This window comes from Mesorhizobium sp. M2E.F.Ca.ET.209.01.1.1 (genome assembly GCF_004010375.2).
Taxonomy (GTDB): Bacteria; Pseudomonadota; Alphaproteobacteria; order Rhizobiales; family Rhizobiaceae; genus Mesorhizobium.
On sequence record NZ_SADP02000005.1, the window covers coordinates 184,294 to 296,030 of the forward strand.

The 111,737-nt window shown below is 64.0% G+C and carries 114 protein-coding genes, 1 tRNA gene and 1 pseudogene (1 of these 116 running past the window's edge); 67 read left to right on the plus strand and 49 right to left on the minus strand.

The annotated features are described in order from the left end of the window. The first annotated feature begins 19 nt into the window (after positions 1-19). Positions 20-778 (plus strand): heme ABC transporter permease, encoded by a 759-nt coding sequence (locus EN852_RS12290; RefSeq protein ID WP_127873863.1) that lies wholly within the window; start codon positions 20-22, stop codon positions 776-778. 3 nt (positions 779-781) lie between these two features. Here EN852_RS12290 and EN852_RS12295 read toward each other — a convergent pair whose 3' ends face one another. Then, positions 782-1,840: a D-TA family PLP-dependent enzyme gene (locus tag EN852_RS12295; protein WP_127873862.1), complete on the minus strand. Its 1,059-nt coding sequence runs from the start codon at positions 1,838-1,840 to the stop codon at positions 782-784. Positions 1,841-2,043: 203 nt separating this feature from the next. Here EN852_RS12295 and EN852_RS12300 point away from each other — a divergent pair, with 203 nt between their 5' ends. After that, positions 2,044-2,730 (plus strand): D-lyxose/D-mannose family sugar isomerase, encoded by a 687-nt coding sequence (locus EN852_RS12300; RefSeq protein WP_127873861.1) that lies wholly within the window; start codon positions 2,044-2,046, stop codon positions 2,728-2,730. Positions 2,731-2,745: 15 nt separating this feature from the next. On the opposite strand, the gene EN852_RS12305 is transcribed toward EN852_RS12300, so the two are convergent. From EN852_RS12305 to EN852_RS12330, 6 genes are read right to left on the minus strand one after another with little or no spacing between them, the layout of a single operon-like run. Next, positions 2,746-3,624: an RDD family protein gene (locus EN852_RS12305; protein ID WP_127873860.1), complete on the minus strand. Its 879-nt coding sequence runs from the start codon at positions 3,622-3,624 to the stop codon at positions 2,746-2,748. Continuing rightward, positions 3,611-4,627 (minus strand): stage II sporulation protein M, encoded by a 1,017-nt coding sequence (locus EN852_RS12310; RefSeq protein WP_127873859.1) that lies wholly within the window; start codon positions 4,625-4,627, stop codon positions 3,611-3,613. The genes EN852_RS12305 and EN852_RS12310 overlap by 14 nt, the downstream gene beginning before the upstream one ends. Next, positions 4,624-5,928, minus strand: coding sequence for a DUF58 domain-containing protein (locus EN852_RS12315; protein ID WP_127873858.1), 1,305 nt, complete (start codon positions 5,926-5,928; stop codon positions 4,624-4,626). Before EN852_RS12315 ends, EN852_RS12310 begins: the two co-directional genes overlap by 4 nt. Continuing rightward, a complete protein-coding gene (locus EN852_RS12320) occupies positions 5,925-6,881 on the minus strand; it encodes a MoxR family ATPase (protein ID WP_127873857.1) in 957 nt (318 codons plus the stop codon). Before EN852_RS12320 ends, EN852_RS12315 begins: the two co-directional genes overlap by 4 nt. After that, the gene (locus EN852_RS12325) at positions 6,868-8,082 is read right to left on the minus strand and encodes a DUF4350 domain-containing protein (RefSeq protein WP_127873856.1); all 1,215 of its coding nucleotides are present in this window, start codon (positions 8,080-8,082) and stop codon (positions 6,868-6,870) included. Before EN852_RS12325 ends, EN852_RS12320 begins: the two co-directional genes overlap by 14 nt. After that, the gene (locus EN852_RS12330; protein WP_127873855.1) at positions 8,079-8,705 is read right to left on the minus strand and encodes a DUF4129 domain-containing protein; all 627 of its coding nucleotides are present in this window, start codon (positions 8,703-8,705) and stop codon (positions 8,079-8,081) included. The genes EN852_RS12325 and EN852_RS12330 overlap by 4 nt, the downstream gene beginning before the upstream one ends. 100 nt (positions 8,706-8,805) lie before the next feature. Between EN852_RS12330 and EN852_RS12335 the strand changes: the two genes are divergently transcribed. Both EN852_RS12335 and EN852_RS12340 read left to right on the plus strand, forming a co-directional pair. Further along, positions 8,806-9,633: a hypothetical protein gene (locus tag EN852_RS12335; RefSeq protein ID WP_246694258.1), complete on the plus strand. Its 828-nt coding sequence runs from the start codon at positions 8,806-8,808 to the stop codon at positions 9,631-9,633. Further along, complete coding sequence (locus tag EN852_RS12340; protein ID WP_246694259.1) at positions 9,596-10,711, plus strand: hypothetical protein; 1,116 nt, start codon at positions 9,596-9,598, stop codon at positions 10,709-10,711. Before EN852_RS12335 ends, EN852_RS12340 begins: the two co-directional genes overlap by 38 nt. Here the strand turns inward: EN852_RS12340 and EN852_RS12345 are convergent. The 5 genes from EN852_RS12345 to EN852_RS12365 all read right to left on the minus strand — a co-directional run bounded on the left by EN852_RS12345 (position 10,645) and on the right by EN852_RS12365 (position 16,978). Continuing rightward, positions 10,645-11,148, minus strand: a complete 504-nt coding sequence (locus EN852_RS12345; RefSeq protein ID WP_127873854.1) for a hypothetical protein — start codon at positions 11,146-11,148, stop codon at positions 10,645-10,647. The two genes, EN852_RS12340 and EN852_RS12345, sit on opposite strands and share 67 nt — an antisense overlap. A 422-nt stretch (positions 11,149-11,570) precedes the next feature. Next, positions 11,571-13,256: a hypothetical protein gene (locus tag EN852_RS12350; protein WP_127873853.1), complete on the minus strand. Its 1,686-nt coding sequence runs from the start codon at positions 13,254-13,256 to the stop codon at positions 11,571-11,573. A gap of 84 nt (positions 13,257-13,340) precedes the next feature. Next, complete coding sequence (locus EN852_RS12355) at positions 13,341-14,465, minus strand: FAD-binding oxidoreductase (protein ID WP_127873852.1); 1,125 nt, start codon at positions 14,463-14,465, stop codon at positions 13,341-13,343. A 55-nt stretch (positions 14,466-14,520) separates the two neighbouring features. Continuing rightward, complete coding sequence (locus EN852_RS43170) at positions 14,521-16,041, minus strand: amino acid ABC transporter permease/ATP-binding protein (RefSeq protein WP_127873851.1); 1,521 nt, start codon at positions 16,039-16,041, stop codon at positions 14,521-14,523. A gap of 100 nt (positions 16,042-16,141) precedes the next feature. Continuing rightward, a complete protein-coding gene (locus EN852_RS12365) occupies positions 16,142-16,978 on the minus strand; it encodes an ABC transporter substrate-binding protein (RefSeq protein ID WP_127873850.1) in 837 nt (278 codons plus the stop codon). A 203-nt stretch (positions 16,979-17,181) separates the two neighbouring features. Between EN852_RS12365 and EN852_RS12370 the strand changes: the two genes are divergently transcribed. After that, positions 17,182-18,240: a LacI family DNA-binding transcriptional regulator gene (locus tag EN852_RS12370; RefSeq protein WP_127873849.1), complete on the plus strand. Its 1,059-nt coding sequence runs from the start codon at positions 17,182-17,184 to the stop codon at positions 18,238-18,240. Between the two features lie 63 nt (positions 18,241-18,303). On the opposite strand, the gene EN852_RS12375 is transcribed toward EN852_RS12370, so the two are convergent. The 6 genes from EN852_RS12375 to EN852_RS12405 all read right to left on the minus strand — a co-directional run bounded on the left by EN852_RS12375 (position 18,304) and on the right by EN852_RS12405 (position 24,944). Continuing rightward, positions 18,304-19,944, minus strand: coding sequence for an ABC transporter substrate-binding protein (locus tag EN852_RS12375; protein ID WP_127873848.1), 1,641 nt, complete (start codon positions 19,942-19,944; stop codon positions 18,304-18,306). 307 nt (positions 19,945-20,251) lie between these two features. After that, entirely contained in the window at positions 20,252-21,220 is a 969-nt protein-coding gene (locus EN852_RS12380) for an alpha/beta hydrolase (protein WP_127873847.1), read from the minus strand. Positions 21,221-21,225: 5 nt separating this feature from the next. After that, entirely contained in the window at positions 21,226-21,903 is a 678-nt protein-coding gene (locus EN852_RS12385) for an isochorismatase family protein (RefSeq protein WP_127873846.1), read from the minus strand. 27 nt (positions 21,904-21,930) lie between these two features. After that, positions 21,931-23,229: a Xaa-Pro peptidase family protein gene (locus EN852_RS12390; RefSeq protein ID WP_127867948.1), complete on the minus strand. Its 1,299-nt coding sequence runs from the start codon at positions 23,227-23,229 to the stop codon at positions 21,931-21,933. A 309-nt stretch (positions 23,230-23,538) separates the two neighbouring features. Then, positions 23,539-24,519, minus strand: a complete 981-nt coding sequence (locus tag EN852_RS12400; RefSeq protein WP_246694260.1) for a GlxA family transcriptional regulator — start codon at positions 24,517-24,519, stop codon at positions 23,539-23,541. Continuing rightward, on the minus strand, positions 24,516-24,944 hold the full coding sequence (locus EN852_RS12405; RefSeq protein WP_348632081.1) for an NUDIX domain-containing protein: 429 nt from the start codon (positions 24,942-24,944) through the stop codon (positions 24,516-24,518). The genes EN852_RS12400 and EN852_RS12405 overlap by 4 nt, the downstream gene beginning before the upstream one ends. A gap of 91 nt (positions 24,945-25,035) precedes the next feature. Between EN852_RS12405 and EN852_RS12410 the strand changes: the two genes are divergently transcribed. Next, positions 25,036-25,545 carry a GAF domain-containing protein gene (locus EN852_RS12410; protein WP_127873845.1) on the plus strand — a complete coding sequence of 170 codons (510 nt, stop codon included), beginning with the start codon at positions 25,036-25,038 and terminating at the stop codon, positions 25,543-25,545. Positions 25,546-25,568: 23 nt separating this feature from the next. Here EN852_RS12410 and EN852_RS12415 read toward each other — a convergent pair whose 3' ends face one another. Then, positions 25,569-26,588, minus strand: a complete 1,020-nt coding sequence (locus EN852_RS12415; protein ID WP_246694268.1) for a YeiH family protein — start codon at positions 26,586-26,588, stop codon at positions 25,569-25,571. 396 nt (positions 26,589-26,984) lie between these two features. On the opposite strand from EN852_RS12415, the gene EN852_RS42280 reads away from it, so the two are divergent. From EN852_RS42280 to EN852_RS12435, 5 genes and pseudogenes are all read left to right on the plus strand, one after another. Continuing rightward, a complete protein-coding gene (locus EN852_RS42280) occupies positions 26,985-27,287 on the plus strand; it encodes a hypothetical protein (protein WP_246694261.1) in 303 nt (100 codons plus the stop codon). Next, positions 27,275-27,451, plus strand: coding sequence for a hypothetical protein (locus tag EN852_RS42285; RefSeq protein WP_245523999.1), 177 nt, complete (start codon positions 27,275-27,277; stop codon positions 27,449-27,451). The genes EN852_RS42280 and EN852_RS42285 overlap by 13 nt, the downstream gene beginning before the upstream one ends. A gap of 20 nt (positions 27,452-27,471) precedes the next feature. Beyond that, complete coding sequence (locus EN852_RS12425) at positions 27,472-27,855, plus strand: ACT domain-containing protein (RefSeq protein ID WP_127873844.1); 384 nt, start codon at positions 27,472-27,474, stop codon at positions 27,853-27,855. Between the two features lie 172 nt (positions 27,856-28,027). Further along, a pseudogene (locus EN852_RS12430) lies at positions 28,028-29,461 on the plus strand (aldehyde dehydrogenase family protein). A gap of 409 nt (positions 29,462-29,870) precedes the next feature. Next, a complete protein-coding gene (locus EN852_RS12435) occupies positions 29,871-31,328 on the plus strand; it encodes a hypothetical protein (RefSeq protein ID WP_127873843.1) in 1,458 nt (485 codons plus the stop codon). A 160-nt stretch (positions 31,329-31,488) separates the two neighbouring features. Here EN852_RS12435 and EN852_RS41685 read toward each other — a convergent pair whose 3' ends face one another. The 4 genes from EN852_RS41685 to EN852_RS12455 all read right to left on the minus strand — a co-directional run bounded on the left by EN852_RS41685 (position 31,489) and on the right by EN852_RS12455 (position 33,870). Beyond that, a complete protein-coding gene (locus EN852_RS41685) occupies positions 31,489-31,755 on the minus strand; it encodes a hypothetical protein (RefSeq protein ID WP_127873842.1) in 267 nt (88 codons plus the stop codon). A 440-nt stretch (positions 31,756-32,195) separates the two neighbouring features. Then, entirely contained in the window at positions 32,196-32,429 is a 234-nt protein-coding gene (locus EN852_RS12445; protein WP_127227474.1) for a hypothetical protein, read from the minus strand. Between the two features lie 288 nt (positions 32,430-32,717). Beyond that, a tRNA-Gln gene (locus tag EN852_RS12450) sits at positions 32,718-32,791 on the minus strand. A 146-nt stretch (positions 32,792-32,937) separates the two neighbouring features. Next, positions 32,938-33,870, minus strand: a complete 933-nt coding sequence (locus EN852_RS12455) for a YbhN family protein (RefSeq protein WP_127873841.1) — start codon at positions 33,868-33,870, stop codon at positions 32,938-32,940. A 250-nt stretch (positions 33,871-34,120) separates the two neighbouring features. Between EN852_RS12455 and EN852_RS12460 the strand changes: the two genes are divergently transcribed. Together EN852_RS12460 and EN852_RS12465 are read left to right on the plus strand one after the other, a co-directional pair. Continuing rightward, positions 34,121-35,518: a Ppx/GppA family phosphatase gene (locus tag EN852_RS12460; RefSeq protein WP_127873840.1), complete on the plus strand. Its 1,398-nt coding sequence runs from the start codon at positions 34,121-34,123 to the stop codon at positions 35,516-35,518. A gap of 54 nt (positions 35,519-35,572) precedes the next feature. Then, positions 35,573-36,268: an RlmE family RNA methyltransferase gene (locus EN852_RS12465; RefSeq protein ID WP_127873839.1), complete on the plus strand. Its 696-nt coding sequence runs from the start codon at positions 35,573-35,575 to the stop codon at positions 36,266-36,268. Between the two features lie 45 nt (positions 36,269-36,313). Here the strand turns inward: EN852_RS12465 and EN852_RS12470 are convergent, their stop codons facing one another. Then, on the minus strand, positions 36,314-37,735 hold the full coding sequence (locus EN852_RS12470; RefSeq protein WP_127873838.1) for an MFS transporter: 1,422 nt from the start codon (positions 37,733-37,735) through the stop codon (positions 36,314-36,316). 208 nt (positions 37,736-37,943) lie between these two features. Here EN852_RS12470 and EN852_RS12475 point away from each other — a divergent pair, with 208 nt between their 5' ends. From EN852_RS12475 to EN852_RS12495, 5 genes are all read left to right on the plus strand, one after another. Beyond that, complete coding sequence (locus EN852_RS12475) at positions 37,944-38,189, plus strand: type II toxin-antitoxin system prevent-host-death family antitoxin (RefSeq protein WP_127873837.1); 246 nt, start codon at positions 37,944-37,946, stop codon at positions 38,187-38,189. Next, a complete protein-coding gene (locus tag EN852_RS12480; protein WP_127873836.1) occupies positions 38,186-38,635 on the plus strand; it encodes a PIN domain-containing protein in 450 nt (149 codons plus the stop codon). Before EN852_RS12475 ends, EN852_RS12480 begins: the two co-directional genes overlap by 4 nt. A 140-nt stretch (positions 38,636-38,775) precedes the next feature. After that, complete coding sequence (gene guaB, locus EN852_RS12485) at positions 38,776-40,278, plus strand: IMP dehydrogenase (RefSeq protein WP_126082971.1); 1,503 nt, start codon at positions 38,776-38,778, stop codon at positions 40,276-40,278. Between the two features lie 46 nt (positions 40,279-40,324). Continuing rightward, positions 40,325-40,873, plus strand: coding sequence for a hypothetical protein (locus EN852_RS12490; protein ID WP_246694262.1), 549 nt, complete (start codon positions 40,325-40,327; stop codon positions 40,871-40,873). A 9-nt stretch (positions 40,874-40,882) separates the two neighbouring features. Further along, the gene (locus tag EN852_RS12495; protein ID WP_127873835.1) at positions 40,883-41,302 is read left to right on the plus strand and encodes an MAPEG family protein; all 420 of its coding nucleotides are present in this window, start codon (positions 40,883-40,885) and stop codon (positions 41,300-41,302) included. A gap of 1 nt (position 41,303) precedes the next feature. On the opposite strand, the gene rnd is transcribed toward EN852_RS12495, so the two are convergent. After that, positions 41,304-42,455, minus strand: a complete 1,152-nt coding sequence (rnd, locus tag EN852_RS12500; protein WP_127873834.1) for a ribonuclease D — start codon at positions 42,453-42,455, stop codon at positions 41,304-41,306. A gap of 318 nt (positions 42,456-42,773) precedes the next feature. Here rnd and aspS point away from each other — a divergent pair, with 318 nt between their 5' ends. Continuing rightward, complete coding sequence (aspS, locus tag EN852_RS12505) at positions 42,774-44,567, plus strand: aspartate--tRNA ligase (RefSeq protein WP_127873833.1); 1,794 nt, start codon at positions 42,774-42,776, stop codon at positions 44,565-44,567. Between the two features lie 224 nt (positions 44,568-44,791). Here the strand turns inward: aspS and EN852_RS12510 are convergent, their stop codons facing one another. Beyond that, a complete protein-coding gene (locus EN852_RS12510) occupies positions 44,792-45,982 on the minus strand; it encodes a hypothetical protein (protein WP_127873832.1) in 1,191 nt (396 codons plus the stop codon). Between the two features lie 414 nt (positions 45,983-46,396). Between EN852_RS12510 and parC the strand changes: the two genes are divergently transcribed. Further along, the gene (gene parC / locus EN852_RS12515; RefSeq protein WP_127873831.1) at positions 46,397-48,652 is read left to right on the plus strand and encodes a DNA topoisomerase IV subunit A; all 2,256 of its coding nucleotides are present in this window, start codon (positions 46,397-46,399) and stop codon (positions 48,650-48,652) included. Positions 48,653-48,996: 344 nt separating this feature from the next. Next, positions 48,997-50,196, plus strand: coding sequence for an AI-2E family transporter (locus EN852_RS12520; protein ID WP_127873830.1), 1,200 nt, complete (start codon positions 48,997-48,999; stop codon positions 50,194-50,196). Here the strand turns inward: EN852_RS12520 and EN852_RS12525 are convergent. From EN852_RS12525 to EN852_RS12540, 4 genes are all read right to left on the minus strand, one after another. Then, positions 50,184-51,080, minus strand: coding sequence for a DMT family transporter (locus tag EN852_RS12525; protein WP_127873829.1), 897 nt, complete (start codon positions 51,078-51,080; stop codon positions 50,184-50,186). The two genes, EN852_RS12520 and EN852_RS12525, sit on opposite strands and share 13 nt — an antisense overlap. 126 nt (positions 51,081-51,206) lie before the next feature. Beyond that, positions 51,207-51,971, minus strand: a complete 765-nt coding sequence (locus EN852_RS12530) for an arginyltransferase (protein WP_042640082.1) — start codon at positions 51,969-51,971, stop codon at positions 51,207-51,209. Between the two features lie 148 nt (positions 51,972-52,119). Continuing rightward, entirely contained in the window at positions 52,120-52,590 is a 471-nt protein-coding gene (locus EN852_RS12535) for an RDD family protein (protein WP_073989170.1), read from the minus strand. Positions 52,591-52,696: 106 nt separating this feature from the next. Beyond that, positions 52,697-53,374 carry an isoprenylcysteine carboxylmethyltransferase family protein gene (locus tag EN852_RS12540; protein WP_127873828.1) on the minus strand — a complete coding sequence of 226 codons (678 nt, stop codon included), beginning with the start codon at positions 53,372-53,374 and terminating at the stop codon, positions 52,697-52,699. Between the two features lie 191 nt (positions 53,375-53,565). Here EN852_RS12540 and sthA point away from each other — a divergent pair, with 191 nt between their 5' ends. After that, entirely contained in the window at positions 53,566-54,954 is a 1,389-nt protein-coding gene (gene sthA / locus EN852_RS12545; RefSeq protein ID WP_127873827.1) for a Si-specific NAD(P)(+) transhydrogenase, read from the plus strand. Positions 54,955-55,021: 67 nt separating this feature from the next. On the opposite strand, the gene EN852_RS12550 is transcribed toward sthA, so the two are convergent. After that, positions 55,022-55,681: an alpha/beta hydrolase gene (locus EN852_RS12550; RefSeq protein ID WP_246694263.1), complete on the minus strand. Its 660-nt coding sequence runs from the start codon at positions 55,679-55,681 to the stop codon at positions 55,022-55,024. Positions 55,682-55,886: 205 nt separating this feature from the next. On the opposite strand from EN852_RS12550, the gene opgC reads away from it, so the two are divergent. After that, positions 55,887-57,095, plus strand: coding sequence for an OpgC domain-containing protein (gene opgC, locus EN852_RS12555; protein WP_127873825.1), 1,209 nt, complete (start codon positions 55,887-55,889; stop codon positions 57,093-57,095). 53 nt (positions 57,096-57,148) lie between these two features. On the opposite strand, the gene EN852_RS12560 is transcribed toward opgC, so the two are convergent. Continuing rightward, positions 57,149-58,228, minus strand: coding sequence for a LacI family DNA-binding transcriptional regulator (locus EN852_RS12560; protein ID WP_127873824.1), 1,080 nt, complete (start codon positions 58,226-58,228; stop codon positions 57,149-57,151). 176 nt (positions 58,229-58,404) lie between these two features. Between EN852_RS12560 and EN852_RS40830 the strand changes: the two genes are divergently transcribed. Then, positions 58,405-58,548, plus strand: coding sequence for a hypothetical protein (locus tag EN852_RS40830; protein ID WP_189401267.1), 144 nt, complete (start codon positions 58,405-58,407; stop codon positions 58,546-58,548). Positions 58,549-58,604: 56 nt separating this feature from the next. Further along, a complete protein-coding gene (locus tag EN852_RS40835; protein WP_189545894.1) occupies positions 58,605-58,745 on the plus strand; it encodes a hypothetical protein in 141 nt (46 codons plus the stop codon). Positions 58,746-58,759: 14 nt separating this feature from the next. Here the strand turns inward: EN852_RS40835 and EN852_RS12565 are convergent, their stop codons facing one another. Further along, positions 58,760-59,134: a DUF423 domain-containing protein gene (locus tag EN852_RS12565; RefSeq protein ID WP_127873823.1), complete on the minus strand. Its 375-nt coding sequence runs from the start codon at positions 59,132-59,134 to the stop codon at positions 58,760-58,762. Positions 59,135-59,169: 35 nt separating this feature from the next. Next, positions 59,170-60,417, minus strand: a complete 1,248-nt coding sequence (locus EN852_RS12570; protein ID WP_127873822.1) for an MFS transporter — start codon at positions 60,415-60,417, stop codon at positions 59,170-59,172. Positions 60,418-60,536: 119 nt separating this feature from the next. On the opposite strand from EN852_RS12570, the gene EN852_RS12575 reads away from it, so the two are divergent. Together EN852_RS12575 and EN852_RS12580 are read left to right on the plus strand one after the other, a co-directional pair. Continuing rightward, positions 60,537-61,202: a GntR family transcriptional regulator gene (locus EN852_RS12575; protein WP_127873821.1), complete on the plus strand. Its 666-nt coding sequence runs from the start codon at positions 60,537-60,539 to the stop codon at positions 61,200-61,202. Positions 61,203-61,326: 124 nt separating this feature from the next. Further along, positions 61,327-62,298, plus strand: coding sequence for a glycosyl transferase family 90 (locus EN852_RS12580; protein WP_127873820.1), 972 nt, complete (start codon positions 61,327-61,329; stop codon positions 62,296-62,298). Between the two features lie 10 nt (positions 62,299-62,308). On the opposite strand, the gene EN852_RS12585 is transcribed toward EN852_RS12580, so the two are convergent. Continuing rightward, positions 62,309-63,352 carry an aldo/keto reductase gene (locus tag EN852_RS12585; protein WP_127873819.1) on the minus strand — a complete coding sequence of 348 codons (1,044 nt, stop codon included), beginning with the start codon at positions 63,350-63,352 and terminating at the stop codon, positions 62,309-62,311. Positions 63,353-63,612: 260 nt separating this feature from the next. Between EN852_RS12585 and ppk2 the strand changes: the two genes are divergently transcribed. After that, a complete protein-coding gene (gene ppk2, locus EN852_RS12590; protein ID WP_127873818.1) occupies positions 63,613-64,533 on the plus strand; it encodes a polyphosphate kinase 2 in 921 nt (306 codons plus the stop codon). A gap of 196 nt (positions 64,534-64,729) precedes the next feature. On the opposite strand, the gene EN852_RS12595 is transcribed toward ppk2, so the two are convergent. Together EN852_RS12595 and phaZ are read right to left on the minus strand one after the other, a co-directional pair. After that, positions 64,730-65,374, minus strand: a complete 645-nt coding sequence (locus EN852_RS12595) for a dihydrofolate reductase family protein (protein ID WP_127873817.1) — start codon at positions 65,372-65,374, stop codon at positions 64,730-64,732. Positions 65,375-65,547: 173 nt separating this feature from the next. Continuing rightward, entirely contained in the window at positions 65,548-66,756 is a 1,209-nt protein-coding gene (gene phaZ / locus EN852_RS12600; RefSeq protein WP_127873816.1) for a polyhydroxyalkanoate depolymerase, read from the minus strand. Positions 66,757-66,865: 109 nt separating this feature from the next. On the opposite strand from phaZ, the gene EN852_RS12605 reads away from it, so the two are divergent. After that, complete coding sequence (locus EN852_RS12605) at positions 66,866-67,570, plus strand: glutathione S-transferase family protein (RefSeq protein ID WP_127873815.1); 705 nt, start codon at positions 66,866-66,868, stop codon at positions 67,568-67,570. A 36-nt stretch (positions 67,571-67,606) separates the two neighbouring features. On the opposite strand, the gene hemB is transcribed toward EN852_RS12605, so the two are convergent. Beyond that, the gene (gene hemB / locus EN852_RS12610; protein ID WP_127873814.1) at positions 67,607-68,638 is read right to left on the minus strand and encodes a porphobilinogen synthase; all 1,032 of its coding nucleotides are present in this window, start codon (positions 68,636-68,638) and stop codon (positions 67,607-67,609) included. Positions 68,639-68,903: 265 nt separating this feature from the next. Continuing rightward, a complete protein-coding gene (locus EN852_RS12615; protein WP_127873813.1) occupies positions 68,904-69,725 on the minus strand; it encodes a DUF2066 domain-containing protein in 822 nt (273 codons plus the stop codon). Between the two features lie 90 nt (positions 69,726-69,815). Here EN852_RS12615 and EN852_RS12620 point away from each other — a divergent pair, with 90 nt between their 5' ends. The 5 genes from EN852_RS12620 to EN852_RS12640 all read left to right on the plus strand — a co-directional run bounded on the left by EN852_RS12620 (position 69,816) and on the right by EN852_RS12640 (position 74,438). After that, positions 69,816-70,364, plus strand: a complete 549-nt coding sequence (locus EN852_RS12620) for an isoprenylcysteine carboxylmethyltransferase family protein (RefSeq protein WP_127873812.1) — start codon at positions 69,816-69,818, stop codon at positions 70,362-70,364. Positions 70,365-70,474: 110 nt separating this feature from the next. Beyond that, positions 70,475-71,518, plus strand: a complete 1,044-nt coding sequence (locus EN852_RS12625; protein ID WP_127873811.1) for an enoyl-CoA hydratase/isomerase family protein — start codon at positions 70,475-70,477, stop codon at positions 71,516-71,518. Further along, entirely contained in the window at positions 71,515-71,937 is a 423-nt protein-coding gene (locus EN852_RS12630) for a DUF6163 family protein (RefSeq protein WP_127867827.1), read from the plus strand. The genes EN852_RS12625 and EN852_RS12630 overlap by 4 nt, the downstream gene beginning before the upstream one ends. Before the next feature lie 251 nt (positions 71,938-72,188). Continuing rightward, positions 72,189-72,704: a MarR family winged helix-turn-helix transcriptional regulator gene (locus EN852_RS12635; RefSeq protein ID WP_040983294.1), complete on the plus strand. Its 516-nt coding sequence runs from the start codon at positions 72,189-72,191 to the stop codon at positions 72,702-72,704. Positions 72,705-73,184: 480 nt separating this feature from the next. Further along, positions 73,185-74,438: a L,D-transpeptidase family protein gene (locus EN852_RS12640; RefSeq protein ID WP_127873810.1), complete on the plus strand. Its 1,254-nt coding sequence runs from the start codon at positions 73,185-73,187 to the stop codon at positions 74,436-74,438. A 65-nt stretch (positions 74,439-74,503) separates the two neighbouring features. Here EN852_RS12640 and EN852_RS43175 read toward each other — a convergent pair whose 3' ends face one another. Next, the gene (locus EN852_RS43175) at positions 74,504-75,229 is read right to left on the minus strand and encodes a LuxR C-terminal-related transcriptional regulator (protein WP_281407783.1); all 726 of its coding nucleotides are present in this window, start codon (positions 75,227-75,229) and stop codon (positions 74,504-74,506) included. Between the two features lie 528 nt (positions 75,230-75,757). Between EN852_RS43175 and EN852_RS12650 the strand changes: the two genes are divergently transcribed. From EN852_RS12650 to EN852_RS12695, 11 genes are all read left to right on the plus strand, one after another. Next, the gene (locus tag EN852_RS12650) at positions 75,758-77,089 is read left to right on the plus strand and encodes a Na+/H+ antiporter (protein WP_246694264.1); all 1,332 of its coding nucleotides are present in this window, start codon (positions 75,758-75,760) and stop codon (positions 77,087-77,089) included. Next, positions 77,070-77,369, plus strand: a complete 300-nt coding sequence (locus tag EN852_RS42295; RefSeq protein ID WP_246694265.1) for a hypothetical protein — start codon at positions 77,070-77,072, stop codon at positions 77,367-77,369. Before EN852_RS12650 ends, EN852_RS42295 begins: the two co-directional genes overlap by 20 nt. 125 nt (positions 77,370-77,494) lie before the next feature. Next, on the plus strand, positions 77,495-78,808 hold the full coding sequence (gene glyA / locus EN852_RS12655; protein ID WP_127867831.1) for a serine hydroxymethyltransferase: 1,314 nt from the start codon (positions 77,495-77,497) through the stop codon (positions 78,806-78,808). A 104-nt stretch (positions 78,809-78,912) separates the two neighbouring features. Then, positions 78,913-79,506, plus strand: a complete 594-nt coding sequence (locus EN852_RS12660) for a hypothetical protein (protein WP_245519660.1) — start codon at positions 78,913-78,915, stop codon at positions 79,504-79,506. 115 nt (positions 79,507-79,621) lie between these two features. Then, positions 79,622-80,101: a transcriptional regulator NrdR gene (gene nrdR, locus EN852_RS12665; protein ID WP_095818383.1), complete on the plus strand. Its 480-nt coding sequence runs from the start codon at positions 79,622-79,624 to the stop codon at positions 80,099-80,101. Positions 80,102-80,103: 2 nt separating this feature from the next. Next, positions 80,104-81,231 (plus strand): bifunctional diaminohydroxyphosphoribosylaminopyrimidine deaminase/5-amino-6-(5-phosphoribosylamino)uracil reductase RibD, encoded by a 1,128-nt coding sequence (gene ribD / locus EN852_RS12670; protein WP_189545872.1) that lies wholly within the window; start codon positions 80,104-80,106, stop codon positions 81,229-81,231. A gap of 61 nt (positions 81,232-81,292) precedes the next feature. Further along, positions 81,293-81,910: a riboflavin synthase gene (locus EN852_RS12675; protein ID WP_127873807.1), complete on the plus strand. Its 618-nt coding sequence runs from the start codon at positions 81,293-81,295 to the stop codon at positions 81,908-81,910. Further along, positions 81,910-82,089 carry a DUF1778 domain-containing protein gene (locus EN852_RS12680; protein ID WP_210238236.1) on the plus strand — a complete coding sequence of 60 codons (180 nt, stop codon included), beginning with the start codon at positions 81,910-81,912 and terminating at the stop codon, positions 82,087-82,089. Before EN852_RS12675 ends, EN852_RS12680 begins: the two co-directional genes overlap by 1 nt. 69 nt (positions 82,090-82,158) lie before the next feature. Continuing rightward, positions 82,159-82,653: a 6,7-dimethyl-8-ribityllumazine synthase gene (gene ribH / locus EN852_RS12685; RefSeq protein ID WP_127873806.1), complete on the plus strand. Its 495-nt coding sequence runs from the start codon at positions 82,159-82,161 to the stop codon at positions 82,651-82,653. Next, positions 82,650-83,144 carry a transcription antitermination factor NusB gene (gene nusB / locus EN852_RS12690; RefSeq protein WP_040999924.1) on the plus strand — a complete coding sequence of 165 codons (495 nt, stop codon included), beginning with the start codon at positions 82,650-82,652 and terminating at the stop codon, positions 83,142-83,144. The genes ribH and nusB overlap by 4 nt, the downstream gene beginning before the upstream one ends. After that, the gene (locus tag EN852_RS12695) at positions 83,141-84,361 is read left to right on the plus strand and encodes an MFS transporter (protein WP_127873805.1); all 1,221 of its coding nucleotides are present in this window, start codon (positions 83,141-83,143) and stop codon (positions 84,359-84,361) included. The genes nusB and EN852_RS12695 overlap by 4 nt, the downstream gene beginning before the upstream one ends. 47 nt (positions 84,362-84,408) lie before the next feature. On the opposite strand, the gene EN852_RS12700 is transcribed toward EN852_RS12695, so the two are convergent. Further along, positions 84,409-84,981, minus strand: a complete 573-nt coding sequence (locus EN852_RS12700; RefSeq protein WP_127867835.1) for an NADPH-dependent FMN reductase — start codon at positions 84,979-84,981, stop codon at positions 84,409-84,411. Between the two features lie 271 nt (positions 84,982-85,252). Between EN852_RS12700 and EN852_RS12705 the strand changes: the two genes are divergently transcribed. The 5 genes from EN852_RS12705 (at position 85,253) to EN852_RS12725 (ending at position 91,423) form a co-directional block, all read left to right on the plus strand. Further along, positions 85,253-86,131 carry an ABC transporter substrate-binding protein gene (locus EN852_RS12705; protein WP_342633677.1) on the plus strand — a complete coding sequence of 293 codons (879 nt, stop codon included), beginning with the start codon at positions 85,253-85,255 and terminating at the stop codon, positions 86,129-86,131. Positions 86,132-86,183: 52 nt separating this feature from the next. Then, a complete protein-coding gene (locus EN852_RS12710; RefSeq protein ID WP_127873804.1) occupies positions 86,184-87,350 on the plus strand; it encodes an ABC transporter permease in 1,167 nt (388 codons plus the stop codon). Then, a complete protein-coding gene (locus EN852_RS12715; protein WP_127873803.1) occupies positions 87,347-88,285 on the plus strand; it encodes an ABC transporter ATP-binding protein in 939 nt (312 codons plus the stop codon). The genes EN852_RS12710 and EN852_RS12715 overlap by 4 nt, the downstream gene beginning before the upstream one ends. Then, positions 88,282-89,031 (plus strand): ABC transporter permease, encoded by a 750-nt coding sequence (locus tag EN852_RS12720; protein WP_127873802.1) that lies wholly within the window; start codon positions 88,282-88,284, stop codon positions 89,029-89,031. The genes EN852_RS12715 and EN852_RS12720 overlap by 4 nt, the downstream gene beginning before the upstream one ends. A 250-nt stretch (positions 89,032-89,281) precedes the next feature. Next, positions 89,282-91,423, plus strand: coding sequence for a sodium-translocating pyrophosphatase (locus tag EN852_RS12725; RefSeq protein WP_127873801.1), 2,142 nt, complete (start codon positions 89,282-89,284; stop codon positions 91,421-91,423). Between the two features lie 90 nt (positions 91,424-91,513). Here the strand turns inward: EN852_RS12725 and EN852_RS12730 are convergent, their stop codons facing one another. The 3 genes from EN852_RS12730 to EN852_RS12740 all read right to left on the minus strand — a co-directional run bounded on the left by EN852_RS12730 (position 91,514) and on the right by EN852_RS12740 (position 93,704). After that, positions 91,514-92,569, minus strand: coding sequence for a glycosyltransferase family 2 protein (locus EN852_RS12730; protein WP_246694266.1), 1,056 nt, complete (start codon positions 92,567-92,569; stop codon positions 91,514-91,516). Beyond that, entirely contained in the window at positions 92,505-93,050 is a 546-nt protein-coding gene (locus tag EN852_RS12735) for a dTDP-4-dehydrorhamnose 3,5-epimerase family protein (RefSeq protein WP_245519662.1), read from the minus strand. The genes EN852_RS12730 and EN852_RS12735 overlap by 65 nt, the downstream gene beginning before the upstream one ends. Positions 93,051-93,182: 132 nt before the next feature. Continuing rightward, positions 93,183-93,704 carry an outer membrane protein assembly factor BamE gene (locus tag EN852_RS12740; RefSeq protein WP_127873799.1) on the minus strand — a complete coding sequence of 174 codons (522 nt, stop codon included), beginning with the start codon at positions 93,702-93,704 and terminating at the stop codon, positions 93,183-93,185. A 117-nt stretch (positions 93,705-93,821) separates the two neighbouring features. Between EN852_RS12740 and EN852_RS12745 the strand changes: the two genes are divergently transcribed. The 7 genes from EN852_RS12745 to EN852_RS12775 all read left to right on the plus strand — a co-directional run bounded on the left by EN852_RS12745 (position 93,822) and on the right by EN852_RS12775 (position 98,601). Beyond that, complete coding sequence (locus EN852_RS12745; RefSeq protein ID WP_127873798.1) at positions 93,822-94,364, plus strand: ubiquinol-cytochrome C chaperone family protein; 543 nt, start codon at positions 93,822-93,824, stop codon at positions 94,362-94,364. Positions 94,365-94,375: 11 nt separating this feature from the next. Next, on the plus strand, positions 94,376-94,924 hold the full coding sequence (locus EN852_RS12750) for a DUF177 domain-containing protein (RefSeq protein ID WP_127867845.1): 549 nt from the start codon (positions 94,376-94,378) through the stop codon (positions 94,922-94,924). A gap of 130 nt (positions 94,925-95,054) precedes the next feature. After that, entirely contained in the window at positions 95,055-96,125 is a 1,071-nt protein-coding gene (gene plsX / locus EN852_RS12755) for a phosphate acyltransferase PlsX (protein WP_127873797.1), read from the plus strand. 9 nt (positions 96,126-96,134) lie between these two features. Then, positions 96,135-97,106, plus strand: coding sequence for a beta-ketoacyl-ACP synthase III (locus tag EN852_RS12760; protein WP_127873796.1), 972 nt, complete (start codon positions 96,135-96,137; stop codon positions 97,104-97,106). A gap of 105 nt (positions 97,107-97,211) precedes the next feature. Next, positions 97,212-97,535 carry an integration host factor subunit alpha gene (locus tag EN852_RS12765; protein WP_040983242.1) on the plus strand — a complete coding sequence of 108 codons (324 nt, stop codon included), beginning with the start codon at positions 97,212-97,214 and terminating at the stop codon, positions 97,533-97,535. 132 nt (positions 97,536-97,667) lie between these two features. Next, positions 97,668-98,207, plus strand: a complete 540-nt coding sequence (locus EN852_RS12770) for a MerR family transcriptional regulator (protein WP_042640150.1) — start codon at positions 97,668-97,670, stop codon at positions 98,205-98,207. Positions 98,208-98,301: 94 nt separating this feature from the next. Continuing rightward, a complete protein-coding gene (locus tag EN852_RS12775; RefSeq protein WP_127873795.1) occupies positions 98,302-98,601 on the plus strand; it encodes a hypothetical protein in 300 nt (99 codons plus the stop codon). Positions 98,602-98,701: 100 nt separating this feature from the next. On the opposite strand, the gene EN852_RS12780 is transcribed toward EN852_RS12775, so the two are convergent. The 3 genes from EN852_RS12780 to EN852_RS12790 form a co-directional block, all read right to left on the minus strand. After that, a complete protein-coding gene (locus EN852_RS12780) occupies positions 98,702-99,673 on the minus strand; it encodes an ATP-grasp fold amidoligase family protein (RefSeq protein WP_127873794.1) in 972 nt (323 codons plus the stop codon). A gap of 115 nt (positions 99,674-99,788) precedes the next feature. After that, positions 99,789-99,992 (minus strand): hypothetical protein, encoded by a 204-nt coding sequence (locus EN852_RS12785; RefSeq protein ID WP_127867850.1) that lies wholly within the window; start codon positions 99,990-99,992, stop codon positions 99,789-99,791. Between the two features lie 230 nt (positions 99,993-100,222). Beyond that, a complete protein-coding gene (locus EN852_RS12790) occupies positions 100,223-100,828 on the minus strand; it encodes a hypothetical protein (protein ID WP_189545874.1) in 606 nt (201 codons plus the stop codon). Between the two features lie 291 nt (positions 100,829-101,119). Here EN852_RS12790 and EN852_RS12795 point away from each other — a divergent pair, with 291 nt between their 5' ends. The 7 genes from EN852_RS12795 to EN852_RS12825 all read left to right on the plus strand — a co-directional run bounded on the left by EN852_RS12795 (position 101,120) and on the right by EN852_RS12825 (position 108,227). After that, the gene (locus EN852_RS12795) at positions 101,120-101,386 is read left to right on the plus strand and encodes a helix-turn-helix transcriptional regulator (RefSeq protein ID WP_127227536.1); all 267 of its coding nucleotides are present in this window, start codon (positions 101,120-101,122) and stop codon (positions 101,384-101,386) included. Between the two features lie 154 nt (positions 101,387-101,540). Continuing rightward, positions 101,541-101,999 carry a YbaK/EbsC family protein gene (locus EN852_RS12800; protein WP_127873793.1) on the plus strand — a complete coding sequence of 153 codons (459 nt, stop codon included), beginning with the start codon at positions 101,541-101,543 and terminating at the stop codon, positions 101,997-101,999. 245 nt (positions 102,000-102,244) lie between these two features. After that, entirely contained in the window at positions 102,245-103,573 is a 1,329-nt protein-coding gene (locus tag EN852_RS12805; RefSeq protein ID WP_127873792.1) for an NAD(P)H-dependent oxidoreductase, read from the plus strand. A gap of 2 nt (positions 103,574-103,575) precedes the next feature. Then, positions 103,576-104,604 carry a thiamine pyrophosphate-dependent dehydrogenase E1 component subunit alpha gene (locus EN852_RS12810; protein WP_127873791.1) on the plus strand — a complete coding sequence of 343 codons (1,029 nt, stop codon included), beginning with the start codon at positions 103,576-103,578 and terminating at the stop codon, positions 104,602-104,604. Then, entirely contained in the window at positions 104,604-105,602 is a 999-nt protein-coding gene (locus tag EN852_RS12815; protein ID WP_127874387.1) for an alpha-ketoacid dehydrogenase subunit beta, read from the plus strand. Before EN852_RS12810 ends, EN852_RS12815 begins: the two co-directional genes overlap by 1 nt. Before the next feature lie 3 nt (positions 105,603-105,605). After that, on the plus strand, positions 105,606-106,973 hold the full coding sequence (locus tag EN852_RS12820; protein WP_127873790.1) for a pyruvate dehydrogenase complex dihydrolipoamide acetyltransferase: 1,368 nt from the start codon (positions 105,606-105,608) through the stop codon (positions 106,971-106,973). A 135-nt stretch (positions 106,974-107,108) separates the two neighbouring features. Further along, positions 107,109-108,227, plus strand: a complete 1,119-nt coding sequence (locus EN852_RS12825; RefSeq protein ID WP_127873789.1) for a DUF930 domain-containing protein — start codon at positions 107,109-107,111, stop codon at positions 108,225-108,227. A gap of 1 nt (position 108,228) precedes the next feature. Here EN852_RS12825 and EN852_RS12830 read toward each other — a convergent pair whose 3' ends face one another. Both EN852_RS12830 and EN852_RS12835 read right to left on the minus strand, forming a co-directional pair. Further along, positions 108,229-108,903 carry an HAD family phosphatase gene (locus EN852_RS12830; protein ID WP_127873788.1) on the minus strand — a complete coding sequence of 225 codons (675 nt, stop codon included), beginning with the start codon at positions 108,901-108,903 and terminating at the stop codon, positions 108,229-108,231. A 91-nt stretch (positions 108,904-108,994) separates the two neighbouring features. After that, positions 108,995-109,636, minus strand: coding sequence for a hypothetical protein (locus tag EN852_RS12835; RefSeq protein ID WP_127873787.1), 642 nt, complete (start codon positions 109,634-109,636; stop codon positions 108,995-108,997). Positions 109,637-109,825: 189 nt separating this feature from the next. Between EN852_RS12835 and EN852_RS12840 the strand changes: the two genes are divergently transcribed. The 3 genes in view from EN852_RS12840 to EN852_RS12850 are tightly spaced (at most 52 nt apart) and all read left to right on the plus strand, a layout consistent with a single transcriptional unit that may run on beyond the window. Continuing rightward, positions 109,826-110,263, plus strand: coding sequence for a transcriptional regulator GutM (locus tag EN852_RS12840; RefSeq protein ID WP_095818409.1), 438 nt, complete (start codon positions 109,826-109,828; stop codon positions 110,261-110,263). 52 nt (positions 110,264-110,315) lie between these two features. Next, positions 110,316-111,083 (plus strand): PTS glucitol/sorbitol transporter subunit IIC, encoded by a 768-nt coding sequence (locus tag EN852_RS12845; RefSeq protein ID WP_042643976.1) that lies wholly within the window; start codon positions 110,316-110,318, stop codon positions 111,081-111,083. A 15-nt stretch (positions 111,084-111,098) separates the two neighbouring features. Then, positions 111,099-111,737, plus strand: partial view of a PTS glucitol/sorbitol transporter subunit IIB gene (locus EN852_RS12850; RefSeq protein ID WP_127873786.1) — the 5' portion only. It continues 366 nt past the right edge of the window; 639 of the gene's 1,005 nt are visible here — the first part of the coding sequence; it begins with the start codon at positions 111,099-111,101; its stop codon lies beyond the right edge, outside the window.

Below are 111,737 nucleotides of genomic sequence, written 5' to 3' on the forward strand. Positions count from 1 at the left end.
CCGGTCTATTTAGATCGCCATGAGCGACACGACCTCACGCTTTTCCGGCTGGATCGATCTCGCCAACCCGACGCGCTTCGTCGGGCTGGCCGACAAGGTCATTCCGTGGCTGGCGGCGGTCGCGGCGATTCTGCTTGGCGTGGGCCTCTATATGAGCTTCACCGCGCCGGAGGATTTCCAGCAGGGCATCACCGTGCGCATCATGTATATCCACGTTCCCTTCGCGTGGCTCGCCATGATGTGCTACACGATCATGGCGATCTCGGCGCTGGGCACGCTGGTCTGGCGCCATCCGCTGGCCGATGTCGCGCTGAAATCGGCCGCTCCGATCGGCGCCACCTTTACCGCGCTCGCGCTGATCACCGGCTCCATCTGGGGCAAGCCGATGTGGGGCACCTGGTGGGTATGGGACGCGCGGCTGACCTCGGTCTTCGTGCTTTTCCTGATGTATCTCGGCATCATCGCGCTGACCCGCGCGTTGGATGACGCCGGCCGCGCCGCCTGGGCCGCCGCCATCATCACGCTGGTCGGCTTCATCAACATCCCGATCATCAAATTCTCGGTCGACTGGTGGAACACGCTGCACCAGCCGGCATCGGTCTTCCGCCTGGGCGGCCCGACCATCGATCCCTCGATGCTGTGGCCGCTCGGTGTGATGGCGCTGGGTTTCACCGTGCTGTTCTTCGCCCTGCACCTGATGGCGATGCGCACGGAGATCTTCAGGCGGCGGGTGACGGCGATGCGGAGAGTGGCGGCAAGGCAGGCGGAGCGGCAGTAGGGCTCACCCCATCTTCCCGCGCGCCGCCACCGGCAGTGTCTCCAGTACCTTGTCGCCGTCGATCAGATGCACCTGATCGAACAAATTCGTCACCACGCAGCAATGGTCGGGCACGACGCGCACCCGCTCACCGATGCGAAGCCCCGCGCCATCGGCAAGCGTGACGGTGCCATGCTCCTCGCTTAAGCCGGTGACTCGTGCGCCCGGCATGCCCAGCAGCTCGCCGAATTCGGGGAGCCCGAGTGTGTCGGAGGACAGCGCCTTGCTGCCTGAGTCGAGGATGGCGCGGGTCGGCGTCGGGTGGCTGACCACGGTGGCAAGCACCGTCAGCGCGCAGTTGTCCAGCGTGCCGACGCCTTTGGCGACCTGGTAGCGGTCGAGATAAATATAGGTTCCGGGCCGGTATTCGGTGACGATGCTGTTCTCGCCGGAGCGCCACATATCCGGCGTTCCGCCGCTGGAGACGCGCGGGCATTCAAGCCCCGCCGCGGCAAGCGCGTCGTGCGCGCTTTTCAGCCAGGCCTCGGCTTGCGCTGCACGGCCGGCGGCCGGATAGGTCATCAACCCGCCGAAGGCGAGGCCCTTGGCCTGGTCGATGACCTTCGCCAGCGCCGCCGCTTCGGCCGGAGTCTGCACGCCACAGCGGCCCATCCCGGTGTCGCACTCGACCAGCACCTGCAGCGGATGGCCGGCATCGGTGAAGGTGGCGGCAAGGCCTTCCAGCGTCTCGCGGCTGTCCGCCGTCACCGACAGCGTGACGCTGCCATGCAGGGCCTTGAGCCGCTCCAGCTTGGCGCGGCCGAGTATGTTGTAGGGCAGAAAAATATCTTCAAGCCCGGCATCGGCCATCACTTCGGCCTCGCCAATCTTCTGGCAGGTGATGCCGACGGCGCCGGCCGCGACCTGCTTCTTCGCCCAATAGGGCAGCTTGTGCGTCTTGATGTGCGGCCGCAGCTTCAGCCCGTGGGCGTCCGCATGCGCCTGTGCCTTTTTGATGTTGGCTTCGGCGCGGGCCGCATCGATCAGGATCGCCGGCGTGTCGAGGTCGTCAATGCTTGGCATGAAAGTCACCATTCAAGGCATGTCTCCCGAGATCCGGTTTCGGGAAAAAGACATGCGTAAAATCGGAAAGTCCGGTTGGGTTTATGGTCCCGATCCGGCCGGATGTCACGGGCCAGGGCAGCGGGTTTGCGTCGACAGCGGACCGGCATTGGGCTATTCGGAGGTCCGAATTTCAGCAAGGCATCGGCCGGAGGAGGTCCCCCATGAAGCGCTCCAGGATCAACGAGATCATCCGCGAGGCCGACGCGTTTATCCGCTCCTTCGGCTATATCATGCCGCCCTTCGCCTATTGGTCGCCGGAAGAGATGAATGCGCACAAGGCCGACTCCTCGGCCATCTTCACCTCGCGCCTCGGCTGGGACATCACCGACTACGGCCAGGAGAAGTTCGACGAGCTCGGCCTGTTCCTGTTCACCGTGCGCAACGGCCGCTACGAGGACATGAAGCTCGGCATGGGCATGCTCTATGCCGAAAAGATCATGATCTCGCGCAAGGACCAGCTCTCGCCAATGCACCGCCACAACATCAAGGCCGAGGACATCATCAACCGCGGCGGCGGCAAGCTGGTGCTGGAGCTGTTCATGCATGACCGCGACGGCGGCATCGACCCGAAGGCCGAAGTGTCGGTGCCGGTCGACGGCACCATCACCAGATTGCCGGCGGGCGGGCTGCTGAAGCTCGATCCCGGCCAGAGCGTGACGCTTCTGCCCGGCGTCTGGCACGCCTTCTGGGCCGAGGGCAAGGACGTGCTGATCGGCGAGGTTTCCACCGTCAATGACGACCTCACCGACAACGTCTTCCGCGACCCGATCGGCCGCTTCTCCAACGTCGACGAGGACGTCGCGCCGCTGCACCTGCTGGTGGCGGACTATGAGAAGTGGGTGGGGTAGGCGAGAGAGGCTTCGCTACCGCGCATACTTGTCCGCCTTGCGGTTCCCAAGCAGCAGTTTGCGTTCCAGATGCGCGCGGAGCTCGCCGTAATAGGCGGTGAGGAAAGCCTTTGAATCGACCGGCTCGACCCGGGCCCCGATCTTGCGGGCGATCGTCTCCGCCACCGCTTTAAGCGCCGAATAATCGTCGCGGCGCAGCACTTCCTCCAGCTTCTGCAGCTCGGCGATGCCATAGGCGTCGAGCTGCGCTGCGCTGAACTGGAAGCGGGCGGCGACCGGGTCCTTGCGCCGCGAAAGGTCCTCGAGCAGCGCCACTTTCGGAGCTTCGACCACCCAGGTGCCGGCGAGCAGGTCGCCGATCCTCAAGCGATCGCGGTTGAACAGCGGGAACAACGAGAACAGCAACGCCCACACCAGGCCGAAGATGGTCGACAGCGTGTCGGCGACGTCGGCGCTGGCGCGCGCGGCGAGGATCGACAGCGGCAGGAAAACCTCGATCTCGCGCATCAGGTTACGCGCGATGACCTGGTCCAGCGTGAGGCCGGCGCCGCTGCGTGAGGCGACCCTGACGCCGACCATGCGCTTGCCCGGGGTGGCTGCCCGCCGGCCTGCCTCGAAGGCGATGAAATAGACGTTGCGTAGGAAGAAGATGAAAATGATCCAGACGATGAACAGCGGCTGGGCATCCTCGAAGCCGAGGCCGGCGAGGCCGAAGATTGTCACCAGGGAGACGACCACGGCCGCGATGACGATGATCACCACGTCGAGCAGGAACCCTGAAGCCCGGGTGCCGGCATCCGCCAGTTTCACGCGCAGGTCGACGCCTTCTGGCGTGACCAGCGGGCGGATCAGCGCTGCCGGGTCCTTGACCTTCGCTTTGCTAGCGGTCGCCATGCCGCACCATCCGGAACAGGTAGAAATAACAGATCCATAAGGCCAGCATGCCGCCGCCGATCGAGTAGCGGGCGATGTCGCTGGTGATCGTCTGCCTTCCGATGCCCTCCAACAGTCCGGCGAAAAGCAGCATCACCGTGACGCCGACCATGGCGGTCGCCGCCACGCGCCCGGCTCGCGCCGCGGCGGCCATCCGGGTCAGTTCGCCGGGAAAGGCGATGCTGGTGCCGATGCGCATCCCGGCCGCACCCGCGATGGCGATGGCGAACAGCTCTGTCGTGCCATGGATCGAAAGCCAGCCGCCTAGTTCGAAGCCAAGGCCCTTGGCGGCATAGATCTGGAAGATCGCGCCGAGCATGCAGCCATTCATCAGGATGATCAGCACGCTCGGCACGGCAAAGGCAAAACCCAGCGCGAAGGCCAGGATCGAGACCTGCGTGTTGTGGGTGAAGAGATAGGCGGCAAAGCCTGAGAGAAAGTGATCGCCGCCGCCGTAAAGCACGCTGCGCAGCATCTCGGCCGATGAGTCCGGGTTGCGCCCGCCGGCCAGGCTCGGCGCGATGATGGCGTCGTACCAGCGCTTGTCGGAGGCGACCAGCCAATAGCCGGCAATGGCGCCGATCACGGTGAGGGCGACCGACGTCCACACCTCGCGCCACAGATCGCGGATCGCGGCCGGCCAGTCACGCAGGAAGAAGTCGCCGATGCGCGTCCTCAAGGATCGCCGCGCGCCGTAGAGATAGAAGTAGCCGCGCAGGCACAGCGCCTCGAGATAGGCGATCAGCGCGCTGTCGAGCGAGGTCGCGCGCGCCACTGAAAGCGATGACAGCGCCGAGCGATAGAGGAGCGGCAGCGACAGCAGCTCGTCTTCCGACAGCGCGCGCGGCGCGCGCTTCTCGACGCGTGCCAGCAGCGCCTCGAAGGCTTTCCAGTCGGCCTCCCGCTCCTGGCGGAAGCTGGCCAGCGACTGGCGAACCGCGTCGGTGCCGGCGGACAGCGTCATAAGAGGTTCTCCTCCTTGAGCTGGATATAGCGCTCGACCAGCGCCGGGCCGAGCCGCTGATGGTCGGCCTCGATGACATGCGCGCCGAGCAGCCTGAGCCTGCCGATCACCACCTGCCGCTGCCGCAAGAGGTCGCCGGCGGTGACGGCGCGGGCGACATCCTCGGGCTCCGCCGGCGCCATGTCCGCCAGCGTCTCCAGCTCTACGTCCCGCATCAGCATGAACAGCACCAGATGCCGCTCGGTCAGCCGGCCGACAGTGCGCAGCATCAGCTCCGCGCTGATCGGATCGACGAAATCGGTGAAGACAATGACCAGCGAGCGCCGGTCGAGCTTGGCCGAAAGCGTGGTGAGCGCCAGGGTGAAGTTGGTCTCCTCGGTCGAATAGTCGATCTCGGCGGCGCGCTTCTGGATCATGGTGAAACTCGGCGAGCCGCGCACCGCGCCGCTGGAAACGCGCGGCCTTGCATCGAAGGAGAACAGGCTGACGAGATCGCCGCCCTTGAGCGCGATGAAGGCCGACAGAAGTGCGGCCGTCACCGCCCGGTCGACCTTCGGCACGCCATCGACCGGCTCGCACATCAGCCGGCCGCTATCGATCGCCAGAACGATGTTGTTGTTTTCCTCGATCCGGAATTCGCGCGCCAGAAGCTTGCCGTGGCGGGCGCTGCGCTTCCAGTCGATCATGCGCCGGCCCATGCCGGGCTGGTAATCCTTTAGCGCCTCGAACTCGCGGCCCTGGCCAGCGCGCTTTTGCGCATGGCCGTCGGCAAGGGCTGAGCGTTGCAGGAGCGTGATCGCCTCGTCGCGCGCGCTGTTGACGTTGGGCAGCACCGCGACCTTGCGGTCGACCGGCAATACGACCTGGTTCCACACCAGCCCGAACGGGCCCTGCCAGCGCAGCCACAGCCGATCGAAACTGGCGATACCGCGCCGGATCGCCTCGAATTCGAGGTCGAGCGTGCCGCCTTTGGCCGGCAAAGCGCCGCCGGTGCCCGCTACCGGCTGGACGCGCTGGTCATGCCCGACGCGCGCCTGCAGGCGGCGCAGCTTTGCCCCGACACCGGCCGCGATGTGCAGCGTGAAGCGCCCGCCGATGCCGACCTGCGGCGGCGCCGTCAGCACCGCATCGAGCGAGGCGCGGCCTCTGCCCGCGGCCGCGTCCACCGCCAGGAAGGCAAGCAGAACGCAGATCCACAACAGGCCGAGATACCAGACAGAGGGCAAAGCGAGCGCGATCAGGAAGGCGGGGATCGCCCCCGCCGCCGCTGCCCAGACCGCTCGGCCGCTCGGATAGATCAACGCGGCGCTTCCGTATGGTCGACGAGGTCGGAGACGATCTGCTCGACCAGCCGCCCGTCGATCTGTGCGGCCGGCGAAAGCACGACGCGGTGGCGCAGCGCCGGCACGGCCAGAGCCTTGACGTCGTCGGGGATGACATAGTTGCGGCCATCGAGTGCCGCTCTGGCGCGCGCCGCTCGGGCCAGCATGGCGCCCGCGCGAGGACTCGCGCCCACCTCCAGGTCGGGGCTTTCGCGCGTGCCGCGCACAAGTGCTGCGATATAGCCGACGACATCGCCGACCAGCGTGACGTCGCCCACCGTCGCGACGGCGGCTTCCAGTGCCTTGCGGTCGGTCTGCGCCTTGATGCCGTATTGCCCGATATCGTGCGAGGCCGAGCCGCCGCCGTGGTTGACGATGATGGCGCGCTCTTCCGCGAGATCCGGATAGCTCACGCGGTGCTTGAACAGGAAACGGTCGAGCTGAGCCTCGGGCAGCGGATAGACGCCCTGATGCTCGATCGGGTTCTGCGTCGCCACCACCATGAAATTCCGCCCAAGCGAATGCGTGGTGCCGTCGAAGGTGACGGCGTGCTCCTGCATGGCCTCGAGCAGGGCGGCCTGCGTCTTCGGCGGCGTGCGGTTGATTTCGTCGGCGAGCAGAAGGTCGCAGAAGATCGGGCCGCGCGTCAGCGTGAACTGCCCGGTCTGGAAATTGTAGATGTTTGCGCCGACGATATCGCCGGGCATCAGGTCGGGCGTGAACTGGATGCGGCCATAGGCGACGCCCAGCGCCTGCGCGAAGCAGCGCGCCGTCATGGTCTTGGCGGTGCCCGGCGGACCCTCGAGCAGGATATGGCCGCCGGCAAACAAGGCCGTTAGCATCAGGTCGACCGTGTCGTGCTGACCGGTGATCGCTTTCGCCACTTCTTCCCTGATCGCGTTCGCCAGGGCCTTCACTTCATCGACGTTCACCGAGCCTCCTTGCCGTCCAGTCATGCAGCTGTTCTGCTGCTTCATGCATTGCTGCCAAATTGTTGGATTCGTTCGCGGCCTGGAAGCGCCGGGTGAAGCCGTGCGCCTCGCCCTTGTCGCGGGAATCGAGCCAGCGGTCGAGCGCCTCGCCCTGCAGCCCATGCGGCGCGCCGAGCAGGGCGGCAGCGCGCTGCCGCACCAGCGTCGCATAGCGGTCGCCAAGTTCCTGCAGGCGCCCGGCGCGTTTCAACAGCATCGCCGTTGTGTCGACCAGTGCGCGCTTGCCGAAGGCGATGGCGCGGCCTTCCGCGCGCGGCGGCCCGAAGCGGCCGAGCCCGTGCAGGAATGCAAGCGCGGCCGCCACCAGCACCGACAGCGTCAAAGCCAGGAAGGGCGGTTCGATCAAAAGCTTGGCGAGATCGTATTTCTGGCCGATACCGTGCAGCGTCAGGTCGAACATGACCGCGCCCTTGGCGGGCTCCAGCATGGCGATCATGTCAAGCGCGGCGGCCGCCTTCTGCTCGTCGCCCAACGCGGCATTGTTGATGAAATCGGGATCGGTGAGGATATAGAAGGGTTCGTTGTCGAGCTCGGTGAGGATGGCTTTGCCGTTACCGGCCGCGATCAGCGGGTGATCATCCGCCACCCATTGCAGTTCGTCCGGCACGGCGATCCTGCGGCCTTGGACATCGATCATGTCGACCGCCGGCTTGCCTTCGCCGAGCTTCGCCTTGGCGATGCGGCCGAGCCAGTCGTTGACGACCGCATTGGGAAGTCGTTCGGCCTTGGTCTCCCAGCCGTCATGGCCCAGCAAGGGAACGGTCTGCCATTTCGGCAGCACGAAAAGCGTGTCCTTGCCGGTGCGCAGCTTGATGAGGTGGTCGAGCGCGGCCGGGTCGCTGCCCGGCGCGATGGTGACCACGAGCAGGAAGGTCGAAGCCAGCGGGGACTCCAGGTCCTTCTCGCCGCGCTCCATCGGCGGCGGCTGTCCATTGGTGAGCTTCAGCCATTCGACAAGCCCGGCATAACCGGTGCCGCCTTTCGAAAACGGCGTTGCGCCGCCTTCAGGCTGGCGGAAATCGGGGGCATAGGTGGACAGCAGGAAGAAGCCGGCAGCGGCCAAAAGGCTGGCGAAGATGCCCCAGAACAACGTCTTGCGGCTGAACGGTTCCTGCGCTGCTTCCGTCGTTGCCGCGCTCATGCCCAGGCGTCCCGGAAGGCGAAACGCTCATAGGCGCCGCGTGCCTGCTGCCAGCCTTCGGCGCCGACAGGCCGCCGGGCAAACAGTGCGGCTTCGACGATGCGGGCGATCTCGCTGAAGGCGGCGCGGGGCCGGGTGGGTATCGAGTCGGCGGCCGCGATGTCGCGCGCGGTGAGCGACGGTCGCAGGAAGTCCGGTATGCGGGTCGCGATGTCGGCGACGCTGCGGCGCAACAGAAGATGCACCGCCTCGTCGAACTCGCCGCGGGCGGCGAGCGCATCGGCCTCGGAGAGCAGGACCTGGGCGACGCCTGCGTCCGGGCGCCACTCCTCCTTCTCCTCGGTCTCCTGGCGCTTGCGCCACCAGGGCAGGCGCCAGGCGACGCCTTTGGCTTCAAGAACGAGCAGAAAAGCGATGATCGCGACGCCGATGATCACCGCGCCCCAGAACAGATAGATCATGTAGGGGCCGAGCTTGGCCAAGCCGTCCAGCAGCGGCTTCAGCCATTGCGGCGGCTCGGGCCGCACGAAGGCCGGCAGCTCGAACTGGATCGAATCGTCCGCCAGCAGCTGTTTGTGCAACTGCGCCAGCCGTTCCGCATCTTCCGTCCCTGCGGCTGTCACCCCGTTTCCCCTGCAACCCGCGGTTCAGGCTGACACTGGCAATACGCCATGACAATTGCAAGTGCACTGGACGTAGGCCTTCAATCTTGGCAAATTTACTTTGAAGTCGCCGATTGGACGCGGCGGTGACTCGGGGGAAATTACCATGACCACTGCAACATTGGGACGACCCGGCAGATTCGAGATCGGCAGGGTGTTCAACACAACTTTCGGCGTGCTCACGCGCAATATCGGACTTTGCATAGGACTTGCGGCCCTGTTCTCCGGGCTGCCTGCGCTGTTGATCCGGCTGTGGCAGCAACCGCAACTCGACGCGATACTGCACCACGATCCGGCCGCGATGCCGGATCCCAGCGCGATGTTTCGCAACTCCTCCGTCAGCGTCATAGCCGGTTTGATCGGATTTGTTTTCGCGCTGCTGCTGCAGGCCGCGCTGATGCGCGCCACGATCGAGGATCTGAACGGCAAGCGGCCGTCCTTCGGCGACTGCGTACAAACCGCAATTCGCTTCCTCCTTCCGACGCTCGCGGTCGGCCTGCTGGTCGGCCTCGGCGCGGGCATCGGACTGATGCTGCTGATTGTACCCGGCATCATCCTGTGGCTGGGTTGGTCGATGTCGGTTCCGGTTCTCATCCAGGAGCGGCGCGGTGTGTTTGGCTCGATGTCGCGCAGCCGCGCCCTGACCAAGGGCAGCCGCTGGTCGCTGTTCGGCCTGTTCCTCATCCTGATCATCATAGCCATGATCATCCAGTGGGGGATGCTGCTGGTCCTCGTTCTATTCGGCGGCATCCTTGCCGAAGTGGGGTCCGCGCTGGTGCAGGCCGTGGTGTCGATGGTGCTGTCGGTCGCGACGGCGGCGAGCTACGTCGAACTGCGTCAGGCGAAGGAAGGTGCCAGCATCGACGAACTGGCGGAAATCTTCTCGTAACCGAGCACACCCATTCGGCCCGGCTAGCGAGTACCTGAAACATCGTCAGACTGGCGGGGGAGGCTTCGGCCGTACCCCGCCTTTCGGCACTGAAGCAGGCAATACGCACGGAGAATTGCAACTCGTCCAATCCGCAAGTATCAATCTTGCGGATACTGTTCAATTTTGCATATTCATTAGATGGGCGGAATATAATATGGCGTCGATCGCAAGCGGCAGGCCGGAAAAATTCCGCATCGGCCAGGTGTTCAGCAATACATTCTCGGTTATCGGCCGCAGCTTCGGCCCGCTTGCCGCGATCGTCGGCCTGTTTTCCGCGGCGCCCACGTTGATCTACAATTTTTGGAACCTCACCCAGCTTGCCAGGATGCGTGAGGCCGTCGGCGCCTCTGCCTTCGAAAGGCCGGACATGGCAAGGTTGGCGGCCGTATCGGCGATTGCCGGGTTGCTGTTCCTGGTGCTCAGCTTTCTCGCGCAGGCAGCTCTGGTGCGCTTGACCGTAGACGACCTAAACGGCAGGCGTCCGGCGGTCGGCGACTGCGTACAGATCGCGCTGCGAAGGTTCTTTCCGATGCTGGGGATCGGCGTCATTGTCTTTCTTGCCCTGATATTGGCCGCTATCGTGATGAGTGTCGTCGCCTCGCTCCTGGCCTTTGGCGGACTCTTCGTCGGAGGGCTCATCGGGGTTGCCGTAGCCTTCATTCCCGCGGCGATGTGGCTGATCAGCATTTCGGTTGCGATCCCCGTGGCGGTCCAGGAAAGGCTCGGCGTGTTCGGTTCGATATCGCGCAGCCGAGCGCTGACCAAGGGCAGCCGTTGGCCGATCTTCGGCCTGCTCCTGGTCATTGCCATCGCGGCCGGCCTGCTTCAGGCGGCATTCTCGCTGCTGTTCAGATTTGCCCTGGCAACGGCCGGCGGCCTCAGCGGCACCGGCATCTTCGTCGGGGCCGTGGGAGGCAGTCTGCTGTCGAGCATCTTCTCGGCGGTGATTTCGGTGGCGATCGCCGTCATCTATGTCGAGCTGCGCCAGGTCAAGGAAGGTGCCAACGTCGACGAACTGGCGGAAATCTTCTCGTAGTGCCGAGCAACGGATTTCATGGCGAAGGCCATAAAGGCGCGGCCGGAAGATTCGGGTCGGGGAAAGTCTCCGGCGATGCCGCCTTGTTCATAGGACGAAATTTCATCTTGGTGCTGGCTATAAGCATCGTGTTCTTCTACCTTCCCGTCCTCCTCTTCGACCTGCAGGCGGCGCGGGAGGCGAGCCAGCCAATCTATTCTCCGGCCGCTGGCGGGGTCGCTGTCTGGCTGACCAAAACGGTAACCGCCATTGCGCCCAGATTGCTCGTCATCGCGCCGATCTTCTTTGGCCAGGCGGTCTTGTCGAAAGCCGCCGCCGGCCAGTTCACAGGCAATCGACCATCGCGGGGGGGCTGCTTGCTGGCAGCCTTGCGCCGTTTTCTTCCGCTCTTCGGTTTGGGGGCCGTGATGTTCCTGGTGACCAATCTTGGCCAGCAAGCATTGTTCGCCATGGCCCCATACCTGCCTTCTTACGGCAATGGCATCATCCTGGTCCTTTTGCAGGTGCCTGTTTTCGCGTTCGGATTTTCAATAATCCGCGTTATTCCCGTGATTATGCAAGAAGGCCGGGGGTTGATCGCCTCGATGTCGCGTGCACGCGCTTTGAGCAGGGGATGCCGTTGGCCGATATTCGGTATGATTTCAGTCGTCACCGCGGCAACCTGCCTGGGGTTTTGGGCGACGTCCGGCGTAGTTGCTCCCGGTGAAGCCATGCCAGTCTATGCTGCGCTTGTTGGCTGCTGGCTTCGACGCTGCTCACCGCGGCCTATGTTGAGCTGTGCCGCATCAAGGACGGTCCCGGTGCCGCGGAATTGTCCGAGATATTTTCCTAGCGAGCGGTGCGATCGGCACCGCTTGCCTCAATGACAACAGCAACGTTCCGCCTCTAAGCTGGTCCGGCACAGGCATGACGAGGTGATCGCCACATCCGCCTTGACTAGCGCCGCCGCCAGCTTCGCCTGCAATCCCGGCAGCTCGTCTTTCTCGCCGCGCCGCTTGAGGCATTCGACCAGCCCGTGCAACGCCCAGACATTGTCCGGATGCTGGGCGCAGCGCTGCACCGCGCCGCTCAAGCCTAGATCGTCGCGATAGACCTGCTCGGCCTCGGCCGCGTGGCCCTGGTCGAGCAGGAGCGCGGCCAGCGCGTGGCGCGGCGGATGCATCCAGGCCCATGGCTCGGTGTAGGAGAGATTGTCGTCGAGCTCGACCGCGCGGCGCAGATGCCCGTAGGCCTCGTCATGCCGCCCCTGGTGATAGGCGAGCTCACCGTCGAGCAGTGCCGCGCCCACCGCAAGCGAGGCTTTTGTCGGGTTGCTGAGGAAGCGCCGCTCCGGCGCAATGTTTTCTATTTGCCGACTAAGCAACTCGCGTTCACGCTCGGCGGAAGCGAAGTCGCGCAGCGTCGCATGCGCCACGCCCTTAGCGTAGTGCTGCAGCGCGGCGGTCACCACATAGAGGTCGGGCTCGCCGTTCATGGGCTCGTCGATGATCTCGAGCCAGCGTCCGAAGCGCACCTGAACATGCGATTTCATCGCGTGATAGCCCTCGACCGTCTGCGTCAGCTTCGGCCGCTCGGGAATGCTGACGACCTCGCGCGTCACCAGGCTGCGCACCTTGTCGGCGGCCCACAGCGCCGGGCGGTACTGGCCAAGGAACATGCAGGTGAACATCATCAGATGCAGGTCGTGGCAGCAGCCGAGCAGGTAATAGGTCGGCTCGCCGGCATAGGCGAGGTAGAGGTCGTTGGCGCGCACCGCCTTCTCGCTGGCAATCTTGGCCTTCTCATATTCGCCGCACAGCACGTAAATGTGCGCAGGCATATGGTTCATATGGCCGGCATCCGGGCACATCGTGCCCAGCCGTTCCGCCGAGCGCATGCCGCGCTCGGGCTGTGTCGACATTTCAAGCAGATGGATGTGGAGATGAAGCGCCGCCGGGTGCGGCGCGGCCCCCGCCTCATCCGACATCCTGATCGAGCGTTCGCATATCTCCAGCGCCTCGATCACATCCGAATTCGGCGCAGGCTCGCCCGTCTTGAGATTCCACAGCCGCCGCACCGTACGCATCATCAGCGCTTCGACCGTGAGCGCCATCACATCATGGTCGTCGGGATGGTCGCGATGGACCTCGCGCATGGCGGCGGCATAGGCGTCGTCCCATTTTTCGAACTCAGCGTCGCTCACGCCCTGCGGCTGCTGGAAGCGGGCGCTGAGCGCCTCGATCAGCCGCCGCTCGATAGGGCTCGCGCTCGCCGCATTGGCTTGCGCCAGCCGCACATGCTCGAAACAGCGCCTGGCGACACGGTCGGCTTCGGCCTTGCCATGCTCCTTCCAGGTCAGATTGTAGAAAGGCCCGGCGGCATAGGCGATGCCCCAATGGACGAAGGCGCAAGCTGGATCGGTCTCCAGCGCCTTCTCGAAGCACTTTATCCCTTCCTCATGGTTGAAGCCGTAGCACCAGTTCAGCCCGATATCGAACCAGCGCTGCGTTTCGGGCGAGGAGGTGGAGATGGGACGGCGATAGGTGCCGAGGTCGAAGTGATCCATGCCCGATCGTTTCTCGCATTCGAGCCGGCGAAAACCGGCCACGCACAATCTGTGCCGAAAGACGCGGGTTTGGCAAACGGCTTCTCAACTGTCGAACCGCGCGGGACGAAACGGCTCAAGCAACGGACTGGGCTCGCCGCTGACGATCTCGTCCGCCAGCAATTCGCCCGCGATGAGACCGAGCGTGGCGCCGCTATGGCTGAAGACGACGTTGTAGCCGGGAATGCCGGCCAGCTGGCCGATCACCGGTTCGCCATCGGCCGGTATCGGCTTCGGTCCCATGTGATGGCTTTCCAGCGCCAGTTTCGGATTGCCTTCCAGCACCTTGGAGGCCTCTTCGAGCAGGCCCGCGATCGTCGATGGCTTGGCCTCGTAGCTGCCGTCGCCGCGCACAATGACTTCTTCCTCGGACCAGGCCGAGTCAAGCGCGAAACCGCCGTTGGGGGTCGGCCGGATGGCGACACGCGGCGTGTTGAGCACGGCGCGCAGCGGATGGCGGACTGGCTTGCTGAAGAGGAGCAGAGCGCGCGTCGTGCCGTCACCAATGCGCCGGCCTGCTTTTGCCGCCATGGCCGGCACCGCCGGGCCGGTCGCGACCACGACGGCGTCGGCATCGATAGCCAGGCCGGAGGAGGTCCTCACGCCGGTCGCCCGGCCATTGGCAAGAACAACATCGGCAGCGCCGGCATCGGTGACAATCCGCCCGCCGCGTTCGCCGAACTCCCGCAGCAGCAGGCCGATGAGCGATGGCAGATCGACCCAGCCTTCGCCGGCATTGAAGATGGCGCCTTGGCGAGAAACAGCCTTTGCGTCGATGCCTGGCGTGACGGCGGCGATCTCGGCGGGTGCGAGCAGCCGCGTCTCGTAACCGATCGCCTGTTCGTGGCGGAAGATTTCCTCGATCTGGTTGGCCGCATTGTCGGCGTCCCAGGTGAGCCCGCCGTCAAGCCGCAGCCAGGCGCGGCAATCCTGCCCGGCTGCGAACTTCCGGTAGCGGTCAAGGCCCGCGATGCGCAGCGCATGGTAGGCGGCCGAGCGTTTTCGCGCGGAGTTGAGCCAGGCGAGTGAGCGCGACGACGCGCCGTTGGCGACCGGCCCGTCGCTGACGATCGTCACTTGCACGCCGAGCCGGGCGAGATGAACGGCGGTTGAGACGCCGAAGATGCCGGCGCCGATGACGGCGACCTTGAGGGCAGATTTTTCAGTCATGACTGCAGCTTTCGATGATCGGGTTTTGGCTTGGGAGAGGGCGCAGCGGCATCGCTCACAGCACCTCGGCGAGAAATTGCCGGAGTCGCGGGCTGTTCGGCCGGTCGAATATCTCCGCCGGCGGGCCGACCTCGACGATGCGGCCCTCATCCATGAAGGCGACCTGGTCGGCCACCTTGCGGGCGAACCCCATCTCATGGGTGACGACGATCATCGTCATGCCGCGCCGGCCGAGATCGGCCATCAGGTTGAGCACGCCTTTGACCAGCTCCGGGTCGAGCGCGCTGGTCACCTCGTCGAAGAGGATGACTTCGGGGTCCATGGCCAGCGCGCGGGCGATCGCCACGCGCTGCTGCTGGCCGCCGGAGAGGCGGCTCGGCCGGTAGTCCGCGCGGGCGGCAAGGCCCACTTCGGCAAGCTGCGCTTCGGCCAAACGCCGTGCCTGGCTTCCCGCCATGCCCTTGATCTTGGTCAGCGCAAGCATGACGTTCTCGATCGCCGTGTGGTTCGGGAACAGGTTGAAATGCTGGAACACCATGCCGACGCGGCGGCGAAGCTGCTCCGGTTGCATCGCCAGAATGCTTTCGCCGTCGAGCAGGACGTCACCGGCCTTGGGCTCGACCAGCCGGTTGAGGCAGCGCAGCAGTGTCGATTTCCCTGATCCCGATGGACCGATCACGCAGGTGACCGTCCCCGGCTCGACCTTGAGCCTTATCTCTTTCAGCACCTGCAGTTCGCCATAGGCCATGTCGAGGTCGCGCACCTCGAGGCTGCCGGCCTTGATGGCCGGCCGTGCCGTTGCGGGGGCCTTGCCCGACACGTCCCTCAACTCGCCGACCTCGACCAGGCCGCTGACGGCGGCGCCCGGTTTCTGCCTGCCTAGCCGCAGACGGTTGTCGATGTGGTTGACCACGTGGGTCAGCGGCACCGTGATGATCAGATAGAACATGCCGGCCAGAAGCAGCGGCGACAGATTGCCGGTGACCACTGCCTGGTCCTGGCCGATGCGGAAAATCTCACGCTCGGAGGCAAGCAGGCCGAGGAAATAGACGAGGCTGGAATCCTTGACGTTGCCGATGAACTGATTGACCAAAGCGGGAAGCACGCGACGTATGCCCTGCGGAATGACGATCAGCCGCATGCCCTGGCTATAGCTCATGGAGAGCGCGCGGCACGCTTCCATCTGACCGCTCTCGACGCTCTGGATCCCCGAGCGAAAAATCTCGCCGATATAGGCACCGGCAATCAGGCTCAGCGCCACGATGCCGAGCGGGTAAGGCGAGGGGCCGAACAGCTCGCGGCCGATGCGGGCAAAACCCTGGCCGATCAAAAGGATGGTGAGGATCGCCGGCAGCCCGCGAAAGATGTCGGTATAGACGCGCGCCGGAATCCGCAGCCAGGCAGAGCGCGAGATGCCCATGACCGCAAGGATCATACCTATGACGATGCCGAGCACGGTCGAAGCCGCGGCCAGGATCAGCGTGTTCTTCAAGCCGACCATGAGCAACGACGGCAGCACCGATGCCATCGCGTCCCAATCGAAGAAGCTGCGCTGAAGGTTCTCTAACCAATTCATTCGCCAACCTGCCTTGCTCGGCGACGGAATCGCCCGTCGCGCGATCGCTCATGGCCTGCCTGGAAGGCCGCCGGCATTCGCGCCGGCGGCAGTTTGCAGGTCAGTTCTTCTTGGGGAGATATTGCTCCGGCATCGGCGATCCGGGGAACCATTTCTGGTAGAGCTCGCGCCAGGTGCCGTCCTGCATGGCTTCGTGGATGCCCTTGTTCAGCGCCTCGCGAAAAGCGTCGTTGCCCTTGCGGATAACGAAACCAGCCGGCGCGTCGAAAGACGGAATGTTGATGGCGATCTTAAGCGACGGATAGCGCTCGCCATATTGTTTGGCCGCCTCATAATCGAGGAAGTGTCCGTCGATCGTGCCGTTGTTGAGCGCGGCGATAGCCGAGTTGTTGTCGGGGAATTTCACCAGGTCGGTATGGGTAAAATTCTTGGTAGCGTAGATTTCCTGCAGCGTGCCCTGGACGACGCCGAGGCGCTTGCCGGCAAGGCCTTCGGCGCTGGTGATCTTGGGGTCGGACGTCAGCACGGACAGATACCCGGCAAGATAGCCGTCGGAAAAGTCGACCGTTTGCTTGCGCTTCTCGGTCGTTCCGATGGCCGCGACGGCCACATCGAAGCGTTGGTTGGCGACGGACGGCATCAGCGCCGAGAACTCCTGGCCAGTGAAGGTCACCTGGTCCGGCTTGAAGCCCATCCGGCCCACCACGTTGAGGAAGAATTCGAGATCGAACCCGGTGAACTTGCCGTCGGCGGTGGTGAAGGCATAGGGCTTGGCGTCGCCCATCGTGCCCACGCTGATCGTCTTTGGGTCGATGAGATTGTAGGGATTGTCCGCTGCCCAGGCCTTGGGGAGCGAAAGCGCCGCCAGCGCGATGGCGAAGAAGACCGAGCCGATGCGCTGCCGGCAGCTCACTGTGAAAAGACCTCTTATGCTCATTGGTTGTTCTCCACTCAGAAGATCGGCTCAAGCCTGGCTTTCGAGAAGGCCCGGCGGTCGATTCGACACGGTTTCCGATGCGGCGCCTCTCAGCGCTCTTTTTCTTGTGAGACCGGTCTCAATTGTGGATGAGACCGGTCTCTTGACATTTGTAGGCACAGCGACAACCATCCGTCAACGAATTTGAAAGCGATTTCCAAGAAATGAAGCGCCCATCCAAGGCTCCCTCCGTCACCGTCAGCGACGTCGCCCGCGAAGCCAAGGTTTCGAAGGCGACGGCGGCGCGCGTGCTGGGCGGTTACGGCACCGTGAGCGAGATGGTCCGCGCGGCCGTGCTGGAAGCCGCCAGGGCGCTCGACTACCGGCCGAACGAGCTCGCGCGCAGCATGACGACCGGGCGTTCCGGCAGCATCGGCGTGGTCGTCGGCGATATCGAGAACCCGTTCTTCTCGCTTGCCGTGCGCGGCATCAGCGACGTGGCGCGCTTGTCGGGCATCAACGTCATACTCGCCAATTCAGGCGAAGACGTCGAGGCGGAGAAGAATGCGATCCGCGTCCTCCTGGCAAAGCAGGTCGACGGCTTGATCGTGACGCCGGCCCAATCCGGCGAGATCGCGCATCTCAAGGAGATCGCTTGCCCGCTGGCGCTGCTCGACCGCGCCCTGCCGGAGCTTGCCGTCGACACAGTCACGGTCGACGACCGCAAGGCGGCGCTGCGGGCCACGCGCATCCTAACTGAGGCCGGGCATCGAAGGATCGCCTATGTCACCGCGGCGGTGTTGTCGGGGGACTTTCGCGGCGCTGCGTCCAGGATTAACACCTCCACGGTGCGCGAGCGCATCCTCGGCTTTATCGAGGCTTGCTGCGAGGCGGACATCGAAGGGGCGGAGCGCAATATCCATTTCGGCAGCGGGCGATCGGAAAGCGCGCACGCCCTCATGCAGCGCCTGCTCAAAAGTGCGGAGCGGCCGACGGCGATCCTCGCCTCCGACAGCGTCGTGGCGCTGGAGTTGTTCAAGGCGATCCGCGAATGCGGCCTCCGCATCCCTCAAGACATATCGCTGATCACCTTCCACGATGCCGACTGGACAAGCGTGACCACGCCGCCGATCACCGTCATCGACCAGCCGGTCTATGCGCTGGGAAAGTCTGTCGCTGAACTGTTGATACGCCGCCTGAAAGGCGACGACCGTCCGCCCGAAAGGATCGTGCTGCCCACGACGATCATCGAACGGATGTCGGTCGGCCCGTCAGAGGCTTGAGCGCTGAAAAGCGGCGGCCGGCGCGGCTTTGAACGCCGCGCCGGCCGCTCGGTCCCGGGAGGATCAACTCTCCAGCCACACCTTCTCGAAATGCTGCTCGAGCGCCTGATGCTGTTCGCAGCCCTGCACGCCCTTGCGATAGGTGCGGTAGACCGAGCGCCAGTAGGGCTGGATGATGATGCCGCTATCGCGCAAATTGGTCTCGATCTTGGCCATGATCTCCTTGCGGGCCGCGGCGTCCGGCGTCGCAAGCGCCTTGTCGAGAAGCTCGTCGAACTCCTTGTTCGCATAGGCGCTTTCGTTCCAGGCCGCGCCCGATTTATAGGCCAAAGCCAGCACCTGGACGCCGAGCGGGCGGCCGAGCCACTCGGTGCAGGAATAGGGGAACTTGCTCCAGTCGTTCCAGAAGGTCGCGGCCGGCAGCACGGTGCGCTTGATCTTGAGGCCCGCCTCGCGGATCTGCGCCGCGATGGCGTCGGCGGTGCTCTTTTGCCATTCGATGTCGACCGAGATCAGCTCATATTCATGGTCGGCCTTGCCGGCTTCCGCGATCAGCTTCTTGGCCTGTTCGACATCGCGCTTGGCCGGGCCGATATCGGCGAATTCCGGATGCATGGGGCCGACATGGTGGTTGTCCGCGGGCTTGCCGCGACCGTCGAGACCGAGCTTCAGCACCGCCGCATTGTCGACGGCAAGTTGGGCCGCGCGACGCACCTTGACGTCGTCATAGGGCGCGTTGGAGACATTGAAGCGCGCCACGATGGTCGAGCCGGTGGCGATCTCGGAATTCTGCAGGCCCATCTTGTCGGTCTGCGAGACGGCGTCCGACGCGGTCTCATGGTCGGTGTCGATCTCGCCGGATTCGAAGGCCGACAGCATGGCGTTGGGATCGGAGCCGTAATCGACCCATTTGATGCCGTCGAGATGGAACTCGCCCTTCCACCAGGGCTTGTCCTTGCGCTTCACCTCCGCGCCCGTCTCGGCGTCCCAGCTCACCAACTCGCACGGGCCGGTGGTGATGGCCAAAGCCTTCTTCGGGTCGGCATCGCCCTCATAGGAGCGGTGCATGATCAGCGCCGGATAGTCCGCCATGCCGGCAATCAGCGAGATGTCTGGCTTGGGCAGGTTGAGCTTGACGGTGTAATCGTCGACCTTCTGGATGCCGCCATCGACCGGCTTCTTGGTGTCGGCATTGACCAGCGCGCCCATGCGCGCCGCGACCGAATTGCCGGCGACCGAGGCATCGCACCAGCGGTTGAGGTTGTGGATCACGTCGTCGGCGTTGAATGTGTCGCCGTTCGACCAGGTGATGCCCTTGCGCACATGCAGCGTGATCGTCTTGGCGTCGTCGCTGGTTTCCCAGCTTTCCAGCAGCCACGGCTCGAAGGAAAAGTCGGTGTTCCAGCGCACCAGATATTCGTTGCACTGGCGCGCGACATTCGACATCTCGACGCCGTCGAAGGTGCGCGGATCCTTGAAGCCTTTGACGTTCATGGCGACGCGCAGCACACCGCCCTTTTTCGGCTCGGCGGCCCGGGCGGGCGAGGGGGTAATCCCGCCCAGCGCCATCGCGCCGGCGGCGCTGACGCCGAAGCCGGCCATCAGCGCCAGATATTCGCGCCGGCTGATCGCGCCCTTCTTGAAGTCGTCGGCGATCGGCTTTGCACGCGGGTGCAGTTTCCTGTCGGTCAGCATGAATTTCATCGTCGTTCCCTCTGTTGTTGGGCGCCCCGGAATCGCCAGGCGCGGGGGCGGATGCGACCGCCGGGGCGCCATTGCCTGCTGAGGAATGATAGGTCCGCTTTCCGCAGCGAAATGTTTGGTGTTCCGCAGTTCTTGTGCGTTGTTCCGCAGAGGGAACTTGACTCAGACGGCCTCGCCCCCTCATCCGGCGCGCTTCGCGGCCACCTTCTCCCGAGGGGAGAAGAGGTTCGCGCCGGCGCTGACAGGCTCCTCTCCCCTTGGGAGAGGTTAGCCGAGCGAAGCGGAGGCTGGGTGAGGGGAGCGCCGTTCAATACGGCCACTCGCCCCGCCCAAGCGCGCCGATATCCGCAACAATCCTCGCAAATGCCTCCGCCGCACGCGGCACGGTAGCGCGGGCCCGCAAAAAACTGTGTACCAGCCGCTTCTCCTCGCGCCACCACGCTTGTCCGCCAGCGGCAACAATCCGGTCGCGATAGGTCTCGCCGTCCGAGGACAGCGGGTCGCACTCGGCGGTGACGATCACTGTCGGCGGCAGTCTGGAAAAGCCACGATCCGCGAGCGGCGAGAACGTTGGGTCGTCCGCCGACTGCCCGGGCGCCGACCGAATGCGCTGATAGAACTCGATATCGGCAAGCGTAAGCAGCGGCGCCTCGGCATGCTCGACGTAGGAGCGCCCGGTCTCGCCGCCGCCTAGCCCCGGATAGATCAGCATCTGGCCAACGGCATACCGGGGATGCCGCCGTGTCGCCTGCGCCACCGCGGCGGCCAGATTGCCGCCGGCGCTTTCGCCGCAAAGCACGATCGGCAGCGCGCTGGTCGCGGCGACCCATTCGAACACGGCCAGCGCATCGTTGAAGGAGGCCGGATGCGGATGCTCCGGCGCCAACCGGTAATCGGCCGAGACCACTTCAAACCCTGTGCCGGCGCAGATCTCGGCGCAGATGTCGTCGTGACTGTCGAGATCGCCGAGCACGAACCCGCCGCCATGATAATAGACGACGATCGCCGCCGCCTTGCCCGCCATCCGATAGCGGCGGACCGGGATCGCATGCGCCGCCGTGGCGACGACGCCATCGCTGGCGGTCACACCATCTGGGCGACCCCGATGGAAGGCCACGCACATCCGGTCATAGACCGCGCGCTGCTCCGCGATGGGCGCGGCAACGATCTCCGGCGGGTACCAGCTGTTGACCCGGTCGATATAGTCCCAGAGCTCCGCATCGAGCCGGTCGGCATATTTGCCGCGGCTCGCCGGATCGGTTGGTCCGCCGACCACTGCCGTCAGAGCTCCGCGTAGAGTTGCGCCGCATTCTCGAAGGTGAAGCGCAGCGGTACCGAACCCTCGACCTGCCAGACACTGACCGTGTCGCCGGCCATCAGCCGGCAGGCGTCGAGCGTGTTGGTGACGGCGCCGCCATAGAGCCGGTTGGCGAGGTTGAGGATGCCCGTCTGGTGCATGGCCGCACTGGCGCTGCCGCAGGCGTCCTTGACCAAAAGCACGCGAAACCCAAGCGCCACCGCGTCCTTCACCGTGGCGTCGATGCAGGCTTCGGTCCAGACGCCGGCAATCACCAGCCATTCGATGCCGGACGCCTTGAGTTTTTGGGCAAAATCGTTCTTGCCGAAGGCGCTAGCCTCCTGCTTGACCAGCATGGCTTCGCCGTTCTGCGGCGCCACTTCATGGCAGATCGACGTCAGCGGATCGTCCTTGTCGGAGAAGGCCGACTTGCCGCTCTCGTCCACGGGGTGGAACGGGCGCGCCTTGGCGAGGTCGACGATATAGGCCCAGTGGTGGAGCGGCACGAAATTGCGCCGCGCCGCCTCCTGCAGGCGCTGGGCGTTGGCGAGGGTGTCGGCAAAGCCCTCGACCAGATAGCGCTTGTCCCTGCGATGCTCCTCCTGGAGATCGATGAACACCGCGGCCACCGTGCCGCGCCGGATGGAAATGGGCGTTTTCATGCGGAATGTGCTGTCGGTACGTGGGCGCTACTTGTCAAGAAATTCGTCTTCATACGGAAACCGCGAGAGCAGCTCCGTACCGGTCTCGGTAATCAGAATCTCGTCCTCCAGCTTGACGCCCTCGCGGCCGCCCTTCTCGCCGATATAGCTTTCGACGCTCACCACCATGCCGGCTACGATGATGCCGTCGCGACCGTAGGTCTCGTAGTCCATCGCATGCGCGATGAAGGGCGTCTCGCCATGCATGCCGACGCCATGCATGACCGACGTATAGCGCTGGTCCACAAAACGGTCGGGAATCTTCCATGCCTTCTCGGCGATCTCGCGAAAGGCCATGCCGGGCTTCACGATTGAGATATTGTGCTGCACCTGGTCATGCGCCATGCGGTAGAGCGATTTTTGATAAGGCGTCGGCTTGCCCGGCCCGCAGCGGAAGGTGCGCGAGAAGTCGGAATAATAGCCGTAGCAGCCGATCGTGTCGGTATCGAGCGCCAGCAACTCTCCCGGCCGGATCTTGCGGCCGCTCGCCTCATTGAACCACGGATTGGTGCGCTGTCCCGATGTCAGCAGGCGCGTCTCGATGAACTCGCCGCCCTGGCGGATGACCTCGCCATACATGATGGCGAAAAGCTCGTTTTCGGAAACGCCGGGTTTGATCGCCTCGCGCACCGCAGCCACCGCGGCCTCGGCGCCGGCCATCGAGGCCAGCAGGCATTTCACCTCCTCCGGCGTCTTCACCGCGCGCACGGCCAAAATCTCGCCCTGGCAATCCTTCACCTCGCAGCCGCGTTTTTCCAGGGCCAGCGCCTGCAGGTGGCTGCAGCGGTCGAGCCCAAGCTTCATCGAGCCGCCGCCATGCTTCTTGAGCAACTCGGTGATCTCATCGGCAAACGGCCCGGCGGTCTCGTCGTCACGGCCGGAGACGGATGACCAGACCAGCTTGGACGGCCGCGCCTCGTCGATCGTGTCGAGCACCATCGAGACATGGTAGCTCTGCGGGTATTCGAACAGCACGATCGGCCCTTCGGTCGGGATGAAGAAGTAGCGCGTCGAATTGCGCAGGAAATAGCCGAACATGTTGCGCGAGCCGGTGGCGTAGCGCTGGTTGTAGGGATCGAACAGCACGATGCCGCCGTAGCCCGCCTCGCGCATCCAGGCACGCAGCTTGGTAAGGCGTCCCTTACGAAGGGCATCCGCATCGATGAAGGACGGCTCGGTGTCGGACAACCACATGCCGCCGGCCGGATCGGCCGCCGCCGGGTGGCGCATGCGGTCCTTGAAATCCACATCCTCGGTGCTGTCGGGGTCGAATACGACGATGCTCATGGGGGTCTCCTGATGGAGAGAACATAGCTGGGCAGGGTTTTGGGCTTATGCGGAATTCCGCAATTGTTGTGCCGGATGCCGCACGACGAACGAGCAGCGCCGTGATCCTTCGCGCCCCCCTCTGTCCTGCCGGACATCTCCCCCACGAGGGGGGAGATTGCCAGCTTCGGCGCCCCGCTCGCTCCTGCGACGTCGATGATTGGCGAAAGCTGGTGTGATATCTGATCTCCCCCCAAGTGGGGGAGATGGCCGGCAGGCCAGAGGGGGCGCTGTCCCGCCAGCGTCCATCGCGCCAGCGCGCACTGCGCCCTAATGCCGCCTCATCGCCTTCGGCGCGTGCCCGTGCTCCTCGCGAAAGGCTCTGGCAAAACTCGACATCGAGGCAAAGCCGCAGGCCAGCGCCACGTCGCGCACCATCAGCGTCGAATGCGCCAAGAGGTCGGCGGCCCGTTTAAGCCTGAGCCGCCGGTAATAGCCGTTGGGTGAGATATCGAGTTCCGCGCGGAAATTGCGCTCGAGCTTGTCGGGCGAGACGCCCAGCCGTTCCGCCAGATCGGCCATGCCAAGCCTTTCCTCCACCGCATCTTCCATGATGGCGATGGCCGAAAGCACCAGCTCGTTCTGCACCCCGGTGCGCAGCCTGAGCGGCATCAGCTTGCGGTCGACGCTCGACCGCAGCGGCGAGTGCACGAACCATTCCGCCACACCCGCCGCGAGTTCGGCGCCGTAGTCGCGCGTGATGATCTCCAGCATCATGTCGAGACTGCCAACGCCGCCCGCGGAGGTGAACCGCTTGCGGTCGATGACGAAGAGATCGCGCCGAAGCTCGATATCCGGAAAAGCCTCGGCGAAGGCTGCCTGGCTGGTCCAGTGCAAGGTGCAGGCGTGCCCGTCGAGCAAGCCCGCGCGGGCAAGGAAAAAGGCGGCGTCCGCGACAGCGCCGATATGCGCGCCGCCGCGCAGGCTTTTGCGGATCCAGCTCGTTGCCTCGTCGGCCACGACATGGTCGGCGTCCCCGCCGGAGCACACCACGATGCGATCGACCTTCGGCGCGTCCGCCGCGGAAAAGCCGGGCTGGATGACGACGCCGTTCGAAGCCTCGACCGTGCCGGGATCGGCGCCGACGATCACCCAGCGGTAGCAATCATGCTTCGCAAGGATGTTGACGGCGCGCAGCGGCTCGATGACGGAGGAAAACGCCATCATCGGAAAGCCGGGAAAGACCAGCACCGCGAAGGTGAGGGGCGCTCCTCCGCCCGCCGCCTGTTTTTCCATGTTGCGTGAATTCATGGCCGGCGGCCGTAGCGCGGCAGCACAATATCGGCAGTCAGCGGCGCCAGTTCCATGCCGCTCGCCAGCGCCGGGTTAAGCCAGATCATCTCCTCGATCTCCGCCGCCGGGATCGGCTCGTCTGTGATGGAAAGCTCGAACAGCTCGGCCTCGACACGGGCGTCCGGCTCGTTGGCGGCGGGCGCCGAAAACGAACCGAGATGGAAGGCAGCGCCCGCGTCAACGACGATGCCCAACTCCTCGCGCAATTCGCGCGCAAGGGCCGCGGCGGGCAACTCACCCGGCTCGATCTTGCCGCCGGCCTGCATGAAGGCTTTTGTGCCGCGCTTGCGCACCAGCAGCAGCCTGCCGCCGTCGTCGCGGATGATGGCGGCGGCGATGCGGATCGTCCTGGCCGTCATTGCTCTGGAATGGCTGGAGGTCACGATAGGCTGTTTCCCGGCGGCGGTTTTGGTGGCAGAGAGAGGTGAACTGTAGCTGGCCGCGCGGCCGGCTTGCAACGGAGAGACGACACGAATGTTCGCGGCAACCGCCATCGACACCAAGGATAAGCCAGCCTTCTACAAGGAGTTGGCAACGCAACTGAAAGCGCTGCTGGAAGGCGAGGGCGATTCCGTCGCCAATGCCGCCAACACGGCGGCGCTGATCTACCAGATGGTGCCCGACCTCAATTGGGCGGGTTTCTATTTCCTCGCCTCCGAGGACGAGCTGGTGCTCGGCCCCTTCCAGGGCAAGCCGGCCTGCGTGCGTATCGCCGTCGGCAAGGGCGTCTGCGGCAAGGCCATCGAGCTCGACATGTCGATGCTGGTCAAGGACGTGCATGAATTTCCCGGCCACATCGCTTGCGATGCCGATTCGCGTTCTGAGCTGGTCGTGCTGTTGCGCGATGCAGAAGGCGCGTTCGGCGTGCTCGACCTCGACAGCCCGCTGCCGGGCCGCTTCGACAAGGAGGACCAGGCCGGCATCGAGAAGCTCGCCGTGATCTATGTCGCGGCGTGCGAGTTCGAGGATGATGACGAACACTGAGAGGTGGGCCGACCCGGCCTGGCTTATGCGAACTTCACCAGCATCAGGCTGAAGCTGCCGATGAAGATGAAGGCCGAGAAGGCCAGCAGCAGCGGCCGCAGGCCGCGCGAGCGAAGCTCCGAAATATCGGCCTGCAGGCCCATGGCGGCGAGGCCCATGGTCAACATGATCTGCGCGGCCAAAGCAATTGCCGAATGGATCTGTGCCGGGATCGCGACCAGGCTGTTCAGCGCCACGACGGCCACAAAGGCCGCGACGAACCAGGGCATCGGTGGCTTTGCGCCGGAAGCATCGGTGCTGCCGCGGCGCGCCATCAGGCCGAGCGCGATCACCATCGGCGCCAGCATGGCGACGCGGGTCAGCTTGGCGACGGTCGCGGTCTCGCCGGAGAGCGTGCCGTTCTGGAAGCCGGCGCCGATCACCTGCGCCACCTCGTGGATCGAGGCGCCGGCCCACAGGCCGAAAGCATGCTGGTCGAGCCCAAGCACGGGTGCCAGCAGCGGGAAGCCGAGCATGGCGATGGTGCCGAACAGCGTGATCGCCGCGACGGCATAGGTGACATCTTCATCCCGCGCGTCGGTGACGATGTTGGTGGCGACGATCGCCGAGGCGCCGCAGATCGAGGTGCCGGCGGCAATCAGCTGCGCCAGCTTGGCGTCGACGCCGATCAACCGGCCGAGCGTAACGGTGAACAGGAAGGTGGCGCCGAGCGCGGCCGCGACGATGCCGACCCCGCCCAGGCCGATGCCCGCCACCTGGCCGAGCGTCAGCTGGAAGCCGAGCAGCACGATGGCGAAGCGCAGCAGGCGCTTTTGAGAGAAGGCGATGCCGGCCCTGGCGTGGGCAGGCACGCCGAGCACGTTGGAATGGATCATGCCGGCGACGACGGCGAGGATCATCGGGCTGAATAGGGTGAGGCCGGAGAAGCCGCGCGCCGAGTAGGCGACGCTGGTGATCATCGCCACCAGCACCAATCCCGGCATAGTGCCGGCCGAGATCGCGGTCAGGGCAGGACGCTTGCGCTCGGCAGTGGCTGGGTTCAGGTGATTTGGAAGATCGTTCGCGGTGACAGGCAGGAAAGACAATCGAATTCTCCAGGCGCGCTCGCCGTCGGAATGCCATCCCAGAACTAATCTTTCCAACGAATTATTCGAGTTATAATGATCGATTTTTGAGAACGATTGGCGTTGTGCCGACGCGTTGGCCTGTCAATGCATTGGCCCATTGACCGACACCGGACGAGCCTTGACGCTTGTCGGTTCCTCCTCCAGCTTGCCGCGATGCCTACCCTCGCGTCTGCCAATGCCAAGCGACGCCGCCTTCGCTGAGTGCGAAGCGGCAGGCCGATTGCGCGACGATAAAACCCGATACGCGGTTCGTCGTTTCCTGCCCCGCCCGCGACTTCAGCCGGCGGGGTTTTTCATATCTGGAGCCTTGCAATGACCATCGATTCTTCCATCCGGTTTCGGGCGGCCGAGGCGGCGGATGCCGCCGCCATCCGCGACATCGTGCGCGCCGCCTATGCCAAATGGGTGCCGGTAATCGGCCGCGAGCCGCTGCCGATGCGCGCCGATTACGACAAGGCTGTCGCCGAGCATCCATTCGACCTCGCCATCGAGGACAAACGCATCGTCGGCCTGATCGAAACCATCGCGCATGACGACCATCTCTGGATCGAGAATGTCTGCGTCGCGCCGAGGCGCAAGGCAAAGGGATCGGGCGGCTGCTGCTGCAGCGGGTAGAGGGCAAGGCGCGCGAGGCCGGACGCCATGAGCTTCGCTTGCTGACCAACGGCGCGTTCGAGGCGAACGTGTCGCTCTACAAAGGACAGGGCTATTCGCTCGACCGGGAAGAGCCGTTCATGAACGGTACGACCGTTTATATGAGCAAGAGGATCGCGGGATGATCGGCAATCGGAGCGTGGGGATGGCTGCCAGGATCAGGCTGAAGCAACTGCCGGGCCTATACGCGATCTCGCGGCTGGAAGCCGGACATGGCATTCCCGACTGGGCGGACGGGCCGGGTTTCGTCAGCATCACCAGAACCGAGGACGAGCTTTCCATCACCTGTCTGCAGGAGCGTATTCCGGATCCCGTCAGGCAGGATCGCGACTGGGTGGTCTTCAAATTCGAAGGCCCTTTTGCCTTCGGCGAAGCCGGCATCGTGTTGTCTGTCATTCGGCCCCTGTCGGAGAACGGCCTGGGCATTTTCGTGGTGTCCACCTTCGATGGCGACCACCTGTTGGTGAAGGCCGCGGATCGAGCTGCGGCGGTGCGGCTGCTGGGTGACGCTGGACATACGCTGCTTTAGCCCATTGCATCCGGATTGCTGCGGCGGCACCAGCTCTGGCGCAACGCCTGACGCGCTGGCTCAAGCACTTCAAGCTTGCGTTTGACAGGGCTAATGCCGCATCGTTATTTCTGACGATATATGACGACCATCTCACAGCAATCGAGCAAAGCGGCCCGCAGGGAGCGAAACCATGTCACACGATCTGCAGTTCTATATCGACGGCGCCTGGGTCGATCCGGTCGTGCCGAACACGCTCGACGTCATCGACCCCTCGAACGAAGACGCCTTCGCGCAGATTTCGCTGGGCTCCAAGGCCGATGTCGACAAGGCGGTGGCCGCCGCCAAGCGCGCCTTCGCCATCTTCGGCTTCACCTCGGTCGAGGAGCGGCTCGACATCCTCAACCGCGTCATCGAGATCTACAAGAAGCGCAGCAAGGACCTGGCGCTCGCCGTCTCGCGCGAGATGGGCGCGCCGCGCCAGATGGCGCTGGACAGTTAGGTCGGGGTCGGCCAGGCGCATCTGGAGAAGATGGCGGAGGTGCTGAAGACCTTCCAGTTCCGCCGCATCAAAGGCTCCTCGCTCATCGTCAAGGAGCCGATCGGCGTCGTCGGCCTGATCACGCCATGGAACTGGCCGCTCAACCAGATCACCTGCAAGGTCGGACCAGCCCTTGCCGCCGGCTGCACTATGGTGCTGAAGCCGTCCGAGATCGCGCCGCTCGACGCCATCATCTTCGCCGAGATCATCGACGAGGCCGGCGTGCCGAAGGGCGTCTTCAATCTGGTCAACGGCGATGGCCCGACCGTCGGCCAGGCTTTGGCGAGCCACCCGGATGTCGACATGATGTCCTTCACCGGCTCGACCCGCGCCGGCATCCTGGTTGCCAAGGCGGCGGCCGACACGGTCAAGCGCGTGCATCAGGAGCTTGGCGGCAAGTCCGCCAACATCCTGTTCCCCGATGTCGATCTGGAGCGGGCCGTGACCAAAGGCGTCGCCGGCTGCTTCAGCAACAGCGGCCAGTCCTGCAACGCGCCGACCCGCATGTTCGTGCCGCGTGACCGTCACGACGAAGCGGCCGGCTATGCGAAGAAGGCGGCGGAGAAATTCACCGTCGGCCCGGCCGACGCGCCTGCCTCCAAGCTCGGCCCGGTGGTCAGCCAGATCCAGTTCGACAAAATTCAAGGATTGATCCAGAGCGGCATCGACGAAGGCGCCACGCTGGTCGCCGGCGGTCCCGGCCGCCCGGCCGAGCTCAATCGCGGCTACTATGTCCGCCCGACCGTCTTCGCCAATGTCACGCATGACATGCGCATCGCCAGGGAGGAGATCTTCGGCCCGGTGCTGTCGATCATGCCTTACGACACGGTCGAGCGGGCGGTCGAGCAGGCCAACGACATCGTCTACGGCCTTGCCTCCTACATCCAGGCCAAGGACATCGAGAAGGCGCGCCAGGTAGCTGCGCGCATGCGCTCCGGCAATGTCTACATCAACTACCCGACCTGGGACGCCGGCCTGCCCTTCGGCGGCTACAAGCAGTCCGGCAATGGCCGCGAATATGCCGAGTACGGTCTTGAGGATTTCCTCGAGATCAAGGGCATCGCTGGGTATGAGGCGGCGGAGTAGGGCTCGATTGCTTTCAGCCGACAATCGCCGAAGGTGTGGTATTGAAAGGCGCGGTTTCGGCCGCGCTTTTTGTAACCGGTCGATCGCAACTGCTCCCTATGTTCAACAAGCCTGTGCGAGTTGATACGCCGCTTAGCCTGAATGAGACGGCCATCGGGATGACTCGAAGAGCGAAGGAGCATTCCGTCCTGCTGCCGGGCTACAATCGACCGGCATATTAGAATGAACTATAGTTCCAGTTGCTACGCTAGCTGAATAACGATTGCGAACAACTCAGTAAAACTCGAACAATCGGTTTGCGCCGGCGTTAACGGGCACAGTGCATTCTTTCCGCGTTAAAACCGGTGGGAACGACATGCGTCTCCTGACAGTCAAAACCTGGGCTGCATCTTTCCTGGCGTCTGCTCTGATGTTGGGCGCCCAATTGGGCGCTGCCCGGGCAGCGCAGCCTTGGCTGGATAAGCTCGGCGAGCCGGACCGGCAAAAGTTCACGCAACTGGTCGGCACGGTCGATGGCTGGACAGCCGACAGGGCCGACAAGATCAAGGCCGATCTCAAAGCATTCGTGGATGCACACCCAGATTTCGTTCCCGCCCGCGTCGAGGCCACCCGGGCGGAGTGGATGAGGGTTGCCAGCGGCATGGGGATAGCCCTGTCGAGCAAATCCTTCTTCATCGTCTTCGAGGAACTGGAGCGTCTCGACCCTTCCTATCCGCCGGCCTATGTCTATGCGGCGCGGACCTATATCTATTCCGGCTATCCGGCCGGCGCGCGCAAGCAGCTCGACAAGGCGCTTGCCCTGGACGCCGCGAACCCCTGGGTCGACCTCACCTGGTCCCTGATGTTTGAACGGTTGGATCACCGACAGGACGCGCTGACTTGGGCGAAGACGGCGATGCCCAAGACGGCCGGAAACACCAAGGCGATGGTCGGCGCCATCCTCGCGATCACCAACCTGCAAGGCGTAACCAGCCACGACGCCGCGATTGCCTTGGCCGATCAGATACTGGCGCTCGAGCCGGACACGGATCAGCTCGCCGAGGTCATCGACGGATGCCTGTCTGGCTACAGCTACCAGCCGGGACTGCTGGATGCTCTGACGGAGATCACCAAACGACTTGAAGCCAAGCAAGCCTTGTCGAATGCTCTCTGGTACGAAATCGCGCGCCTCGATCTGACCATTGGCTATATGTACAACGACGGCGTCAGGCCTCAATACCGGCCGGACTACGCTGCATCCGCGATCGTGATCCTCGACAAGATCGGCAATGATCCGCAACTTGCGGAGAAAATATGGGGTACCCGATTTGATCTGGCCCTCAGTCTCGGCGACGTCGCGGCCATGACCAAACTTCTCGATGAAGCCGGCCTGAAAGGCTACGATGCGACGTCGATCGGCTATCACGAAGCGCAGCTGCTTTTTGCGCAGGGCCGATATGTCGACGTGATGAACCTCTACCGGAGGCGCAATCTTCCCGAGGACACCTTGCTGGCGCTCACCTATGACTGGGGAGGAGACCGCAATGTCGCCGACAGGATCTACCTGCGCGACCTGGAAGTGAACGCGACCTCCGGCCCCGCCAATGCCACCTATGCCGGGTTGAGGCTGTTCCGCTTCCGTGACATCGACGGCGCCATCAAATACGGAGAAAAGGCGTATTCGCTTTTTCCATCCGGCTGGAGCCGTTCGCTGGTGACGACCGCTTGGCTGGTCAAATCGTCCGACTATCTAAAGGCCAACAAGACCAAAGAGGCCAAGGAAGCTTTCGCGCGTGCCCGCCAGATCGGGATAGACCGCGCCTCCCTGCAAAGCTTCTGCAGCAATCTGTGCAATGACATCAGCTTGCCGCTGAGCGAGTTCCAGTAACGGCCCGATGGCTTGAGGTCCTCGAGCGGGGCGCCGATCCGTGTCCGGGTCGCGCCTCAGTAAGCCGTCCGCCGGACGAAGGGCAGGGAAGCCCGCCATCTTTCGGCGGCGGGCCATCGGTTCGCGGCGGAAATGAAAAGCTCGGAGGCCGAAGCCGCCGTCAATAGCCACGTGGGGGGATCCACGGATCGGCGTACCCCAAGTGATGGTCCAAGAAATTTGCGGCCTGATTAGATGGGCGCGCAACAACTACCGTGCCTGTCGATTTGCAATCCAGTTTCGGTACCGGCTTGCTGCTGCCAGCCTTCATATGAGCTGTAGAACACGAGGTTGCAGTCTGAGCGGTCGCAACCTTTTTCTTCTCTTTCGCAACAGCGACTCCGGTGGCGGCCAATACCATTGCTACGCCAAAGACAACGAGTTTCATCGAAACGCCCTCAACCCTGCACAATCCCAAATGATTGCGCCTACATTAGCGTTACGTCAACTACATGTGGTCCGCAATGACGGCGCATATTGCCGGTAAAGAAAGCCCACCACCGTGAGGCGGCGGGCCGTCTGGGCAGTTTGTCCACTCGGTTCAGCGCGAGGTCACCACGGATGAAGGCAAGTTCGTGGTTCACCTGAACACCGACAGGGGGGCGCTGAACGGGCTGCCGTCCGGCACGTGTATGGATGGTGGTTTCCGGTGATGCCGATAACCAGGCATCTGTCGTCGAATATGTGTGACGGTCCGAGATAACCATCGCAGGGAGCCTGATCGTCTAGGTGTCCGGTTGGCAATCACCTTGCGAGCTTCCTGCAATCCACGGTTACCGCGCTTCTCCGCGCCTTCCAAGCGCGGCGCGAGCATATTCAGGGTGCGGCTTACCCGCGCCCCGCCTCGATGATACCGACCATCGCCCGGGTAAATTCCACCATGCTGTTTGCGGTGATGGCGGCGTTGTCGGGGGATTGACCGATGTGCTCGGCCGCTCCGCAGCAGGATCGGCGGATGCTGTCGTAGTATGGATCTCTCTCATCGTCCGGCAGTTCCGCCAAATTCAGCGCGCGACGGTGGATCATGCGCAATAGCTGCGCCAATGCTGTTTCGACACTCATGCGTTTTGCTCCGCATTGGTCGAGCGTCTCGGCACACCGAGTGCTGGATCGCCGATCGGGAAATTCCCGATTCGAACAGGCTGCACGCCAGGTATTAATATATCGTTGAATGCTAATATACATGGCCGGCGTGACGTACGGGCACAAACTGGCGATCTTCGAACGGCATAGGCACTTGGCCCTGAAAGGCTCAAAATGAGCGGTTGAAGGCCGCCTACGGCTGGGGCGCGTGCGGATAGGACAGCGTCGGCATGCACTCCCAATAATCCAGCGACGATGCGAAGAAACTGGCTGGGGAACCTGGATTCGAACCAGGACTAACGGAGTCAGAGTCCGTGGGTCTACCGTTAACCTATTCCCCAGCAGGCGCGTCTGGTGTCGCGCCAGCCGAGCGGCTCATGTGCCGCGAGCGCTGCCTTGTAGCCGCCATCGGAAAATAGTCAAGCCCGCAACTGAGATCAATTGCAGCCTTTTTGCCGATGCTCCGCGCGGAGTCGGGCGGGAGGGTTCAACCGCCGCCTTTGCTGTACTGCGAATGCTCGAAATAGAGCACCATGCAAAGCCCGATCAGAAGCGGAATGATGAGATAGAACAGGCGGAACACCAGAAGTGCTGCAAGCACGCCGACCGGGTCCATGTCGGAAAGGCCGGTGAGGAACACGACCTCGAACACGCCGAGCGCGCCCGGCGCATGCGACAGGAGCCCGATCGAGAACGACACCATGAACACGCCCAGCACGACGAAATAGCCGGGATTGCCGGCCTCCGGCAAGGCAAAATAGATGATCGCGGCGGCTGCCAGCAGCTCGACCGGCCCGATCAGCAACTGTCGCGCCACGATCGGCAGCGCCGGGTAGTGGAGCTCGAAGCTGCCGATCTTCAGCGGTCTCAGCCCCAGCCAGCTGCCGAAGGCATAGGCGCCGACGAGGATGAGCATGGCCAACCCCGCGGCGAAGGCGGCGCCATGGTGCGGCGCGCCGGTGAAGCGATCGATGATCTGCGGCTCGAACAGCAGGACGAGGCCGCCGAGGAAAACGCTGGACAGGATGAAGGTGAACCAGCAGATCGCCACCAGTACGCCGATCTCCTGGCCGGTCAGCCCCCTTGTGCCATAGGCGCGGTAGCGGATCACCGCGCCGGAAAACACCGAACCGCCGATATTGTGCGACACCGCGTAGGTGGTGAAGGAACACAGCGTGACGAACAGCCACGATACTTTCTTGCCGATATGCAGAAGCGCTATGTGATCGTAGCCGGCGAGCGAGGCATAGGCGACGACCGAGCTCAGCGCCGCCAGCACCCAGCCGCGCGGCGGGATGGCGGCGATGCCGGCCCAGACATCGTCGAGCGATACGCCGCGCAGTTCGTGAATGAGCAGCCACAGCGAGAACGCAACGGCCGCGATGCCTATGACCGGCCAGATATAGCGCCTCCAATTCATGGCGTCGTCATCATGCGTTGCAGCTCATTGTTTTGATGGTGCCCAACCTCTTCGAACCCGCATTTGAGACATGCCTGATCGAAGCCGGCTATTCAACCGGCAAGACATTGCCTCAACGTGACCCTGCCAAAATTCGAGCCCCGCGCTCTTGGTGATTGCGAACGGCACTGCTACTCTGTTGCCAACTTGAAACAAATCGAGGTGCCTGCTGCGTCCGTTCCCGGTTCGCGCGGCGCCGGAAGGAACTGAAGTGGAAGACCACGATACCGGCGCGGGCGCGTCGGCAGTGGGCATGTCCGGGGCATCGCCGGCGCAGTCGGCGAGCCCGCAACAGGCGCGATTCAGCCGCCACGCTGGTGCGCACCAAAGACATGCCGACCCCAGACATGCCGGCCCCAAACATGTCGGCCCCAAACATGTCGGCCAGGGACAAACTGGCGCCAGTCAGGCCGATCAGCATGGCGATCAGCCGAAAGGCAAGACGCGCAAGCGCCGCAAGCGCAAGCGCGGTCGCAAGGTGTTCGCGCGCGACGAGAACGGCGCCGTGGCGCAGCCTGCGCCTGCCGGCACGACGGCAAGCCAGCCTCCGAGCCCGCCCCTGCAGGCTGAGCGAAGGCCGCTCCAGTCTCCGCCACGTCCGTCCCAGCAGGAATTGCCTGTCTTCGCCGCGCTCGACCTCGGCACCAACAATTGCCGGCTGCTGGTCGCGGTGCCTGGCCGTCACGGCCAATTCCGCGTCATCGACGCTTTCTCGCGCATCGTCAGGCTGGGCGAGGGGCTGACGGCGAGCGGCCGGCTCGGCCAGGCCGCGATGGACCGTGCTGTCGAGGCGTTGAAGGTGTGCGGCGAGAAGCTGCGCAACCGCAAGATCAGGAAAGCCAGGCTGATCGCCACCGAGGCCTGCCGCTCGGCCGCCAACGGCGTCGAGTTCCTGGATCGCGTCGAGCGCGAGGCCGGGCTGAAACTCGAGATCATCGACCGCCAGACCGAGGCCCGCCTTGCCGTTTCCGGTTGCGGCTCGCTGGTCGAGCGCGACACGCAGGGCGTGGTGCTGTTCGACATCGGCGGCGGCTCGTCGGAAATCGCGCTGATCGACCTGACCGGACGGCGTTCGCCACGTCTGGCCAATCACATCGTCTCCTGGACGTCGCTGCCCGTCGGCGTCGTCTCGCTCGCCGAGCGCTTCGGCGGCCGCACCGTGACGCGCGATACCTTTGCCGCCATGGTCGACGACGTGGCCTCGCGGCTGAAGGCCTTCGACGGCCGCGACCGGCTCGCCCATGTGCTGGCCAGCCCCAACTTCCATTTGCTCGGCACCTCCGGCACGGTGACGACGCTCGCCGGCGTGCATCTCGATCTCGAGCGCTACGACCGCCGCCGCGTCGACGGGCTGTGGATGGACCGCGACAGCGTCGATCGCATGATCGAGCGGCTGATCGGCTGGGATTTCCAGCAGCGTTGCGCCAATCCCTGCATCGGCGCCGACCGCGCCGACCTCGTGCTCGCCGGCTGCGCCATTCTGGAGGCGATCCGCGGTGTGTGGCCATCCGAGCGGCTGCGTGTCGCCGATCGCGGCCTGCGCGAGGGTATCCTGAGCGAGCTGATGGCCGATGACGGCGTCTGGCGCGATGGCGGGCGCCGCGCATGATCCCACAAAGTGGAAGCCGGTTTTTGGAAAGATCATGCGCGAGGATGAGCGCTCATGACGAAGAAACCTGAAAAGCCGGGCTCGGCCAGCTTGCGCGTCCTCAAGACCCGCATCAAGAAGAAGAGCGGCCTGAAGGAATCGTCGCGCCGCTGGCTCGAGCGCCACATGAACGATCCTTATGTGCAACGCTCCAAGGCCGATGGCTACCGCTCCCGCGCCGCCTACAAGCTGATCGAGATCGACGACAAGCACCATTTGCTGAAGCCCGGCATGAAGGTGATCGACCTCGGCGCCGCGCCTGGCGGCTGGTGCCAGGTGGCGGCTGCGCGGACGAAGTCGACGGCGGAAAATCCGCATGTCGTCGGCATCGACTATCTCGAGATGGATGCGGTTCCGGGCGCAGTCATCCTGCAGTTGGATTTCCTCGACCCCGATGCGCCGCAAAAGCTGGCCGAGGCGCTGGGCGGCCAGCCGGATGTGGTGCTGTCCGATATGGCAGCACCCACCACCGGCCACCGCCGCACGGATCATCTGCGCACCATGCATCTGTGCGAAGTCGCGGCCGATTTCGCGTTGCACGTCCTCAAGCCCGGCGGCCATTTCCTCGCCAAGACTTTCCAGGGCGGCGCCGAGAATGAGCTGCTTTCGCTGCTGAAGCAGAATTTTCGGTCCGTCCATCATGTGAAGCCGCCGGCCTCGCGCGATGAATCGGTGGAGCTTTATTTGCTGGCGAAGGAGTTTAAGGGGTAGCGCTTCTCCTTCTCCCACAAGAAGGGGAGAAGGAGAAGCCGCGCTCTACTTCCCCGCCGTCCCCACCGCCTCCAGCGTCTTCGGCGTTGTCAATTTGCCATGCCCCGACACCGCACTGCCGGCCTCTGGCGCCAGCCGCATGAAGGTGATCGATGCCGCGGCGGACACTGCCGCCACGATGAAGAAGGCGAGGTGGAAGTCACTGAGCGTCAGCGGCCCGCCATGGATCGAGGTCGAGACTTCGAGGATGCCGCCGGCCAGCGCCACGCCGAGCGCGATCGACAATTGCTGGAAAACCGCGGTGATCGGCGTCGCCTTGCTGGTGTCGGCGGGCGTGATCTCGGCATAGGAGAGCGCATTGACGCCGGTGAAGAACATCGAGCGGATGAAGCCGCCGACCAGAAGGATCGCCAGCATCAGCACATAGGGCGTGTCGGGCGTGAACAGGCCGTAGATGGCGATCGAGGCGGCCGCGACCAGCGAGCCCCACATCAGCACACGCCGGAAGCCGGCGCGCCGAAAGAGCAGCGCGGTGACGAACTTCATGCCGATGGCGCCGATCGCCGAGACGAAGGTGATCATGCCCGACTGGAACGGTGTCAGCCCGAAACCGATCTGGAACATCAGCGGCAGAAGGAACGGCACCGCGCCGATGCCGATGCGAAACAGCGAGCCGCCGAGCACCGAGGATCGGAACACCTGGTTGCGGAACAGCTCCAGCGCCAGCAGCGGGTTCTTGGCGCGGCGGGCGTGCATCAGATAGAGCACGCCGGAGATCACCCCGACGGTCACCGTGATGAAGCCGGCCATCGGCGGCAGCGCCGGCAGGCTGACGACGGAAAGGCCGAAGACGACGCCGGACGCTGCGAGACCGCTGAGTACAAATCCAGGGAAGTCGAGCGGCGGCGTCTCGGCCGGCGCGGTTTCCGGCAAGAACCGCGTGGCGAGCCAGATGCCCAGCAGTCCGATCGGCACGTTGATCAGAAAGATCCAGTGCCAGGTCAGATAGGTGGTGATGAAGCCGCCGATCGGCGGGCCGACCAGCGGTCCGACCAGCGCCGGTACGGTCAGCCAGGACATTGCCGCGACCAGCTCGCTTTTCGGCGTGGCGCGCACCAGCACCAGGCGGCCGACCGGCGTCATCATCGCGCCGCCTATGCCCTGCAGGAAGCGCGACACCACGAAAGCCGGCAGCGAATTGGAAAAGGCGCAAGCGACCGAGCCGGCGATGAACACGCCGATCGCGGCGCGGAACACGTTCTTTGCCCCGAACCGGTCCGCCATCCAGCCGCTGATCGGAATGAAGATCGCCAGCGACACCAGATAGGCCGTCAGCGCCAGCTTCAGCGCGATCGGGCTGGTGTGGATGTCGACCGCGATCGCCGGCAGCGACGTCGCGATCACGGTCGAATCCATGTTCTCCATGAAAAGAGCGACCGCCAATATGAGCGGGATGATGCGGTTCAAAGGGAAACGCCCTGATTTGTCTTTACCAAGCTGGAGCCAGGCTGGGGGCGAGCTGGCACACCCGGCGGTTATCACGCCTTGGCCCGAGTGTCGCATTAAATTGCGGTCACTTTTGCGCGAACGCACCACTGGTGGTCATCGCAACTGCTTGCCAAAGGTGACATCGATTACTATTGTAGTGAATATAACTACAATCTAGGTGCAAATTATGGATGAAGCCGTTTCTGCTGCCGAAGCCAATCGCAAGTTTTCCCTCATTCTTCGTGGCGTGCGGGATGGCCAGAGCTATGTCGTGACCAGTCATGGCCGGCCTGTGGCTCGGATTGTGCCCGCCGAGAAGAGCGAAGGCGTGGCTTCTCGCTCGCGGGCATCGCTGCTGTCGCGTCTCAGGCGCCAGCCTGTTGTCGACGCCGGAAAATGGACCCGGGACGAACTTTACGAGGACGACCGGTGAAGGTCGCAATCGACACCAATGTCCTTGCCCATGCCGAAGGTGTGAACGACGCGGAAAAACGCGACATCGTCCTCGAACTGCTGGCTAACGTTCCGCAAGAGGGGACGGTCATTCCTGTTCAGGTTCTTGGCGAATTGTTCAATGTGTTGGTGCGCAAGGCAGGTCGATCGCATGCAGAAGCCCGGGACGCACTTCTGAACTGGCGCGATGCATTCCCAGTTGCCGAAACGGCGCCCGAGGCGATGATGATGGCCGTGGACCTGGCCGCAGACCATCGATTCGGCATTTGGGATGCGGTCATTCTGTCCACAGCCTCGCAATCGGGTTGCCGGCTGCTCTTGTCGGAGGACCTGCAACATGGCTTCACTTGGGGCGGCGTCACCATCGTCAATCCCTTTGTCTCACCGCGCCACGAGTTGCTCGACGACCTGCTGGGCACCAAATAAGAAGCAGGCGCGCCGCGCAACGACCGGCTTTTCTTCCGTCCCGGGACGTGTTACCAGCCAGCGCCAATCCTGAAAGGGAAGATGAGAGTCGGCGCTGGCCAATCGGTCCAGCGCCTTTTCCGCATTCAAAAGGACTGGCCATGGGAAAAATCATCGAAACGTCCACCGGCGCCCTGGCGCTGACCTTCGACGACGTGCTCTTGCAGCCCGGCCATTCCGAGGTCATGCCGGGTGAGACCGACATCCGCACCCGCATCGCCGGCGATATCGACCTCAACGTGCCGATCCTGTCGGCGGCGATGGACACCGTCACAGAGGCCCGGCTGGCGATCGCGATGGCGCAGGCCGGCGGCATCGGCGTCATCCACCGTAACCTCACGCCGGCCGAGCAGGCCGAGCAGGTCCGGCAGGTCAAGAAATTCGAATCCGGCATGGTGGTGAACCCGGTCACCATCGGCCCGGATGCCACGCTTGCCGACGCGCTGGCGCTTATGCGCTCCAACAGCATTTCCGGCATTCCGGTGGTGGAGAATGGCGGCACCGGCGGCCACACGGTCGGCCGCCTGGTCGGCATCCTCACCAACCGCGACGTGCGCTTCGCCTCCGATCCGGCGCAGAAGGTCTACGAGCTGATGACCCGTGAGAACCTGATCACGGTCAAGGAGAATGTCGACCAGGACGAGGCCAAGCGCCTGCTGCACAAGCACCGCATCGAGAAGCTGGTGGTGGTCGACAGGAACGGCAATTGCGTCGGCCTGATCACCGTCAAGGACATCGAGAAGTCGCAGCTCAATCCGCATGCCACAAAGGACGCACAAGGGAGGCTGCGCGCCGCCGCCGCCACCAGTGTCGGCGACGATGGTTTCGAGCGCGCCGAACGCCTGATCGACGCCGGCGTCGACCTGCTTGTCATCGACACCGCGCACGGCCACTCACAGCGCGTGCTGGATGCGGTGGCGCGGGCCAAGAAGCTCTCCAACTCCGTGCGCATCCTGGCCGGCAACGTCGCCACCGCCGATGGCACGCAGGCGCTGATCGATGCCGGCGCCGACGCCGTCAAGGTCGGCATCGGCCCGGGCTCGATCTGCACCACGCGAATCGTTGCGGGTGTCGGCGTCCCGCAATTGTCGGCGATCATGTCGGCGGTAGAGACGGCCAGCAAAGCCGGGGTGAGCGTCATTGCCGATGGCGGCATTAAATATTCGGGCGATCTCGCCAAGGCGCTCGCCGCGGGCGCAAGCGCGGCCATGATCGGCTCGCTGCTTGCCGGCACCGACGAGAGCCCAGGCGAGGTCTATCTGCACCAGGGCCGCTCCTTCAAGGCTTACCGCGGCATGGGCTCGGTCGGCGCCATGGCGCGCGGCTCGGCCGATCGCTACTTCCAGGCCGAGGTCCGCGATACGCTGAAACTGGTTCCGGAAGGCATCGAAGGGCAGGTTCCCTACAAAGGACCTGTGGCTGGCGTGTTGCACCAGCTTGCGGGCGGCCTGAAAGCCGCTATGGGTTATGTGGGTGGGCGTGACCTTGCAGACTTCCGCGAGCGCGCCACCTTTGTGCGCATATCCAACGCCGGACTTCGTGAAAGCCACGCCCATGACGTCACGATCACCCGCGAAAGCCCCAATTACCCGGGCGGAATTTGATCGGGAGGCCGATCAGTCCGATCGCCAGGGCGGACTGCGGCGTGATTTGAGTGTGGCGGTGCTGCGGCTGTCGCGTCACGCGGCGGCCCTTTCCCTTGCCTCGATTGCGCTCTTCCTCGCCATGACAGCGCTGGAGTTCCTCTATTTCCAGCGCTTGAGCGGCGGCCTGGCCTCGCTCGACATCCGCGTCGCCGGCTTCACCCCCGACGAGGGCATGGCCTGGCTCACGGCGCTCGGCCAGCGCGGCGGCGAGATCATCATCGTCTGGCACTATCTGACCTTCGACCTTCTGTTCCCGGCGCTGCTGTCGCTGACGCTGGTCAGCCTCATCCTCGTTTTCGGGCGGCGGCTCAGCACCTTCCGCGCCATGTCGGTGCAGTTGCAGGCACTGTTCTCGCTGGTGCTGGTGCTTCCCTATGCGGTCGCCGACTATGCCCAGAACTTTGCCGTCGCGCGGCTCTTGTCCGATTTCCAATCGGCCAATCCCGATTCGCTGGCGTTCGCCTCCTTGCTGACCGTCACCAAATTCGCGCTGCTGGCGATCCCGGTCTTCGTCATCGCGATCTTCGCGCTGGCCGGACAGCGGCGGCGCTGAGGGCCACGGATGCGCCAGACCGCCATCTTCTGGCCGATGCTGGCGCATGTGCTCCTCGTGTATATTGTCTATCTGGTGATGCTGAAGCGGCGCTACACGGCCGTTAAGTCCGGCGAGGTCAGGGTCAGCCAGTACAAGCTCCGCTCAACCGAGCCGGCCTCGAGCGTCACAGTCGCCAACAATCTGATCAACCAGTTCGAGCTGCCGGTTCTCTTCCACGTGCTCTGCCTGGCGCTGTTCGTCACCAACGGCGTGAACTATCTCACGCTGGCGCTGATGTGGCTGTTCATCGTCACGCGCTATGTGCACGCCTGGGTGCATCTCAACGGAAATCATGTGCCGCGCCGCACCAGCGTCTTCTTCCTCGGCGCGGGAATACTTCTCATCGCCTGGACCTGGTTCGCGCTGCACCTGCTTGGAGCGGTGTAGCTTAAAGATCGAACACCGCGATCCTGCGCTTGTCGAATTTGATGCCGATCTCGCCGCGCACCAACCTCAGCGCCTGATCGCCGAAAACGGCGCGCCGCCAACCCTGCAGCGCCGGCACGTCGGCTTCGTCGCCTTCCGCCGCTATGCGGTCGATATCGTCGCTGGAGGCAAGCACCTTGGTGGCGACGCCTTCCTTCTCGGCGACGATCCTGAGCAGCACCTTGAGGAGTTCCGCCGCCGCGCTCGATCCTTCCGGCGGCTGCACGCTCTTCGGCAGTTTCGGCATGGCATCCTTGGGCAGCGCGAGGGCGGTGTTGACTGCGCCGAGCAGAGCGCTCGCCGTGGCGGAGCGTTCCCAGCCTTTCGGGATGGTGCGCAGCTTGCCGAGCGCCGCCGCGTCGCGCGGCGCCTGCTGCGCGATCTCGTAGATCGCGTCGTCCTTGAGCACGCGGCCGCGCGGCACGTCGCGCTCGCGCGCCTCGCGCTCGCGCCAAGCGGCGACCGCCTGCACGATCGCCAGCTCCTGTGGCTTGCGCAGCCGCATCTTCAGCCGCTTCCAGGCATCCTCGGGATGCGGATCATAGGTCTCGCGCGAGGTGAGGATATCCATTTCCTCATTGAGCCAATGGCCGCGATCCTCGCGCTTCAGCTCGGCGCTGAGATGCTGGTAGACCTTGATCAGATGGGTGACGTCGGCGAGCGCGTATTCGAGCTGCTTGTCGGAGAGCGGCCGGTGCCGCCAGTCGGTGAAGCGCGAGGACTTGTCCAAGCGCGCGCCCGTGACCTTCTGCACCAGCTGATCGTAGGAAACGCTGTCGCCAAAGCCGCAGACCATTGCCGCCACCTGGGTGTCGAACACGGGATGCGGCACCAGATTGCCGAGATGGACGATGATTTCGATGTCCTGGCGCGCCGCGTGGAAAACCTTCAGCACCGCTTCATTGGCCATCAGCCGGAAAAACGGTTTTAGGTCAATGCCAGGCGCCAACGGATCGATCAGCGCCTCGATCCCAGGCGCGGCGATCTGGATCAGGCAGAGGATTGGCCAGAAGGTCGTCTCGCGGATGAATTCGGTATCGACGGTGACGAATTCCGACTTTTCGAACGCCGCGATAACGCTCTCGAGTTCTTCTTGTGTGGTGATGACGCGCATCAAATCGCTTTGGCACAATATTAGGCCTCTTTCAATTTCAGCCGCGCGCGCTTTCGTCAAGCGCCGCAACGCCGCCGCGCACCGCTAACTTTCGCGAAAGCGCCTTGCTTCCCTATCGGAATGGCCAAGGATCAAGGAACATATCTCCCGTTTTATAGGCTGTGCGCTTGGCGCAGGCGCATTTCCGGCTGAGCAAGGGTAGCGACGGAGCCCGATATATCGCTGTGTGACCGGTTGCCTTGACAAAGCCGGCCTCTCATGCGCTTTTCGCGCCAATTTTCGAGCCGGGCTGGTGCCCGCAATTTCCGGACTTTACCCATGACCACGCATCGTTACCGCAGCCACACCTGTGCCCAGTTGAGAAAGAGCGACGTTGGCAATTCCGTCCGCCTGTCGGGCTGGGTGCATCGCGTGCGCGACCATGGCGGGCTGCTCTTCATCGATTTGCGTGACCACTACGGCTTGACCCAGATCGTCGCCGATCCGGATTCGCCGGCCTTCAAGGTCGCCGAGACCGTGCGCGGCGAGTGGGTGATCCGCGTCGACGGCGAGGTCAAGGCGCGGCTGCCGGAGACGGTGAACGCCAACCTGCCGACCGGCGAGATCGAGATTTTCGCGCGCGAGATCGAGGTGCTGTCCGCCGCCAAGGAACTGCCGCTGCCGGTTTTCGGAGAGCCGGAGTACCCCGAGGACATCCGCCTGAAATACCGCTTCCTCGACCTGCGCCGCGAAACGCTGCACAAAAACATCGTGGCGCGCACCAAGATCATCGCCGAGATGCGCAAGCGCATGGGCGAGGTCGGCTTCACCGAGTTCTCGACGCCGATCCTCACCGCCTCGTCGCCGGAAGGCGCGCGCGACTTCCTGGTGCCGTCGCGCATCCATCCCGGCACTTTCTATGCGCTGCCGCAGGCGCCACAGCAGTACAAGCAGCTGATCATGGTCTCCGGCTTCGACCGCTACTTCCAGATCGCGCCCTGCTTCCGCGACGAGGATCCGCGCGCCGACCGCCTGCCCGGCGAATTCTACCAGCTCGACCTCGAGATGAGCTTCGTCGAGCAGGATGACGTGCTCTCCACGATGGAGCCGGTGCTGCGCGGTGTCTTCGAAACCTTCGCCGCCGGCAAGCCGGTGACGCAGAAGTTCCGCCGCATTCCTTATGACGAGGCGATGCGCACCTACGGCTCCGACAAGCCGGACCTGCGCAACCCTATCGAGATGCAGGCAGTCTCGGATCATTTCCGCGATTCCGGCTTCAAGGTCTTTGCCAACATCCTGGCCAACGATCCGAAGGCGGAAGTCTGGGCGATTCCCGCCAAGACCGGCGGCAGCCGCGCCTTCTGCGACCGCATGAACTCCTGGGCGCAAAGCGAGGGTCAGCCGGGGTTGGGCTACATCTTCTGGCGCAAGGAAGGCGAAAAACTCGAAGGCGCCGGCCCGATCGCCAAGAACATCGGCGAGGAGCGCACGGAGGCGATCCGCCAGCAGCTCGGCCTTGCCGATGGCGATGCCGCCTTCTTCGTTGCCGGCGACCCGAAGAAGTTCGTGACCTTCGCGGGCGCCGCGCGCACGCGCGCCGGCGAGGAGCTGAACCTCGTCGATCGCGAGCGTTTCGAGCTTTGCTGGATCGTCGACTTCCCGTTTTTCGAATGGAACGAGGACGAGAAGAAGATCGATTTCGCGCACAACCCGTTTTCCATGCCGCAGGGCGGCATCGATGCGCTGAACGGCGAAGAGCCGCTCGGCATCAAGGCGTTCCAGTACGACATGGTCTGCAACGGCTTCGAGATCGCGTCGGGCGGCATCCGCAATCATCTGCCGGAGACCATGGTCAAGGCCTTCGAGATGGTCGGCCTTGATCGCGCGACCGTGGAAGAGCGCTTCGGCGGCCTCTACCGCGCCTTCCAGTATGGCGCGCCGCCGCATGGCGGCATGGCGGCCGGCGTCGACCGCATCGTCATGCTGCTGGTGGGGGCAAAGAACCTGCGCGAGATCACCATGTTCCCGATGAACCAGCAGGCCTATGACCTCTTGATGAACGCGCCGTCCGAAGCCACCCCGCAGCAGCTGCGCGAGCTGTCGCTGCGCGTCGCTGTGACGAAGAAGGACTGACGGCAGCGCAGCAACTGCCCATTTCTCCTCGTCACGATACGGGGAGAAATGTCCGGCAGGACAATGAGGGGCAGCGCGGACGCTGGCGATTTGCCATCGGCGGCAGGCGAGTCTTCTGACGGGCCAGGCATCGAATTTCATATTCGCAAGCGTCGGCGCTGCCCCTCATCCGCCTGCCGGCACCTTCTCCCCGTATAGTGACGGGGAGAAGGCAGCTAGTTCGATCAGTCCTGGTTCGCCTTGACCTTGACGCCCAGTGTCTTCGGCAGGTCGAGCGGGTTGGACATGGCGCCGGCCATGATCAGCGCGAACGGCACCGACGACGGCGGCTCGGCCGAGATTTCCAGGCTCTTCGGATTGTCGAGGAAGGTGTTGACCGCCGCCGAGACTTCCGCCGTCAGCTCGGGATTGTTGAGCTGCGCCATGCCGAACGGCACGATCGCCTTGGCCTGGTTGGCGACGTCCTTCCCCGACATGCCCTGCTGCTTGCCGACATAATCGAGCACCTTGCCGGTCAGCGAATCGTCCTCGAAGCGCACCGATGCGCCGTTGAAGGAGAGCTGCTGCATGAGGCCGAGCATGGCCATGCCCTGCGCAGAATTGTCGGCGCCTTCCGGCTGCGAGGCGAGCTGCTTCTGCATCGCCTGCATCGATTTGATGAAATCGACCGTGTAGCCGCCGAGGTTGAAGGTCATGCCGAGCGTGCCGGCATTCTCGACCGAGATGTCATATTTGGAAAGCTCCATCTTGCCGTCGCTCGGCTGCCATGTACCGGCCATGGCAATGTTGCCCGAGATGTTCTGGTAGCCGAGCGCCTCGATCGCTTCCTTCGACTTGGGGTCGTCGATCAGCGACAGATCGGCGGTGAATTTTTCGGTGTTGGCGGTGAAGTCCATCGCCTTGCCGTCGGCCGGAGGCGTGATCTGGACCGCAAGCCCGTCCATCGCGAACGCCGTCTTGTCGCCGACCTTGACGGTCATGTTGGACAGCTCCGCCGACTTGTACATCATCAGCGAGCCGAGCGGATCGGTGCTGCCTTCGGCAGGGACCTTCATGTCGTGGATGACCACCGGGCTGAGGTCGAGCGTCACGCCGTCCTTGCTGTGCTCGAAGGGCGAGGTCGAGACGGTGGCGATCGCATAGCCGCCATTGGCTTCGGTGACCCCTTCCAGCTTGACGTCTCCGATCGGCAGCGCTTCCTTCTCGGCCGCCGGCTTGATGGACACGCCCTGCAGCACGGCGTTGGAATCGTCGCCGGAGACGCCGGTCCAGGAAATTTCTACGCCCTGGGCGGCAAGGGCTCCCTTGATGCGCTCGGCCACCGCCGGATCGGCGGCGAAGGCCGCATTGAGAGGCAGCGTCAGCAGAAAGGTCGAAAAGGCCAGTTTCTTGAGCGTTGAGCGTTGGATTGTCATGGCGAGTTCCCTGTCCTGATTTGGCTATGAAAATTGTTTTGAAACCTGCTCCATCACCATTCCGTGACGAACGGGACGGGAAGAAGGCATTTTCCGGCACATTTGTCGAAAATGGCGACGAAAAGCAAACGCCGGCGGGCAGCCATTGCTTGGTGCGGTGAATTTGTCATGAAGATCGCGGCTTTCCTCCGCCAGCGCGTTGCATGCCAGATAGAGGCCGCGTGTAACGAGTTGATGTTGGCCGGCGTCATGGTGCCGCCGCAGCCTGTTGCAGATCGGTGGCAAATTGCAGCCGCGGCTCCGTCGCTTCCGTGAAGCCCTTCACATCGCCGGTTCTGTGTTCGCAGCCGCGACCAAAGCGCCGATGTTCACGCGACGCTTGCCGCGAATCACCCGCTCGGCTAGTCCAAATCCATGGGAAAGAGGCTTTTGCCGCCCGATGACAATGGCGGCGGCGACAAAATCGAACCGGTCGATCTGAAGGAAGCGCTGGAGCGGCGCTATCTCGCTTACGCGCTGTCGACCATCATGCACCGGGCATTGCCGGATGTGCGCGACGGACTGAAACCGGTCCACCGCCGCATCATGCATGCCATGCGGCTGCTCAGGCTCAATCCCGATCAGGGTTTTGCCAAATGCGCCCGCATCGTCGGCGACGTGATGGGCAAGTTCCATCCGCATGGCGACCAGTCGATCTACGACGCGCTGGTGCGCCTGGCGCAGGATTTCTCGATGCGCTACCCGCTGGTCGACGGGCAGGGCAATTTCGGCAACATCGACGGCGATAACGCCGCCGCCATGCGCTACACCGAAGCGCGCATGACCGAGGTGGCGAGTGAGCTGCTTGCCGGCATCAATGAAGACGCAGTCGACTTCCGCCCGACCTACAATGAAGAGGACGAGGAGCCGTCCGTCCTGCCGGGCGCCTTCCCGAACCTGCTTGCCAACGGCTCCTCCGGCATTGCCGTCGGCATGGCGACCTCGATCCCGCCGCACAATGCGGCCGAGCTTTGCGACGCAGCACTGCATCTGATCGAGCATCGGGAAGCGCCGGTGGCGAAGCTGATGGATTTCGTCCAGGGACCGGATTTCCCGACCGGCGGCATCATCGTCGACAGCCGCGCCTCGATCCTCGAAGCCTATGAGACGGGGCGCGGCGGTTTTCGCGTGCGCTCGAAATGGGGCCAGGAGGACCAGGGCAGGGGGACCTGGAGCATCGTCGTCACCGAGATCCCTTACGGCGTGCAGAAGGCCAGGCTGATCGAGAAGATCGCCGAGCTTCTGATGGCGCGCAAGCTGCCGCTGCTCGAAGACATCCGCGACGAGAGCGCCGAGGACATCCGCATCGTCCTGGTGCCGAAGAGCCGCACCGTCGATCCCGGCATCCTGATGGAATCGCTGTTCAAGCTCACCGAGCTCGAAAGCCGCTTCCCGCTCAACATGAACGTCTTGTCCCGCGGCAAGGTGCCGAACGTGCTCTCGCTGAAAGGCGTGCTGAAGGAGTGGCTCGACCACCGCCGCGACGTTCTGGTCCGCCGCTCGAAATACCGGCTCGGCGAGATCGAGAAGCGGCTGGAAATCCTCGCCGGCTATTTGATCGCCTATCTCAACATCGATGAGGTGATCAGGATCATCCGCGAGGAGGATGAGCCCAAGCAGGTGATGATGGCCCGCTGGTCGCTCACCGACAACCAGGCCGAAGCCATCCTCAACATGCGGCTGCGCGCCTTGCGCAAGCTCGAGGAAATCGAGATCCGCAAGGAGTTCGACGGGCTCACGGCGGAGAAGAAGCAGATCGAGGCGCTGCTCGCGTCCGACGCCAAGCAATGGGCGACGATCAAGTGGGAAGTCACGCAGCTTCGCGACAAGTTCGGCCCCGAGACCGAACTCGGCAAGCGCCGCACCCAGTTCGCCGACGCGCCGGAGCATGATCTCACCGACATCGCGCATGCCATGATCGAACGCGAGCCGGTCACGGTCGTCGTCTCGGAAAAGGGCTGGCTGCGCGCCATGAAGGGCCACCTGACAGATTATTCGCAGTTGGCCTTCAAGGAAGGCGACAGCCTGAAGCTTGCCTTCCATGCCCAGACCACGGACAAGATCCTGGTCTTCACCACCGGCGGCAAGTTCTACACCATCGGCGCCGACCGGCTGCCGGGCGGGCGCGGCCACGGCGAACCGATCCGCATCATCGTCGACATGGAGAACGACCAGGACATCGTCACCGCCTTCGTCCATGACCCGAAGCGCAAGCTGCTGCTCGTCTCCTACGATGCCAACGGCTTCGTCGTTTCGGAGGAAGAGGTCGTCGCCAACACCCGCAAGGGCAAGCAGGTGATGAACGTCAAGGCGCCGGACGAAGCCAAGCGCTGCATTCCGGTGTCGGGCGACCATCTCGCCATCGTTGGCGAGAACCGCAAGATGCTGGTGTTTCCGCTGGCCGAAATCCCGGAAATGGCACGCGGCAAGGGCGTGCGCCTGCAGAAATACAAGGACGGCGGCGTGCTGGATCTCAAGACCTTCACGCTGGAAACCGGGCTCTCCTGGCAGGATTCGGCCGACCGCACCTTCACCAAGTCGCGTGGGGAGCTCGCCGAGTGGATCGGGGCGCGCGCCGCCGCCGGCCGCATGGTGCCGAAGGGTTTCCCGAGGACCGGCAAGTTCGGATAGCGCCGCCTTTCCCTTCTACCCTTGTGGGGTGAGAAGCGGTCCGCGTTAGCGGACGAAAAGCCAATTGCTTGGCTTTTCGAGCTTCGAACGCCCTGAGCCTGCGAAGGGCCGGGCGGTGGCCGATCCACCCCCGGCCGGGTCCCCGCTGCTTCGCAGCGTCCCGGCGTTCGCCGGCCTTTCATCATGCCACTGGCACGATGAATTCACCTTCGGTGAACCGGCTGCTCACCCCACAAGGGGAGAAGGGAAGGTCGGCCCCAATCATTTGGACTATCGTCACGATTGCTGCACTATGATGGTGGATAAGCATCCATCGAACCATCGGACAGGGGAGAGACGCCGGGTTGAAGCGGGCTGAGATCCAGAAGCCGGGGCAACGCCTGTTCGGCCTGTCGACGCCGCTCAGGGCTGCCGTCATCCCGCCGCTGTCGGCGGCGCGCTGGCTGCTGGTGCTGATTGTCGCCGCCGGCGTATATTTCTTCCATGGCTTCCTGTTTCCGGTGCTGGCGGCCCTCGTCATCGCCTTCGCCAGCTGGCCGCTCTACCGCCGGCTGCTTGTCGCCGTCGGTGGCAGCCGCACCATAGGCGCGACGCTCGCTATCCTCTTCATCCTGACCTTCCTGGTGGTGCCGATCGCGCTGGCTGGCACCTATGCCATCAACGAGCTGCGCGAATGGGTGGTCTGGGCGATCGAGACCAACCGCCACGGCGCGGTGACACCGACCTGGATTGCCACCATGCCGGTCATCGGCGAGTGGCTGAACGGGCAGTGGACGGCCTATCTCGGCCATCCCGGCGGCATCGGCGAATTGATCCAGGCGGTCAGCGGTTCCAATATCGGAAATATCTATCGCGGCGCTTTGGCTGCTGGCGGCAGTGCCTTCAGCCTGCTGCTGACGCTTCTGTTCATGATGATCGCGTTGTTCTTCGCCTATCGAGATGGCGAGTCTTTCGCGGCGCAGGTGGATCGCCTCGGCGAACGCATCCTGCCGACGCGCTGGGGGCGGATCTCGCGTGTCGTGCCGGCGACCATCTCCTCGACCGTGACGGGCATGACCATCATCGCCATCGGCGAAGGCCTGGTGCTGGGCATCGCCTATTGGCTCGCCGGCGTGCCGTCGCCGGTCACGCTCGGCGCGCTCACCGGCATCATGGCGCTGATCCCCGGCGGCGCGCCGCTCTCCTTCACCCTGGTCTCGGTCTACCTCGCCGCCAGCGGCAAGCTGTTCGCTGGCGCCGCACTGTTCACATGGGGCGCGGTCGAGCTCTTCATCGTCGACAAGACACTGCGGCCCAAGCTGGTCGGTGGGCCGATCAAGCTGCCTTTCCTGCCGACCTTTTTCGGCCTGATCGGCGGCGTCAAGACCATGGGCTTCCTCGGCCTGTTCATCGGCCCGGTGCTGATGGCGCTGCTCGTCGCCATCTGGCGCGAATGGCTGCGCGAGGTGGAACTCATGGACGATGCTGTGCCGGTCGTGGGCGAAACTGGCGCTCCGCCCCAGATAGAGGCGGCCGCCGAGCCGCGGAAGATTCAGGCCGGGTGAACCACGGCAAGCGCGGCCCGGCGCTTGCGGCCCTCATGCAATTGCCACAGCGAATGCGCCACCAGCGTCACGATCAGGATCGTGCCACCGATCAGGCTGTTGCGCGTGGGTGCCTCGGCGAAGATCAACCAGACCCAGATCGGCGCCAGCACGGTCTCCAGGACATAGAACATCGCTACTTCCGGGCCCGAAATGTATTTCGGTCCGTTCGCCAGGCAGAAGAACGAGATCGGCATGATCACGGCGCCGTTGAGGATGATCCACCACGGCGCGTTGACGTGAAAACCTTCGCCCGGAACCATGAAGATGGCGAGCGCCAGCGGCAGGATGACGCCGACTAGCCCGGTGAAGCCCATATCCTCGCCGCTGGCGCGCGAGATGGTGATGGCGAGCGCGACGAAGAAGGCAGAGCAAAGCGCCATGAAATCGCCGAACAGATGCCCGGTGCCGACCGAGCCGCCGACGATGATCAGCACGCCGAGGATCATCGCCAGCATGGCGATCACGGTTGCAAGCCGTGGTCTTTCCTTGAGGAAGAGCCACGACAGCAGCGCCGCGAACACGGTGTTGAAGGCCAGGATGAAGACGAGGTCGGCGGTCGAGGTGTGATAGACCGCCGTGACGAAGCTTATCCCGGTCATGCCGTAGCAGAATGCCACGGCAAGCCCCGACCAGCCCGGAATGAGCCGCGGCGCGTTCCTGTCCTGCGACCTCCAGATCGCCCATATCACCAGCCCCGCCAGCAAGGTGGTGGCGGTGCGCAGCAGCATGATCGTCCAGGGGGTGCCGTCGGCAAGCCGGATCAGCGGTATGTCTATAGTCAGTGTCAGGCCGCCGATGGCGGTGATCAGAAGACCTTTTTGGTGGTCGGTATGGGTGGACACGTGGGCAATCTCGCAAAGCAGTCTTGAAGAGGCGCACAGCGGCCATGCCGCGGTCCTCCCAGCCTGGGGGCCGAAAGACCAGCGTCCTCCTCCTTGAAACAGTTTAAGGGTGAAGCGTAAGGCGGTTCAGCGACTGACCGCTTCGTGGTCGTAGCGTTCCCAGCCTTTCGGGCCGAGATGCTCTTGCGGCATGAAGCGCATCTTATAGTTCATCTTGCGCGAGCCGTTGACCCAGTAGCCGAGATAGACGTGGGGCAGGCCCATCGCCTTGGCGCGGGCGATGTGGTCGAGGATCATGAAGGTGCCGAGCGAGCGGTCCTCGAGGTCTGGGTTGAAGTAGGAATAGACCATCGACAAGCCGTCGGCCATCTTGTCGGTCAGCGCCACAGCGATCAGCTCGCCCTGGCCTTTGCCGGTTATGAAAGTGTCGGGGCCACGACGCCGGTATTCGATGATCTTGGTATCGACATGCGTGTCTTCCACCATCATCGCATAGTCGAGCACGGTCATGTCCGACATGCCGCCACGGCGATGGCGGGCGTCGAGATAGCTGCGGAAGAGCGAGTACTGCTCGGTCGAGGGCTGCGCGTCATGCATGGCGCCGACGAGATCGGCATTGTGCTGGATGACGCGGCGCATGTTGCGGCTGGGGTCGAATTCCTGCGCCAGGATGCGCACCGACACGCAGGCGCGGCAGGACTCGCAAGCCGGGCGGTAGGCGATGTTCTGCGAGCGCCGGAAGCCGCCTTGCGTCAACAGGTCGTTCATCTCCGGCGCCTTGTCGCCGACAAGGTGCGTGAACACCTTGCGCTCGAACTGTCCCTCCAGATAGGGGCACGGCGACGGCGCGGTCAGGAAGAACTGCGGCGACTGGGTCGGATGCTGCGTCATCTAATCTTGGAAACGCTCCTGCGAATCGCCCTACCTTTGGCCCGGCCGGCGAAAAATTCAACAGGATTGTGCGGCCGCGGCGGTCCAAGCCTGTTCATATTTGGCCACAGGCGGCGCAGCGGTTCGACGGACGCGACCCTGGACACCGTCAGATGTCGGTGCGGGTGACCACGGTGCCGAGCAAAAGGTCGTGCAGCGTGCGCTTGCGGTCGGAAAACAGCGTGACCAGCAGCACCAGTGGCGTCAGGATGACGTTGCCGGCCCAGAACAGCACCGAGTGCACCACCGCCGTCATGCCGTCGATGCGGCTGCCGTCAAGCTTCTCCAGGCGGATGCCCATGATCTTCATGCCGGTCGTCGCCTGGTCGCGGCTGCCCAGGGTGTTCCAGATGTAGAGGATGGCAACCATCGGCACCAGCACCGAAAACAGCGCCCAGCCGAGGCCGAAGGTCAAAAGCCCGAGAATGGCCACCAGTATGGCGAAAGGAATGGTCAGCAGCGCGACGAAGAAATAGTCGAGCAGGAAGGCAAAGATGCGCCTTGTCCGCACCCCGCGATAGGCGCGGGTGTCCTCGAACCTGGTCGTAATGATCTCACCATCCAGCACGCGTGCGTTCATGTCCGTTCCTCGATCGCCGCATCCGCATAAGGATGCCTGCCGACTTCTCAAATGGTGAGAGCGGCCCCCAATTCAAGGAACGTGCCCGCCGGCGGCCGGCTTAATCTCAGAAAATGCCGGGACAGAGCCTGTAGCGAACCCGCCCGAGATAGTCGCGATATTCCTCCGTCAGCGCCAGGATGCGTTCCTCGCGCAGGATGCGATGGACCTGGAACAGTGTGATGATCGCGTAAACGGTGAAATTGTAGACGGAAAAGCTCGACAGCAGGAACAGGATGTGCCCCGCCAGGTAACCCGCATAGATCGGATGCCGCACGAACCGGTAGGCCCCTCCGGTGACGACGCCGCGATTGGCGGGCAGGATGGCGAAGGAGCGACCGAGCGACATCTTGCCCCAGATGACCAGCCACAGGGCCAGGAACTGCAGTGGCGCCGCGATAAAGAGCGGAATGATGGCGGTTCCCTCCTGAAGCGAAACGAAGCCCGAGCCGAAACCGGCGGTCACCGCGATAAAGACCGTGAAAGGGCTCCAGTCACGCACCAGCGGCCGCCGCGCCAAAAGCAGCCAGACGAAGGTAAGCGTCTCGGAGATCGTCAGCAGCAGGACGTTGAGGCGGCCCGGATCGACGATGACGTTGTTCACGCCGCGATAGACGAAGATCGCCGCGACGAGCAGCGCGATGAAACGGAACAGGCCTTCACGCAGGTCCACGAAGACCGGGTGGGATTGCAGGTCGGACAGGAATCCAGTCGCTATGCCAGGCAAGGTATCGCTTTTGGACATGGACACTCGGCTACCCCGTGGTTCCCCTCGATTGTGACCATTGCACGCAAGCGTTGCCGTCGGGTTAAGTTTGAAGGCACACATGGTTAAATCTCGAAATTTCCGCGACAGGCGGGCTCGATAGGCAGTTGAACATGACGCCGCTGCCAGTTTAGCTTGCTGCGGCGCACAAAGATGCGGGGACGGGGTTCATGGACTACGATATGCTGGTCATCGGCAGCGGCCCTTCGGGGCGCCGCGCCGCCGTGCAATCGGCCAAGCTCGGCAAGTCGGTCCTGGTGGTCGACCGGGGCAGGCGCCTGGGCGGCGTCTCTGTGCATACCGGCACCATCCCGTCGAAGACGTTGCGCGAGACCGTGCTCAATCTCTCGGGCTGGCGCGAGCGCGGCTTCTACGGACGCGGCTACCGGGTGAAGCAGGACATTTCGATCGGCGATCTGGTCGACCGGCTGCACAAGACCCTCGACCATGAGGTCGAGGTGCTGCAGCACCAGTTCATGCGCAACACAGTGAAAAGCGCGCGCGCCGCGGTTAAATTCCTCACGCCGAACAAGGCCAGCCTGACCGCCGACAATGGCGATTACAGCGAGGTTGGCTTTGCCAACGCGCTGATTGCCGTCGGCACCCGGCCGCACCGGCCGGCTGACGTGCCCTTCGACAAGAAGCGGATCTTCGACAGCGACGAGATGTTGGAACTCCACCATCTGCCGCGCACGCTGACGGTGATTGGCGCCGGCGTCATCGGCGTCGAATACGCCACCATCTTTTCGGCGCTCGACGTGCCGGTGACCTTGGTCGAGCCGCGCAACTCCATCCTGGATTTCATCGACCGCGAGATCGTCGACGACTTCATCCACCAGATGCGCGACCGCGGCATGACCATCCGGCTCGGCAGCACGGTGAAGGAGATCGCCTCGAAACCCGACTATGCCGAGGTGACGCTGGCCGACGGCCGCACCATCCGCTCCGAGATGGTGCTCTACGCCGCCGGCCGTACCGGCAACATCGCCAGCCTCGGCCTCGACGCGGTCGGCATCGAGGCTGACAACCGCGGCCGCATCAAGGTCGATCCTCAAACTTTCCAGACCAGCGTGCCCAACATCTACGCCTCCGGCGACGTCATTGGCTTCCCGAGCCTTGCCTCGACGTCGATGGAGCAGGGCCGGGTGGCGGCTTGCCACGCCTTCGGCGTCAACCTGCCGCCGCCGCCGGAGAGCTTTCCCTACGGCATCTACGCCGTGCCGGAAATCTCGACGGTCGGCCTGTCGGAGGAGCAGGTGCGCGAGAGCGGCGCCGCCTATGAGGTCGGCCTGGCGCGTTTCCGCGAGACATCGCGCGGCCACATCATGGGCGTCTCGAGCGGTTTCCTGAAACTGTTGTTCTCGGTCGAGACGCGTCGCCTGCTCGGCGCCCATATCGTCGGCGAGGGCGCCACCGAGCTCATCCATATCGGCCAGGCGGTGATCAACCTCGGCGGCACGGTCGACTTCTTCGTCAACAACACCTTCAACTACCCGACGCTGGCCGAAGCCTACAAGATCGCGGGCCTGGATGCCTGGAACCGGATGGGACGGGGTTAGGGATCCTCGAGCCGCCGCGTGCTGAGCCTGCCTTCTAAGGGCATCGAAGCCCGGCTGGCGGGCGCGGTCAGGCCGCCGGCATAGGGCCTGCCAGCCACTGCCGCGCGATCGCCGCGTCCGCATCGCCGAATTCATGGCCCGAGGCGACGATGCGCGCGTCGACCTCGGCGCGGCGCTCGCTGAACAACGTCACCAGAGCCGGCGCGAACGGGCCGTAGGTCTGGTCGGCGGCGCCGGCGATGATCAGCACGCGCGTTCCGCCGAGATCGGTCATCGGCGAAGTGTCGAGCACCGGCATCGCCCGCAACAGCGCCGCCTGCCGGACCAGGCCCGGATGGAGCAGCATCAGGCTGGAGATGACGTTGGCGCCGTTCGAATAACCAAGGAAGGTCGCGCGCCGCAGGTCGAGCCCATGGCGCTTCGACGCCTCCACCGCGAATTCAGCATAGGCGGCGATCTCGTCGCGGATGCTGGCCTGTTCGAAACTCGTCGGCGTGATTCGCTCGAACCAACGGAAGCCGTCCTCCTGGGGGATGCGCCCACGCGCGGCAACCAGCGTTGCGTCAGGCGAGATCTTGCTTGCAAGCGGGATGAGCGTCGTTTCGTCCACACCCGATCCGTGCAGCACAAAAAGGCATTTGCCGGTCGACTTTGACGGCGTCGCCACCCGGTAGCGAAAGCCCAGATCGCCGTACAGGATACTGTTTTCGTCGCTATATTCGGACACGCTCACATCCATTTGATTCCATGAGAGATTTGTTGATTTGCCGGCTTCAAAACGGAATATTTTCGCGCTCCGCGAAAGTTGATTGAACCAGGCGCATTTCAGTCCGTTTCAGCGCCGATACACCTCCGCTCGGGAGGAGTCGAAGCGGTGCGCCCCGGGGGTCGCATTGCTGGCTATGAACAACCAGCTTTGAGGCCTTTTGTCGATGACCACCTCTGTTTCCAACGAGCGCGACAAGCGTATCGGAGAGCGTGACATACGCATCAACGATCGTGACACACGTATCGACGTGCTGCGCGCGCTCGCGCTGCTCACCATCTTCGTCGACCATGTGCCGGGCACGGTCTTCGAGAACTGGACCTACAAGAATTTCGGCTTTTCCGACGCGGCCGAAGCCTTCGTGCTGATCTCCGGCATCTCGGTAGCGCTGGCCTACGGCACGAAGTTCAAGCCTGGCGGCCGGTTGCTCGCGACCCTGAAGATGTGGCGGCGCGCCGGCGTGCTCTACATCTCGCACATCGTCATCACCATGGTGGTGATCGCGCTGTTTTGCGCCGCCGCAGTGTTCGCGCACCGGCCGGAAATGCTGACCATGATCAACATCGAGCCCTTGATGAAGAACACGCCGCAGGTGCTGCTCGGCATCGTCACGCTCGGCCATCAGCTCGGCTACAACAACATCCTGCCGGTCTATGCGGCACTGCTTCTGGCGGCGCCGGCTTTCGTGCTGTTCGTCAGCTATCGGCCGGTGCCGGCGCTGATCGTGTCCGGGCTCCTCTGGCTCGTCGCCGGCATCTGGCAGATCGGGCCGCCAAACTATCCTGAGCCTGGCCTCTGGTTCCTCAACCCGTTGTCGTGGCAGTTCCTGTTCAACATTGGCCTTGCCGCCATGTTGCATGTGAAGCGCGGCGGGCGGATCCCGGTCAATCCGTGGCTGCTGGGTGCCGCGGGCATCTATGTGGTCGGTGCGGCGATCTGGGTGCACAGCCCGCTCTGGGGCCAGATAACCTGGTTCGACCTGCCGGTGGTGATCGGTGGCTTCGACAAGACCTTCCTGTCGCTGCCAAGGCTCCTGCACATCCTGTCGGTCAGCTACCTGGTCGTCGCACTGCCGGCTGTCTCCAACCTCTTCCGCGTCAGGCCTGACAATCCCCTGGCGATCCTGGGTAAGCGCTCGCTGCCGGTGTTCATCGCCGGCACGCTGCTTGCCATGGCTGCGCAGGTGCTGAAGCTGATCAATCCCGGTGGCCCGGCTTACGATACGCTGCTGATCGCGGCAGGCATCGCCGTGCAGTTCGCGCTTGCGCTTTATCTGGAATGGCTTGCCGGTCTTGGCCCGTCCCGCGCCAAGGCGGAAGCTCCGCACAGGCCGTTCGGCGCGCACCCGGTGCCGGCGAGGGCGGGCGGATACTGACGCAAGCCGGGAAAAGCACCCGGTGGACTTGCGTGCGGATCGCCTGAGCCTGCTCAGGCTTTCGGAGCTAGGCCGGTCGAGGCTCTAACGATCAGCTCGACGCCCATCGTCTCGCGTCGCACCGCGCCGTCATGATCGAGGATCATGCGCGCGGCGCGGCGGCCGATCTCGGTGATCGGCTGGGCAATCGTGGTCAGCGCGGGGGTGCACAGCGCGCCGTCCGGCACGCCGTCGAAACCGACGATCGAGACATCCTGCGGCACCTTGAAGCCCCGCGCTTTCAGCCAGTTGATCGCGATCAGGGCCATGCGGTCCGACATCGCCAGGATGGCGGTCGGCGGTTCATCCTTGGCGAAGATCGCCTCGAGGCCGGCCCTGGTGCTTTTTTCTTCATTCTCGGTCTCGTAGACCGGGATTTTCGTCGTATCGACGCCGAAGCGGGCAAGCTCCTCGAAATAGCCGGCAAGGCGATCACGTGTTCCGGTGTAGAGCGCGCCGCGCACGATTTCCGGCGTGGCGAAGCCTGTGCGGTTGTCGGCGAAGGCCAGCGACAGCACCGCGAACCGGCGATGGCCAAGCTCGGCGAGATGGCGCGCCGCGAGCCGCGCGCCGGCTACATTGTCGACGCCGATGGCTGAGACGGTCTCGTCCTGGAAGCCGAGCTCCAACGCCACGAAGGGCAGCCTTCGCTCGCGCGTCAGGTCGACAAGGCGCGAGCCGCCTTCGATGCAGAACAGGATGAAGCCGTCGACAAGCGCGCTCTGGATATTCCAGGCGAGCTTCTCCTGGTTGGCGGCCGACACCAGCGCGATGCCCGCGCCGGTGGCGTCGCAGGCTTCGGAAATGCCGGCCATCATGACGCGCGCGAACGGATCATCGAAGAAGTAGGAGAGGGGCTCGGTGGTGGCGACGCCGATGGCGTTGACCTTGCCGGCGCGCAGCAGCCGGCCTTTCGGATCCGGGCCGGCATAGCCCATCTGCTCCGCCACCGCCTTGACCCGCTCGCGTACTTCGGCGCGCACGATCTCGGGACGGCTGAAAACATTGGAGGCCGTGCCATGCGAGACGCCGGCGGCTCTGGCAATGTCCGCCAGCCTGATCGGCCTTGCCTGGCCTTCGAGGAGTGAAGCCATGTCGTTCCTCCGAATCCGGTCACGGGACGACCATGACCGCTGAATTGCCACCGGTCATCTAACATTTTTGTTGGATCGATTCAAATTTTCGCTTGACGACATACGATGGAGGCCTATGATTTGAATCGATCCAAGTTTCATTCTCGTGATGAAGCGGCTTTCAGTAGGAGGGTGCCATGCATCCGATGAGCTATTTGTTCGAGGACATCTACCGTAACGATTGGGCCATTGCCTCGGCCGCCGCCAGCGAGAAGCGGCGTGGCAGAATGGGTCCCTGGCGCCGGGAACCGCGCTTCCTTCTGGAGCGCAAGCGCGGCTGAGCCGCAGCCATTTTTCGCATCCATGGATTGGATCGATTCAAAATGAAGGAGAGACGATGATGCATCCGATCGGCCACCTGTTTCAGGACATCTATCGCAACTACTGGGGCATCACGCCCGGAGCCGAGCAGCCCGAACGGCGCCGCGCCGGAGAGCCGCCCGCGCGCAAGCGCAAGCGGCGTGCCAACGGAAAGTAGTCGCCGGAAATAATCTATGGCCGCGATCGCCGCAGCGCCGACACGGCGATAGCCACCCAGCCGGCGATCAAAAGGGTGCCGCCGATCGGGGCTGACATCGGGAACAGCCGCGAACCGAGAAAGTCGCGGGCGAGCAGATCGCCGCAGAACAGCAGCAGGCCGGCAAGCAGCGCAAGGCCGGCGATCCTGAGGCAACGGTTGCCGCCGGCTAGGCCGATGGCCAGGAACACTGCCGCATGCATCAGCAGGAAATTGGCGGCAGTGCCTGTAAAGGCGCCGCCGCGATGCGCGGCAGCGGCCGAAAGCGCCACGCCCGCCGCGCCAACTAGGCCTGCTGCCAGCACGAGGACGCGGCTCCCGCTGTCTGATGCTTGCCCGGTGAGGCCCATCCTGGATGCTCCATGGCGGTTGGTCGGAAGGCCGATCAGGACTCGCCGGCCTCCAGCAGCATATGCCGCCCCCGGCGCGACTGGACAATCCAGTTGTAGGCAGCACCCAACGCCATCAGCACCGCTGTGCCCAGAAACACCGACCGCATTCCGAAATGCCCGCCGACAAAGCCGCCTGACAGCGGCCCCGCGACCTGGCCGACATATTGCGCCGAGATCGCCAGGCCAAGCACATTGCCGCCGACGCCGTCCGGGATGTTGTGGCGGATGACGCTGGTGATGCAGGGCAAGAGACCGCCCAGCGCCAGGCCCATCAGGAAGCGCAGCCCGATCAACTGCGAGCCATTGGTGACGAAGGCTTGCGGAATGAGCAGCAAGGCCGAGACGGCAAGGGCGCCGACCACGACGTTCCAGTGGCCGACGCGGTCGGCGAGCTTGCCCAACCAGGACGACGACAGGATGGTGCCGAGCGCGGCCGCCGACATGACGACGCCGGCGACCATGGTCACCTTGCTCTGGTCCTCGACGAGTTGCTGCACATAGACGGTGATGATCGGTTCGATCGACATGGTGGCGAAGGCGAGCAACATGCCGGTGGCCAGCATGGCGACGATAGGCCGCTTGTCGGGAATCTGCGACCAGCCGCTTTTCGGTTTCGCCGCCGAGACCGGCCTGAGCGCCGGCGGGTTCTCCTTGATCAGGAAAGTCGTCGCCAGGAACGCCAGGAAGATGACGGCGCCCGAAAGCAGGAAGGTCGCGCGGATGCCGATCAGCGGCGGCAGCAGGCCGCCTAGCAACGGTCCGACCAGCGAGCCGGCGGTGATGCCCGCCGCCAGCACGCCCAGCGCCCAGCCCGAACGCTCCTTCGGCGTCTGCATCGCCACCAGGATCGTGGAACCCGACGAATAACCGCCAGCAAAGCCGATCAGCAGCCGAAGCAGCACCAGTTGCCACACGCTCTGCACCATGCCGGTCAGCGACATGCAGATCGCCATGCCGAAAGACGCGCGCACCAGCATCAGCTTGCGGCCGTAACGGTCGCCCAGCCGCCCCCACAAGGGCGCGACCAGCGCCGCCGCGAAGAAGGTGGCGCCGTAGGCGATGCCCGACCACTGCACGATTGCCGCGTGGCCCTCGGCGCCGAGCTGCTCGACGTAAAGCGGCAGGAACGGAAGAAGCAGCGTCATGGCGATCAGCGTGCTGAACGAGCCGGCGAAACAGACGGCAAGGTTGCGCCGCCAATGGATGTTGTAGCCGCCCTGTTCGGAAGGTTTCTCGCTCATGTCATGCCTGCCGGGTGATCCGGATTGGCGTGGATACCATTTTGGTATACCATGCCGGTATCCGTCATGAACCTCAAGCTTGCCGCTGTCAATGCGGCCTTGAAAAAGCGGGACGACAAATGTCGCAGATGCAAAATGTCGAAAGGCAGCTTCGCGAAATGATCCTTGGCCTGGAGATCGGCCCGGGCGAAAGGCTGACCGAGCGCTGGATCGAGAGCCGTTTCGGCGCCTCGCGCACGCCGGTGCGCGCAGCGCTGCTGCGCCTGGAGACGGAAGGGCTGATCAGCCGCGACGGCCGCGGCTGGACGGTGGCGCCGATCAACCTCGCAGAACTTGGCCAGATCGCTGTCTACCGCGAGGCGGTCGAAGTCGCGGCGGTCCGCCTGACGGCGGCGCTTGAAGACCGCAGCGGTATCGACGTGATCGCCGCTATGCTTGATTCCTGCGATGCGGAGACGCCGCGCGAAGAGTGGCATCGCGTCGGCATGGATTTCCACATCGAACTGGCAAGGCTTTCCGGCAACGAGTTCCTATTGAGGGCCGTACGCGATGCGATGACGAGGCTTTCTCGAGCACGCTGGCTGGAAGTGCGCGATGAAGCGGCGCTCGGCCGCGCCTGGGCCGAACATCACGCCATCCTCGCAGCTGTCAGGAGCGGCGATGCCGAGGAAGCGGCGCTGCTGCTTTCCGCTCACATCGCCGGCAGCCGCGACCGGCTGGTCACCTCCTTGCACAACGACCGGCGCGGTTTGCGCGCACGCGGATTTGCGGTGGTCGCGGCTTGAGGCTGAACATACATGCACCGTCAGCAGTACTCGCGGGCTTGCAACATGGCCGGGAGAATGCTGTAGGAGGTCAGGGGGGATGAAGGCCGACTACCACTGACCACCTCGCTGAATTCTCGGACGCATGGCCACACTCTCTCGGACCGCCTCGAAGCTGTTCTACTACGCGCGCAATTTCGCGCGCGACCGCGCACCGCAATCGCTGTTTCGCGATCGCCTGGAGGGCCGGCTCGATCAGGCCAGGCTTTCAGGCAAGGCGGTTCGCGAGCGGCTGAACTACTACAACAAGCTGGAACAGCCGTTCTCGCCCAGTCCGGACGCCGTGCCTGTCGGCAAGCTGCCGACCGCTTCCAGCATGTATTATTACGACCTCAAGGAATTCGCCCGCTACTTCGATCCCGGCCTTCTGATCGATTTCGAATTCGGCGATGTCGTTGGCGTCCCGGAGATTCCGAGGATCGTCAAGGACCGGCCCATCGGCGACGACAACGCCAATGGCGTGCTGATGAAGCTGAACAAGTTCCGCCACTTCTACATGCCGCCCGACAGTCTACCCTTCGCGGCCAAGCGCCCGATGGTGGTGTGGCGCGGTCATCTCAACAATCCGATCCGCACCCGCTTCGTGGAAAAGGCCGCCGACCTGCCGATCTGCGATGCGGGATCCCACAGGGCCGATGCGCCGGACGGATACCGCAAGCCGTTCCTGAATATCGAGCAGCAGCGGCGCTATCGCTACATCGTCTCGCTCGAAGGCAATGACGTGGCGACGAACCTGAAATGGATCATGAGCTCCAATTCGCTCTGCCTGATGCCGAAACCGACCTACGAAACCTGGTTTGCGGAAGCCAAGGTCGAGCCCAATGTCCATTACGTGCCGCTCGAGCAGGATTTCTCCGACCTTGTCGACAAGGTGGCTTATTTCGAGAAACACCCGGCCGAGGCGGAACGGATAACCGCCGCGGCCAATGCCTATTGCCGCAAATTCGACAATGAGCAGGACGAGCAGGCGATCTCGCTGCTCGTCCTCTACAAGTATTTCGTGCTGAGCGGGCAGATCAAGCCAGACGCGGAAGTCTGGCGCTTTATCGCCGGCTGAGCGCGAAGCCCTAAGCGTGGGAGCGGTCGAGCACCTTGTCGGCCGGCCCGAAACGGTCCCTGGCCGTGAACTGCTGGTGCCAGTAGGGGTAAAGCACCGGCGGCCGGCTGACCGCATCAAGGCGCTGCCGCTCGTCTTCCGTGAGCGAAAGGCTTGCCGCGGCCAGATTGTCCTTGAGCTGCGTCTCGTTGCGGGCGCCGATCACCAGGGAGCTTACGGCCGGACGACCGAGCAGCCAGGCCAGCGCCGCCTGCGCCCCTGAGATGCCACGCGCCTTGCCGATCTCGTTGAGCACGTCGACGATGCGCCACAGGCGGTCCCCGTCGCGGATCGGCGGTTCCTTCCAGCCGCCGAGCTGGCGCGCGGTCGGGCTGTCGCGATGATATTTGCCGGAGAGCAGGCCGCCCGCCAGCGGACTCCAGACCAGCACGCCGACGCCCTGGTCGACCGAGATCGGCAGCAATTCATACTCGGCCTCGCGCGCTTCCAGCGTGTAATGGATCTGCTGGGTGACGAAACGGGCCTGATGTCGGCTGTCGCTGACGGCAAGAGCCTTCATCACCTGCCAGCCCGACCAGTTGGAGCAGCCGATATAGCGGATCTTGCCCTGGTTGACCAAAGTGTCGAGCGCCGCGATCGTCTCCTCGACCGGCGTGAGCCCGTCCCACTGATGGACAAAATAGACGTCGATGACATCGGTCTTGAGCCGCTTCAGGCTCTTTTCGCACTCGCGGATCAGATGGTGCCGCGACAGGCCCTCGTCGTTGGGGCCGCTGCCGATGCGCATGCGCGCCTTGGACGCGATCAGCACATCGTTCTTGCGCTTGCCGCCAAGCGCCTCGCCGATGATCTCCTCCGACAGGCCGTTCGAATAGACATTGGCGGTGTCGATGAGGTTGATGCCGGCATCGATGCAGGTATCGATGATGCGCCTGGCTTCCGAAAGATCGGAGTTGCCGACGGCGGCGAATGGACCGGTGCCCCCGAAGGTCATGGTGCCGAGGGTCAATGTCGAAACCTTCAGGCCGGAACGGCCAAGGGTGCGGTATTCCATGTCTGATCCTCGCAATTTTGTTTGAAGAGGCCGCGCGGGGGCGCCGGCAAAAGGCGAGGGGATTTGTAGGACAAATCGGACGGCCTGTCGCCCCGCTATCGATACGCGTCGATCACATATCGGCTAGTCCAGCATCGTTGAGCAGCGCTTGCAATAAAACCGTCATTGCGCCTCTGTATCTCAGTCGGCTTACGGAGTTGCGTTTGCGGTGCCACCGGAACGCATCCGAGGCAAGGTGGCTGGCAGGCAGGAGCTGCGCGATGAACGAACTCAAACCGAATTCCGGGGCGAAGGACTGGCTGGAAGCCGAGCTCGAGGACACGCTCGACGAGGACTACGAGCTGGAGATTTCCGAACCGGCGCTCTCGCTCGAGATCGCCAAGATCTACAACAAGTCGCATCCGCCTTCCATCGAGCGGATGACCTACTTTCGCGAGCTGCTGAGGCTCCAGTCCGAGCTGATCAAGCTGCAGTCCTGGGTCGCCTACCACAAGAAGAAGCTGGTGGTGATCTTCGAGGGCCGCGACTCCGCCGGCAAGGGCGGCGTCATCAAGCGCATCACGCAGCGCCTCAACCCCCGCATCGCCCGCGTGGTGGCGTTGCCGGCGCCGACCGAGCGCGAGAAGTCGCAATGGTATTTCCAGCGCTACGTGCCGCATCTGCCCGCGGGCGGCGAGATCGTGCTGTTCGACCGCTCCTGGTACAACCGCTCCGGCGTCGAGCGTGTCATGGGTTTCGCCGACCAGAATCAGGTCGAGCAGTTCTTCCACGACGTGCCGGAATTCGAGCGCATGCTGGTCCGCTCCGGCATCACGCTGGTGAAATACTGGTTCTCCATCACCGACGAGGAACAGCAGATGCGGTTCCTGATGCGCATCCACGATCCGATGAAGCAGTGGAAGCTGTCGCCGATGGACCTGCAGTCGCGGGTGCGCTGGGAGCAATACACCAAGGCCAAGGAAGAGACTTTTGCCCGCACCAACATCAAGGAGGCGCCCTGGTTCATCGTCGAAGGCAACGACAAGAAGCGCGCGCGGCTGAACTGCATCGACCATCTGTTGCAGCAGATGCCGTATGAAGAGGTGCCGCACGAGGAGATCACGCTGCCGGAGCGTGTCTTCAACCCGGACTACGAGCGCCAGGTGCTGCCGCGCGAGCTCTACGTGCCGCAGAAGTATTGAGGCGGTGAAGCTGCGATCTCCCCCCTTGTGGGGGAGATGCCCGGCAGGGCAGAGGGGGGCGCGAAGGATCTCAGCCTATCGGCAGATAGCTTACGAAAACGCCCAAGCGGACTGGCTATTGATTGAAGCGCTGGCGGGACAGCGCCCCCCTCTGGCCTGCCGGCCATCTCCCCCACGAGGGGGGAGATTACGCTCGCTACGCCCGCCCGATCATCACATGCGTCGCGTCGGCCGTCGCCACCTGCCCGGTGCAGCGGTATCCCAGCTTCAGCATATCTAGGCCCGCGAACAGATGCTCGCCCGATCCGAGCAAGAGCGGCGAGACAACCAGATGCATCTCGTCGATGAGCTTCTCCTGCAGATACTGCCGGACGGTCGAGACGCCGCCGCCGACGCGCACATCCTTGCCGCCGGCAGCCGCCTTCGCCTGTTCGAGCGCCGAATGGATGCCGTCGGTGACGAAATAGAATGTCGTGCCGCCTTCCATCTCAATCGGCGCGCGCTTGTGATGCGTCAAAATAAAGGTCGGCACGTGATAGGGCGGGTTGGGACCCCACCAGCCCTTCCAGTTGTCGTCCGGCCATGCGCCGCGGCTCGGCGCGAACATGTTGCGGCCGAGGATCCAGGCGCCGACATTCTCGAAGCTGCGCACGGCAAACTCGTCATCCGTATCCGTCGTCCCGCCTTCCTTGCCGATCATCTGGTGGAACGAGCGGGTCTTGATCATCCATTTGTGTAGATCTTCGCCGCCTACGCCGAGTGGGTTGTCGAGGCTCTGATCCGGACCGGTGCCGTAGCCGTCGAGCGACAAGGTGAAAGCGTTGACGCGCAGCCTGGACATCATTGCCTCCTGATCCAGTTGTAATTTGCAAGCGGTCAACTGATAGCTTGACTGATTGCGAATTGCAAGCGGATGGGTAGCAGTATCGCGCTTGGCGCACAATCCAGGTTTATGGATTTGACTCAGACGAACTGGGCGCCACGGCGCCGGTTCGTTCGTCCGCGCGCGTCTCGCTATTCCATCGCCAGGATGAGGTTGCGCATCACAGGATAGATTTCACGTTCCCAGCGCTTGCCGTTGAAGACGCCGTAATGGCCGACATTGGCCTGCAGGTGATGCCGCTTCAGATGTGGGCGCAGCGAGCGGCACAGATCATGCGCCGCCGAGGTCTGGCCCAGCGCGCATATGTCGTCGCGTCCGCCCTCGACGGTAAGCAGCGCCGTGTTGCGGATCGCGCCGGGATCAACCTTGCTGCCGCGGAAGGTGAACGTGCCGGTGGCAAGCTCCGCCTTCTGGAATACCCGGTCGATGGTCTCGAGATAGAATTCCTCGGTGAGGTCGAGCACCGCGAAATACTCGTCGTAGAAAGTCTTGATCTTCTCGGCTTCGGCGGTCTCGCCGGCCGCCAGATGCTCCTGGAGCTTGCGATGAGCCGTGACGTGGCGGTCGCTGTTCATGGCCACGAAGGCGGTGAGCTGCAGGAAGCCCGGATACACCCGCCGCCCGCCGCCCGGGTGGCGGAAAGGCACATGCGAGATGACGTAGCTCTGGAACCAGGCCAGCGACTTGCTGACGGCGAATTCGTTGACCTCGGTCGGGCTTTCGCGCGGGTCGATCGGCCCCGCCATCAGCGTCATCGAGCGCGGCGTCGCCGGATGCCTGTCCTCGGACATGATGGCGACGGCGGCGAGCGCCTGGACGCAGGGCTGGCAGACCGCCAGGATATGCGCCCCCGGGCCGATCGCCTCCAGGAAACGGATGAGGTAGTCGACATAGTCGTCCACGCCGAAGCCGCCGGCCGAAAGCGGCACGTCGCGGGCATTGGCCCAGTCGGTGACATAGACCTCGTGGTCGGCGAGCAGCGTCTCCACCGTGCCGCGCAGCAGCGTCGAGAAATGTCCCGACAGGGGCGCGACCACCATGACCTTCGGCTGGCGGGCGTCGATGTCTTTGGCAAAACGCAGCAGCTTGCCGAAGGGCAGGGCGAGCACCGTTTCGACGGCGACCGGCACCTCGCGGTTACCGACCCTGACAGTCCCGATGCCGAAATCCGGGCGCGTATGGGTGAGCCTGAAACGGGCGATCATCTCCAGCCCAGCCGCGATGCGCCGTTTGGCGGCGTCGCCGAGCGCCATCCCGCCCGTCGCCGAGCCCATTAGTTCGGCAAGCATGCGCGCCGGAGCTATGAGGTCGTCCTGGAGCTGGTAGGCCTGGTAAAGCATTGCGCCTCGTTCCGCTGACAGCCCATCGTGCAGCGCAAAAAAAGCTAGTGCAATTTATTTTGCATTGCGAGAGGATTGTTGCCGGCGAAAGGCTTGGAGGTTCCACGACATGGCCAAGGCGGGGAAGACGAAGGTGGTTGCGGCGAAGCCGGAAAGCGCGACGAAGGCGACGTTGACGATCTCGTCGAAGAACTACTCGTCCTGGTCTCTGCGCGGCTGGCTGCTGTGCCGCATGGCCGGTTTGGAGTTCGAGGAGAAGCGCGTCGACATCGATGATCCGGAGCAGCGGCAGGAATTGCTGCTCCTGTCGCCATCGGTGTTGGTGCCGCGGCTGACGCATGACGGCGTCACCGTATGGGATACGCTGGCCATCGCCGAATACCTTGCTGAGACGATGCCGCGCGCCGGCCTGCTGCCGGCCGAGCGCGTGGCGCGCGCCCATTGCCGCGCGGTGTCGGGCGAAATGCATTCGGGCTTCCACAATCTGCGCTCGGCACTGCCGATGAACCTCAAGGCGAGGCACAAGAGCTTCAAGATCTTTTCCGGCGCGCGGCCCGATGTGGAGCGGATCAAGGCGATCTGGTCGGAATGCCTGGCGACCTATGGTGGACCGTGGCTGTTCGGAGCATGGCCCACCATGGCCGACGCCATGTATGCTCCGGTCAGCACCCGCTTCCGCACTTACGCGGTTGACCTCGAAGCGCCGCTCGCCGCGTTCTGCGAGACGGTTTTCGCCTGGCCGCTGATGCGGGAATGGACGCAAGGAGCACTCGCCGAGCCAGAGGAGATCGTCGAGCTAGAGGTTGAATTCTGACGGCAGGTCAGCGCCGCTGCTTGCCGGTTCCGCGGCTTACCCCTTCAGCATCTCCGCCACGGTCGGCGCGAAATAGGTCAGCATGCCGTCGCAGCCGGCGCGCTTCAGCGAAAGCAGCGATTCCAGCATCGCCTTCTCGCCGTCGATCCAGCCATTGGCGGCGGCCGCCTTGATCATCGAATATTCGCCCGACACCTGGTAGGCGAAGGTCGGCATCTGCAGCTCGTCCTTCAGCCGGCGGATGATGTCGAGATAGGGCAGGCCGGGTTTCACCATCAGCATGTCGGCACCTTCGGCGAGGTCCTGCTCGGCCTCGCGCACCGCCTCGTCGGAATTGGCGTGGTCGATGTAATAGGTCTTCTTGTCGCCCTTGAGCAGGCCGGCGGTGCCGACCGCCTCGCGATAGGGGCCGTAGAAGGCCGAAGCGAATTTCGTCGCATAGGACATGATCGCCACGTCCTGGAAACCGTTGGCGTCGAGCGCGTCGCGGATGGCGCCGATGCGGCCGTCCATCATGTCGGACGGCGCGATGATGTCGGCGCCGGCGGCTGCCTGGATGACGGCCGCGGCTGCGACCTGCTCCACCGTTTCGTCATTGACGATGATGCCGTCGCGCAGGATGCCGTCATGGCCGTGGCTGGTGAAGGGGTCGAGCGCGGCGTCAGTGATGATGCCGATGTCCGGCACCGCATCCTTGATGGCGCGGGTCGCGCGGTTGATGATATTGTCGGGGTCGAGGATGTGCGATCCCGTCTGGTCGCGCAGCGCAAGCTCGACATTGGGGAAGGTGGCGATCGCCGGAATGCCGAGCTTGGCCGCGCGCTCCGCTTCCTTGACCGCGAGGTCGATTGAGAGGCGATAGACGTCCGGCATGGCGGTGATCGGCTCGCGTATGTTCTTGCCGTCGATGACGAAGATCGGCCAGATCAGGTCGTTGACCGAAAGCTGGTTCTCCTGCACCAGGCGGCGCGACCAGTCGGCCTTGCGCATGCGCCTGAGCCGCCGGCTGCCGGTGATCTCGTCGACGCTGCGCGCGCCGGCAGGCTTTGCGGGGGTGAATTTGTTCATGGCCGAAACTCTCTTTTGCGCCGGCTTTTACCACGCGTCTTAGCCGCTGACCAATGCGACACGATAGTGCCAGCGGCAGAGCCGCGAGTTCCTCGCAACCCGCCAAAGGCGGGGAGAGGTGTCCGCGAAGCGGACGGAGAGGGGGCCTTCGTAGGGCGGAAGGTCTTCCAATACGAGGGCCTTTGCCGACGGAGCCGGCGTTCCCCTCTCCGTCTCGGCTTCGCCGAGCCACCTCTCCCCACTTTCGTGGGGCGAGGAAACGCCGTCACGGCTGCCCGTGCCCTGACAAAATCTGCGCCGCGCCCCTCATCGCCACTCGAAACGCCTCGTCGAAGCTGACGCCGCGCACCTGCCAGCGAAAGGTCTTGCCGCGATCGGCAAGCCGCCAGTCGGCGATCCAGCCGAGTTCCTTGTCGCTCCACACGATGCTGCCGGCGAGCGCCCGAGCCGCTCCTGCTTTCTTCGCCAATCTGTCGAGCCTTGCGATGTCCGCCTCCGAAAGCGCCTTCTCATCGAGGCCACCAAGCTGCTCGGCCTTTGGAAAGGTGACGCGCATCAGCAGCGGACCGGCCGCATTGGCGAAGGATTCGCGCATCGCGTTGCCGCGCTGATCCTCTTGCGTCAGCACGAATTGCCGCGCGCCCTGCTCGGCGGTCATGAAGACGGCGATCGGCGGCCGCTCGCCGGGCCAGGGCCTGCTGCCAAGCTGCGCAAGCAGCCTGTCGACGACGGCCGGCTTGTAGAGGCAGGTCAGATCGTGCGGCCGGTCATGCGTGCCTTGCTCGTCATGGATCGGGATGCCCTCGAGCCGGTCGTGGTAGCGGAAGGACTGGACGAAATCGGCAGCCTTCTCGCGCAGCGCCAGCATCTCCGTCTTCTGCGTCAGCCGCTGATCGCCGGAGACCTTGACCAGCACCTTGTCGAGACAATCCTTGAAGCCGATCTGCCGGTTCACGTCTCCGGTGCCGGTGACGATCGTTTGCGCCTGGTAAAGCTCGGCGGGCGTCGCGGCGATCACGGGGCGACAGACGAAACAGATGGCGATCATGCCGATCACCATGGCCGCGAGGCGAGAAAATCCGGGCATGGCTTGCCGTCCGGTTCAAGATGCCCATTTTCTAGCACCGGGCGCTCGCGGTGGCCAAGGCGGATTGCCGGCTAAACGAAGGAGCGAGGCATGGCCTTCATCTGGTTCATCTATGCCGCCTGGCTCATGCTGATCATCTTCCTGACCGTTCAGGCAATTGGCGTGAAGCGGGACACCGAACCGCATCTTTTGCAGAGCTTCGGCTTGATGTTCGCCATCATCGCCGCCTTCCTGCTGCCGCGACTGCCGATTTTCGACTTCGTCAACTTCGCGCCCGTCAGCACGGTTCTGGGCGGCATCGGCGCCGCGATCACCGTCGCGGGCATGGCGCTGCTGGTCTGCGCGCGGCAGGCTCTCGGCCGCAACTGGAGTCAAACCGTTTCGGCCAAGCAGGAGCATGAGCTGGTAAGGTCCGGTCCATACAGTTGCCTGCGTAATCCCATGTACACCGGCGGCCTGCTCGCCTGTATCGGCTCTGCGATCGTGGTCGGCGGCCCCTTCGTCTTTCTGTTGATCCTGCTCGGGGCGATTTTCATCTGGAGGGTCGGTGCCGAGGATCGGCTTCTGGCGCGGCAATTCCCCGACGAGTTCCCCGATTATGCGCGCCGCACGAACGCGCTTATCCCGTTCGTCTGGTAGTCTGCCCCGCCGCAGCGGCGCGGCCTGTCCCTGGTACTCGACAATTGACGTTGGCCCGGTCGCCGCTTAGCACTTCACCTCCCGCAGGCGCGGGGGAGGATTCTCTGACGATGGATTTTGGCGGAGGCGACGAGATCCGCTTCGAGCGGCTGGGCAGGGCGGGCGTGGTCACATTGACCCGGCCGAAGGCGCTCAACGCAGTCACGCACAACATGGTCAAGGCGCTCGGGAAGGCGCTCGACGCCTGGGAACAGGATCAGGGCGTCAGTGTCGTCGTGGTCAAGGCCGAGGGCAGGGCGTTTTCCGCCGGCGGCGATATCCTGCATATTTATGAGGCCGGCCGCGCCGGCAGGCCGCCTGTCGACTTCTTCGCCGACGAGTACCGGTTGAACGCCCGCATCGCGCGCTTCAAGAAACCCTATGTCGCGCTGATCGACGGCATCGTCATGGGCGGCGGCGTCGGCATCTCCTTTCATGGCTCGCATCGCGTGCTGACCGAGAACGCGCAGTTCGCCATGCCCGAGGTCGGCATCGGCTTCTTCCCCGATGTCGGCGGCAGCCATCTGCTGCCGGATCTCGGCGGCTCGTTCGGCATGTATCTCGGGCTGACGGGCAATCGCATTCGCTATGGCGACGCGCTGTGGTCGGGGCTTGCCACCCACACCATCAAGGCCGAGGACCAGGCCGGGCTGCTCGACGAGCTGGCGACGAGCGGCGATGCCAATGCCGAACTGCGCGATTTCTTCGTGCCTGCAAAACGCGAGACGGAGCGGCAGGACCTGGAGACGATCGCGCGCCATTTCTCGCAGAGCTCGCTCGCCGGCATCATCGATAGTCTGGATCGGGCAGGGCCCGAGGATGCTTTTGCCGCAAAGACCCTGGCGACGCTGAAGACCCGCTCGCCGACCAGCCTCAACGTCGCCTGGCGCCAGATCAGCGCTGGATCGACGCTGTCGATGGACGAATGCATGAAGATGGAGTTTCGCATCCTGAACCGCATGCTGGCCGGCCATGATTTCTACGAAGGCATCCGCGCCGCCATCATCGACAAGGGCTCGACGCCCGCCTGGCGGCCGGCGAGCCTGGATGAGGTCAGCGCCGCCGATATCGACGCCTATTTCGCGCCACTCGGAGACCAGGAGCTCGTGCTGTGAGCGAGGTCACCTCCAGGCGCGTGGTGCTGCAGCCCTCGACCACCGAGGTCATCTTCGCCTGGTTTCAGCGTGTGATCGCCGGCTACTGCCTCTTGTTCGGCATCCTCTACTGGATCCGCCTGATCGGCATTTATCCGGGCGAGCTGTGGCGCTTCGACCTGATGCCGGTGCACTGGCAGGTGGCGGCGGCCACGCTTGCCGTCTTTTTCCCCTTCGCCGCGGCAGGCCTTTGGATGCTGGCATCCTGGGGGCCGGTGATTTGGTTCATCTGTGCGGTGACCGAGACCGTGATGTATGCCGGCTTCCCGAACCTCTTCGGCCACCGGATGCTGATCGTGATCTCGCATGCCTGCGTGGCCTTGCTCTACATCGTCTTTCGCGTCACCATCTGGCTGCAGAAGCGCCAGCTCCGGCAATAGGCCGACGCGGCATCGTGCCCTATCAGTCCAGGGCCGATTTTGCGGCCTCGTTCCGCCCAAAATCCATTGGCTAAATCTTTAGGTTAATTGTTCTTGCTCGGGTGACCGATCGTTAAGCGTCTTCCGAAACCTCTTACCGGTAAGCTCTTGTTAGCCCTGGCGTTTAAGTCGAATTTTATGAGTATTCGATAGTGTCGCGATCAAGGTGAAAAACAAAAAATCACCAAGGCGACAAACGAGAGGCAAAGACAATGATCAATTCGCGTCCGGCGGCGAAGACCGCAAACGTATCCGACGATCGCCGCGAGGCTATCCGCTCGCTGTACATGGAATCGCTGCAGCTGGTGGAGCGTCTGCACCGCCGTCTGCTTGACGTGATCAAGGACGAGTTCGACCGGAACGGCCGTTCCGACATCAACGCCATCCAGGCGCTGCTGCTCTTCAACATCGGCAATTCGGAGCTGACCGCCGGCGAGCTGCGCTCGCGCGGCTACTATCTCGGCTCGAACGTCTCCTACAATCTGAAGAAGCTGGTCGACCTCGGCTTCATCAACCACCAGCGCTCGCGCATCGACCGCCGTTCGGTCCGCGTCTCGCTGACGCCGAAGGGCAACGAGGTGGCCGACGTCGTCGCCGGCCTCTACGAGCGCCATGTCGGCTCGATCGAAGCGGTCGGCGGCATCAATACCGACGAGTTCAAGCAGATGAACCGCGCGCTGCAGCGCCTCGACCGCTTCTGGAACGATACGATCGCGTATCGGATGTAAGCGCTACGAATTAGGTCAGGGAAGCCGCGCCGAAGAAGCGCGGCCGGGGGAAGAATATGGGGCCGGTGCGCCGGTCCCTTTCTTTGTCTTTTTTCGGAAGGCGCCAGCCACGGGAATTTGACCGTAGCTCCGCGCGAGTTGAAGCTCTGTGCCTGACGGGGAGGGGCGCAGACTTCGCAAGGGCGCGCTGGCGTCGCTGCGATGCAAAAAAGCATCGCCCCCATTTCTTTCATCTCGCCGCCGCAAGCAAATCGCGGGCCAAGGCCACGTTGCCGCCATAATCGCGGGCAATGCGGAAGGTGGGTGAAGCTGCGGGCCTAAGCCCCGCGCTCCTTGGAACCTGCGTGGCGGCAGCGCATTTCTGGCGGCCGGTGAAGCGGGGTCATGGTTGGCGAATTGTTAAGTTTGCCGACCCTAGAGTGCGGACAAAGCCGCCCGGCAAGCGATTGAGCGAGAGCGATCAAACAAAGAATGTCTGCCATGAGAACCAGCCGCCGTTTCTTCCTTACCGGAGCCTCCGTGCTCGCCGCCGCCGTAGTCGCCGGCCAGGCCAGCGCGCAGGATGTGATCGGGGACATCCTGAAATCCTCGACGCGCGGCAACTGGGACGACCAGTTCGACGCCCGCGGCAACGACACCAACAAGGTCGCCTCGACGCTGCCGATCTTCAGCCAGCAAACGGTGGCCTTCACCGAGCAGGCTGTCGCGCAGTACCAGAACATCGTCTCGCAGGGCGGCTGGGAACAGGTTCCGGCGACCAAGAAACTGCAGCTCGGCGTCGACGATCCGGATGTCGTTCCGTTGCGCAAGCGCCTGATGGTCTCGGGTGACCTGCCGCAGAGCGCCGGCATCTCGACGGCCTTCGATTCCTATGTCGATTCCGCGGTTAAGCGCTTCCAGCTCCGCCACGGCCTGCCGGCCGACGGCGCCATGGGCAAGTACACCTATACCGCAATGAACGTCTCGGCGCAGATCCGCCTCGGCCAGTTGCAGACCAACCTGCAGCGCCTGAAGGAGAAGGCCGGCACGCTCGGCAGTCGTTACGTGCTGGTCGACATTCCGGGCGCCCAGATCGAAGCGGTCGAGAACGACCGTGTGGTGCTTCGCCACACGGCAATCGTCGGCAAGATCGATCGCCAGACGCCGATCGTGAACTCCAAGATCAACGAGATCATCGTCAACCCGTACTGGAACGCGCCGGTCTCGATCGTGCGCAAGGACATCATTCCGCTGATGCGGAAGGATCCGAACTACCTTAAGGACAGCCACATCCGCCTTTTCGCGCCGGACGGCAGCGAGGTCGATCCGATGACCATCGACTGGTCGACGGACGACGCCGAGAAATACCGTTTCCGCCAGGATCCGGGCAACAACAACGCCATGGCCTCGGTCAAGATCAACTTCCCGAGCCCGGACGGCGTCTACATGCACGACACGCCGCAGCAGAGCCTGTTCGGCAAGCTGATGCGCTTCGATTCCTCCGGTTGCGTGCGCGTCCAGAATGTGCGCGACCTCGTCACCTGGATCCTGCGCGACACGCCCGGCTGGGACCGTCAGCATTTCGAGGCGGCAATCAAGACCGGCGAGAATACGCCGATCCAGGTCGTCAATCCGGTGCCGGTCCACTTCCTCTATCTGTCGGCATGGTCGACCGCGCCGGGCGTCGTGCAGTTCCGCGATGACATCTACGGCCTCGACGGCGCCCAAGAGCTGCAGATCAGCTCGGCTCAGTAAGCACCTGATCTTGAACAACAAAAAGGCCGCTCTCGTAGCGGCCGTTTTTGTTGGGAAATGCTGGTTTAGATAAGCCGCTGGTTCACCAGCCGCGCCACCGCCTGCGCGCGGTTGACTGCGCCGAGTTTGCGTCTGGCATTGTCGACATGGAAGCGCACGGTCGCCTCCGCGATGCCGAGGATCACCGAGATCTCCCAGTCGGTCTTGCCCTCGGCGACCAGCGCCAGGCTGTCGCGTTCGCGCCGCGTTAGTCTGACGACAGTGGTCGGCGGCGGCGAGGTCAGGCTCATCAGCCTTTCCGTCAGCGCAAGGCCCGCCATATGGATGGCGAAGCGCTCGTTCGGCCCAAAATCCCGCCTGCGAAAGCCCAGATGCAGCGAGGCGATCACGCCATCCGCCCCGTAGGAGGTGGCGCAGAGCGCGTCGTCGATGTTGGCTTCGCTCAGCGCTTCCCAATAGGCGCCGTATTGGGCATCGTCGTGCGGCGCGAAATCGCTGAACCGGTAGCTGGTGCGGTTCTCGCGGATCGCGCCGAGCAGCGGGTTGCACTCGAAGCAGATATAATCGAAGGCCGGGCTGCCGGGCCAATCGACTGGCGCCAGCCTGGTTATGAAGCCGCCGGCCGCCCAGTGGCTGGCCGACGTCAGGATCGCCGGCGGCCGCCGGTAGAGCCTTGTCTGCAGATAAGAGGCGCCGAAATCTTCCATTGCCGCGAAGAAGGCCACGCTGGCGTCTTCGGCGGTAGGCGCCGCATACGCCGCCTCCACATGCGTCATCAATCGTGACAGCATCGCTCGCCCCAGTTCTAACCCCACCCGCAACGCAGGGTCGCACGGGCCGTTCCGTGCCGCAAGGGCAGGCGCGCTTCGCCTGTCAACCCGGCGCTTTCGAGGGGTTGATGGAGTTGGCCTCTCGCTTATCAGGAAAGGCGCGGCGCCAGCCACCCGCGCATTTCCGACGGAAGAGTGCGGATCCGGCGTCCTCTTCTGCATTTGCCACGCTGATTCCAGGGCCTTGGCGTGGCGGCCGGCCACCCGGCGCCCCTTAGCAGCCTTGTGCTGACGCCGGGTGCCGGCCGGTTTTTTCGAATTTGGTTGGCGCGCCGGATATCGCGAGCCGCCGGATGCGCCCCGACATTGGGGGACGCTCTCGACCAACGCCGCGACCGCGGCGAAAGAGCAGGCTGGGGCAGTCGGGGCGCATCTTCGGCAAATCTTCTACGGCCGCTTCGAATCTACATTCCTCGCCCGGTCGAAAAGGCGTTGCTGGACGGCGCGCGTCCAATTGCCCATGGTCGGCAGAACCGCTGGAATCGCGCCATGGACGTCGCCGTCTTCATCCTCGTCGTGCTCGCCTTCGTCACGCTGTCCGGCGCGTTGGTTCGGCTGGTGCGCGTGCCGCTGCCGGTGCTGCAGATCGCGATCGGCGCCGCCCTGGCCTGGCCGGCGAGCGGCCTGCATGTCGAGATCGATCCGGAGCTTTTTCTGCTGGTGTTCATCCCGCCGCTTCTGTTCGGCGACGCCTTTTCGGCGCCGAAGCGTGAGCTGATCGCCCTGCGCGGTCCGATCCTCGACCTTGCGATCGGGCTGGTCTTCTTCACCATCGTCGGTTTCGGTTACGCCTTGCACTGGCTGGTGCCGAGCATCCCGCTGGTTGTCGCCTTCGCCCTGGCCGCCGTGCTGTCGCCGACCGATGCGGTCGCCGTGTCCTCGATCGTCGACCGCAATCTCGTCCCGGCGCGGCTGATGCACATATTGGAAGGCGAGTCGCTGCTCAACGACGCCTCCGGCCTGGTGATGTTCCGGTTCACGGTGGCGGCGGCGCTGACCGGCAGCTTTTCGTTTGCCGCGGCATCGCTGAGTTTCCTCCTGGCTGTGGCGATCGGCATTCTCGGCGGCATCGCGGCGCTGTTTATTGCCGCGAAGTCGTTGCAGATCCTTAGCCGCATCACCAGCACGCCCGCCGAAGCGCAGGTGCTGGTTATGGTGCTGCTGCCCTTCGTCGCCTATCTGATCGCCGAGCATTTGGGCGCGTCAGGCATCCTGGCGGCGGTGACGGCCGGGCTTTTGACCGGGTATTCCGGCATCGTCCGCCATATGGCAGTCTCGGCGCGCATCCAGACGATCTCGCTCTGGTCGATGCTGATCTTCATGTTCAACGGCTCGCTCTTCATCCTGCTTGGCCTGCAGCTGCCCGGCATCATCCGCCACGTGCCGCCGGAACTGACCACCAGGCACTGGCTTTTCGAGCCGGCATTGACCGTGCTGTTGCTCACGCTTTGCCTGATCGGCCTGCGCTTCGCCTGGATCTGGATCGGCGATATCGGCGCCGTGCTTGCCGCGCGGTTCGGCAAGCGCAAAGCCGAGCCCTTTGGTTTTCGCGTCAGGCTCGCCGGCTCGATCGCCGGCGTGCGCGGCGCCGTGACGCTTGCAGGACGGCACGCCCTTTCCAGCGCGCGACCTCGTGATCTTCCTCGCCGCCGGCGTCATCATCTGCTCGCTGGCGATTGCCAGCCTTGCTTTGCCGGCGGTCGCGCGCGGCCTCGTCGAACCGGGCGAGCATCCGGGCGCGGCCGAAGAGCGCAGGGGCCGGGTCGGCGCCGCCAACGCGGCCATTGCCAGGATCGAAGGCTTGGCCAGCAACGGCAATGAAGGGGAGGCGGCTGAGATGAAGCTCGCCATCGCCGAGAGCGTCGCCTCCATCTACCGGCGCCGCATCTCGCTCTCCGATGGCGCCGACGAAGCACGCGCCGAAGCCCGCGAGTCCGGCCGCATCGAGCTGGAGCTCAGGCTTGCCGGGATCGAGGCCGAGCGCGCCGAGCTGCAGGCGATGCTCCGCCGCGGCGACATCAACGACCATACGGCGCGCAAGCTGTTCACCGAGATCACCTTCTCCGAAGCGATCCTGAAGGGCCGTGAACCGCGGGATTAGAGCCGGGTGCACTGTCTTGGCGCAAACCGGCCAGCAAATTTCGCGCCGCAAACGTGGCGGCCCGAAAACAACTGTGTTAATGCGCGGCGACCTCGCAGACCTCCGGCCCCAAGGGAAAGCAAGCCATGTCAAATGCAGCGGCAGCCTCCAGCAAATTCGAATCCTTCTTCGAGACCACGCTTGCCGACGCCGATCCGGAAATCTTCGGCGCCATCCGCAACGAGCTCGGTCGCCAGCGCCATGAGATCGAGCTGATCGCGTCGGAAAACATCGTGTCGCGCGCCGTGCTCGAAGCGCAGGGCTCGATCATGACCAACAAATATGCCGAGGGCTATCCGGGCAAGCGCTACTATGGCGGCTGCCAGTTCGTCGACGTGGCCGAGGAACTGGCCATCGAGCGCGCGAAGAAGCTGTTCGGCTGCAACTTCGCCAACGTCCAGCCGAATTCGGGCAGCCAAATGAACCAGGCGGTGTTCCTGGCCCTGCTGCAGCCCGGCGACACCTTCATGGGCCTCGATCTGAATTCGGGCGGCCATCTCACCCACGGCTCGCCGGTCAATATGAGCGGCAAATGGTTCAAGGTCGTCTCCTATGGCGTGCGCAAGGACGATCATCTGCTCGACATGGACGCCATCGAAAAGACTGCGCATGAGACGAAGCCGAAGCTTATCCTGGCCGGCGGCACCGCCTATTCGCGCATCTGGGACTGGAAGCGTTTCCGCGAGATCGCCGATTCGATCGGCGCCTATCTGATGGTCGACATGGCGCATATCGCTGGCCTGGTCGCGGGCGGCATGCATCCGTCGCCGCTGCCCTATGCCCATGTCGTGACCACGACGACCCACAAATCGCTGCGCGGCCCGCGCGGCGGCATGATCCTCTGCAACGACGAGGACATCGCCAAGAAGATGAATTCGGCGGTGTTCCCGGGCCTGCAGGGCGGCCCGCTGATGCATGTCATTGCCGCCAAGGCGGTGGCGCTCGGCGAAGCGCTGAAGCCGAGCTTCAAGGCCTATGCCGAAAGCATCGTCGCCAACGCCAAGGCATTGGCGTCCAGCCTGCAGGAGACCGGCCTCGACATCGTCTCGGGCGGCACCGACAACCATCTGATGCTGGTCGACCTGCGTCCGAAGAACGCCACCGGCAAGCGCGCGGAGGCAGCGCTCGGCCGCGCCAATATCACCTGCAACAAGAACGGCATTCCGTTTGACCCGGAAAAGCCGTTCGTGACCTCGGGCGTGCGTCTCGGCACGCCGGCCGGCACCACGCGCGGCTTCGGCCAGGCCGAATTCCGCGAGATCGGCAAGCTGATCGCCGAGGTGCTGGACGGTCTGAAGGTGGCGAATTCCGACGAAGGCAATGCGGCGGTCGAGGCCGCGGTGAAGGCCAAGGTCACGGCGCTGACCGACCGCTTCCCGCTCTACCCCTATCTCGGTTGATCCTTCGGCTGTCAGCCCTCGGTTGACCGGGCGCCGCGCGTCATCTTTTATCCTCGCGCTTCGCGCCGCTCCTTGATCGGGCGGCGCAGCTTACTGGAGATTTGATGATGCGCGCTTTCCATCTTGCCGCCCTGGCCTTGTCCGGCTCGCTGACCGTTTTCGTCCTGTCCGGCGCGGTTGCGCAGGAGCAGACGCAGCCTGCCTCCGACATGCCGGTCACAAACACCTTCGGCAGGTGGACCACCATCATCGACACGCTCGACACAGGGCAGGATGCGCACAAGACCTGCGCCGCCTCGACGGCCTTCGTCGATGGCAACGGCAACGCCGGCTCCCTGACGCTGTCGATCTCGACCGGCGACGCGCTGCCGCCGGACGCCTATCCGGCCATCATGTTCATCATCGACAACAAGACGCTGCCGACCGGCGACAAGATCGCCGCGACTTTCGGCGATCCTGGCGTGAAGGTCACCGCGACCGTCAGCTCCAACGCGGCAGCGGGCGGTCGTCCCAGCTGGATGGTCGACAACCAGGCCAAGACCAGCCTCGCCCTGTTGCGCGCCATGCGCAAGGTTACCTCGCTCGATGTGACCTTCGGCAAACAGCAGGTCACCAGCATTCCGATGGACGGCTTCACCAAGGCCTATCGCAATCTCGGCACGTCCTGCGGGTTTTCGACCAAGGACGTCGCGCCCTGACGCTTGCCGGCGGGCAGGGGCGCAGGCGCTGGCAATCTTGCTCATGCCTCGCTATCTCTGAGGCATAAAAGGCTCTAAGCCTTTCGCCCACAGAATCGCGAACCCAAGGCTCCCTATGCGCTGCCCTTATTGCCAGTCTGAAGATACGCAGGTGAAGGATTCGCGTCCCGCCGAGGACGGCGCGGCGATCCGCAGGCGGCGGGTGTGCCCGGATTGCGGCGGCCGCTTCACCACCTTCGAGCGCGTCCAGCTGCGCGACCTCGTCGTCATCAAGAAGTCCGGCCGCAAGGTGCCTTTCGACCGCGACAAGCTCTTGCGCTCCGTCGAGATCGCCGTGCGCAAGCGCAATGTCGACCCCGAGCGCATCGACCGCGCCGTCACCGGCATTGTGCGCCAACTCGAAAGCTCCGGCGAAACCGAGATCGCTTCAGGCGAGGTCGGCCGGCTGGTCATGGAGGCGCTAAAGTCGCTGGATGACGTCGCCTATGTCCGCTTCGCCTCGGTCTATCGCAATTTCCGCGAAGCCAAGGATTTCCACGAACTGCTGGGCGAATTGAAGGGCGACGAGGAAAAGGCCGAAGAGGACGCCGACTGATCATGCCGGGATCTCGATTGAGCAAGGCCGAGCAGGCGGCCCTTGATCGCCGTTTCATGGCCGCGGCCATCAGGCTGTCGCGGCGCAATGCCGGCCGCACCTCGACCAACCCTTCTGTCGGCACCATCATCGTGCGCGACGACGGCGCCGGTCCGATGATCGTCGGCACCGGCGTCACGGCCGTCGGCGGGCGCCCGCATGCCGAGACCGAGGCGCTGGCCGAGGCCGGCGAGCTCGCGCGTGGCGCCACGGCTTACGTTACCCTGGAGCCCTGTGCCCATCACGGCCGCACGCCGCCTTGCGCCAACGCGCTGGTCAATGCCGGCGTAGCGCGCGTCGTCGGCGCCGCGAGCGATCCCGACCCGCGCGTCTCCGGCAAGGGCTACGCCATCCTGCGCGCCGCAGGTGTCGAGGTGGTGGAGAAGGTGCTGGCAGCCGAAGCCGCAGAGCAGATGGCCGGCTATCTCACTCGCTCTCTGAAGAAGCGCCCGGAAGTAACTCTGAAGCTTGCGCTTTCGAGCGACGGCAAGATCGGCCGCAAGGGTGCCGGCCAGGTCGCCATCACGGGCGAGATCGCGCGGCGCGACGTCTATATGATGCGCGCCGAGTCCGACGCCATCCTGGTCGGCATCGGCACGGCGCTTGAGGACGACCCAGCGCTGACCGTGCGCCTGCCGGGACTGGAGAACCGCTCGCCGGCGCGCATTGTCCTCGATCGGCAGATCCGGCTGCCAGAGACATCCAAGCTGGTGTCTGGCGTCGACCGCGTCCCGCTCTATGTCGCCTCGTGCCTCGAAGCCGACCCGCATCGGCGGGCCGCCCTCGAACGCGCCGGCGTGCGCTTCATCGGCACCGAAACCCATGATGGCGTCGTCGCTTTGCCGGAATTGCTGGAAGACCTTGCCGCGCTCGGCATGGCAAGCGTTTTGGTCGAAGGCGGCGCCCAGGTGGCCAAGGCCTTCCTCGAGGAAGACCTTGTCGACCGTATCGTCCTGTTTCAGGGGCCGGACGCCATTGGCGAAGACGGTATTGCATCGCCGATCGACGCCGACCATATCCCGGCTGGATTTCGCAAACTGCGCGACATGCGCTTCGGCGAGGACAGCTACGCCGAGTGGGTAAGACCATGATCCCAAAAAGTGGGAACCGGTTTTTGGATCAGATCATGGTCAAAACGAAAGACAGCCTCTGATGTTTACTGGGATTGTCACTGATGTCGGTACAGTTGCGACGGTGAAGCCATTGGCTGAGGGCGTCGGCCTGCGCATAGACACCGCCTACGATCCCGAGACCATCGCTATCGGCGCTTCGATTTCCTGCGGCGGCGTCTGCTTGACTGTCACGGCTCTGCCCGAGCATGGCTCCAACGCGCGCTGGTTCGAGGTCGAGGCCTGGGAGGAAGCACTCAGGCTGACCACCGCCTCGAGCTGGAAATCAGGCACACGGATCAATCTCGAACGGGCGCTGAAGATCGGCGACGAACTCGGCGGCCACATCGTCTCCGGCCATGTCGACGGCATGGCCGAGATCGTCGAGCGCAAGGAGGAAGGGGATGCCGTGCGCTTCACGCTGGAAGCGCCGCGTCATCTGGCGAAGTTCATCGCGCCGAAAGGCTCGGTCGCCCTCGACGGCACATCGCTCACCGTCAACAAGGTGCAAGGCACCCGCTTCGACGTGTTGCTGATCCATCACTCGCTGAGCGTCACCACCTGGGGCGAACGCCAGGCCGGCGACCGCGTCAACATCGAGATCGACACCATGGCCCGCTACGCCGCGCGCCTGGCGGAGGCCGCGAAAGAGGGGCTGTGATGACCAATGACGAAATTGGCTCCGCTCGGCGAGAAAAGCTCCATGTCGAGGACGCGCCCGACCTCAATCTGTCGGTCAACGATCGCAAGGTATTCACTGAAGCGCTAACCAATCCGCGGCCGGTGAACGACCGTCTAAGGGACACGGTGCGTCGCTATCGCCAGGCTACTGGCGTCTGACTGCAGCAATCTTCCGCTTGCGATCAACCCCGCTTCGGCCTAAGTCACCGGCAACCCCCGGAGACTTCTATGGCAGGCACATCCCAACACGGCAAAGCGTTCATTCGCCCGAAGGCGAAGGCGCATCTGCTTATTATCGAAGCGCGCTTTCACGACGACCTCGCCGACGCTCTGCTCGAAGGCGCGACCGGCGCGCTCGACGAGGCCGGCGCCACCTATGACGTCGTCACGGTTCCCGGTTCGCTGGAGATACCGGCCGTGATCACCTTCGCGCTCGATGGCGCGGCCGAAGGCGGCACGCATTATGACGGCTTCGTCGCGCTTGGAACCATCGTCCGCGGCGATACCTATCATTTCGACATCGTCGCCAATGAATCGAGCCGCGCGCTGATGGACCTTTCGGTGCAGGAGGCAATCGCGATCGGCAACGGTATCCTGACCACCGAGAACGACGCGCAGGCATGGGCGCGCGCGCGGAGGACGGAAGGCGACAAGGGCGGCTTCGCCGCGCGCGCGGCGCTGACCATGATCGCGCTCAAAGAGAAATTCGGAGCCCAATCGTGACCGAGCCTGCCTCGACCGGAGCGGTACGCCACGCCAACAAGCGCGGCGCCGCCCGTCTTGCCGCCGTCCAGGCGCTTTACCAGATGGATGTGGCTGGCAGCGGCGTCTTCGAGATCACGGCCGAATACGAGGCCTTCCGCCTCGGCAAGGAAGTCGACGGCGCGCTCTACCGCGAGGCCGACGCGCAATGGTTCCGCGCCATCCTGACCGGCGTCGTCGAGAACCAGAAGACCATCGACCCGGTCATCCGCCAGGCGCTGACCGAGGACTGGCCACTGTCGCGGCTGGATTCGACGCTGCGCGCCATCCTGCGCGCCGGCGTCTACGAATTGATGAAGCGCGAGGACGTGCCGGTGGCCGTGATCGTGTCCGAATATGTCGACATCGCAAAAGCTTTTTACGAGGAAGACGAGCCGAAGCTGGTGAATGCCGTTCTCGATCGCGTCTCGCGCCGGGTTCGCGGCGAGGGGCGTGGCAAGGACGCTTCGTGACGACCGCAACGGCCGCGGTAGGCCGGACCGGCAGGGAAGGGCGCCGCACAGCCGTCCTGCTAGCCGCCGCGCAGGCGATCGTCGGTTCGGCCGCTCCGATAGCCATTTCGCTCGGCGCGCTCGCCGGTCAATATCTGCTCGGCCCGGACAAGTCGCTGGCGACTGCCCCGGTCACCGGCTTCAATCTCGGCGTGGCGCTCGGAGCCTTGCCGGCCGCCGCCATCATCCGCAGCCTAGGCTATCGCGGCGGCTTCATGACCGGCACCGTGGTGACCGCGCTCGGCGGCCTGATCGCGACGCTTGCGCTCTTCCAAGGGAGCTTTTGGCTGTTCGCCTTCGGCCTCTGCATCATCGGCGTCGGCGGCGCCTTCGTGCAGCAGTTCCGCTTCGCGGCCGCCGACAACGCGCCGCCTCAATTCAAGGCGCGCGCGATCTCATTCGTTCTGGCGGGCGGCATCATCACCGCCGTCCTCGGACCGCAGATCGTCATTTACACCCGCGAACTGCTGGCCCCGGTCATGTTCGCGGGATCCTTCGCCTCGATCCTGCCGCTTGCGGCGGTTGGCGCGCTCGTCCTGTCGTTCCTGCGGGTTTCCTCCCGGACCGGAGCCGTCACCGAAACCGCTGCAAGCGATGCCCGGCCGCTGGCCGAAATCGTCACCCAGCCGCGGTTCGTCGCAGCACTTTTCTGCACCGTCGGCAGCTACGCGCTGATGAGCTTCGTCATGACCGGCGCGCCGCTCGCCATGGTCGGCTGCGGCCTGTCGGAAGACGACGCGACGCTCGGCATTTCCTGGCACGTCATGGCCATGTTCGGGCCCAGCTTCTTCACCGGCTCGCTGATCCATCGCTTCGGCGCCGAACGCATCCTGGCCACCGGCCTCGTGCTCCTGATCGGCTGCGCCACGGTGGCGCTTTCCGGGCTGCATCTGTGGCAATTCTGGACGGCGCTGATCCTGCTCGGGCTTGGCTGGAACTTCGGCTTCATCGGCGCCACGGCCATGGTGGCGGCCAGCTACCGCCCCTCCGAGAAGAGCAAGGTGCAGGGTTTCCACGACTTCGTCCTGTTCGGCTCCGTCGCGTTCTCCTCACTCATGTCAGGCGCGATCTACAATGCATGGGGCTGGACGATGCTCAACTGGGTCGTCTTCCCGGTCGTCGCGCTTTGCTTCGTCGCGCTCGGCACCTTGAAGATGGTAGGCCCGCGCGAACTTTGAAGAAGGTGCCGAAGGCCGCTCCGGCGAGAAGTTCGAAGCGACCGGCATCATGCATCTGGCGGGAGCACCTGCAGGACCCGCGCGATGAACATGTGGAATTCGTCCATGTAGTTGCGCAGGAATGTTTCCGTTGACTCCACAGTCACCTCGCCATCGTCGGTGATCAATCCCGGGGTAAACTGGATGTAGGCTTCGGGAGAGTTCATCTGGGGTGCGTTGCAGAAGCTGAGTACGCTGCGCAGGCTCTGCTGGGCGACGGCTGTCGCGATCGCGCCCGGCGACGTTCCGATGACGGCTGTCGGTTTGCGGGCGAAAGAATTCTTGCCGTAGGGCCGGCTCGCCCAGTCGATTGCGTTCTTCAGGCCGCCGGGGATCGAGCGGTTGTATTCCGGCGTGACGAAAAGCACTGCCTGGACGGACGCGATGGCCTTCTTGAACTCCTGGGCGACCGGCGGAAAGTCGGCATCATAGTCGTAACTGTAGAGCGGCAGGTCCTTGAAGGGGATTTCCGTCATCTCAAGTTCGGGCGGCGCCAGTTTTACGAGGGCCTTCGCAAGCTTGCGGTTGATGGAGCCCTTGGCAAGGCTGCCGATGAGGTAGCCGACTTTATGCTTGGCCATGACACACTCCCTGTTTTTGGCCGCCGACCCGCCTTTCCCTAATATTCCCCAGAACAGGGCAGGCCGCCAGCCGACCTTAGGTCGGCATCGCTATGTCGGGGTGCGGCCATGGCCTTCGTCCGGCCGAAAATTATTGCGTGTATCTCCCTAGTTATGAAACCGTATGCCCCGACCGGCCGTTGAAGCTGTGCTCATATGCGACCACCGATTGATCGGCTCATAGCAAGGGATTTTCACAATGTTTTCAGTTAGAAAGCTCGCTTTCGCGGCGATGGCGCTTGGCATCGCGACGGCATCGGCAAATGCCCAGGTGGTGGTGTCTTCCAAGATCGACACCGAAGGCGGCGTGCTGGGCAACATCATCCAGCTCGTGCTCAACGCCAACAACATCAAGACCACCGACCGCATCCAGCTCGGCGCGACTCCTGTGGTGCGCAAGGCGATCACCGCCGGCGAGATCGACATCTATCCAGAATATACGGGCAATGCCGCCTTCTTCTTCCAGAAGGCCGACGATCCGGTCTGGAAGGACGCCGCCAAGGCCTACGAGACCGCCAAGAAGCTCGACTACGACGCCAACAAGATCGTCTGGCTGTCGCCGTCGCCGGCCAACAACACCTGGGCGATCGCGCTGCGCAAGGAAGTGGCTGACGAGAACAAGCTCGCCACCCTGACGGACTTCGGCAAGTATGTCGCCGGCGGCGGCAAGGTGGTGCTGGCGGCTTCCGCCGAATTCGTCAATTCGGCGGCGGCGCTTCCGGCCTTTCAGACGACCTATGGCTTTACCCTGAAGCCGGACCAGTTGATTACCCTCTCCGGCGGCGACACCGCGGCAACCATCGCTGCCGCCGCCAACCAGACCAACGGCGCCAACGCCGCCATGGTCTATGGCACCGATGGCGGGATCCAGCCCTCCGGCCTCGTCGTGCTCGAGGACGACAAGGGCGTGCAGCCAGTCTACCAGCCGGCGCCGATCATCCGCGAAGAAGTCCTGAAGCAGCATCCCGAAATCGATGCGCTGCTGAAGCCGGTTTTCGCCAAGCTCGATCTCGTCACCCTGCAGGAGCTCAATGGCCGCGTGCAACTGGGCGGCGAGCCCGCCAAGGGCGTGGCGGAGGATTTCCTGAAGAAGAACGGCTTCCTGAAGTAAGGTGAGTTCGGCGCGCCGTGTTTACGGCGCGCCGGCTCGATTGGGGACGATCGTGATCATCCGCTTCGACAAGCTCGGCGTCGTGATCGCCGCGATCGTCGCTTACGCAGCCTTGGCCGCGCCCTTTGCCACGTTCCGCGCCAACCGCATCGTGCCGGGCCAGGCGCGCCCGATCCTCGAAGCGCTGCCGCCGACGCTTGGCATATTGTTGCTGGCGATCGTGATCGCCGCCGCCATCGTTGCACTGCTCAGGACGCCACTCATTCTCAGGTTGGCGGCCAGCGTGGCCGCGCTGATCGCGCTTGCGGTCCTGATCGGCGTTGCCGGCGGTTTCCTGACGCCGGCCGGCAACACCTTCGCCCGTGTTGCGCCGGCCTCGGGCTTCTGGCTGCTGATCTTTGCCTTCACCTTGCTGCTTGCCGATGTGCTGAGCAGGCTGAACCTGTCACCCTGGGCGCGCGTCGGCGTGCTCGTGCTTGCCACGCTCGCCATTGCCGTGCTGCTCGTCTCGGGAAGCTGGGACAGCCTCTCCATCCTCAAGGAATATGCCAGCCGCGCCGACAGTTTCTGGGCCGAGGCTTCCAAGCACGTCACGCTGGCGCTTGGTTCGCTGGCCGGCGCGGTGATCGTCGGCATACCGCTCGGCGTCCTTTGCCATCGCGTCGAGAAGCTGCGGGCAGCGGTGCTCAATGTGCTCAACATCATCCAGACCATTCCCTCGATCGCGCTGTTCGGCCTGCTGATCGCACCGCTCGGCTGGGTCGCCGTCCATGTGCCGGGCGCTGCAGCGGTCGGCATCAGGGGCATCGGCACCGCACCCGCTTTTGTCGCGCTCTTCCTCTATTCGCTGTTGCCGGTGGTGGCCAACACCGTGGTTGGGCTGGCTGGCGTGCCCCGCGCGGCCAACGACGCCGCGCGCGGCATGGGCATGACCGACCGCCAGCGGCTGCTCGACGTCGAGTTCCCGCTCGCCTTTCCGGTGATCCTGACCGGCATCCGCGTCGTGCTGGTGCAGAATATCGGCCTCGCCACCATCGCGGCGCTGATCGGCGGCGGCGGCTTCGGCGTGTTCGTTTTCCAGGGCGTCGGCCAGACGGCGATGGATCTGGTGCTGCTCGGCGCGCTGCCCACCGTGGCGCTGGCCTTTGCGGCGGCCATCGTCCTCGACGCCGTCATCGAGATGACCGCCACCAAGCGCAGGGTAGTTGAAACGGCATGATCGAGATCGAAGGCATCACCAAGCGCTATGACGAGACGACAGTGGTCGACAATGTTTCGATGGTCATCGAGCCGCGCACCATCGCCGTCATCGTCGGCACGTCGGGATCCGGCAAGACGACGCTGCTCAGGATGATCAACCGGCTGGTCGAGCCGACCTCCGGCGTCATCAAGCTCGACGGCGCCGACAACCGCTCGGTGCCCGGCTATCAGCTGCGCCGCAGCATTGGCTACGCCATCCAGGGGCACGGCCTGTTTCCACACCGCACGGTGGCGCAGAACATCGCCACCGTGCCGCTCCTGCTCGGCTGGGACAGGGATCGCATCAAGGCCCGCGTTGATGAGTTGATGACGCTCTATCAGCTCGATCCGCAGGCTTACGGGCCACGCTACCCGCATGAGCTTTCCGGCGGCCAGCAGCAGCGCGTCGGCGTCGCCCGCGCTTTGGCCGCCGAGCCGAACGTGCTTTTGATGGATGAGCCTTTCGGCGCGCTCGACCCGATCATCCGCACCAAGGCGCAGGAGGATCTGCTGGCGATCCAGAAGCGCTTCGGCACCACCATCATCCTCGTCACCCACGACATGGAAGAGGCTGTGCATATGGGCGACAAGATCGCCGTCATGGATGCCGGCAAGCTGGTGCAATACGCCAAGCCGGCGGAGATTCTGGCCCGACCCGCAAGCGGCTTCGTCGAGACATTGGTCGGCGCCAGCGAAAGGCCGTTCCGGCTGCTGTCGCTCGGGCCTGTGCGTGATGCCGTGGAGCCGGGCGGCGCCGAAGGCGAGGCGATCCCCGGCGACGCCACGCAGCGCGACGCGCTGGCCGAACTCCTTTGGTCGGGGCGGCCCGCTCTGCCGGTGAAGGAGGCCGACGGCAATCTCATTGGCCGCGTCACCATTGAAGGCCTGGTGCAACGCGCGGCGAGGCCGCAATGAAAGCCTGGCTGCCCGCGCTGTTGAGGCTGGCCGTTCTGGTGCTGCTGGTGGTTTTCATCACCAGCCCCGGCTGGTTCGAGCCGCTGCTGAAACCCCTGACCGAGAACGGCGCTCCGGCTGTCTACAACCAGGGCAGCCTGCTGACGCTGACCTTGCAGCACCTGCGGACCGTGCTGGTCGCGACGGTCGCCGCGACGATTGTCGCGGTGGCGCTGGCCATCCTGGTCACCAGGCCAGCCGGCACCGAGTTCCTGCCTTTGTCGCGCAGCCTCGTCAATATCGGCCAGACCTTCCCGCCGGTTGCCGTGCTGGCGCTTGCGGTACCGGCCGTCGGTTTCGGCGAGAAGCCGACGCTGATCGCGCTTTTCCTCTACGGGCTGCTGCCGATCTTCGAGAATGCGCTGACCGCGCTGACCACGCTGCCGGGCAACGTGACGGAAGCGGCGCGCGGCGCCGGCATGACCGGCTTGCAAAGGCTGATGAAGGTCGAGTTGCCGCTCAGCGCCCCGGTGATCCTTGGCGGCATCCGGCTTTCGGTGGTCATCAGCCTCGCCACCGCGACGATCGGCTCGACGGTTGCCGCCAAGACGCTCGGCGAGGTGATCATCGCCGGCCTGATCTCGAACAACCTTGCCTTCGTGCTGCAGGGCGGCCTGATCGTCGCCGCGCTTGCAGTGCTGATCTATGACGGGCTTTCGGCGATCGAGCGCTACGCCGCGCGCCGAATGGGGCAGGGGGCGGAATAACGCTCTGCGGATTGGCGAAGGTGCCCCAGCGTCATTTCAATCGATCTAATTCCAGGCCCGCGCTGGCACAACATTTACTGCCTTCTTCTTTTGGGCGAAAGCCGGGCAAAAACCGAACAATATCTTGACGTTCCAAGCCCTGTTTCGCATACACCCCAACCAAGGGGTGGATTCCGTGCGCGGCATCCATCTCCGTTCCAACGGCCCAGGGAGGGGTTCTTTTGGGCCAACAATCGAGGAAAATCCGGCAATGACCATCATTACCGCCGTCATCGCCTGCGGCTTGCTTTCAGTCCTTTACGCCATCTGGGCGACACGTTCGGTCCTTGCGTCCGATCAGGGCAATCAGCGCATGCAGGAAATATCCGCGGCCATCCGCGAGGGCGCCCAGGCCTATCTGGCGCGCCAGTACACCACCATCGCCGTGGTCGGCATCGTCGTGCTCCTGCTTGCCTGGTGGTTGCTCTCGATCACCTCCGCGATCGGCTTCCTGATCGGCGCCGTGCTTTCGGGCGCCGCCGGCTTCATCGGCATGCATGTCTCGGTGCGCGCCAATGTCCGCACCGCGCAGGCCGCCTCGAACAGCCTCGCCGCCGGCCTCGACATCGCCTTCAAGTCCGGCGCCATCACCGGCCTGCTGGTTGCGGGCCTGGCACTGCTCGGCGTCTCGATCTACTACGCCATCCTGACCGGCCCGCTGGGCCTGCAGCCGAATGACCGCGTCGTCATCGACTCGCTGGTTTCACTCGGCTTCGGCGCTTCGCTGATCTCGATCTTCGCCCGTCTCGGCGGCGGCATCTTCACCAAGGGTGCTGACGTCGGCGGCGACCTCGTCGGCAAGGTCGAGGCCGGCATTCCCGAAGACGATCCACGCAACCCTGCTACCATCGCCGACAATGTCGGCGACAATGTCGGTGACTGCGCAGGCATGGCCGCCGACCTGTTCGAGACGTACGCGGTGACGGTCGTCGCCACCATGGTGCTCGCCGCCATCTTCTTCGGCGGGACGGCCGCGCTGGGCGCTGCGATGCTCTACCCGCTCGCCATCTGCGGCGCCTGTATCCTGACCTCGATCGTCGGCACCTTCTTCGTCAAGCTGGGCTCCAACGGCTCGATCATGGGCGCTCTCTACAAGGGCCTGATCGTCACCGGCTTACTGTCGATCGTCGGTCTTGCCGCCGCGACCTCCGCTACGGTTGGCTGGGGCGAGGTCGGCACCGTTGCCGGCATCGCCATCACCGGCAAGAACCTGTTCATCTGCGGCCTCATCGGTCTGCTGGTGACCGGCCTTATCGTGGTGATCACCGAATACTACACCGGCACCAACAAGCGCCCGGTGAACTCGATCGCCCAGGCTTCGGTGACCGGCCACGGCACCAATGTCATCCAGGGGCTCGCGGTCTCGCTGGAAGCGACGGCGCTGCCAGCCATCGTCATTGTCGGCGGCATCATCGCCACCTACCAGCTCGGCGGCCTGTTCGGCACGGCGATCGCCGTCACCACCATGCTTGGCCTGGCCGGCATGATCGTGGCGCTCGACGCCTTTGGCCCGGTCACCGATAATGCCGGCGGCATTGCCGAAATGGCTGGCCTGCCCAAGGAAGTGCGCCACTCCACCGACGCGCTCGACGCGGTCGGCAACACCACCAAGGCGGTCACCAAGGGCTACGCTATCGGCTCGGCTGGCCTCGGCGCGCTGGTGCTGTTCGCGGCCTACTCGAACGACCTCCGGTTCTTTGCCGCCAATGGCGACAAGTACCCATACTTCCAGGGCATGGGTGACGTCTCCTTCGACCTCTCCAACCCCTACGTCGTCGCCGGCCTGATCTTCGGCGGCCTGATCCCCTATCTGTTCGGCGGCATTGCGATGACCGCCGTCGGTCGCGCCGCCGGCTCGATCGTCGAGGAAGTGCGCAAGCAGTTCCGCGAGGACAAGGGCATCATGGCCGGCACCTCCAAGCCGAACTATGCGCGCGCCGTGGACATCCTGACCAGGGCGGCGATCCGGGAAATGATCATCCCGTCGCTGCTGCCGGTGCTTGCGCCGCTTGTCGTCTATTTCGGCGTGCTGCTGATCTCCGGCTCCAAGGCCTCGGCCTTCGCGGCGCTCGGCGCCTCGTTGCTCGGCGTCATTGTCAACGGTCTCTTCGTCGCCATCTCGATGACCTCCGGCGGCGGCGCCTGGGACAACGCCAAGAAGTCGTTCGAGGACGGTTTCACCGACAAGGACGGCGTCAAGCACCTGAAGGGCTCCGACGCGCACAAGGCCTCGGTCACCGGCGACACCGTCGGCGATCCTTACAAGGACACCGCCGGTCCGGCCGTCAACCCGGCGATCAAGATCACCAACATCGTCGCGCTGCTCCTGCTCGCCGTGCTCGCGCACGGCTGATCGCGGCGGCTATTCCGGGATAAGCCCGCGGGAGCGATCCCGCGGGCTTTGTTTTTTGACACCATGCGTGCCGCCTTCCCGGCGGGGCACTCAGTTGGCTTCCGGCCTTTCGCTGCCATGGCGATAGCGGGCCAGCAACGCGTCGATGTCCGGCTCTCGCTCGGGCATTGGCGGCAAGCCGCGTGTCTGGCGCAGCATAGCAATGAAGGCGCCCCGGCGATGTTGGCGGCGGAAGGAACGCGCCCGCGGATGTATGCCAAGCAACGCCAGAAGCCTGCGTTTAAGGTAACGGGAGCGCTTGAGGGGAGCAGGTTCCTCGGCATTGCCGAGAATCCTGGCGCGCAAAGCGTCCGGCAAGCCCATCGCGTCCATCAGTTCATCCTGCTCCTGCGCCGTATCACGCGCATAGCTGCCTTCGCGCTTGCCCGAATGCAGCATGAGCACGGTCAGATGGGGCATTGTCGCGATCACCGCACCCTTGCGCCAGGCACGGAACAGCCAGTCCTGGGAACTTTCGCAAACGCACTGGCTGGCCGGGCGCCATGGGCCAAGCCTTGACAGCGACGTCCGGCGGATCATTTGCGCGGAGCCGAATCCGACTGTGGTGACCGGGTCATAGAAGCCGTCCCGCCCCATTCCGAGGATCATATGCCTGGAACCCTTGCTCGCGGACGACTCGATGACCGCGCCTCGGGCGATCACCACATCGGCGGCGGTGGCGTCTATCCAGCCGCTCATCGACGCCAGATGGTCGGGAAACCAGAGGTCGTCATGATTCAAGATCGCGACGAAGCGGCCGCGGGCCCTGGCGAAGCCGATGTTGTTCGGCCCCGATTGCTCGCCGAAATTCACCGGAAGATCGATGTAGGAGATGCGGCAGTCATCGAAGGCGGCGACAATTGCCGGTGTCTCCGGCCGGCACGCGTCGCCGACAACGATGGCTTCCCAGTCCTGCAGGGTCTGACCGAAGAGGCTTTTCAGCGTCTGGCGCAGGACTGCCGGGCGGTTATGCGTCGCGATGACGACCGAGACAAGTGGTTCGATCCGCCCTGTTGGCGCGCTCTGGCCGGCCTGTTCCACGCTATGCCAGCTTGTAGGGGATCTGTTCGGTATCGGGCGGTAGCCGCCAGTGATCGGGCGCGTCATAGGCGTAGGCCTTGTCGACCAGATTGAGCACCAGAGCAATGTCCGGTCCGAGCGCGACGACACCATGCCAGACGCCGGGCGGAATGCCGACGATGGCGGGCCTGACCGCTCCGACGATCTTGTGCCAGACCGTGCCGAATGTCGGCGAGGCCTTGCGACCGTCGAACAGCGAGATCCGAACGCTGCCCACCGAGCAAAAAAGCCGGTCGGTTGTGACGCCATGGGCATGCCATCCCGTCACCGCGCCCGGATAGAGCGTGCGCTGAAACACCTGTCCGACGGGAAGTCCGTCGAGATCCCATTCTTCGCGAAAGACTTCAGTGAGGTAGCCGGTCGAAGTCGCGACAGGCCGGATTTCCTTGAGCGCAACGCCGTCGATTGTCGGCGCATCGACGACAAGCCAGTCAGGTGTCACGGTCTGCCGGTCTGGCGTGCCTGTCGCCATCCAGCCTTGCGGCACAGTACGATCGCTGTTGCTCATGACCGGTCCCGAATCTCCGGCAAATTGATAGGGGGACGTCTGAATGTAAGCAAGTATGCGTCTTGGCCGCGCGTGAACAAGACCCGCCGGCGCGCCGGCGGGTGCTGATTGTTCTGCGGGCCGTCGATAGACTTAAGGCGTGCCGCTGCCGCCGCCGGGGATGCCGGGTGCCAGCTTGCTGGCGCCGTTGATGACCTGGCTGAGGAAGTTCTGGTCCTTGCCGCCGGTCGGCGTCGTCCTGGAGATGAAGTCGAAGATCTTGCCGTCCTTCAGGCCGTAATTGGCGATCTGGGTCACGCGACCGTCAGCGCCGAAATAGACCGCCAGCACATGCTGGTCGATGATGTGGGGGTTGTCGAAGGCGACGTAGCGCTTGCGCGTCTGCGAGATGTAGTAGAAGGCCTCGTTGTCGAAGGTCGCCGTCGTCGATGGGGTGCCCAGCGCCAGCAGCACCTGTTCACGGCTCGATCCGACCGGTACCGAATCGATTGCTTGCTGGTCGATCACATAGCCTTTCGTCAGCGTCTCGCTTGGATGGAGATCGCCGAACATCTTGGACGAATTGCAGGCGGAAAGCGCTGATGCCACCATCAGCAGTGAGGCCACGCCCACTGGGGCGGGCGCAAGAAACGACTTGAATTTCAGCGCACCCAACAACAATTCTCCATCACATCCCCGCAACTTGCGCTGGGCCGCAAAACCGGTAAACCAGCTTGCATGCCGATGCAACAAGGCCAAATCAAACAACAGGTCCCCGGGAGACCGCCCTCAATGTTCCAGCGCCTTTTTGGCCGCGAACGCAATGCCAACCGCGCTATCACCGAGGCGCTCTACGCACAAATCGTGGCGGCGGCGCGGCAAACGGTGTTTTATTCGGACTGGAATGTGCCGGATACGCCGCTCGGCCGCTTCGAGATGCTGTCGCTGCATATCTATCTCGTCCAGCACCGGCTGCATGGCGAGCAAGGCGTGGCGGCCGAGGTCGCGCAAGTGCTGATCGACGAGTTCTTCCTCGATGTCGATCACTCGCTGCGCGAACTCGGAATCAGCGATGTCGGAGTGCCCAAGCGTATGAAGAAGCTGGCAAGGATGTTTTACGGCCGCACGGCCGCCTATGACGACGCCCTCCGGGAAAACGACCGGGTGGCGCTTGCGGCGGCGCTTTCCCGCAATGTCAGGCCGGACGCGGGCCCCTGGCCGCAGGCGCCGCTGCTGGCGGACTATGTCTGCGAGGCCAGCCGGAAGCTCGCCGTGCAGCCGACCGAATCGATCGCCGCCGGCACCGTCGCGTTCCCGGCCGCCGGGGCCGCTTGAAGGAGGCCAGCATGAAAGACGCTGAATTGCGCAGCCCGGTATCCTTTGTCGCCAATGTCGCGCGGCTGCCGCAAAAGGGCCTGCCGGTCCTGATCGAGGCGGATCAGCGCCAGCGTGCCGCACTTGCCGCCGAATACGACCTGCTCTCGGTCGAGAGTTACCGCGCCGAGCTGCTTGTTGCTTCGTGGAAACGCAACGGCGTCAAGGTTACGGGCCGCGTCGAGGCCGACATCACGCAGGCCTGCATCGTCACCCTGGAGCCGGTAAGCGCGCATATAGACGAACCGGTCGAGGCGCTGTTCCTGCCCGAGCAGTCGAAACTTGGACGCGAGGGTTTCGAGGGCGGCGGCGAGATCATTCTCGACGCCGACGGACCGGACAGCCCGGAAACGTTCTCAGGCGACACGATTGATGTCGGCGCGCTGGCCGAACAGTTCTTCGGCCTCGCGATCGATCCCTATCCGCGCAAGCCGGGAGCCTCGCTCGACGTCGCCGGCGACGATCAGCCCGAGGAAAGCGAATTCCAGAAAAAGCTGCGTTCGCTGCTTGGAAAATCCTGAGAGTGGTCCGGATTTTGGAAAAGTTGGTTGTGCGCAGGCGCAAAACCGCTATTTTCGCCGAACCTTCGCGAGCCCCCTTACCTTGGCAGGCGTCCGCCGCTAGCCAGGCAAACCGTGAGAAAAACACCGAGTGATCAGGATTTCCATCGATGCCATGGGCGGCGATCACGGACCGAGCGTGGTCATCCCGGCGCTGATGACGGCCGTCATCCGCCGCCCTGACATCCGCTTCGTCATCTATGGCCGCGAGGACGTGGTGCGTCCCGAGCTCGCCAAGTTCCCGAAACTCGCCGAAGTAAGCGAGTTCGTCCATTGCGATGTCGCCGTGCGCATGGACGACAAGCCGAGCCAGGCGCTCCGCCACGGCCGCTGGAAGTCGTCGATGTGGAAGGCCGTCGAGGCGGTGAAGAGCGGCGCCGCGCAGGCCTGCATCTCGGCCGGCAACACCGGCGCGCTGATGGCGATGTCGAAATTCTGCCTGCGCACGATGGCCACCATCGACCGCCCGGCAATCGCGGCGCTCTGGCCGACGACGCGCGGCGAGAGCGTCGTGCTCGATGTCGGCGCCACCATCGGCGCCGACGCGCATCAGCTGATCGATTTCGCCATTCTGGGCACCGGCATGGCGCGCTCGGTGTTCGGCATCGAGCGGCCAAGCGTCGGCCTGCTCAATGTCGGCGTCGAGGAGATCAAGGGCCAGGAAGAGGTCAAGGAGGCCGGCCGCATGCTGCGCGAGGCCAACATGGCCTCGATGAATTACCGCGGCTTCGTCGAAGGCGACGACATCGGCAAGGGTACGGTCGACGTGGTGGTCACCGAGGGCTTTGCCGGCAATATCGCGCTCAAGACCGCCGAGGGCACGGCAAGGCAGATCGCCGGCTATCTGCGCGCCGCCATGAGCCGAACGCTCATGGCCAAGATCGGCTACGTCTTCGCCAAGGGAGCCTTCGACCGGCTGCGTGAGAAGATGGATGTCGGCCGCTCCAATGGCGGCGTCTTTCTAGGCTTGAACGGTATTGTGGTGAAAAGCCATGGCGGTGCCGATTCGGATGGCTTCGCTGCGGCGATCGAGCTCGGCTACGACATGGTGCGCAACAATCTGCTTGACCGGATCGAGGCCGACCTCGATCTGTTTCACGCGCGCAACCCGAACGCCCAGGCAAACAGGAAATCCGGCGTCGCCGCCAACGCCGAGGAATAGGAACGGACCTTGATCAGATCAGTCGTGCGCGGCAATGGCGCCGCGCTGCCCCGCCGCATTATGAAGAATGCCGACTTCGAAGGCATGGTCGAGACCTCCGACGAATGGATCGTCCAGCGCACCGGCATCCGCCAGCGCCATGTCGCGGCCGATGACGAGACGACGGCCTCGCTCGGCGAGGCGGCGGCGCGCGCAGCGCTCGACAGCGCGGGCATGACGCCCGCCGAAATCGACCTCATCATCCTGGCGACTTCGACGCCCAACAACACGTTCCCCGCGACCGCCGTCGAGATCCAGAACAGGCTCGGCATGCATCACGGCTTTGCCTTCGACATGCAGGCCGTGTGCTCGGGCTTCGTCTATGCCATCGCCACCGCCGACCTTTATATCCGTGGCGGCTTGGTCAGGCGTGTCCTGGTGATAGGCTCGGAGACATTCTCGCGCATCCTCGACTGGAACGACCGCTCGACCTGTGTGCTGTTCGGCGACGGCGCCGGGGCGCTCGTTCTAGAAGCCCAGGAGGGCGCCGGCGCGATCGCCGACCGCGGCGTGCTGGCGGCGAGCCTGCGCTCCGATGGCGCACATAAGGACAAGCTCTTCGTCGATGGCGGGCCTTCGACGACGGGAACCGTCGGCCATCTCAGGATGGAAGGCCGTGAGGTGTTCAAGCATGCCGTCGGCATGATCACCGACGTCATCGAGGCGACCTTCGGCGAGGCCGGCATAACGGCGCAGGAGCTCGACTGGTTCGTGCCGCATCAGGCCAATAAACGGATTATTGACGCTTCCGCCAGGAAGCTCGGGATAGCCGAGGAGAAAGTTGTGGTCACCGTCGATTTACACGGTAACACCTCGGCTGCCTCGGTGCCGCTGGCTCTCTCGGTGGCCGTCGCCGACGGCCGCATCAAGAAGGGCGATCTGGTGCTTCTCGAGGCGATGGGTGGAGGCTTCACCTGGGGCGCGGTATTGCTCCGCTGGTAAGTGCCGAACGCGCCGGTTCGGTCCTTGACCTTGCCGGATCAATTACTTAGGCTCTGCCTTTGGCTGTATCGATTTACATTTTCTGCGAGCAGATGGGACGGTCGCATGGGGGGAAAGACACTGACGCGTGCCGACCTTGCTGAAGCCGTTTATCGGAAGGTTGGCCTGTCGCGGACTGAATCGGCGGAACTCGTCGAAGCCGTGCTGGACGAAATCTGCGAAGCCATCGTTCGGGGCGAGACGGTCAAGCTTTCGTCCTTTGCCACCTTCCACGTCCGCTCCAAGAATGAGCGCATCGGTCGCAACCCCAAGACGGGCGAGGAAGTGCCGATCCTGCCGCGCCGGGTGATGACGTTCAAATCCTCCAACGTGCTCAAGAACCGGATCCTGCGTTCGCACCAGAACAGCAAGGGCAAGGGCGGCAAGTAGTTTGCTGGCGAATGCGGTTGAAAACCGCCGGCGGTTTTGACGCCGGGCTTGAATATCGTTCCATAAATCGCTGAAATAAGGGGCGATTCGGCATCGTGAGCCGGATCGTGGTCCAGTGTGGAGGATTGGCCCATGGACAAGAGTCCCGATGCTTTCCGTACCATCAGCGAAGTGGCGGAAGATCTCGACCTGCCGCAGCACGTGCTGCGTTTCTGGGAGACGCGCTTCACCCAGATCAAGCCGATGAAACGCGGCGGCGGCCGTCGCTACTACCGGCCGCAGGATGTCGAGCTGATCAAGGGCATCCGGCACATGCTGTACGATCAGGGCTATACGATCAAAGGCGTGCAGAAGCTGTTGCGCGAGAACGGCAACCATTTTCTGGTCGCCATCGGCAATGGCGATATGGCCGCCGTGGAGGCGATCGCCCAGCGCCGTCAGGCCGAGCAGGTGCCGCTGACGGCGGCCGCGCAGCCGCGCGGCGACGAGGACGCGCTCGTCGGCCAGCCGAAGGTGAAGCCCAGTCGCCGTTTCTTCGGTCTCGGCAAGAGCGACGACGAAGGTCCGGTGCAACCAGACGCTTCAAAGTTGTCGCGTGACAATCGCGCCTTGCTGCAGGAGGCGCTGTTCGATTTGCTGGAGTGCAAACGCCTGCTCGACCAGGTTCGCTGAACGGTCATCATTGCACTTGATACCGCGCGGTCGGGCCGCCGGAACTGGCCCGTCGTCCGTGCGTTAGGCCTTCTCGAAGAGAAGGACAATTGGCATGGCATCGTTTTCGACCCTCTCCGACCTCGATATCGATAAACAGGTCGCGGCGCTTTCGCGGCAATTGAACGACCTCAAGAAGGTCTTGGCCAGACGTGGTGACGCCTATTACGAGGATGGCCGCGAGGCGGCGTCCGACTATTATTCTCAGCTATATGATCGCCTTCACGAGGCGCTGCCGGCAATAAGGCGCAGGGGCAGGACGATCGAACGAACGGCGCGTGACCATCCGGCGACGGCCGCCGTCGGCCTTGTCGTGGTCGGATTGCTTGCCGGCCTTCTGATCAGCCGGCGCTGATCTATTCGGAAGCGCCATTTCCATGTGGTGGGCGGCGATCAGCGAGCGAGCTTGATCTTGCTCTTCGGGTCGAACTGAACCGTGATGCGCTTGAAGTCGCTTAGCGGCGCGCGGCGCATCGGGCGCGTAGCGCCTCGGCATAGAGGCGACCGATCCCCTGTCGTGGCCGCCTGAGATAGGCCGAGTGCTCCAAACGCCAGTAGCGCTCGATCCGCCTGGCGATCTCGGGATTCGTCCAGGTGCCGTAGCCGGCGGCGGTATAGATGCATATCTCACCGGCATGGAGACCTTTGTCGGTGACCAGAAAATCCACCCTGACATGGTCGAGATCGCCGGCGATTCTTGGCGCCAGCGCTATGGCCTGTCGAACGAAGTCGAGCAGCCTGGGGGTTAGCGGCAGTGCCTGGTCCTCGCGCGGATAGTCCGGGTCGCGGCCGGGGAGCGGCGTGCCCTGGTCATCGAACAGATGCGAGCGCTCGGCGAGCTTGTCCTCGGCCCAGACATGGCTGACGATGCCGCTGCAGACATGAACCTTGATGTCGGTGGCGATTGATCCGCCTGCGAGATCAAGCCTCTCTTCGATGAAGAGCGCGCGATCGATCGGCCAGTAGGCCCATTCGCCATTGCGCCGCCCGAAAGGTTTGCCGAGCCATCGCCTGGCCTTGCGGATGATTTCCGCCCGCTCGGGGCCGCCTTCCGAGACGAAGATGTTCATCGCGCAACCGTGGTTCGGCTTCACGACAACTCCGCCGGACAAAAGGTCCGCCGGGAGGTCTTCAGGGTGCCGGCCGGACCATAGTGTTTCGGGTATCGGCAGATCAGGGCAGACACCGCGGATATAGGCTTTTGCCGCCAGCTTGTCGGTCAGCGTCACAAACAGCGGATTGCGGTCGACGATCTTCCGCCACAGCATCAGTTCGTTGTAGCGCGACGGAGCGGCGGGATTCGGCAGATAGCCGAGCCTCATGGCGAAGCGGGCAATAAGAGCCGGATGACGAAGCGTCAACACGATGCGCGCGGCCATCAGCACCAGGCGGTGTCTGACCGGCAGGTCGGCACGGGTTCCCATCATGCAAAGTCCGGAGCGCGATTCGGCATCACCGGATGCTTAATCAGAAGAACTCCGATGGGAAAGCCGGGTCTCTCAAACGGCGATGGCCTGCCTTCCCATCGGCAAGACGGAAGGATCAGGCCTTCTTCGGAGCCATCTTCTTGTGGTGGTGATGATGGTGGTGATGGTGATGATGGTGGACGCGATGATGCCTGCGATGATGGCGATGGTGGTGGTGCTTCTTGGCCGGAGCAGCGTCAGCGCTGGTGGTGCCGAGGATGGGCATGGTGAACGCCAGGGCCAGAGCCAGCCCGAGCGCGGAGAGGAGGGACTTCTTCATGACTTCGTTTCCTTTTACGCGGGCGTTCCGAGATTCACCGGACCAAATCGGTGACCCTAGCCCCGCGGTCGGGACTATCCTCCTGGTTTTTTTCGACAATTTTTCCCAAGTGTAGATTTTTGTTTCCGGATTGTTTCTGAGGATACTCGTGCCCGTGCGTTCCCAGAGTTGGTTGGGGCGTCCTCCGGAAATCCGCGAGTGGGAACTGGCCGGCCGCAGTCCGCCCGGCTTCACATGGGCGGCGCAATGCCGTGATTCCCGACCACGACCCGATTCGCGGCGAGCTTGCCGTCGCCGCCTCGCTCGGCGTTGACGAACACCGCGGCGCCCGGCGTCAGATCCGCCGACGTGGCCGTGGCGAATGTCACGATCGGTGTGGTCTGCGGGATGGCAATCTGTTTCTTCTGGCCATTGTCATAGGTGAGCGTGACCGTGCGGCCCTGGATTTCCGTGACGTCGGCCACGGTGCCATTGGTCATGCGGCTGTTAGGCTGCAGATCCCAGTCGCGGTCGCCTTCTCCGGTGCCCTTCAGCGCCGCGGGAAAGATCACGACCTCCAGCGCCCCGCTGCCGCCATCTGCTTTCGAAATCGAGGCGATGCCAAGGAAATCGCCTTGCTTGATATCGGCGGCCGATGCCTTGGCGACGCCCGAAATCTTCCAGCCGTCGGCAAGCGTGATCGCATCGGTTTTGCCGTCGCGGTCCTTTACTGTGAGCGTCGATCCGGCAACGCTGACGACCGTGCCTCGAATACGTGCGACATCCGCCCGTGCTTCCGTCGCGCCGACGATGCTTGAGATTGTGCCGAGCACAATTGCGAACGATTTCAAATTCATCGTATTCGATCCTTCCGTGAGATGTCCGGTGCGGGGGCTGCTGCCGGTGACGGCTAGCTAACGAATCGAGGCGTCGAAAATGCCGGCGAAACCGGTCGCGGAGCTTCAAAAGAACTTGATTGGGCGCCGCGTGACCCTACATGTACGTGGCCTGCGATACCGGCCGGAATGCCGCTTCACGATGGCGTGACGGCCTAAGCTCTTGGCAAATCATTTGTTAACGAGCATTCTCCCGCCAGTCTCAGGCAACGCCACATTTCATCAGACCCTGTTTCATCTCAAGGAGTTGCCATGCCCAACACCGCACGGAACGCCGTTTCCAACGACATCATTGCCGCGTCCGGCCTCAATCCGCTGAAAGCCGCTCGCGAAACAAGGGGATATACGATCGAGGAACTCTCTTTGACCTGCGGCCTTGCCGTGGGCGAGATCATCGACATCGAGGACGGCAAGGACGCCGATCCCGCCAAGCTCCGGCGCATTGCCTCGGCATTGCAGATGCCGGAAGAGGAATTGATCACAGTGCCGGCCGCCGAGAATCGGCCCACGCAGCAATAGAGGCACGAAAAGCGTCCATTCGAGAGCCCGCCGCGGTTTCGCCCGGCGGGCTTTTTAATGCCTGAAAGACGGAAGCGCTGGCTCTTGCCAACAATGCTTGCGCCATGCGAATCGCCGACCGCTGCTATCCGACAGACTTGACGAGGGGTCCACCATGAGCTTGGAATCGGTTCGCGCTTTCTTTGCCGAGCATGCGCCCGACATCGAAGTCATTGTCACCGAGGCCAGTTCGGCAACCGTGGCGCTGGCGGCGGAAGCCCATGGCGTGATGCCGGCGCAGATCGCCAAGACGATCTGCCTGCGTGTCGGCGACGAGACCATGCTGGTCGTTACCAGCGGCGTCGCCAGGCTCGACAACCGCAAGTTCAAGGACAGGATGGGCGGCAAGCCGCGCATGCTTGGCGCAGAGGAGGTGCTTGCGGCCACCAGCCATCCGCCGGGTGGCGTCTGTCCGTTCGGCTTGCCGGCACCGCTTCCCGTTTATTGCGATCTGTCACTCAAGGCCTTCGACGAGGTCGTCCCCGCTACCGGCGCCACCAATGCCGCGGTGCGTATCGGGCCGCAGCGCATGGCCGATCTGGTCGGCGCCATATGGGTCGACGTTTGCCAGTAACAATTACCGCCTAGATATCTCTTGCGGTCCGTCGAACGGCCTTGGCCGGCATTCGGCCGCGGGCGCGCGCTCGCATTCGGTTTGATGGCGGCGCTCATGGTCCATGCCTTTCGCGGCCGCGCCTCGACCAATCCGAAAAGCGTCGACTAACGGTCAAAGATTTGGACATTAGTCTTGACAGAAATACAGATGTTCAATACCCGTCAAGCAATCAAACAGCATGCGATATGGGAGGAATGAGCGGCATGGCTTCCAATATTTCGTTGACGGGCCTTGCCCGGGATCTCGATGAACGCGGCAAGTCCGGCAAGCCTATCCGCATCGGCCTCATCGGCTCAGGCGAAATGGGAACCGACATCGTTACCCGCGTCGCCCATATGTCCGGCATCGAGATCGGCGCCATTTCCGAACTCAACCTGCCGGCGGCGAGCAGGGCCGTCGATATTGCTTTCCAGGAGACCGGACACGCGCGGGAAGTATCGAACGCCTCGGCCATGACCGCTGCGATGGAGGCGGGCAAGATCGCCGTCACCAACGATTCCAGCCTTGTCATCGGCAACGACCTCATCGACGTCGTGATCGACGCGACCGGCGTTCCGGCCGTCGGCGCCGAGATCGGCCTGCGCGCCATGGAGCACGGCAAGCACCTGGTGATGATGAATGTCGAGGCCGACGTCACCATCGGCGCCTATCTCAAGGCCGAGGCCGACCGTCTGGGCGTCACCTATTCGCTGGGCGCCGGCGACGAGCCGTCTTCCTGCATGGAGCTGATCGAGTTCGTCTCCGCCATGGGCCACCCGATCGTCGCCGCCGGCAAGGGCAAGAACAATCCGCTCAACATCGACGCCACGCCTCCGGACTATGAGGAGGAGGCGAAGCGCCGGCATATGAATGTACGCATGCTGGTCGAATTCGTCGACGGTTCGAAGACCATGGTCGAGATGGCTGCGATCGCCAACGCGACCGGGCTGGTTCCCGACAAGCCCGGCATGCACGGTCCGGCAGCCACGCTCGGCGAATTGTCGGAGGTGCTGGTGCCTCAGAAAGACGGCGGCGTGCTGTCGAAGGTCGGCGTCGTCGATTATTCGATCGGCAAGGGCGTCGCGCCGGGCGTCTTCGTCGTGGCCGACATGTCGCATCCGCGCGTCTCGGAGCGCATGGAAGACCTGAAGATGGGCAAGGGCCCGTACTTCACCTTCCATCGCCCCTATCACCTGACATCGCTGGAAGTGCCGCTCACCTGCGCCCGCGTCGTGCTCTACGGCAAGGCTGACATGGTGCCGCTGGCAAAGCCCGTGGCCGAGGTCTGCGCGGTCGCCAAGAAGGATCTGAAGCCTGGCGACAAGCTCGATGCCATCGGCGAGTATTGCTATCGCGCCTGGATTATGACGGCGCCGGAAGCCCATGCGGCGCGCGCCATCCCCTGCGGCCTGCTGCAGGGTGGCTCCGTCACGGCGCCCATCAAGAAGGGCGAGCTGATCACCTATGCCAACGCGGCCCCCGCGCCGGGCTCGAAGATCGCCGAGTTGCGTGCCCGCCAGGATAAGCTCGTCTATGGCGCTGTGGGGGCGTGATCATGGCCGGAGCCAGCAAAGCCGTTGCGGATAGCCGGGCCAACCTGCCTTTCGTCTATCGTCAATACAGTCCGGAGCAACTGAGGCAGGTGCTTCACAAGATGTACCTCATCCGCCGCTTCGAAGAGGGCGCGGAAGAGTGTTATATGCGCGGCCTCATCCACGGCACCATGCACCTGTCGATCGGCCAGGAAGCCAGTGCCATGGGCATCTGCATGCCGCTCGCCGAGGATGACCAGATCACCTCGACGCATCGCGGCCATGGCCATTGCATCGCCAAGGGCGCCGAGGTCAGCCGCATGTTCGCGGAGTTCTTCGGCAAGACCACCGGCTACTGCAAGGGCAGGGGCGGCTCCATGCATATCGCCGATGTCGGCAAGGGCAATCTCGGCGCCAACGGCATCGTCGCCGGGGGCATTCCGATCGCGGTCGGCGCAGCGCTTTCGTCCAAGAGGATGAAGACCGGCAAGGTGGTCGTCTCCTTCTTCGGCGACGGCGCCAACAATGAGGGCGCCTTCCACGAAGCGCTGAACATGGCGGCGATATGGAAGCTGCCGGTAATCTTCGTGTGCGAGAACAACGGCTACGGCATGTCGACCTCGACGGCGCGCTCGACGGCGGTGAAGAACATCGCCGAGCGCGGGGCCGCCTATTCGATGCCGGGTGTCATCGTCAACGGTAATATCTTTTCCGAGGTCGCGGAGGCGTCCTTCAAGGCTGTCGAGCGGGCACGCGCGGGCGAGGGGCCGACGCTGATCGAATCCAAGACCTACCGCCATCGCGGCCATTCCAAGAGCGACCGCAACCGCTACCGCACCAAGGAAGAGATCGAGGATTGGATGGCGAACCGCGATCCGATCACGCTGTTCGAGAACGAGCTGCGCGATTTCGGCTTCATCGACGACCAAGGCATCGAGGCGATACGTGACGCGGTCGCCAAGGAGATCGCCGACGGCATCGAGTTCGCCAAGGCGAGCCCAGCGCCGGAGATCGCCACCCTTGAGAACTATGTTTACACGGAGCAAGCGTGATGGACGCTGTGGTGCGTGAGCTCAGCTACGCGCAGGCGATCCAGGAAGCCATGGCGATCGCCATGGACATGGACGAGCGCGTCTTCCTGATGGGCGAGGATATCGGCGTCTATGGCGGCGCCTTCCAGGTGACCGGCGATCTCGTCGAGCGCTATGGCACCGACCGGGTGATCGACACGCCGATCTCGGAACTGGGCGGCGCGGGCGTCGCGGTGGGCGCGGCCGTTACCGGCATGCGGCCGATCTTCGAGTTCCAGTTCTCGGATTTCGCCACGCTCGCCATGGAGCAGATCGTCAACCAGGCGGCCAAGATGCGCTTCATGCTCGGCGGCGAGGTCTCGGTGCCGGTGGTGATGCGCTTCCCTGCCGGCTCCGGCACGGGTGCGGCCGCGCAGCACAGCCAGAGCCTGGAAGCCTGGCTCGGCCACGTGCCCGGCCTCAAGGTGATCCAGCCGGCGACGCCGCACGATGCCAAGGGCATGCTGCTTGCCGCCGTTGCCGATCCGGACCCGGTCATGATCTTCGAGCACAAGCTGCTCTACAAGATGAAGGGCCATGTGCCGGAAGGCCACTATACCGTGCCGATCGGCAAGGCCGAGATCCGCCGCGAGGGCCGCGACCTCACCATCGTTGCAACATCGATCATGGTGCAGAAGGCGCTCGACGCTGCTGCGGCGCTGGAAGGCGAGGGCATCGACATCGAGGTGGTCGATCTGCGCACGATCCGGCCGATCGACCGGCAGACAATCATCGACAGCGTGAAGAAAACCTCGCGCCTGCTCTGCGTCTACGAGGCGGTGAAGACGCTCGGCATCGGCGCGGAAGTGAGCGCGCTTGTCGCCGAAAGCGAGGCCTTCGATTATCTCGACGCGCCGATCGTGCGCCTCGGCGGCGCTGAAACGCCGATCCCCTACAATCCGGATCTTGAAAAGGCGACGGTGCCGCAGGTTCCCGACATCATCGCCGCCGCGCGCGACCTCGTGAAAGGGGTCCGCTGAGCGATGCCGACAGAGGTCATTCTTCCCAAGGTCGACATGGACATGGCGACCGGCCAGATCTCGCGCTGGTTCGCCGAGGAGGGCGCCAAGGTCAAGAAGGGCGACGTGCTCTTCGAGATCGAGACCGACAAGGCGGCGATGGAGATCGACGCGCCGGCCAGCGGCACGCTGCGCAACGTCACCGGCAAGGAGCGCGTCGACATTCCCGTCGGCGAGCCGGTGGCGTGGATCTATGCCGACGACGAGGTTTATGAGGCCAAGCTGGGTGAGGCGCCAATCTCCCCCCTTGTGGGGGAGATGTCGGCGCAGCCGACAGAAGGGGGCGCTGTCCCGCCAGCGTTTCGTTCCTTCGCGCCCCCCTCTGCCCTACCGGGCATCTCCCCCACAAGGGGGGAGATCAGCCAATCGCAGGGGCCTGCCCGAGCCACGCCTTTGGCCAGACGCTTGGCCCGTGAGGCAAATCTGGACCTCTCGGCTATAGCCGGCAGCGGTCCGCGCGGCCGTGTCGTGCGCGCCGACGTTGAGGCTGCGGTCGCAGCGAAAGGCGCGGCCGCCTCTGCCCAACCGGCTGCCAAGATTCCGGTCGAAGCCCCGTCCGCTCCTTCGCCCGCGCCGAAGCCGATGTCGGACGACCAGGTGCTGAAACTGTTCGCCGAAGGCTCCTACGAGCTTGTGCCGCATGACAATATGCGCAAGACCATCGCGCGCCGCCTGGTCGAGGCGAAATCCACCATCCCGCATTTCTATCTGACGCTGGACTGCGAGCTCGACGCGCTGCTGGCGCTGCGCACGCAGCTCAATGCCGCGGCACCGATGAGGAAGACCGAGAAGGGCGAGGTTCCCGCCTACAAGCTCTCGGTCAACGACATGGTGATCAAGGCGATGGCCATGGCGCTGATGGCGGTGCCGGATGCCAACGCCTCCTGGACCGAGAATGCCATGGTCAAGCACAAGCATGCCGATGTCGGCGTCGCGGTGTCGATCCCCGGCGGTCTGATCACGCCGATCATCCGGCATGCGGATGAAAAGACGCTGTCGGTGATCTCCAACGAGATGAAGGACCTGGCCAGCCGTGCCCGCAGCCGCAAGCTGAAGCCGGAAGAATATCAGGGCGGCACGACGGCGGTGTCGAATCTCGGCATGTTCGGCATCAAGGACTTCGCCGCCGTCATCAACCCGCCGCATGCCACGATCCTGGCGGTCGGCGCCGGCGAGGAGCGGGCGGTGGTGAAGAAGGGCGATATCAAGATAGCCACCGTGATGTCGGTGACCTTGTCCACCGATCATCGCGCGGTCGACGGCGCGCTCGGCGCGGAATTGCTGGGCGCATTCAAGCGCATCATCGAGAACCCGATGGGCATGCTGGTGTAAGCCATCCCCGCAGGCCCTTGATCCGGCTTGCTCTTACGCCACGGGCCCTACGATCACCGACTTGTCAGGCCGGCAGCTCGCAGGAATCCCGCCCGGCGCTTGAAGCCGCCGCTATTTCGTTCCACATCGGGCGCAATGAACGGCAAGATGCGGGAATGGTTTCGGAGTTGGCGATGGGCCTTGGCCGCATCGCTGTTCCTGCACGCCCTGATCGCGGCGTTCCTGTTCTTTGGCCTGCCGAGGCCCGAGCAACAGCCGGACCAACAGGAACAGCCGGTCAACGTCGCGATCGTGCCGCCGCCTGATCAGCCCAAGCCGAAGCCCGCTCCAAAGCCGCCGGAGCCGGCGCCTGAAAAGAAGGCTGAAAAGCCGACCGAGCAGCCGGTGCAAAAGCCGCCGCCTCCGCAGCCGCCGAAACCGCAGGACATCCCGGTACTGAAGCCCGTCTTTCAGTATGGCCAGAAGGATACCGGCCCGGAGAAATCTCTCAACGGGGGCAGCGCGCCGGCCAACGCACCGTCGCCGGCTCAGGATCAACCCGAGAAGCCGCCTGTCGAATCGCCGCTCGCGCCCAGCCAGCCCGCTTCGCCCGCAACGCCAGAGCAGCAGGCGGACACCAATAAGGCTCGAGAGGAACCGGCAACCGCCGCGCCGGAGGAAAAACCCGCGCAAAGCGAGGAGAAGCACGCGACCGAGGACACTGACAAACAGCAGCAGGACAAGCAGGAGGCAGCTCCGGAAACCGCCGAAAAGCCTGCCCCGGCTGAAAAGGCAAAGCCTAAGCCCTCCAAGACGATGAAGTTCAAATCGGCAAGAGCGTTGAGAGCGCCAAGCGCGAACCCGGGAAGATCAAACCCCGCCGACGGCGAGGTCGCGGGATCGCCGATCTATTCCGGCCTGCCGGGCGTCCGAAAGCTTTACTCGCCGGGTGCAACCGGCAACGCGCTGGCCACAAGCTCAATGGAGAACGTGCCGCGCGATCAGCGCATAGCCAATCTGTGCGCCAATGTCCTGAACCAGGAATTGCAAAGCGCCGATTATTCGCCGAAGTGGCTGCCGACCATTCCCTTGAAGCAGGGCAATGTTCTCAACCCACCGCAGGCCGCCTTCAGCACAACAACCCAATGGTACGATCTGAGCTTCCGCTGTGAGGTCGACGCCGATGCGACGAGGGTCCTGTCCTTCAACTTCCGCGTGGGGGGATTGGTCCCGCCCGGTGACTGGACCCGGCGTCGCTTCCCCAGCCTTCGGTAGATCAGGCCGGCACGCCGAGCTCGGCCAACTGCCGGCCAACCTCGTGCCAATCGGCGCACACAAAATCGGCGCCGGCGGCCTTCAGCCGCGTGCCGTGCTCGGGATAGGTGTGACCGCCGCCGGTATAGCCGATAGCGATCATGCCGGCCGCGACCGCGCCCTGGACGCCGAAGGGCGAATCCTCGACCACGATGCAGTCGGACGGCTTCGCGCCCATCTTCTCGGCGGCATGGAGGAAGATGTCGGGCGCCGGCTTGCCGTTCCTCACCATCGAGGAGGAGAAGATCGCCTCTTCGAAGAAGCGCGACAGTCCGGTTACCGACAGGCTGTGGTTGATGCGTTCGACCGAGGACGACGAGGCGACGCAGCGGTCGCCGGCAAGCGCGTTGAGGAACGGCACGATCCCCGGCGTGGATTTAAGCTCCTCGGAGAACAAAAGCTTGGTCTCGGCCCAGATGTCGCCTTCGGCGGCGGGCGGGAACTGATGGCCGGTCAGTGTCTTGATCTTGGCGATGATGTCGGACTGCTTCATGCCGATGCACTGCGCGATGATGCCGCCATGCACGCCGGGCATGCCGTGCTTTTCGTAAACGCGCTCATAGGCCTTGGCGGCCAGCGGCTCGCTGTCGACGAGAACGCCGTCGCAGTCGAAGATCATCAGTCTGGATCGCGCCACGCGCCTCTCCCGGCTTCGATAACAATGCTGCACATCGCTATCGGTAAAAAGTCAGATGTTCAATAGTAAGGCGGCTACGTCCCCAAACACCTCAAAGTTGGCGCAGCGCCTCGCTGACCGGCGAGGATCCGAGCGCGCGCTGCATGGCCTGGCGCGACTGGGCGCGGTCCGGCGTGATCCAGTTGGGCTCGGCGCCGAGGAAGCGGTCGAGGAAGGCCACGGCATAGGCGGGCATTTCCGTCGCGTTCTCGCGGTAGGACCACCAGGTGCGCAGGTCGTCGGCGCATTTGTCGATGCTGGGCGCCGTGCCGAACTCCTGCTCGTGCACCGCCAGGATCGCCGACACGCAGTAGTTTGTGTAGAGGAAACCTTCCGGCCAGAAGCGCACGATCTCCGCCGTGCCGGCATTGGCCTCCGTCTCGATCATTTCGGTGAGGCCTGAAATCTCCCGCGCCGGCGCCTGCCGGATCAGCTCGCGCAGCACCAGCCCGGCGGCGAAGACGATGAAGTCCGCGCGGTCCACGTCAGCGAATCGCTTCTGCGCTTCCATGACCTCGATCCAGTCGAGAAAGGCGCGCGTCAGCTTCGCCTCGTCGATCTCGAAGCGCACACCGAAGGTTTCCGAGACGACTTTCGCGCTGCTGCGGAACGTGGCGCGGAACCAGCGCAGCTGCCGCAGCCGGTGGCGAAGGTCCGGCATAAGCGCGAGTTCATGCCTGAAAGGCAGATCCATGTCTCATATCCCGTTTGACGACAGGCTAGCACAGGCGCCGCCGATGCTGAAATCGGCCAGCCGCCTGTGGAGCGTTATGGCCGCTAATATAATACATGTTGACATTCGAGGAAACAAATGTTCTCACTTTCGGGTCATCTCTCCTCCGTTCAATATGTGCCGGAGGAAGAGACTCGGGAGGAGACCGAAATGGCGATCTGGCAGTGGGCGCTGCTTCTGCTTTTTGTCGTCTGGGCGCTGCAATCGCTCGGCGTCTGGCTGCAGATGCGGCACTATTCGGACGTCTTCAAAGGCGTCACCAGCCAATACAAGGACGGCTTCGTCGGCGCCGGCAATTTCCGCGGCCGGCTGGCCAAGGGCACCATCGCGCTGATCGTCGTGACGCCGGACCTCATCGTGCGCCGCATGATGGTCATGAGCGGCCGTTCGGTGCTGACCAAGTTCAAGCGACATGAAGAATTCGAGGGCATCCCCCTCGATCGACTCCGGTCCAACCCTGCGATCATGGGGGAGGGGGAACCCGGTGTGGCCGAGGCCGTGAAACGGGCGATCGAGCAGATCGACCGCGCGCGGTCGGAGCCGGGGAAGAAGCCGGGCCTGGCCGGCTTGAACGTAGCAAGGGCTTAAACGACGCCGGCAGCCGGCTGGGAATGACCGGCAGGGGTCATAAGGAGGAGAAATGTCTGTAATTTCGTTATTGGCGCAGCATGCCGACCTGGCGGTGCATAACCTGCATGTCGCAGGCACCATGGTCTCGGATGCTGCCTGGCACGGCAAGCTCGGCGTCGAGCATGCCACCGATCATCTCGTGGTCCTGGCGCAGGCGACGACCGACAACGCGCCGGTCACCGCCGATCAGCTGAAGGAGCAGCTGAAGAACGTGCAGCAGGAAGAGCAGCTCGGCTGGCTGACCGCGATCGGCAAGTATTTCATCGGCATCTTTCAGAAGGGCGGCGAGGTGTTCGCCGGCTTCGTCACCGGCATCATCCCGACCCTGGTCGTGCTGATGACGGCCTTCTACGCCGTCACCGAGCTGGTCGGCGAGGAGCGCGTCCACGGCCTGGCGCGCGGCGCCGGCCGCATCGCGCTGACCCGCTACACCGTGCTGCCGGTGCTGTCGGTGTTCTTCCTCACCAACCCGATGGCCTACACCTTCGGCTCCTTCCTGGAGGAAAAGCACAAGCCCGCCTTCTATGACGCTGCGGTGTCCTACGTGCATCCGCCGCTCGGCCTCTTCCCGCACATCAACCCCGGCGAATATTTCGTCTGGGGTGGCATGCTGGTCGCGCTGCTCGACCTCGAGAAGCGGGGCGTCATCGCCAATGGCTATCACGTCAAGGTGGCCATCTGGTACGCCATCGTCGGCCTTGTCGTCATCCTGCTCAAAGGCATCCTGACCGAGCGCATCACGGCCATCATGGCGCGCCGCCAGGGCGTCGAGCTCTAAGGGCGGGAGGGCACCATGGATAAGACATACAAGGCAGTAAAGATCTCGAGAGGCTCCACTGGTTGGGGTGGCCCGCTGGTCATCGAACCGACCATTCAACGCAACAAGGTCGTGTCGGTCACCGGCGGCGGCATTCATCCGGTGGCGCAGCTCATCGCCGACATGACCGGCGCCGAGGCGGTCGACGGCTTCAAGGCGCCGCCGATCGAAAGCGAGATGGCGGTCGTCGTCGTCGACTGCGGCGGCACGGCGCGCTGCGGCGTCTACCCGCGCAAGCGTATCCCGACCGTCAACCTGACGCCGGTCGGCCAGGCGGGTCCGCTCGCTCAGTTCATCACGGAAGACATCTACGTTTCGGGCGTGAAGCCGGCCAACGTCGCAATGGCGGACGGATCCGAAGCGGTCACCACTGCGGGGGGAGCAACAACCATGAATTCAAGCAGCAACACTACGACCAGGGCGGCTGAGCCGCTGCCGAGCGAAGGCGGGCTTATCGGCCTGATCAGCTCGATCGGCCGCGTCATGGGCCGCGTGGTCGGTATCTTCTTCAATTCCGGCCGCCGCACCATCGACCAGGTCGTCCGCAATGTGCTGCCCTTCATGGCCTTCGTGACCATGCTGATCGGCCTGATCCTCTATACCGGCATCGGTGAC

What these genes read in the sequence shown, in the direction of transcription:
- EN852_RS12290 (WP_127873863.1), top strand. Translation starts at nt 20, where the DNA reads ATGAGCGACACGACCTCACGCTTTTCCGGCTGGATCGATCTCGCCAAC.
- EN852_RS12295 (WP_127873862.1), bottom strand. Translation starts at nt 1,840, where the DNA reads ATGCCAAGCATTGACGACCTCGACACGCCGGCGATCCTGATCGATGCG.
- EN852_RS12300 (WP_127873861.1), top strand. Translation starts at nt 2,044, where the DNA reads ATGAAGCGCTCCAGGATCAACGAGATCATCCGCGAGGCCGACGCGTTT.
- EN852_RS12305 (WP_127873860.1), bottom strand. Translation starts at nt 3,624, where the DNA reads ATGGCGACCGCTAGCAAAGCGAAGGTCAAGGACCCGGCAGCGCTGATC.
- EN852_RS12310 (WP_127873859.1), bottom strand. Translation starts at nt 4,627, where the DNA reads ATGACGCTGTCCGCCGGCACCGACGCGGTTCGCCAGTCGCTGGCCAGC.
- EN852_RS12325 (WP_127873856.1), bottom strand. Translation starts at nt 8,082, where the DNA reads ATGAGCGCGGCAACGACGGAAGCAGCGCAGGAACCGTTCAGCCGCAAG.
- EN852_RS12350 (WP_127873853.1), bottom strand. Translation starts at nt 13,256, where the DNA reads ATGGATCACTTCGACCTCGGCACCTATCGCCGTCCCATCTCCACCTCC.
- EN852_RS12355 (WP_127873852.1), bottom strand. Translation starts at nt 14,465, where the DNA reads ATGACTGAAAAATCTGCCCTCAAGGTCGCCGTCATCGGCGCCGGCATC.
- EN852_RS43170 (WP_127873851.1), bottom strand. Translation starts at nt 16,041, where the DNA reads ATGAATTGGTTAGAGAACCTTCAGCGCAGCTTCTTCGATTGGGACGCG.
- EN852_RS12365 (WP_127873850.1), bottom strand. Translation starts at nt 16,978, where the DNA reads ATGAGCATAAGAGGTCTTTTCACAGTGAGCTGCCGGCAGCGCATCGGC.
- EN852_RS12370 (WP_127873849.1), top strand. Translation starts at nt 17,182, where the DNA reads ATGAAGCGCCCATCCAAGGCTCCCTCCGTCACCGTCAGCGACGTCGCC.
- EN852_RS12375 (WP_127873848.1), bottom strand. Translation starts at nt 19,944, where the DNA reads ATGAAATTCATGCTGACCGACAGGAAACTGCACCCGCGTGCAAAGCCG.
- EN852_RS12385 (WP_127873846.1), bottom strand. Translation starts at nt 21,903, where the DNA reads ATGAAAACGCCCATTTCCATCCGGCGCGGCACGGTGGCCGCGGTGTTC.
- EN852_RS12390 (WP_127867948.1), bottom strand. Translation starts at nt 23,229, where the DNA reads ATGAGCATCGTCGTATTCGACCCCGACAGCACCGAGGATGTGGATTTC.
- EN852_RS12400 (WP_246694260.1), bottom strand. Translation starts at nt 24,519, where the DNA reads ATGAATTCACGCAACATGGAAAAACAGGCGGCGGGCGGAGGAGCGCCC.
- EN852_RS12410 (WP_127873845.1), top strand. Translation starts at nt 25,036, where the DNA reads ATGTTCGCGGCAACCGCCATCGACACCAAGGATAAGCCAGCCTTCTAC.
- EN852_RS42280 (WP_246694261.1), top strand. Translation starts at nt 26,985, where the DNA reads ATGACCATCGATTCTTCCATCCGGTTTCGGGCGGCCGAGGCGGCGGAT.
- EN852_RS12425 (WP_127873844.1), top strand. Translation starts at nt 27,472, where the DNA reads ATGGCTGCCAGGATCAGGCTGAAGCAACTGCCGGGCCTATACGCGATC.
- EN852_RS12435 (WP_127873843.1), top strand. Translation starts at nt 29,871, where the DNA reads ATGTTGGGCGCCCAATTGGGCGCTGCCCGGGCAGCGCAGCCTTGGCTG.
- EN852_RS41685 (WP_127873842.1), bottom strand. Translation starts at nt 31,755, where the DNA reads ATGAAACTCGTTGTCTTTGGCGTAGCAATGGTATTGGCCGCCACCGGA.
- EN852_RS12445 (WP_127227474.1), bottom strand. Translation starts at nt 32,429, where the DNA reads ATGAGTGTCGAAACAGCATTGGCGCAGCTATTGCGCATGATCCACCGT.
- EN852_RS12455 (WP_127873841.1), bottom strand. Translation starts at nt 33,870, where the DNA reads ATGAATTGGAGGCGCTATATCTGGCCGGTCATAGGCATCGCGGCCGTT.
- EN852_RS12465 (WP_127873839.1), top strand. Translation starts at nt 35,573, where the DNA reads ATGACGAAGAAACCTGAAAAGCCGGGCTCGGCCAGCTTGCGCGTCCTC.
- EN852_RS12475 (WP_127873837.1), top strand. Translation starts at nt 37,944, where the DNA reads ATGGATGAAGCCGTTTCTGCTGCCGAAGCCAATCGCAAGTTTTCCCTC.
- guaB (WP_126082971.1), top strand. Translation starts at nt 38,776, where the DNA reads ATGGGAAAAATCATCGAAACGTCCACCGGCGCCCTGGCGCTGACCTTC.
- EN852_RS12495 (WP_127873835.1), top strand. Translation starts at nt 40,883, where the DNA reads ATGCGCCAGACCGCCATCTTCTGGCCGATGCTGGCGCATGTGCTCCTC.
- rnd (WP_127873834.1), bottom strand. Translation starts at nt 42,455, where the DNA reads ATGCGCGTCATCACCACACAAGAAGAACTCGAGAGCGTTATCGCGGCG.
- aspS (WP_127873833.1), top strand. Translation starts at nt 42,774, where the DNA reads ATGACCACGCATCGTTACCGCAGCCACACCTGTGCCCAGTTGAGAAAG.
- EN852_RS12510 (WP_127873832.1), bottom strand. Translation starts at nt 45,982, where the DNA reads ATGACAATCCAACGCTCAACGCTCAAGAAACTGGCCTTTTCGACCTTT.
- parC (WP_127873831.1), top strand. Translation starts at nt 46,397, where the DNA reads ATGGGAAAGAGGCTTTTGCCGCCCGATGACAATGGCGGCGGCGACAAA.
- EN852_RS12530 (WP_042640082.1), bottom strand. Translation starts at nt 51,971, where the DNA reads ATGACGCAGCATCCGACCCAGTCGCCGCAGTTCTTCCTGACCGCGCCG.
- EN852_RS12535 (WP_073989170.1), bottom strand. Translation starts at nt 52,590, where the DNA reads ATGAACGCACGCGTGCTGGATGGTGAGATCATTACGACCAGGTTCGAG.
- EN852_RS12540 (WP_127873828.1), bottom strand. Translation starts at nt 53,374, where the DNA reads ATGTCCAAAAGCGATACCTTGCCTGGCATAGCGACTGGATTCCTGTCC.
- sthA (WP_127873827.1), top strand. Translation starts at nt 53,566, where the DNA reads ATGGACTACGATATGCTGGTCATCGGCAGCGGCCCTTCGGGGCGCCGC.
- opgC (WP_127873825.1), top strand. Translation starts at nt 55,887, where the DNA reads ATGACCACCTCTGTTTCCAACGAGCGCGACAAGCGTATCGGAGAGCGT.
- EN852_RS12560 (WP_127873824.1), bottom strand. Translation starts at nt 58,228, where the DNA reads ATGGCTTCACTCCTCGAAGGCCAGGCAAGGCCGATCAGGCTGGCGGAC.
- EN852_RS40830 (WP_189401267.1), top strand. Translation starts at nt 58,405, where the DNA reads ATGCATCCGATGAGCTATTTGTTCGAGGACATCTACCGTAACGATTGG.
- EN852_RS40835 (WP_189545894.1), top strand. Translation starts at nt 58,605, where the DNA reads ATGATGCATCCGATCGGCCACCTGTTTCAGGACATCTATCGCAACTAC.
- EN852_RS12565 (WP_127873823.1), bottom strand. Translation starts at nt 59,134, where the DNA reads ATGGGCCTCACCGGGCAAGCATCAGACAGCGGGAGCCGCGTCCTCGTG.
- EN852_RS12570 (WP_127873822.1), bottom strand. Translation starts at nt 60,417, where the DNA reads ATGAGCGAGAAACCTTCCGAACAGGGCGGCTACAACATCCATTGGCGG.
- EN852_RS12575 (WP_127873821.1), top strand. Translation starts at nt 60,537, where the DNA reads ATGTCGCAGATGCAAAATGTCGAAAGGCAGCTTCGCGAAATGATCCTT.
- EN852_RS12580 (WP_127873820.1), top strand. Translation starts at nt 61,327, where the DNA reads ATGGCCACACTCTCTCGGACCGCCTCGAAGCTGTTCTACTACGCGCGC.
- EN852_RS12585 (WP_127873819.1), bottom strand. Translation starts at nt 63,352, where the DNA reads ATGGAATACCGCACCCTTGGCCGTTCCGGCCTGAAGGTTTCGACATTG.
- ppk2 (WP_127873818.1), top strand. Translation starts at nt 63,613, where the DNA reads ATGAACGAACTCAAACCGAATTCCGGGGCGAAGGACTGGCTGGAAGCC.
- EN852_RS12595 (WP_127873817.1), bottom strand. Translation starts at nt 65,374, where the DNA reads ATGTCCAGGCTGCGCGTCAACGCTTTCACCTTGTCGCTCGACGGCTAC.
- phaZ (WP_127873816.1), bottom strand. Translation starts at nt 66,756, where the DNA reads ATGCTTTACCAGGCCTACCAGCTCCAGGACGACCTCATAGCTCCGGCG.
- EN852_RS12605 (WP_127873815.1), top strand. Translation starts at nt 66,866, where the DNA reads ATGGCCAAGGCGGGGAAGACGAAGGTGGTTGCGGCGAAGCCGGAAAGC.
- hemB (WP_127873814.1), bottom strand. Translation starts at nt 68,638, where the DNA reads ATGAACAAATTCACCCCCGCAAAGCCTGCCGGCGCGCGCAGCGTCGAC.
- EN852_RS12615 (WP_127873813.1), bottom strand. Translation starts at nt 69,725, where the DNA reads ATGCCCGGATTTTCTCGCCTCGCGGCCATGGTGATCGGCATGATCGCC.
- EN852_RS12620 (WP_127873812.1), top strand. Translation starts at nt 69,816, where the DNA reads ATGGCCTTCATCTGGTTCATCTATGCCGCCTGGCTCATGCTGATCATC.
- EN852_RS12625 (WP_127873811.1), top strand. Translation starts at nt 70,475, where the DNA reads ATGGATTTTGGCGGAGGCGACGAGATCCGCTTCGAGCGGCTGGGCAGG.
- EN852_RS12635 (WP_040983294.1), top strand. Translation starts at nt 72,189, where the DNA reads ATGATCAATTCGCGTCCGGCGGCGAAGACCGCAAACGTATCCGACGAT.
- EN852_RS12640 (WP_127873810.1), top strand. Translation starts at nt 73,185, where the DNA reads ATGAGAACCAGCCGCCGTTTCTTCCTTACCGGAGCCTCCGTGCTCGCC.
- EN852_RS43175 (WP_281407783.1), bottom strand. Translation starts at nt 75,229, where the DNA reads ATGCTGTCACGATTGATGACGCATGTGGAGGCGGCGTATGCGGCGCCT.
- EN852_RS12650 (WP_246694264.1), top strand. Translation starts at nt 75,758, where the DNA reads ATGGACGTCGCCGTCTTCATCCTCGTCGTGCTCGCCTTCGTCACGCTG.
- glyA (WP_127867831.1), top strand. Translation starts at nt 77,495, where the DNA reads ATGTCAAATGCAGCGGCAGCCTCCAGCAAATTCGAATCCTTCTTCGAG.
- EN852_RS12660 (WP_245519660.1), top strand. Translation starts at nt 78,913, where the DNA reads ATGATGCGCGCTTTCCATCTTGCCGCCCTGGCCTTGTCCGGCTCGCTG.
- nrdR (WP_095818383.1), top strand. Translation starts at nt 79,622, where the DNA reads ATGCGCTGCCCTTATTGCCAGTCTGAAGATACGCAGGTGAAGGATTCG.
- ribD (WP_189545872.1), top strand. Translation starts at nt 80,104, where the DNA reads ATGCCGGGATCTCGATTGAGCAAGGCCGAGCAGGCGGCCCTTGATCGC.
- EN852_RS12675 (WP_127873807.1), top strand. Translation starts at nt 81,293, where the DNA reads ATGTTTACTGGGATTGTCACTGATGTCGGTACAGTTGCGACGGTGAAG.
- EN852_RS12680 (WP_210238236.1), top strand. Translation starts at nt 81,910, where the DNA reads ATGACCAATGACGAAATTGGCTCCGCTCGGCGAGAAAAGCTCCATGTC.
- ribH (WP_127873806.1), top strand. Translation starts at nt 82,159, where the DNA reads ATGGCAGGCACATCCCAACACGGCAAAGCGTTCATTCGCCCGAAGGCG.
- EN852_RS12700 (WP_127867835.1), bottom strand. Translation starts at nt 84,981, where the DNA reads ATGGCCAAGCATAAAGTCGGCTACCTCATCGGCAGCCTTGCCAAGGGC.
- EN852_RS12705 (WP_342633677.1), top strand. Translation starts at nt 85,253, where the DNA reads ATGGCGCTTGGCATCGCGACGGCATCGGCAAATGCCCAGGTGGTGGTG.
- EN852_RS12715 (WP_127873803.1), top strand. Translation starts at nt 87,347, where the DNA reads ATGATCGAGATCGAAGGCATCACCAAGCGCTATGACGAGACGACAGTG.
- EN852_RS12720 (WP_127873802.1), top strand. Translation starts at nt 88,282, where the DNA reads ATGAAAGCCTGGCTGCCCGCGCTGTTGAGGCTGGCCGTTCTGGTGCTG.
- EN852_RS12725 (WP_127873801.1), top strand. Translation starts at nt 89,282, where the DNA reads ATGACCATCATTACCGCCGTCATCGCCTGCGGCTTGCTTTCAGTCCTT.
- EN852_RS12730 (WP_246694266.1), bottom strand. Translation starts at nt 92,569, where the DNA reads ATGACGCGCCCGATCACTGGCGGCTACCGCCCGATACCGAACAGATCC.
- EN852_RS12735 (WP_245519662.1), bottom strand. Translation starts at nt 93,050, where the DNA reads ATGAGCAACAGCGATCGTACTGTGCCGCAAGGCTGGATGGCGACAGGC.
- EN852_RS12745 (WP_127873798.1), top strand. Translation starts at nt 93,822, where the DNA reads ATGTTCCAGCGCCTTTTTGGCCGCGAACGCAATGCCAACCGCGCTATC.
- EN852_RS12750 (WP_127867845.1), top strand. Translation starts at nt 94,376, where the DNA reads ATGAAAGACGCTGAATTGCGCAGCCCGGTATCCTTTGTCGCCAATGTC.
- EN852_RS12765 (WP_040983242.1), top strand. Translation starts at nt 97,212, where the DNA reads ATGGGGGGAAAGACACTGACGCGTGCCGACCTTGCTGAAGCCGTTTAT.
- EN852_RS12770 (WP_042640150.1), top strand. Translation starts at nt 97,668, where the DNA reads ATGGACAAGAGTCCCGATGCTTTCCGTACCATCAGCGAAGTGGCGGAA.
- EN852_RS12775 (WP_127873795.1), top strand. Translation starts at nt 98,302, where the DNA reads ATGGCATCGTTTTCGACCCTCTCCGACCTCGATATCGATAAACAGGTC.
- EN852_RS12780 (WP_127873794.1), bottom strand. Translation starts at nt 99,673, where the DNA reads ATGATGGGAACCCGTGCCGACCTGCCGGTCAGACACCGCCTGGTGCTG.
- EN852_RS12785 (WP_127867850.1), bottom strand. Translation starts at nt 99,992, where the DNA reads ATGAAGAAGTCCCTCCTCTCCGCGCTCGGGCTGGCTCTGGCCCTGGCG.
- EN852_RS12790 (WP_189545874.1), bottom strand. Translation starts at nt 100,828, where the DNA reads ATGAATTTGAAATCGTTCGCAATTGTGCTCGGCACAATCTCAAGCATC.
- EN852_RS12795 (WP_127227536.1), top strand. Translation starts at nt 101,120, where the DNA reads ATGCCCAACACCGCACGGAACGCCGTTTCCAACGACATCATTGCCGCG.
- EN852_RS12800 (WP_127873793.1), top strand. Translation starts at nt 101,541, where the DNA reads ATGAGCTTGGAATCGGTTCGCGCTTTCTTTGCCGAGCATGCGCCCGAC.
- EN852_RS12805 (WP_127873792.1), top strand. Translation starts at nt 102,245, where the DNA reads ATGGCTTCCAATATTTCGTTGACGGGCCTTGCCCGGGATCTCGATGAA.
- EN852_RS12810 (WP_127873791.1), top strand. Translation starts at nt 103,576, where the DNA reads ATGGCCGGAGCCAGCAAAGCCGTTGCGGATAGCCGGGCCAACCTGCCT.
- EN852_RS12815 (WP_127874387.1), top strand. Translation starts at nt 104,604, where the DNA reads ATGGACGCTGTGGTGCGTGAGCTCAGCTACGCGCAGGCGATCCAGGAA.
- EN852_RS12820 (WP_127873790.1), top strand. Translation starts at nt 105,606, where the DNA reads ATGCCGACAGAGGTCATTCTTCCCAAGGTCGACATGGACATGGCGACC.
- EN852_RS12825 (WP_127873789.1), top strand. Translation starts at nt 107,109, where the DNA reads ATGAACGGCAAGATGCGGGAATGGTTTCGGAGTTGGCGATGGGCCTTG.
- EN852_RS12835 (WP_127873787.1), bottom strand. Translation starts at nt 109,636, where the DNA reads ATGGATCTGCCTTTCAGGCATGAACTCGCGCTTATGCCGGACCTTCGC.
- EN852_RS12840 (WP_095818409.1), top strand. Translation starts at nt 109,826, where the DNA reads ATGGCGATCTGGCAGTGGGCGCTGCTTCTGCTTTTTGTCGTCTGGGCG.
- EN852_RS12845 (WP_042643976.1), top strand. Translation starts at nt 110,316, where the DNA reads ATGTCTGTAATTTCGTTATTGGCGCAGCATGCCGACCTGGCGGTGCAT.